This is a genomic window from Chryseobacterium gwangjuense, from assembly GCF_021311115.1.
Classification (GTDB): Bacteria; Bacteroidota; Bacteroidia; order Flavobacteriales; family Weeksellaceae; genus Chryseobacterium; species Chryseobacterium gwangjuense.
Map to the genome: position 1 here is coordinate 519043 of NZ_JAJTNP010000002.1, position 115343 is coordinate 634385.

Consider the following 115343-nt stretch of genomic DNA (forward strand, 5'->3'; position numbering starts at 1 on the left):
AGTAATCTTCGATAGAAATGGTAAAATCATGGTAGGAAACCAGCCTGCTTATGAGATTTCATTCACACAAGCATTGATGAAGCCCGATTTTGATACTTTGGGTTTTTGTAATTTAATGAAAATCACTCCTCAGGATTTTACTAAAAGAATAGAGGTAATAAAAAAGGAAAAATATTATTCCAAACTTACTCCGATGACTTTCATTAAGGATTTGAGTAGAGAGGATATTGCAAGAGTTCAAGAGATCATTTTTAAATACCCTGCATTCAGTATCGTATCACGACCTCAACGGCAATATGAAGTTTCGACTTCCGGGAATTTATTAGGCTATACAAGTGAGGTAAACGAACGTGAAATTAAAAAAGACTCTGTTTATTATTTACCGGGTGACTTCATAGGAAAAACAGGAGTTGAAAAGGCCTATGAAAAAGAATTACGAGGAGTAAAAGGAATGAAGTATATCCAAAAAGATATTAAACTTCGAAACGTCGGTCCATATAAGCAGGGGTCTTTGGATAAAGAGGTTGTAACAGGGAAAGATATTACGCTAACGATAGACTATGACCTTCAGAGAATAGCAGAAGAAATGTTAGTCAATAAGCATGGTGCTGTAGTTGCCTTGGATCCTAATAATGGAGAAGTTTTAGTAGCTGCTACAGGTCCGGATATTGATCCGAATCTTTTTACAGGGCCTAACAAATCTAAAAATCTTTACGCACTGTCGAAAGATACAATTTACGAAAATAAACCAACTTTCGATCGTTCACTACAGGCGGCTTATCCTCCCGGATCTACATTTAAATTACTTACTGCTTTGGCAGCTATGCAGATGGGAGTGATGGATGAAAAGACTATTTTCCCTTGTGGAGGTGGTTTTTTTTACAGAGGAAAACGAATTAAAGGTCATGGAGGAGCAGATCCGCTTATTCCGTCTATTCAGGTTTCAAGTAACTGCTTTTTCACGTATGCATTCATAGCAATCATTAAAAAATATCCGGGAAACCCTTCAAAAGGTGTTGATGAATGGAAAAAGATTATGAGTAGTTTTGGCGTGGGAGAATTCTTAAATAACGATTTTGCTGTAGGAGCAAAAGGAAGAATTCCTTCAGGAGATTTCTACGAAAAACGTTTCAAAGCCATTATGAAAGCAAGTGGGTCGCAGAGGACTGATTTTAAAAATTGGGATGAAATGCCTACTGGTGCTATCTATAATGGAATGGGGCAGGGAGATGTTCTCGTAACACCTATCCAATTGGCGAATTATGTTGCTGCCATTGCCAATCGTGGTTGGTATTATACTCCTCATATTGTTAAATCTATTGATGGTAGACCTAATCCGGACCCAAGATTTAAAGTGAAGCATCAAACATTGGTAGATAAAAGACATTTTGAACCTGTTTTAAAAGGAATGGAAGCTGTTGTACTTCGTGGAACAGCAGCAGGCTTGAAATCTCAGGATTTTACACAGCTAGCCAAAACGGGAACGGCACAAGTACCTCAAGGGAAAGATAATTCAATCTTTGTTTTGATTGCTCCTGCTGATAAACCAAAAATTGTTGTGGTAGCCGTAATGGAGCATGCCGGTTTCGGTGCTACGTGGGCAGGACCAGCCTGTACCTTAATTGCTGAAAAGTATTTAACGGGAGATATAAAAAGAGAGTATCTGTATAAAAAAATGACAACGTCCAGCTTCATGCCTGAATATAAAAGACAATGGATTGCTGATTTGAAGCGTAAAGGTTTGTATGTAGAACCTAAACCGGATTCAATAAAGCTTAAAAGAATACAGGACAGTCTGAAATTTATTAAAGAACAGAAAGCCAAATTGCAAAAGAAGATAGACGAAAAAGCAAAAAATAATAAAAACACTAAAACGGTAAAACAATGAAGTGGACGGAAGGAATAGATAAATTAGGTCTAGGCTTGTATTTCCTACTTTGTATTTTCGCAATAGCGAATATTTACAGTGTTGACCAAAAGCTGGGTGAAAAACAGCTTATTTTCTTCTGCATCTCTTTGTTTGTAGGGCTGATTATTTTTGTGGGAAGAAGTAAGTTCTTCGAAAACATGTCAGGGATTATTTACATCGGAGGGGTTTTACTTCTTATAGGTTTATTCCCGTTTGGAAAAGAAATTCTTGGACAAAAAAACTGGTACAAATTCGGAAGCTTTACGATGCAGCCGGTTGAATTTGCTAAAATTGGGACTGCATTAATGCTTGCTAATTATGTTTCCGGACCTGAATTTAACTTAAGTAATAAAAAATCATTATACACGACCTTAGCTATAATAGGAATTCCTGCCGCTGTGGTGCTGGCAATTCCGGATGTGGGATCTATGTTGGTTTTCATAGCGTTTTTCATAGCGCTGTATCGTGAAGGCTTAAGCGGAACGTTATTTGCGGTCGGATTTCTTTTTGCGGGAGTTTTCTTAGTTTCGTTGGCGATTCCTCCCATTATTGTAGTGATTGTAATTCTGGTAATTATAGGAGGTTGGATAGCTATGAACTATTACAAAATGTCTTGGAATGTTATTTCGATTTCCGGGATTGTAGGTTCTGTTCTTGTTTTATGCGGATTGGCTTTTGGTTCACCTTACATTTTAGAAAAACTGCCGAAGCACCAAAGAGAAAGAATTGAGGTTCTTTATAAGGGTGAAAAAGCATTCAGAGATACTTCAGGATACAACTTGTTATATTCAAAAACAGCTATTGGTTCGGGAGGACTTTTAGGAAAAGGATATCGTGAAGGATCGGTTACTCAGGGAAAATTTGTTCCGGAGCAGGAAACAGATTATATTTTCTGTACCGTAGGTGAAGAATGGGGGTTTGTTGGTAGTGCTGTTTTGATTCTTTGCTATATGATTTACATCGGAAGGATTTATTATCTTGCCGAGCAACAGAAATCCTCATTTAATCGTGTTTTCGGGTATTGCTTTGCTTCGATCCTGTTGATGCACTTTACCATCAATTTAGGGATGGTTATGGGGCTTTTCCCGACTGTTGGGATTCCGTTGCCTTATTTTAGTTATGGGGGAAGTTCTTTGCTTGCCTTTTCCATGATGACTTTTATTTTCTTTAAACTGAACTATTCGGATAAAAACAGTTTGGTTTAAAATCAATTAGATCTATTATTTTTCACAATAAAAAATTAAACCATAAAATTTTATGGAAGAAACTTATATCCTTGATCAAACTTTTGAAAATATAGATTTTACGCGGCAACGTTTAGAAAAGGGCGAATATGAAAACTGTACTTTCAGAGATTGTAATTTTGAATATCAGAATCTTTCCGGATTCAATTTTAATGATTGCGAATTCATCGGTTGCAATGTAAGTATGGTGAAATTAGTTGGAACTGCTTTTCGTGATGTCAATTTCAAGGAATGTAAAATGTTTGGACTTCAATTCAATGACTGTAATGAATTCGGATTGTCCTTTAGGTTTGATGGATGTTCTTTAAACAATTCCGTCTTTTATCAAACCTCTATTAAGAAGACCTTATTCAAAGATTCAAGGTTTATTGAAGTTGATTTTACAGAATGTGATCTATCGGGTACAGTCTTTAATAATTGTGATTTCTCAGGCGCTGTTTTTGATAACACTAATCTTGAAAAAGCAGATTTCAGGACTTCGGTTAATTATCTGATTGATCCTTCTCAGAATAGGCTTAAAAAGGCTAAATTTTCACTTTCTGAAATCCATGGTCTCCTTTATAAACTGAATATTGAAATAGATAAGAATAGTTAGTAATGTGAAAAGCTTTATGTTTAAAGTAAGCTGTAATCGTATCTAAGCTTTCATAAAAACCTCATCAAGTATAAAAAACAAAAAAGCCATCAAAATTTTGATGGCTTTTCATTATTTAAATCAATTATTTAAAATTAAAAACTTGTTCCGTTTGATACTGGAGTTGTTGTCGCTAGGTTGTTGTAAGCTTCTCCATTTTCATTGATAATTCTTTTGGCAAATCTGTACTTAGGTCCCCAATAAGAATCATTAAGAGAAGAAACCATTACTCCTTTTGAGGTAGCAGCGTGGATGAACATGATTTCTCCGTTTTCAGAAACGCTTTCAACAATTCCTACGTGAGAAATTCTTCTGCCGTGAGAGAAGAAAATCAAATCTCCTTTCTGAAGGTTTTCTTTTTCTATTTTTTCTCCTTCCTGTGCCTGAGAAGATGCTACTCTTGGTAAGCTAAGACCTGCAGCAGCTCCGAAAACTGAAAGAACAAATGCTGAACAGTCGATTCCGTTTCTTGTTGTTCCTCCATATCTGTAAGGAGTTCCTAAATAAGTAGCTGCTTCAGATAAAATGTTGTCGATTGTTTTATTGTATTTGATTGCTTTTGCAATCTCAGAATTTTTAACAGAATTTTTTGCGCTAGCGATAGATGCCGCTTTTTCAGCAAGGAAAGAATCAATTAATCTCTGCTTATCAAGCTCAGCTTTCTTAGAATCAAAAGAAGCTAGTTTGGCATCTGTTTTGTATTCTTTAGTGTAAGTAGCTGGTTGTGAAACTACATAATTTGTAACGCAAGATTGTAGTGACATTGTAGAAACTATAGCAACTAAATAAAACAAAACTCTTTTCTTCATATATATTTGATTATCCGTGTTAAAAGGAATATTTATTTTCAAAAGCATTACAAAAGTAAAGATTCCGAGAAAAAGACTCCCGATATGATAATTGTCAGGTTCTTTATTTAACATATTTTAACATATTATTTAAGTATGTTAAAGAAAAACAAACCGCAACCGCCTATTTTAGGCAAGTGTGCGGTTTTTTTTATTAAGATTCTTTAACAAAATAAATAGCGTTTCCTTTATTAGTCGATACTCAGGATTTTAAACTCTACTTTTCCAGGCTGTTAAAAAAATAAAAAAAGCTTCCCGAAAAAATCCGGAAAGCTTGACTAATATGGAACTTTACAAATGTTACTTCGTAAATAACATTTCTCTGTATTTTGTCATTGGCCAAAGTTCATCATCAACCATCATTTCAAGATCATCAGAAGCTTCTCTGATAACATCGAATAGAGGTTTTACTTTGTTACAATATACTTCTGCTTGCTTTTGGCTGTTAGACGTTGCTTTTGCAGCTTCTCTAGCTTTAATCAGATCTTCAACACCTACTTTTATGGTAGAAACGTTTTCAGAAATGCTTGCAATTAAACTCATTTGTTCTTTTGCCAATGTCTTGAATTCTTTCTCTCCGAAGATTTCTTTAAGACCTTTTACGTTTTCAATTAACCTGTTCTGATATTTTAAAGCAGAAGGGATGATGTGGTTTCTTGCGATATCACTTAAAACTCTTGCTTCAATATCAATTACAGTAGAGTATTTTTCTAATTTGATTTCGTTTCTTGCTTCAACCTCTCTGTGAGTGAAAACTCCGATTTCTTCGTAAAGATCCAGGAATTTTTTATCCATTTCCTGCTTAAGAGCTTCCGGAGTGGTTTTCAAGTTGTTCAATCCTCTCTTTTTAGCTTCTTTTGCCCAGTCATCAGAATATCCGTCACCTTCAAACATGATGTTTTTACACTGCTTGATGTATTCTCTCAATACGTTGAAGATCGCTTCGTCTTTCTTAAGGCCAGTTTCAATTAAAGCATCAACCTCTTTTTTGAAATCAATTAATTGTTTTGCAGCGATGGTATTCATTACCGTCATAGATTCTGCACAGTTTGCAGCAGATCCTACTGCTCTGATCTCGAATTTATTTCCTGTAAATGCAAATGGAGACGTTCTGTTTCTGTCAGTGTTATCCAACAAGATTTCAGGGATTTTTCCAACTACATTTAATTTTAAATCTGTTTTTTCGTCCGGTGAAAGTTTTCCTTCCGTTACTTTTTCAAGCTCTTCCAAAACTCTGAACAACTGGCTTCCGATGAATACGGAAATAATTGCTGGTGGAGCTTCGTTAGCACCTAATCTGTGGTCGTTACTTGCAGATGCGATACTTGCTCTTAAAAGATCAGCGTATTCGTGAACCGCTTTAATAGTGTTAACGAAGAAAGTTAAGAACTGTAAGTTTTTCTTAGGGTTTTTTCCCGGGCTCAACAAGTTTTCACCTGTATCAGTTGCTAAAGACCAGTTGTTGTGCTTTCCGCTTCCGTTTACTCCTGCGAATGGTTTTTCGTGGAACAAAATGTGGAAATGGTGTCTGTGAGCAATTCTTGCCATTACGTCCATCAACAAAGAGTTGTGGTCTACAGCAACGTTTACTTCTTCAAACATTGGAGCCAGCTCAAATTGGTTTGGAGCTACCTCGTTGTGTCTTGTTGTTACAGGAATACCCAATTTCATACATTCGATTTCCAGCTCTTTCATGAAGTTCATTACTCTTGTAGGAATTGAACCGAAATAGTGGTCATCTAACTGTTGTCCTTTTGCAGGAGAGTGTCCTAGCAAAGTTTTACCTGTTAATACAAGGTCCGGACGAGATTGGTATAATGCTGAATCTACCAAGAAATATTCTTGCTCCCAACCTAAAGTAGGAGTTACTTTTGTTACGTTTTTGTCAAAATACTGCATTACGTTGGTTGCAGCTTCGTCTACAGCGTTCAAAGCTCTTAAAAGAGGTGCTTTATAATCTAAAGTTTCTCCGGTATAAGAGATGAAGATGGAAGGAATACATAAGGTAGTTCCCATAATGAAAGCCGGAGAAGTAGGGTCCCAAGCTGTATAACCTCTAGCTTCGAAAGTATTTCTGATTCCTCCGTTCGGGAAAGAAGACGCATCCGGCTCCTGTTGAATCAATAAATTTCCGCTGAATCTTTCAATAGCTCTACCTCCTTCGATAGGAGTGAAGAAAGAATCGTGCTTTTCTGCAGTTGTCCCCGTCAAAGGCTGAAACCAGTGAGTGTAGTGAGTTACTCCTTTGCTCATTGCCCAGTCTTTCATTGCTACAGCAACCTGATCTGCAATGTGTCTCTGAATTTTAGTCCCTTTTTTTACCGCATCCATAATAGACTGGAATGCTTCTTTTGTTAAATATTCTCTCATTGTTTCTTCTGAGAAAACATTTTGGCAGAATAATTCTGACAATTTCACAGGAACTTCAACTGAGTTATCTCTTCTAAAGTCCTTAAATGGTAAAGTTTCTAACGCTTTGAATCTTAAAGTTGACATATAGGTTAATTTTTACAGGGCAAATTTACAAAAAAAATGAATTGAAAAAATTTATACCCTAAAAATTTTAGGGGTATTTTAATTTTTAACTAAATTTTAAACAATGATTTGGTTTTTGAGAGGGGTTGGTTGGGTTTGAAATTTAAAATTTCAGGTTTTGAGTTTTTTGAATGGAGTGAAATTGCCAACAAGTATTATATGTGTTCAATTTACGAATTACTATAATGTATATTCTATATTAATACGATTATTTTCTTCTGTCATTCTGAACGGAATGAAGAATCTCCTCTGATCGTGTTGTTTCCATCAATTTGTTATGAAGTAAGAATCTAAATAATGTTATTATATGATGATTTAAGCCTAGATTCCTACGGAATGACAAACGTTATTACTGGTTTTTCTTTTGATGAGTTTCTCTAATGTAAGAATTCCCCTCCTTTGGAGGGGTGGCGAAAATTCAAAGAATTTTTGACGGGGTGGTTTTTATACATAATTCTTTCCTAGCCCCGATTGTCGCGACATCCTTTTTTGCAGTGAAGAAAGCGTCGGCAAAAAAGATATAGCAGAAAGCGGGAAGTAGCTCCTTATAAAGATAAAGAAGTTGGAAAATGGATGCTGAAAGTTTTCCATATGAATATTATGTTAAATCGTTTATTAAAAGATACTTAAACTAAGTTGGGCAGAGATTTTGTATATTTGTGTGAAATTTATTTTATGACAAATTCTAGAGCAAGAGAAACAACGGAAGCAATTGAAAGATTGTATATTTCTATGAGACACCTCTTTTACAGAGGTTTTTTTAAACCTGCCGGTGTTTCGGGGGAGAGCATCAGAAGTTTGTTGAAGACGATCAATCCGGAAATTTATGGAACCATGAGTATTCCGAGCAAATTGGAACTGGATGGATTGATGTATGTTTTAGACAGGCTTCCGGAGGGAATTGAAGAATGCGCTTTTATTCATCTTACATCAGATGAGGGGTTTGATAAAGGAAGTTTCGAACCAATTGTACCTAAAAAGAGAAGAAGAAACTGTTATAGAATCGATGAACACCAGATGAATATTGAAGTTCTTTTGGGACGTTCTGAGATCTATGATATTTTGACTCACCTTACCTTCTTATTTATAGAAGCCGATAAAATCAGGAATTTAGCTTTCATTCAGGATGAAAACTGGAAACCAACACGTGCTTTTAAAATAATCGAAGAAGTAGTAAAAGGCGAAAAGAAATTCAGCAGAAAAGAAAAAGAAGTGGCGCTGATTCATTTATCTTCTTTAATAGGAAGAACTTTTGAAGAGACATTAAATGCTTACAATACTTTCGGGGACGATCAAAATCCTGACCGTTTATTTAAGATCATCTATAACTTAGGAAAAGTAAGTTTGGAAGATGCTAAACAAACGAGAGAAAGAGAAATTCATTTCAGCTCGATCTTAAAGGAAAGAGTAGGACATCATTATTTCGGTGAAAAATGGGCGAATAAAGTGAAAGAGGTTTTGTTTGAAAACAATCTTCACATGCGTCCGTTGCATATTATTTCGGCCAATATGCATTCCGTGAAAAATATGCTGTATGCTAATGATGCTTTGAAGAAAAAAGACAACAAAGAAGTAGATTATAAACTGTACGGAGAGATTTCTGATAAAAAAGAGCTTCGTGATAAAGTTTCAAAATACGCTTTGGAGGAAGGGATGATCTATATTAATGATAAGAGCGGAAGTAATATTGATGTTCAGATCATTGATTTAAGCAAAATGAACCTTAAAAATACACCTTTCAGCGACATAAAATATGGAGGTGACGATGTAATTATGGTGTTCGATTATGCTTTTGGTGAGCAGGCTTTTGAGGTTATGGATGAATTACTGAGACCTTTTGAGCATAATGGAGAAGTTTACATGATGAAAGTGAAATCTGTTTCGATTATGGGTAAAGCCGGGATTCTGGAAGGAGGAAAAGGTGATATCATGATTCCTACATCTCATATTTTTGAAGGAACTGCAGATAACTATCCTTTCGAAAATGCTTTGAAATTGGCAGATTTCCATGATGATGAATTAAAAGCTTTTGAAGGACCAATGATTACCGTATTAGGAACTTCACTTCAAAACAGAGATATTCTTTCTTATTTTATGAACACTTCTTGGAAGGCAATCGGTCTTGAAATGGAAGGAGCGCATTATCAAAAAGCTATTCAGGTAGCATCTAAAATCAGACATCATATTTCACCGGATTTATTTGTAATGTATGCATATTACGCTTCGGATAATCCTTTGGAAACAGGAAGTACACTTTCTTCAGGTGGTTTGGGATTAACAGGTGTTAAACCAACGTATCTGATTACATTAAGAATCTTGGAGAAGATTTTACAAAGCGGAAAGAAAGAAGCTTCTGCTAAAAAATAATTTGATTACTTCAAATAAATATAAACCTCGAATGTTTTCATTCGAGGTTTTTTGTTTTTAAAAATATTCTTTTATAAGTAGATTAATCTTTCTTAGCTATTTGAAAAAAGTTAATAGATGAATACGAAGTTTATTTAATTATTAACGCAATTTCCATTAATACAAGTCTGTCCTTCATTACATCCAATAGCGTTATCGCTATAATAGGAAATACAAGAAATAAATCCTGGTTGTTGTCTTAGGCACTCCATTGTTCTTGTTTGGTCTTCCCATTTTGAGCAATCAAGTATTTGATAACCCCCATTAACATTTTTTAAAGTTTCTCTTGAAAGTTTTCTTAAATTTTTCATAATAAAATTTGATTTGTTTTTTCCTACTCTATAAGCTTTTCGGTTACGCTTGTGTTTGTTTATAACGAATGTAATGTAATCCTATATATTTTCCAAATATTTTATTTTAGTTAATTTTCGACTAATCTAATTCTAATCTAAATTAAAATTATGTTTTGAAAGCCGTTGTATAACCCATCATTTAAGTATTGGTTAAAAAAGAATCTTAACTTTAAAAAAAATTAAAAACAAATGAGTTCAACTTCACAATTAGCCAAAAAATTCAGAGAAGTATTGCTGGATGGTTTGTGGATTGCCAATACCAATTTTAAAGATCAGTTAAAAGAGGTCACTTGGGAACAGGCGATGACGAAAGTTGGTTCTTTGAATACGATTGCTATGCTTACTTTTCATATCGATTATTATATCGCAGGATTGGTGAATGTTTTTGAAGGCGGCGGTTTGGAAATCAGAGATCAATACAGTTTCGACCTTTCTCCAATTGAATCTCAGAAACAATGGGAAGAACTTTTACACAAGCTTTGGACTGATTCTGAAAAATTTGCCAGTTTATTGGAACAAATGCCCGATTCTAAAATGAATGAAGTTTTTGTCGATGAAAAATATGGAACGTATTTAAGAAATATTGACGGGATGATTGAGCATGCATATTATCATTTGGGGCAGATTACTTTGATTAAAAAATTGTTGACGAATTAATATTTTCTCTTCATACAGATTACACAAATTCCACAGATTTTTTCAAAATAATTTTCTGTGAAATCCGTAAAATCTGCGGGAAATATTTTAACAATCAAAATAATTTGAATCTAAGCTATATAAAACAGAACGAAAACCTCATCATAGCTCCATATTTGAGGCTTTTGTTTAAATTACTTATCTTTAAAAAAAATAAAAAATTTTAAATGAAAAAATCGGTTGCAATCCTGTTTGCGTTTATAATTTCACAATTTCAGGCTCAGCAAGGAGCTTATTATCAGCAGGCTGCGAAGTATAAGATGGATATTGATGTGAATGCTGAAAAATTTACTTATCAGGGAAATCAAACTTTAGAGTACACGAATAATTCTCCGGATGAGCTTAATGTGGTTTATTTCCATTTGTATTGGAATGCTTTTAAACCAAATTCCATGATGGATCAGAGAGTTGCCGGACAAGGGAAAAACGGAGATTCAAGATTGCAGAAAGACGGAATTTCAAGATTGGCTTCTATTCCGAAAGATCAGGAAGGAGCACAAAATATTCACTGGATTAAGCAAAACGGAAAAACATTGAAGTTTGAAGTTCAGGAAACGATCATGAAAGTGTATCTGGCAGAACCGATTAAACCAAATTCTACCACAACGTTAACGATGGATTGGGATGCAGTGATTCCTCAGCAAATCAGAAGAAGCGGGAGAAACAACAGGGAAGGTGTTGATATGACCATGACTCAATGGTATCCTAAAATTGCAGAATACGATTATGATGGTTGGGCAACATTCGACTATATCGGAAGAGAGTTTCATGCACCGTTTTCAGATTTTGATGTGACGATTAAAATCAACAAAGATTACGTAATTGGAGCAGGAGGAATTCTTGAAAACCCGGCTGAAGTAAAAGGCTATGACGCTAATGCAAAAATCAAAGCTGAAAAAAATAAAACAACTTGGAGATGGACGGCAAAAAATATGCTGGATTTCGCTTGGGCGGCAGACAGAGATTATGTTGTAAAAAGCTTCGATGTTCCTCAAGGTCCGAAAGTATTCTTAGTGTATCAAAATAATGATAAAACCAAGGTTTGGGAGCAGGCTCAGCCGTATGTGACGAAATATTTCCAGTTAATGAACGCTCACTTCGGAAAATATGTTTACCCAACTTATGCTTTCATCCAAGGGGGAGATGGCGGAATGGAATACGGAATGTGTACGATGATTTTAGGTGAAGCTAAAGATATTGAAGGATTAATAGGATTAATGGCTCACGAAGGAGCTCATTCTTGGTATCAGCAGATGTTGGCGACGAATGAATCGATGCGTCCGTGGATGGATGAAGGGTTCACGAGTTATGCGGAAGGATATGTAATGAATCAGTTATTTCCTCCGGCAGAAGAACTTCCGAATCCGTTTGCAAATTCTGTGAATGCCTACAGAAGTTTCATTAAAAAAGGGATTGAAGAGCCTGCAGTTTGGTTGGGCGATCATCATGATAACGGAACAGCTTACACGTATGCTTCTTATGTGAAAGGGGAGTTGTATTTGGTACAGCTGGGTTATATTATGGGAGAGCAGAATTTAGCGGAAACATTAAAACAATACTACGATCAATGGTCGATGAAACATCCGTCTGACAGAGACTTTTTACATATTGCACAGAAAGTTTCAGGAATGGATTTGAAGTGGTTCCAGAATTATTGGATTAATACGACCAAAACTATCGATTACGGAATTAAAGATGTAAAATATGATGCAAAATCTACGACAATTACTCTGGTAAATAATGGACAGGTTCCGATGCCGATTGATTTTAGTATTATGACTAAAGACAAAAAAATTGTAACGTATCAGGTTCCTTTAAATATGACTCATACCTGGAAAGAAAAAGATGCTTTTGGTGAGTTCAAAACAATGCCATATTGGCCTTGGACACAGAAAGAATATTCTATTACAGTTCCTTATTCAAAAGACCAATTGGCGGTTTTAGGAATTGATTTCAGTGAGAGAATGGCAGATGTGAATTTGGAAAATAATTTTGTTGAGGTGAAGTAATTATTCTAACAATATAAAATAAAATCCTGCAGATATTCTGTGGGATTTTTGTTTTTAAACAGATATAAAATGGTAAAGAAAGAGAATCTATAAAATAAAATCACCCGTCAATTTTGACGGGTGACATTTATGTAAATTCTAGACTAGGCAATATCTTTTAACAGAAATTGGGCAACCTGGAATAGACGTATAAGTTAAACCGGGGGCAGGATTTATTTGACATCCCATCGCATACATATTATCTACGCATTCCTGTGTGTATCCTCCTTTTACTGTTTTTAAATTTTCTCTTGAAATTTTTTTAAGATTTTTCATACTGATTAATAAGGTGTTGGTAATTCCTACTCTTTGTTAAGCTTTTCGGATTCCGCTTTAAATTTATCCTAAGTTAGTGAATTTTAATATATGGAATAAGAATTATTTAAAAAACTTTATCATCTCATAATTAGCCTATTAATACGGGATTTTGAAAGTAATCTTGCTTGAAAAATAATTGATTTATTGTATTTCAAATTGCTGTACCATCCAATGTTTTGAGTGATTTTTAATCAAATCGCTTTTTAGAGTACTGTCTTTAGTATTCAGGTAGCTGTAGACTTTAAGCGGAATCGAATCAGGATATTCTTTTAAACCTTGTGTAATTATATTTTGAGATTCTTCCCTTCTATTGCCACTTTCTAACGCCTCTGCTTTGTAGATGTAAATGATAGCCGGAACCTTCCCGAATATTTCTTTGGTTTCATTTTCTAAGATATTCATGGTTTCAATTTGAAAATCCGAATCAGTTTTTTTTCCTACTGCTGCCGTTTTGCTAATGTGTTGTTGATACATTAAAAAAAGCATAAGAACATGAAGGTTTTTGGTGTTCGGATCAGAGACCAGTTTTTCAATTTGCTGAATATCTTCAGGAGTCATTTCTTCCTGGTCTGCCTGAAGATTTTTTTCATAAAAAGTCGTTAGGAGATTGTAAATCGTTTTGTCGGATTTATCAATTTGGGACTGCTTTTTAATTTCCGGATAAATATCTTTTATAGAAGGGTTGCTTTGGGCAAAAAGACTAAGGTTAATAAAAACAAAAAATATCAGAACAAAGTTTTTCATATCTGTTGAAAAGAATTAGTGGGATTACGACTCTAAATATAATTAATTGTTTTGAAAACCAAAAAAATCGGGTGAATTTAGAGAACTGTAAAGGTAGATTTTTATTAAAAATTATTAATTTTGAGCCTTAAAATTAATGCGGTCTTTTTGAAGTTAAACTTCTATTACTCAGAATAGCCCGGTTGAAACATAAATCAATGAATTCAATTGTCATAAACGTTGGAAACAGTAATATCAGATTTGGCCTTTTTAATGAGGATAACTGTGATATTTCATGGGTAATCAATACAAAACCTTACAGAACAGCTGATGAATTATATGTTCAAATGATGATGCTGTACCAAACGTATAAAATTGAACCTAAAGAGATCAGCAAAGTAATTATTGGCTCAGTTGTACCTCAGCTTACCAAAGTAATGAGTTCTGCGATCAAGAAAATACACGATATTACTCCTGTAATTGTTGATAGAACTACTCCTTCAGCGGTTCAGGCAAAATCGAAGCAGATGGGAACGGATATTTATGCTAATCTTGTGGCGGCTCACAATCTGTATCCTGACAGAAAAAAAATAATTTTAGACTTCGGAACGGCTCTTACGGCAAGTTGTGTTGCAGAAGATGGAGAAACATTAGGCGTGATTATCGCTCCGGGGATTATAACTTCTCTTAATTCTTTAATCAGTCAGACCGCACAACTTCCGGAAATTGAATTGAAAAAACCAAAAACAGTTTTAGGCTTAGATACCGTTACTTGTATGCAAAGCGGAATGGTGTATGGTTTTTTAGGAATGGTGGAAGGATTTATTGATCGAATTAATGATGAGGTCAATGACGATTGCTTCGTTGTAGCGACAGGCGGAGTTTCCCATGTTTACAAACCTCTGACCGATAAAATTCATATCGCAGACAGATTACATACTCTTAAAGGACTTTATTTTTTAGGAAAAGATAAATAAGATCTAACGTTTTGATTTAAAGAATTCCTTTACAATCGAAGAACATTCGTTATCCATGATTCCGGTTACGATTTCCGTTTTCGGATGGAGAGAAAGATGCTTATTAATAAATCCTCTTTGTTCATCTCTGGCTCCGATCACTACTTTTGAAATCTGTGACCATGAAAGCGCTCCGGAACACATCACGCAAGGCTCTAATGTCACATAAAGCGTACAATCTTTTAAATATTTGCCTCCTAGAAAATTAGCAGCGGAAGTTATTGCCTGCATTTCGGCATGAGCAGTAACATCGTTTAGTGTTTCGGTAAGATTGTGTGCTCTTGCAATGACTCTATTGTTAGAAACGATAACGCATCCAATGGGAACCTCATCTTTTTCTAAAGCCATTTCGGCTTCCTGTAAAGCCATTTTCATATAATATTCGTCCGTAAACATTTATTCGATATTCATGGTTAAAGGAAGCTTGAAACTAAATCTCACCGATTCTCCGTTAATGGTTGCCGGAGAGAATTTTTCAGGAATAGAGTATAAGGCAATTTCAGCCTGTCTGTTGAAGGTGAAATTATCTCCCTGAGCATTTACATTGCTGATGCTGCCATCTTTTTCGACAATGAAATCTACATTGGCTTTAATGGTTTTGGTCTCAGAATATACTCCTGCTGTATAGAAAATCTGGGCAACTTCCTGTCTTAAAGCATTGATTCCGCCCGGATAATCCGCATTTTTGTTTACAGTTGAACTTCCTTTTGATTGAGTATTGGATAATTCTATTTTATCGCTTTTCTGTTTGATCCTTTGTAAATCTTCCAGATTCTTAACTCTTAACAAAGCGCCGATCATGGCAACATTTTCGATGCTGTCCATCTTTTTCATAAACAAAAGATAATCCTGTTTTATAGCTGCTTTGGCGAAAGTATTGTTCTCCTCTGCTTCAAATTTCTTTTTAAACTCAGTATTGAGCATATTTCTATGCTGGTTGTAGAAGTTTTTTACATTTTTGAATTCTTCTGTCTGTTGGGAAAAACAAAAAGAAGAAATAAGGCAAAACAGACAAAAGAATATAGGTTTCAAATTGAAATATTTATGTAAATGTAATCAAAAATAACCAAAATTCTCTATTCTTTTTTATTCGCTAAGATAGCTGTTCAAAGACTGTTGCAGATGATTTCGGATGTCGTCAACTAAAGTTTTAGGTTCTAAAACACGGACTTCTTTTCCATAAGAAAGAATTTCCTGCATAAAATCGTAAGTAGGGTGAAGGAAAAACTCAAAATAAATCTCTTCAGGCGTTTCTTTAAGCTCTTTCTGAGACTGATGCAACGGAAAGCTTTTGATGTATTCTCCCTGATGTCTGCTGCATTTCAGGACGATTTTTTCAGGATTTTGTTCCGAAAGATTCATCACACCGAACGCATTTTTAAAATGTTCCCTGAAGTTGTATTTGTATTTTTCGCGGTATTGTTTGTCACTCACATCCAAATAATTGATTCGGTCCAATCCAAAAGATTTTAGCATTTTATCTTTAGTGTCGATAGCGATCAGATACCATCTGTCTTTGGATTCTTTTAAAGCCAAGGGATGAACTTTTCGGGAAGTCATCAGTTTGTTTTTGTAATTGTAATGCTCAAAAGAAACGATTCTTTTGTTTCGGATGGCAAAAAACAAATCATAGAAGTTTTCAACACCGGTCGGTTTTCTGCTTTCAAAAAAGATAAAATCAGCAAAATCCGGATGCGTATTCATGGCGTTGCTTACTTGAAAAGACTCGAGTAATTTTTGGTTGTATTCATCCACTTCCATGATCGGGCGACTTTCGATATAATAACGATTATCCCCTTTCTTTTTATTATGAATAGAAAGATTAAAAAGATCCGAAATCTCCCGGATATCCCTTTGCAACGTACGGATAGAGTAGCTCTTGATGTCCGCATCCTGAAATTCGAAAGAGTTGAGAAGATAGTCCTCCAGCTGCGAGTAAGTAGCCGGAGAACTTTCTAATCTTTTTATAATTAAGGCATATCTTGTCAGGTAAAAATCTTTTTTCATTCGGATATATGTATGTTGCAGCTTTGCAGCGTTTTATTTTGTCGAATGGAACGCAAGCGTTTCATGGATGAATTTTATAAGACAAATATATGGGCTTAATGCGACAAAAGGTGTCGTGTTTTATTTTTTAATTAATTTTATTTTACCCATTTTCTTGCTCCGGAATCCCATTCTAAGCATGTATCCCAATTATCTTCAATAAGGTTTTCAATGCCATTTAAAAAATTATCATTCATTTTATAAAAACCATCACCGATTAGATAAATTGCACCTTTTAAATCTGTATAAACCATATAATGATCCGGATAAAAGTAACCTATTTTATAATAAGTGCCCGGAAAAGGGAGATCACTATTTTCAATATTTTTTAGGAAATCTATATTTGTATTTAATGTATTGGTTACCTCTGATTTGTAAGATTTACAATCTTCAATAATTAAATCACCATAGGATTGTAAGAATTCTTTTAGATGAAGCGGTAAACTATTTACATTATTAATTTTTTGATTTAATGCTATATTTCTATTCTCAAACCATCCTGCTTTTTCAAATTGGGTTTGAACAATTGATTTAAATTTCATATACTATTTTTGAATTTCTTATTCTGTGAACATCGTTGCAGTATTCAAATTCTTTCCTTTTTCCATTTGCTTCATAAATACATTATTATTTCAAAAGGTGTCGTGTTTTATTTTTGTGAGGAAATTATGAGGGTAATGTTTTAACCATGATAAAAGAACTAATATTGTTCTGCTTTTCAAAATTTGAATAAAATTCAAGCAATTTTTCTAATTCCTCTGATTTATAGGCATCAGTAGTGTCTTTATTTTGAATGATGGATAAAGCCCAATGATAGGGTATTTGATGATTTATATAATCTACTCCGTCATAATCTTCAAGATTATTTAAGAATGATATAAAATAAGAGTAAAATTCATTTTCAATAATCTTTTTTTCGAAAAAACCTGTAATTAAAAGACAGACAAATTCAAAATATTTTCCTCTTAAAAATATTTTCTCTTGGCCATCATCGTCTATAAATGAAAATTTATCATTTTTAATAGGTTTCATAATATTATTAGGAAAAATATTTTATATGAATAAATCAATATTATTTTTCTTAATAACACCATTTTCTCTTAGTTCATATACTATATCGCCTTGAAAATCAAAAAAATAGTCTTCGTTAGGGTATATTTCCGTAGTTATTTTATAAACAATTTCTTGCAGTAACTCTTTCCATAATAATGGATCTGCTTCTTTTCTTAAAACATCAAAAGAGATTTTAGACGAATCTGCTAAATCAATATTTAAATATTGATCTTGAAATTTACCTTCTTCGTAGCTTTGATTTGTAGAGTATAAGTTTGAAACTGCGAAAAAATTATTTTTATACTTATCTATTAATTCAGTAAGTTGTTTTTTGTTTTCTAATTTTTTTCGAAATTTTAAATGATAAGTTAGTGACATGATTTATTTTTTTAGCATTAAATAATTAATTTCTCCCTGTTTTGTTATATAAATAACTTCTTTTAATCCTCTTATTTCCCAATCTAAAAATTGTTTTTGAAGTTTAGAAATTTCTCCATTCCAATTTTTTAAATTTAAGATAATTCTATTAGTTTGATCTTTTTCTATTTTGTCGGCAATTTCAGACCAAATACCTCTAACAGATTTATTACTATTAAAGGGAGAATAACAATCAAAGACTTCTCCTTCAATAATATAATCAGGATTTTTAAGTGTTGTCGATATAGAAGGGTTTTGTTCTATATCAAATCCTTTTTTAGCTAAGATTTCGGCTGCATCGTTTTCTAGAATTAAAGATGTTTTGGTAGCATCATCTAAATTTTCTGGTATTTTTGTTTGGCGACCTCGTGGTTTTGCGGACAGATTTTCATTTTTACTAGGAGTCGTTTTCTCTTTTACCTCTATAAGTTCATCTAATTCTTTTTCAGCATTATCAAAAATTTCTTTAGTCTTATTCTCTGCTGTTTTTTCTTCAAGTTTCTTAGAAAAATTATCTGACTCCTTTCTAAAAGTCTCATAATAACTGTCAAGATATTTTTGAGTTTGTTTTTCTAAAGCTAATTCCTTTTCCGCCTTGGAAAGATTTTTTAATAAAGAGACTTCCTCTGCTGCTTTACTTGCTTTTCCTGCTTTCAGCGCAGGTACAAGTAAAGTTATAATATCAGGAGTTAGTTCACCAAGCTCTTTATAATGATAATATGGATTACTGCCATACTTTAAAAACCAATCAGGAAACTCTTTTATTGCAACGTGAAACTTTTTCCAAAGGGATTTTATAAAACCTTCAAAATTATAAACAATTTCATTTAAAAGACCTTCAAAAGCTTCACCTAATGCATCTGTAAGTGCAAAGCCGATTCCATCTCTTGCAATAATCATGATCAAAGAGATTAAATCTATAATTCCTGCAACAAATTCTATACATCCATTCCAAAGACCAACTAAAAAAGCATTGAGATTATAAATCTCGTTAAGTATTTCACCTTCAGGTAAAAACTTATCTAATATTTTTAAGCCTTCATCTAGTAAAGAAGAAAACTTATCAAACAAATATAATAAAATATTGTTCAAAATTTCTTTGAAAATCTTTTCTATAACAACATCATTTTTATTTGTTTTTGGGATATTGTCAATTTGTTGCTTGAATTTATTCTTTATAGATTCTTTTATATTATTTCTATTTTGAGGAACAATAACATCCGGTAGAAATGCTGGAGTGAAATCTTCTTCTAATAAAGCATTCCAAAATTTTTCTTCTTCGTATTTTTTTGTTCTCATCCATTGTGAAAGTTCCAGAATCTTTTTGGGAGTATTTAATCCTAAAAATTCGTCCCCTTGCAAAAGGATTAAGAACAATGACATGTCATCAAACTTTTTTTGGCTATAGTCATATTTTATAGCTTTTTTTAGTAGCTTTTTTAATTTTCCTGCATCAAGCTTTCTTTCTTTATCGGCTTGAGAAAACTCGAGACTGGAATCTGTTTTTATTTCAAAAGACCTGTTTAAAAATTCTACAGCTAAATCGTCTTCATCTGTTTGTCCTAAAAAAGGGTATTGAAACTTTAATTTTTCTATTGCTTTTTTACCCAATTTTACTCTTACGATTTTCCCAAAATCAAATTTTCCATCATCAGTTTCTATGAGGAACATTACTTGATTGTCTTCGGGTTTAAATTCAGGATTGGCATATTGTTTTAAAATTTCATTTCCATCAGGATTGGCATAGACAACAAACTTTAAATCATCCCAATTCTCATTTATAGAATTATTGTACAATGAAGCAATTGCAGAACTAAATCTTTTGGAAAGATCTATAATACTAAAGTTGGTTTCATTTAAAACTCTAGAAGGTCCATAGTCGGATATTGCAAATGCAGGCAATCTTTTTTCCCAATATTGTCCAAAGGGACTGTTTTTAAAAGCGCTTATCTCATCAAAAGTGTTTTTTCTTAAAAAGCTTTGTTTCTTAAACAAGCCATTTTGGAGATCATTCTCTGAAAGCAGTTTAGAACTGATAGAATCGGTGTTTCCTTTATTATTTAATATTTCTAAACTCATTTTGTGATTTTTGGTGTTAATAAAGGCAGAGTTTTTAGGCTCTGCCAGTTTTGATTAATTGAGTGTGAGATTTTAGTTATATACCCTTATTTCGATCATTCCTAAAGGAACTTCTAGATCGGCACTTGCATTTAAAGAAAAGCTGATCTCTGTATCAACCGGAAAGCTATATCCGGGAACTGCTCCTGTAGTATAAATAGGGGCAAAAGAAACATTAGTCAGAACAATTGTTTTGCCTTGTGTGAATTTTCCTCCTGTTAAAACCCCTTTATAAGCTCCGGTTCCTGTTTTGCTCCATATGATAGTACCTAAATTGTTATCCAGAACAGTTGCAATTAAATTAAAAGAAGAATCTATTTGTAATTTTGCAACATACACTTTATAGTTCTTTGTTTCTGAAGTAGTATGAGTTTTTAAATCGCCATTGGAGTCAATAGCATAGTCTGTGTAAGTAGTAGAACCTGGTGCTGCTACTTGGTAAATAACATCTACTTCTCTTTCTTCTTCAGGAGGTAATGCATTTACTCGTATAATTTTTCCAATATTGGACATTGTTTTTTGTTTTTTTAGTTAATAATTTGATTAAAAAGGGTCTCTGTAATAATAGTTCTTGAAAGAACTGAGTTGAGAGACGTTTTAAGAGATGGATATTCTTGGGTTGTTTTTGTCTGTGACAGTTTTATATGATCGAAACATTATCATTTTCAGATATTTTCAATAGTTTTCCACCACCCCATGACATGTAGACTGCAGTTTTCCCCGGTGAGACTGCGTCTACCGCACCGTATCCTTCTACGTTTATTCTTAAATCAGCGCCGCCTGATACATTGGAGAATTGATAGTATTGGTTATCCTTTAAATGTGTGATATTAACAGATCCGTTTGAAGCGCCCTCAAAAACGATATTGTACTTTTTAATACGGGTGTCATCAAGATCGAAAGGGTTACTATCTATTAATCTATATATTTCCAGAATTTCAAAGTCATCATTATCGCGGACAACATTTGATAAACTTGATGTCAATTGTTCTAGGTTTACCGCATGATCTCCGTTTATAGCAGCCGGTATAGATGGACTGGAAGTAAATGTTTTATTACCGTTGATTGCCTCATCTCCATTTGCATTCACAAATCTTTCATCAGAAGCCGTTTGATTGAAGTAGTTCTGTTGTAAAAATGTTGCTAAATAAGATTCTGTAACATAATTAATAGTATTACCTGAGAGAACCCGGCCTTTAGCATCAACGTTTACACTGTTATAAGTTCCTGCCGAAACTCCTGAATTAGCTAATGTCATGGCAAAACCAACATTTCCGGAACCGTCAACGGAAGCCGATCCGGTTACATCACCTGTATAAGATAATGTTCTTGGAGTCGTCCATTTTGTTGCAGATAAAACATTTTTCGTAGCATCTGAAGTATTGTCTGCATTGGCTAATCCTATATCTGTTTTGGATAGATTAACAATTCCTGTTTGTCCGTTTACCGATTGAACCGCTCCGGATGAGATCAGTATATAGCTTGAACCTCCCCATCTATACGTTAAATTTGTATCTAAGGCTACATAAATTTTACCACTTTCTCCTGTTGCTGGAAAAGCAGTAAGATTGGCAAATTCTAAAACATCATCTACATAACTAGGTAAATAAGCGGAAGATATTTTACTGTCGGTTCCTAAAGGAGCAACACCATTAGCAGCTCCTCTTTGAGCTTCTGTTATGACATTATAGCCGTTTAATTGTAAATTTCCTGTAACCCCAAGTCCATTAGCATTAATAAAAGCTATTTGACTTCCGTTAACATTGAAAATGTGACTATTTCCCGTACTATAATAGGTATTAGTTACTGAATTATTACCAAAAAATATCTGAGTTGTATCAGAATTGATAATAGTATTCCCAGCTAATGCTCCTGAACTAAATGTAGCACCTATAAAACCTGTTGTTGCTGAAACATTCCCTAATATACCTAATCCTGAGGCTGTCATGTATCCTACTTGATTTCCATTAACATACCAATTGTGATTAGATAATGCTCCATAATAAAGACTAGGCACAATATCATTTCCAAAAATTAAAGCATTCGCATTATTGGCGTTAAATACTTGATTACCTGCCATTACAGTAGATGCGAATATATTTCCCTGATATTCAAAACCGCTTATTAAGCCTGTAGTAGTAAAGTTTTTAGAATTAATATCAATATTTGCTGTTGCTCCTGTGTATGGAATATAATTAGAAGGATTAAAATTCCCTGCATGCCAAATATCATTATTTTTATATTTCAAAAAACTATCACTTACAGATAAAGAAGTATAAACATCCCAAGGAGCATTACTCCATCCCATGTAAAGATATTGTACTTCTCCATCCTGGGTAAATGTTCCTATTCCTGAACTTCTTTCAGAGTCATCCATTTTAAACCAAAATAGTCCTGTTGCATTACCTCCAATACCAGTTTGCTGTAAGGTGATATTACCATTGTCTTGTATAATTCCACCTCCCGTTAAAGTATCTCCACTTTTAAGAATATAATTTCCCAATGAAGATGATAATGCATAAGTATTATTATCTAATGTTCCATCAGCTTTTAAAAATTGAGAAGATGTCCCGCCATCAGCTATAAATCCAGTACCTTTAAAATAAGCCCATCCATTTGATTCTGATAGACCTCCTATAATATCAGGTGTTTGTTTTGTAATTCTTAGAGCTCCTGCTTTTTGTCCTATTGCAATCTCTGATGAAGCAACCCAAGTATCTGCTTGTACATTGTGTGCAAAACTCGTTTGATTATCTTCAATCAATACTTTAATTGATGAATTTCTATAGAAGGCAACATTTTTATTATTTAATGTACCTATATTAAATGAAGCAGGGTCTGATTGAATAAATCCATTTGCATTAGTTGTTCCATCATCATTTAAAGCCCATTGAGTGTAAGCTCCTGTAAATCTTTTAAGTCCTTGTATAGCAGTATTTCCTGCAATAGGTACATAATTATTTAAATCCGATTGAGTTGCAGGATTAGGTAAATTTCCAGTATGCCAATAATCTACATAACTTGAATATGGTGACATTCCTTGAGAAGTTCCATGATATTGTCTTAATCCAAAACTGTTTTTATTAAACATGATGAGGTTTTGATTACCTCCTGAACCATCTGAATAACCTCCAAAATGGAGATAATCTGCATAAGGTGCATTATTGTTATTATCCCACGAACCAAAACCATGTTGAACTGAATGCGGGCCTAAATGATTTGGAGCAATTCCTCTATTATCTTCGTATGGTTTATAACCATACCAGCCATCTAAATAATACTGTGAGACATTGTAAACAGGATGTGTTTTAGGGATATAATTATCAGGATTAAAATTACCTGTATGATACAATTCTCTTGTAGAATTCCATACGCCTCCCAAGTCACCATTTTTAGTTCTTACACCAATATAATCACCTCCTGCGTCATATTCAGCAAATAATTCTGTTGAATATAAACCTGCCAATCCTGAAAAATTAATTACAGAACCTCTTTTTCCTGTTCCTGCCCAATCATAATCAAACCATGTTTTATTTGTTCTTATATTTGAGCCATTATTTATACCATCCGTTAAATCTACGTTGATAACTGAGCTAGAATTGATAGCGGTTGTTAATCCTAAATCTGATAAAGCATATCCTGTTAAATCAGTAACTATATAAGTTGACCAATCTAATAAAGCTGTATCATAATCCCCAGTTATAACTTCATCAACCATCAATTGAGGATAAGACCAAGCAGTATTAGTTGCATTAATAACAATACATCCTTTACCAGATGGTGTAGTACCTATTCTTATTCTGTTTGCTATATTAGGTGCTCCTGAGGTGTCATTTGTAATAATAGCAGAATTATAGATAGGATCTGTACCTGCTGATAAGTAAGTACTGACTTCAATATGTTGGAAATGTTGGTAAAACTGATTATCAACAATTCTAAGTTTAATTTTAGTTTGATGTAGAGGAAAGGCATTAGGAAGCAATATTACTATTGAACCTGTTATAGCACCCCAATAAGAATAATGAGTAGGATTTTGTCTGATGTTTTGTAATCCAAAACCGGTACCTTGAGGTTTTACTATACCCTTTGAACCAGATATTACACCTTTAAAGTATCCTCCATGTTCAGGAATATATATCCCATCACTATAATTATCAGATGTTAATACCCCTCCTGAATATAATTTTTCAGCAGAATTCCCACTAAGAATAGAAAAAGGTTGTCCTGCATTGACACCTTTATAATCACTTGTTGGATGGTTAAATATTTGCCAATAGTTATTTAAATCTGCATCTAAAACAAAATCAGAAATAGCTTTATGTCCACCATCACCTGTAAGTAAATGATTGGAATCTGATCCATTCTTAATATACCCCTCTGTTTTAATTTGTTTAAAACCTCCTGAGTTATTATCATTGGTAAAATTGAATCGATAACCATCAAAAATAATCTGCCCAACATCAATACCAGATCTAAAAAAAGTTAATCCTGCATCATAACCATTTACACCTTGAATTCTGGCTGTATTATTGTCCCATGTATTTCCTCCATCTGTTTTAAACCATTTTTTACCAAAAATATTATAATTTCCATTAGCATCAATATAATTAGTAAGTGTAGCATCAATTTGATTTTGTGTGTAATAAGCGGTAAGATCAATGGTTTCAGACAGTTTATCCCATCCTGGAGCTCCCGTATTGTTGAGGTTTAATACCCAGACATAATTAGATCCAGAATCTATAATATTCCAAACATCTCCCTCTGTATTTCCTGAGCTTGGTAGTGAAGCAAAATTAGCTACCGATCCTTTCGGTCTATATACAGCGGAAAGTTTGGCGTCTACTTCTGTTTTATCATAAAATAAATCGTCCGTTTGCGCTGAGGTATAATAATCAGCCAATGTACTGTTTAAATTGGCTTGTGAAGTAAAGTTATCGGTGATGTATTTTTTTTGTACATAATGCTCATCACTTGAAGGAGGAATATAATTATCACCCTGCAAGCCAGAAGTATCTATAATCGCAGAAAATTGATTATTTGATGTTGTTGCTGTTATTTCTATTCCTGTATCATGGTGTAAATGGATAGAGGAGGAGATATTATCTGTATCTTTACGGGATTCAGCAAGTACACTACCATCTTCTTGAATTGTTAAAGCAACTTTGGATAAATCAGGTGTATTGGATATAAATCCTACAGCTCCTTCTTGATTGGGATCTACTTCTATGTTTTTAGTTAAGGGTTTTCCTTCTACTGTTCCTGTCAATGGGATATAAGATGGTGTTTTTAAATCCCCATTAGCATCAATCGCATAATCTTTATAAGTAGCTGCACCTGGTGCAGCTACTTGGTAAATGACATTGTTTTCTCTTTTGTCAGGAGGAGGCAATGCATTTACTCTTATAATTTTTCCTATATCGGACATTTTGATATTTTTTTAATTAAACCCAGTCTCCTGTAATAATTTTATTTTCGTCTCCGGGTTGAAGACCAAGGAGGTTTTCATTTTTTTCAAAATTGAATTTTTCTTCAGTAATTACTTCAGAAGGAACTTCAAAATCATCAGGATTTTCAGTTGTAAATGGTAATGCATGAGCTACTTTCAACCCAATACTTTCTGCCTGAAGGATATTCAATATTGTAGGGAGTCTTGTCAACCATGCCTTTCCTTGTTTTTCTCCTTTTGGCTGTTTCATTTCATCAACAATGGATAAATAAAGATCATCACCAATTACAGGAACTTCGCCGCCATTCCAAATTTTTCCGGTGGCTAGATAGAATTGTACAACATCTTCAAATCCCGGACGAACAGTTACGATCACTCTTGCCATTCCACTTTGTAAGAAAGCTCTGAATAAAGGATCCGTATTTTCCGACTGATAAAGGTCTACCCAGTTTTGTTTATTCCCCCAATAATAAGGATACAGGTAATAAGAAAGATTTTCCCATTCAAAAGCCTGTTCCATAAACTTTACAAAGGCAGTGTGTTTATCTAGTTTTGAAGAAAGTTTAGTTTCGTAATCTGTAAAGGTAGTTCCTTGTGTTAATCCTGATAAGCCATAGCCATGAGTAGAATCGGTTGCTCGATCTGCCATATATGAAATACAGTTTTTACGTAAAACAGTATTTTCAATCTGTCTGTAGAAATTAGGATTTGAATCTTTAATAACTACGGCTTTATTGTTTTCTTCTCCTATTGCATTGTTGTATTCAATTAAAGCTTCTTCATAAGCATTAATAATAGCATTGAACGTTTTTTGCAGCCATTGTTTTCTTGCCTCTGGAGTTAATTGACAATCAATAGATAGAGAGGTCTCAAAAGAGTAAAACCTATCTGTTGAAATACTGATCGAAAGATCACCGCTATAAGGTTCTAAAGCTCCATATTTAACAAAAGTAGAAGCTGTATGGTTTTGAAAGATATGTTTATCACCAATGTTAAGATTTAACAAAGAATTACCATGATCCAAATATTGTTTTCCACCACCACTAATATTGTAGTATGTACTAACATATCCTTCAGGAATTTTTACAACTTCCTGGAGTCCCATAGCACTTGTTGTCGCAGATGCAGATCCAATATCAGCTACTTTGTCACGACCATAGGCAATTCCTTTTGATACTTTAATGGTCTCGCTTGGAAAGCTGTCAATTTCAACATTATATTTACTAACCCAATATTTTAGTTTAATTTCACTAAGTAGATCGTTATAACTGCTTATTTGCATATCTCCTTTGGCCCTTGGATCTTCTGGCTTTACCAGTTCTGTTGCATTTGAATCTAGAGTCATTCCCAATAAATGAAGTTTTGCTGGCTCTGGAATCATGAATTCAAACATCATGCGTTTGCCATAATTATAAATTTGATTTTTCATCAATTTATCAACCCACCTGTAAACGCCCACTACATGTTTGTCTCCTTTTCTATTGTCTAGGCCGTGAGAGTTTGTTTCTTCGAATTCATCAATGATTTTTTCAATTCTTTCTTCATGAACTTTAGTGACAATTCTGTCCATTGCTCTGGAAGTAACATCTTGGGCTTGTGTAACTGCTTGTCTGGTGCTTTCTTCTTTTGAGCTGTGGTTAGCATAATTTGCAGCAATTCCTGTATTAAAGTTTGCATTTCCTCCGGGAGTTTTCCAAGAAGCGTCAAAATGTGCGGCTACACTAAAGTCTCTTGACTCTTGTGCCATTTTTGAAATCTCACTTTGCATTTCAAAACGATTGGCAGTAGTCGTGTCAGTAAGCTGCTCTCTTTCTGTATCAGTAGATGAAGTTGTTGTATTTTCACTTCTTCTTAATCTTCTGGTTGACTTCTCGCGATATTCTCTGGCCATTACGTTTTCGATATGGGCTACTTCACCTTCTACATAAGCATGAGTACTTTGCTCAACTTTTAGATAATCCGCAATCCCAATATTTTTAAATCCGAATCCGGAAGGAATGAAAGTATTTTCTTCATCCACAATTACCGGTGGTTCGCCTTCTTCAACTTCAAGCTCAAATGCTCCTGAACTACATGTTCTTGCTTGAATTCCCGGAACCAAAATTTCCGTAGTTCTTCCGTTTGAAAAAACAATTTTCACTCTCAAAGTAGCATTCTGAATACTGTAAAAATCTACTCCAGGATAATGCATATCACTTAAGAAAATTGTATTTCCTGTTCTTGATTTCACAAAATAATCACTGTCAATACTTGTTGGTGAATTATTAGGAATCAAATTGTAAGAAATGTAGCTTACATCCCATGATGAATCAGGTACGGTTAAAGCTAAGTCCTGAGTATATGCCTTATAAATAAACTTCGGACAAACCTGATAGGTAAAAGGAACTGAAATGGTTCTGGAAACAGGAACAATTACACCACCGATGCTCGTATAAGCCTCTTCATTCCCCTGAGTATTTTCGAGAATTGTATTATTAAGCCTCTCTACAGCTTCATTAATTGCCAAAGTGACTTCTGCAAATGTATTTCTACCTTCCAATGATGCTTCAAGATCAGCAATGTCTTGTTCCGAAGAACGTTCGACAGGTGTTTCTGTTTGTTCAAATGTATAACCTAAAACATCCAGTAATGATTCAAGGTTTTCAGGTTTTAATGAATCGACCAAGGGTTGTGCGCTTATCTCATCTCTGAAATTAAATTCAAAAGCAGGAAGTTTGGGATATGGAATTACTCTAGGCTGTTGACAAGGATCTTCCGGATTGTATTCTGTTCCTGGGGGTCTTACTCCACAATATTCTGTTCTTGCAGCTTCAACAGCTTCACTGTATTCCTGGATAAGTGGTTCGATGATTACCTGATGAGCTTCATTTTGAGTTTTATATTCAGCCTGATATTCTCTCTGGTATTGCTTTTCAATTCCAGAAAGATTTTTCTTTAAGCTTTCAATTCGGGTAAGTTTTGTTTTAGCAGTAGAAATTTCTTGCTGTTGCTTCATTTCCTCAGTTGGAAAGCTTTCTCTTGCAGCGTTGTCATCAATTCTTGATGCGATTTGAGATAACGAAGGATTTTCATCCATCATCAATTCTTTTGGAAGTACAACTCTTGCTGTTACCGCTAATTTAAAATCTTCTTCATGAATTACAGATAAAATGTGAAGTGCTAAAAGCATTTGCATAACAACTTCTTTAATATAGAAGTCTTTCTGAGTGACAACCTGATAAATTAAGTTATTCCATAGTTGGATGAGTTCGGGAAGCGCATAAACAGGAGGGAATATTTCTTCTTTCTTGGCAACAAATTCTGCATAAGTACAGGTGCTTTTATTTCTAGCTAACCATGTTGCAAAATTATAAAGATCACCAAAGTCATTTTTTAAATAATTTACATCAGTGATGCATTGAGAACTGACTGTATAACTTTCAGCAGCCTCCTTTAAAAGACTTTTTTTTGTTCCGGTTCCTGTGGTGACAGGAATATAAAAATGATTGTCGGTTTTTAAAACATCAGGAATTAAAATAAACCTCTTGTCCTGATCTTTATCATCAGATAGTTGAGGACTTCTCAAACTTACAAATCTGAAAAGCGTTTGTGTTGGTGTGTTTTCTGCAATTGGCGTTGCAGGTGTTTCATTTTCTGCCATTTTGTAATTTTTTGGTTTTAAAAGTTAAATATTGAAGCTTCTTTTCATTAGAGTTGCTTCTGTTTTGCCTGTTTTTTATGTGGTTTCAAGCAAAGTATTCCACCTTTGGGTTAAATTTTTTGTTTCATTGTACTGTGTATTTGGTACTGGTTTTTAGACATAGTTCTGGCTGTCCAGCATTTTGTGAATGGTGAATTCAAAGGTTTTTGAGATAGTATTGAATGGATTTGTGTTTTACTGATGCTTAAAAAGCAATAGTGGAAAGTCTCAGAACTATGCGTAAAAACTATGTTAATAAATGTCTTCCTCTAGAATATCTTTCTCAAAATCTTCCCGGAAGAAATTTTCAATGTCGTTGAGATAATTGTCGTAGTCTATCTCGGTATTTTCGATGTCACTCCATTCAATAGTATAGAGATCTTCATCGAAGGTTATATTTGGATTGTGTTTTGGTGTTTCCATGCTTTGTGATTTGATGTGTTGGTTACGATTTGAACAGAATTTGGGCTGTTCAGCATTTTGGAATGTTGAATTCAAAAAGTTATTGTTTAGTTTTTAAGGATTGTTTTTTTGTGTTTTATTTATACTCCAAAGGTAGGAGCGGGGAGCGACAAAACTTGACGTGATTAAAATATTTTAGAACCAAATAGCCATTTTGTTTTTAAGTGTTTCCTAATCAGAATGAAAAATAAAATAGAAACAAATAACGAAAACAGACTGAATTTTAATATAATCAAAATAGCTTATATTTTGCAATTATAAGGTTAAAGACTTATATTTTGTTTTTAATTAATTTCTGAACAATTTGATTTAGATTTTCTCTGTTGTCGTCAATATAGCTTAGTCCGGCCTGTATCAGGTTTTCAATATTAGAACGTCTTACATTATCCATTGCAGGAGAGGCGTTTTTCAACGAAGGATTTAGTCGGTAATAATTTTTCTGATTCCTCAATCCTAAGGTCTGAAACATCTGACAAAGCTGATAATCTACGGTTTCTGCATTGGCCGACATTAAAATGTCAATAATTGGATTTACCCAGCCTATTTTTCCTGCTTTTTCCAGTTTTTTAAAAGAATAAGGTCTTGCTTCAATTCCGGTTCCGATTGAAACAATAATCATATCATTTACACTTGGATGATTCGCTTTCTGATGATTCTTCAACACTTCTGCAAAAGGAATTTTTCTCGCTTCTGCATAAGCACAAAGTGCAGGATTATTGGCAAACATTCCGCCATCAATTAGGCTGAAGATCTGTCCGTACATCGATTTAATCTGAACCGGCGTGAAGTAAGTTGGCGCCGCAGAAGTAGCTCTGCAAACATCTTTTACGTAAAAGTTATCGGTATTTAAATGTGCATTCCAGGAGTTGAATAATTTTGCTCTTCTGTTTTCAATATCATAGCTGGTTATTAAACATGGTTTTATTAATTCTTTTAATTCTAAATTTCCAAAAAAGTCATTCAAATTTTTTTCAAGAGCTTCCTGAGAGATCTTTTCATTCAGTAATCCGAAAGGATTCACCAAACGTTCCCAAAAAGAGACCTGAAATATATCTCCTCCTTTTTCAGCATACAATTCTAATCCTTTTTGGATCGAATATTTTGCTTTTCGGTGTTCATCGGGACAGAGAATAATAGACGCAATCAGCCCTCCTGTACTGCTTCCCGCAACAAGATCGAAATAATCGCCAAGTCTTGCGTTCGGCTGATCATAAAACTGAAGCTGCTCTTCTATGTAGCGCAGAATGATACAGGTAATAATTCCTCTGATTCCGCCTCCATCCAAAGAAAGTAGGGTTGTCTTTTTCATATGATTTTTTTACTTTTTTAAGAAATACTTTGCAATTTTAGATAAGTAAAACCAATAGTTTTCCGAAAAATGACTATTGGTTTCAGCTTATTATAATACTTGCTTTTAGTGCTTTTCTATACAGTAAAAGTAGCTTAGCAAGGCGACAGAACATGTCGTATTAAAAATAATTTTCAAATAAAAGAGAATTAAAAAATCACATAATTTTCTTTATCACGAGCCATTTTCAAAAGTCTTCTCCAACTCGTTTTCACCAAACCTTTCTTTGTCGGGATATTCTTCTTTTCAAAATGAGGGAGGTCTTTAAAAGTCTTCCAGTTTCCGCCCCAATCCCAGCCATGTCTGGCAAAAATTTTAACACACTCATACCAATCGGCTACCTGATCATTATCCCAGTCTTTTACAGTGTCCCAACTTGCGGTTTTTCCGTCAATCATCATACAAATATCAACGGCAAGTCCGTAATTGTGGATGCTTTGTCCGGCTTTGGCATTGGTTACTTTTTTTCCGGAAGTAATTCTTCCGATAGCATATAGTTTTTCCTGTTCTTCGAAACTTCTTAAACCTTGTGTTATTCTTACTTTGGCTCTTCCGGTTAATGCTTCATCACATTCCTTAATAATCTGTTTCACTTCATCCCTTACCAAAGGGTGAAGTTTTTTTATTCTCTGTATCGTTACTTTGTCCATAGTATCAATTTTTTAGCGTTTTTGGAAAACAAAATTAAGACTGAGGTACGACAAAACTTGACGCATTTAAAATAAATTAATGTTTTGTAAATCAGTTATTTAATTTATTTTTAAAATTGTAAATAATGATCATATTCTGTTTAAAAAAGCATAATTTTGTGTATTGAAATCTTTGATTTTTGAATCATGTATGCTTTAGTAGATTGCAACAATTTTTTCGTTTCATGTGAGAGAACCCTTGATCCGGAGCTCGAGAATAAACCCGTTGTGGTACTTTCCAACAACGACGGATGTGTTGTATCCAGAAGCAAAGAAGCAAAAGAGTTGGGAATTCCGATGGCGGCTCCTGCTTTCAAATATAAAGAGCTCTTCAAAAAGCATGATGTACAATGTTTCTCTGCAAAATTTGAGTTGTATAATTTCAAAAGTCAGCGTGTAATTGAAATCTCCACGGCATATGTTGACAAAGCTGATTTTGAAGTATATTCTATCGATGAGCTGTTTTTAGATTTTAAAAGTTTTAAATACATTAATATTCATGATTATTGTATTAAGATTAAAGATGAAATTAAAGAATTGGAGAATATTCCCGTAAGTATAGGAATTGCTCCTACAAAAACACTTTGTAAAGTAGCCAATAGAATTGTAAAAGAATTTCCGGATAAGTTTGACGGGGTATATATTTTAGATACGCCTGAAAAAATAGAAAAAGCTTTAAAATGGCTTAATATTGGTGATGTTTGGGGAATAGGAAGACGATTGGCTGTAAAAATGCAGGATAACAGAGTTTTCAAAGCCTGGGATTTATTACAGAAACCGGAAATGTGGGTTCGCAAAATTATGGGAATTCAAGGTGTAAGAATGGTTAATGAATTAAAAGGAATCCGTCAATTGGAACTCGATGCTCCTTCTCCTAAAAAATCAATTGCAGTGACCAGAAGTTTTATGGAAATGCTGACGAAGAAAGAAGAGGTTCGCGAGCGTGTAGAAACTTTTGGAATGTATTGCTCAGAACGTTTGAGAAAGCAAAATACCTGTTGTAAAATGGTGACGGTTTTTGTACAGACCAATCGTTTCAGAAAAGACTTGCCCGAATACAGAAAAGCAATGACTCAGATCCTTCCTAATCCGACCAACTCTTCAATTTTGATAGGAAGAGTGGTGAATGAATTGTTTGAAGCCATTTACAAAGAAGGCTTCCATTACAAACGAGCAGGTGTTTTTGTGAATGATTTTGTTCCCGAAGATCAAAGACAAATCAGCCTTTTTGAAGAGGATACTCAAAACCAACATTTGCCTGCCATGAAAGCAATGGATGCCATGAACAGAAAATTCGGGAAAGATAAAGTTCGTCTCGGGAGTATGAGCGGACAAAACACATTCGGAAGGGCAAAATTATCTCCCGAATATGAAGCGTTTTTAAAAAATAATACTCTTCCTGAAGCGAATTTTAGATTCCACTAAATGTTTAGTTAGAGAGATGCGGGATTCGTGTTTCGAGATATGATTTTCTCAACTTTTTCACCAATTATTTTTTACTCATATATTTCCAGTTTCTAGCTTTACCTTCAGAAATCCATTCTATAGCTTGTTCCATTCGTTTGTTTCGAGTGGCTTCTGTTTTGGCTTCTGTAAGCCAGTTGATATATTCTTTCCGGAATGATGGTGAACCTTTGGTAAACACTTCCAAAGCTTCTTTATTTTGTTTGAGAGCATTCTGAAAATAATCAGGAACTTCGGTTTCCGTTTTTGAAGGAGCAGCCTTTTTCATAGTGACTCCCATATCGGTAAGTTCCATCGCTTCAAGAATCATTTTTTTGAGCAATGGTTTTGAAGGAAGATCTTCAACTTTTGTAATTTTTCCTAAGCTGAACATATTGGTTTTTTCAACATCGGTTTCGATGTTTTTGAGCGTTTTCATTTCATCATGAAGCCAAAATCCCAAACTGCAATAATGTTTAAACGAAACCATAGAACAAAGGATTTTCCCTTTATACATAAAAGTGGGAAACTTCCATTTGATGGCTTCTTCCGTGTCCGGACATATTTCATGAACGATTTCCCGAATGTGTTGTAAAATTGGTTTTGCAAAATCCTGAGATTTTTCAATATACTCATCCACTTTTATATTGTAATTTTCCATAGTGTTTATTGAAATAATTGTACAGTTTCATTCACAAGAAACTTCACTTGGTCAGGTCTTCCTCTGTCTGTTTTTGGGAGATTGTTGTAGCTTCCTGTTCTTACGATAACCATATTATGTTCAGGAATCATGATAATATATTGTCCTTGAAGTCCTAAGAAATAATAATGTTTTATAGGGTTATCATTATTGATCCAGAATCCCATTCCGTAGATATCTTCAGAGTTTTTTGTCGGAGTTTTCATTTGATTAATAAAATCAAGATTTAAGATCTGTTGATCGTTTACTTTTCCGTTATCTAAAAATAATTGTCCCAGCTTTGCAAAATCTCTTGCATTAGAATGAATACAGCAATAGGTTTTCTCCATTCCACTTTCATCCGTGCTCCAATCTGCATTTTGTTCCATTCCCAAAGGAATCCAGAATTTTTCGGATAAATAGCTTGCTAATGATTGATTGACGGCTTTTCTCACCGCAAAACCTAAAAGTTGTGTGGAACCGCTTTGGTATTCAAATTTTTCACCCGGATTTTCTTTAAATTTTCTTGAAAAAGTAGCATCAATAAGGCTTTTTCCGTAGTATGCTTTTGCGTTGGGTAAAAAAGGGTTTTTATAATCTTCATTCCAATCCAAGCCTGCTTCCATCTGAGCTAAATTTTTTAGCGTCAGTTGAGCTCCGAATTCTTTATTCTTAAATTCTTCAAAATAATCTGAAAACAGATCATCAAGACTTTTTATTTTGCCTTCTTGCAAAGCTTTTCCCAGAAGCATTACCGTAACTGCTTTAGCCATGGAAAAAGAATTCGTTTTGGAGGATTGATTATAGCCATTCCAATATTGTTCATGAACTAATTTGCCGTTTTTTACTACAATAAAAGAAGCGGTATTGGAATGCATTAAATCATCAACTATATTTTTAGGTAGTTTTGTTTTGTTGTATTCAGGAGCTTCTTCCCAACGTTTTGGGTTTTTTGTAGTGATGAGGTTACTGGAAAATAATTTGCCGTCGTCAATATTGGCACTGGATTTTCCACGCAGATAGGTTTTAGAAATACCATTGAAAATATAGGCATATCCTAAAAGGTATATTGCGACTACAACAGCAACAATAGCGGTAATGAAATAAATAAAAAGTATCATATCGATTGATCTGTAACAAATTTAAAATAATTTTAAAAACATGAAACGAAATGATTTATTTTTGTGATTATTTGATGAAAATATGATGAAAAAAATTGTTTCTTTTTTATTTCTTTATGGCTTTATATTTTGTTTCGGACAGGCTTATAAGCCTATTGATACAGCAGATTATCTCAAGAGAAAAGAATTTCTTAAAAGCTTTGCTGCCAATAATGAAAATCTGATCACGAAAAGTAAAAATACCTATTCAGGGAAAAGAGGAAATGAACTGTCAAAAATTTATAAAGAGCTTGAAAAAGATTTTGAAAAACAGGTGAAAAATAAAGACTTTGCCTTTAATTCCGTGTTTGAAGGAAAAGCAAAAAGTCTGATTGCCCGTTTAAGGAAAAACAATCCTCAGATTCCACAGGATTTGACGATTCTTATTGCGAAAGATAATACACCGAATGCTTATTGCTTTGCAGACGGAGTTTTTGTAATCAATATGGGGCTTTTTAACTGGCTCGATAATGATGATCAGCTTGGAGCGGTGATTTCTCATGAGTTGGGTCACAAAATATCTGAACATTCACTGAAAACTTTTTTGCAGATGATTGATCAGAATCAGCTTGATAAAATTACGCTTCAGGATATTAAATCAACAAAAGAAAACCGTAACGAACGGGCTTTTAATGTAATGAAAAGCAGGATTTATAGAAAAGGAGCGGAGAGAAGAAAGGATGAGATGCAGGCGGATTCTTTGGGATATGCAATTTTCAAAAACAGTGATTTTAAGAAAACAGAATTTATCAATACGTTGAAAAGGCTTCAGGATTTTGATACAATTTCCCCAAGAGAATTAAAGGTAGAAACATATAAAAAGTATTTTAATCTTCCGAAGCAGGAGTTCAAAGACAAATGGCTTAAAAAAGAAGATTTCTCTCTGTATAACTACAATAATTTTAAAGAAAAACTGAATAAAGATTCATTGGCTTCACATCCTGAGATTGTATTGAGAATTGAAAAACTTAGAAAAATTTTCCCTGAATTGAAAAATGATATAGAGGCGGAAAAATCTTCAGAATCTTATGCTGCTTTGGAAAAGACGGCAAGAATGGAAACGCTGCCTAATTTATTTCATTCCGAAGATTATGGAGTAGGAATTTATACAAGCTTGCAGTTTTTACAAGATGGTGAAGAAGAAAAATATTATAAAGATTGGTTGGGGAAATGTTTTGTAAAAATCTATGAAGCAAGAAAAAATTATAATCTTAACCGCTATCTGGATAGGGTAGATCCTAAAAACCAAAGTGAAAGTTACCAGCAGTTTCTCAACTTTATGTGGAATCTGAGTCTGGATGAGATTAAAAATATTGCAGATTACTATCAAATGAAAGAATCCTGACCGAAGGTCAGGATTCTTTTTTATCATTAATAATTTAGCCTCTCAAGACGGACTTTATTGAACTTTTCTTTTTCATTGTATTCTCTAAGTAGAATATAGCCTTCTTTTGCTACGTAAGGCGTTACAACAAAATTATCTTTTTCAGAAATAGGAATAATCTCCTGTTTGAATTTCCCATCAATAACAGTGTTAATGAAAAGGTTCCATTTTTTCTCTTTAGTTACCTGATCTTTTTTGTAATCTCGGAAGAAGAACACAACATCTTTTCCGTCATTTAAATATTGTGAAAACAGATAATCGCTGTTTACCCATTTAGACTTTTCTTTTTCAAAAATCTGAACATCTTTTACTTTAAAGTTTTTGTCGGCATTTATGTAAACTAAATCAGTTGTTTTCGGTGCATTGTATTGTCCGGCCGGTTTAAATTTTTCAGAAAGAATTCCTACACTGCCGTCACTCATAAAATAGACATCTTTGGTTTGAAGGAAATAACCGTTTTCTACACCGCCATCTGCACTCAATTTGGGAATATGGTTGGAAAGATCCGGCTTATAATTTAAAGTTTTAAGATCAACATTATAATTGTTTTTATCCAAAATGAATCTTGCAAAACCTTTATCGCCTTTATCGAAATTTCTACCCATTAAGACCACTTTGTCGTCGAACGTTTTATCATTATCCAGTTTTGTTCCACTGGAATATAAAGCATCAATATTATAAATCGTTTCCGGAGTAAGTCCTGTAATAGGTTGGTTGGAAAGCTCTTTTCCTGTTTTCATGTCGATCACCAAAAGAGAAAAAGTTTTGTCATCGTCATTTACCTTTCTTAAAATTCCGTAAATACGATTTTCGTCTTTTTCAAGTAAAGTAAGATCTGAGAATACTTTTTTGCTGCCATCAGTATTATAGCGATATCTCCAGACTTCTTTTTTGTTTTCGTCGAATTTGATAAGGCTGTTTTTGTTGACATATTTGCCATAATCATTGTATTCTATTGCAAAATAACCACCTTCTTTAATTTCTCCTACCGAAGAAACATAGTTATAGCCTTTGTCTTTTTTCTCTGCACGGTTTTCTTTTCTTTCCTCTTTAAAGCTTTTAGGCTGATTAATTTCTACGAAAGTTCCGTTTTCTAGATAATCATAATACACTTTTGGTTTTACCGTATTGGCTTTAGGATCTATGACCATAGATACCGGCATTGCAGCATCTTTTGCAAACGCTTGAAGATAATTGAAATCCGAAGGACGAAGAATAACCTGCCCTTTAAAATCTACATAGCCATAATAATTAGAAACTAAAAGGTTGGCTTCAAATTCATTATTAGCAACCGGGTTGAGGTTTTTATCTAAAAGGACGTATTCGAATTTCTGAGTCTTTTTATCTGTTTTTCCGTAAGAATATAAAGAAACATAGCCGTACAAATTGTCTTTGGTATCAAAAAGAGCATTCATTCCTACATTTTGTCCTGATGCTAAAGCGGCTAAATCCTGTGTTTGAGAATATGAGAATGTTTGAAACAATACAAACATTAGTCCTGTTATTTTTTTCATGGTTTAAATTTGTCAACCAAAAATAACAAATTAGGATATATGTTGATAAAAAAATAAAGCCCTGATTTCTCAAGGCTTTACACTTATATTTTTGAAAGTAAATTTCTGAAATTTGTTTTCTCATCGATGATTCTTCTCAGCTCAGAAACCGGAACTCTTTCCTGTTGCATGGTGTCTCTGTCTCTGATGGTCACCGTGTGATCTGTTAAAGAATCGTGATCTACAGTGATACAGTATGGAGTACCGATCGCATCCTGTCTTCTGTAACGTTTTCCGATCGCGTCTTTTTCTTCGTAGAATAAATTGAAATCGTATTTCAAGTCATTGAAGATTTTCTCAGCGTATTCTGCTAAACCATCTTTCTTCATCAATGGAAGAATAGCCGCTTTAATTGGTGCTAAAGCAGGAGGTAAAGATAAAACTGTTCTCTCTGAACCGTCTTCCAATACTTCATCCTTCAGACAGTGAGAGAAGATAGAAAGGAACAATCTGTCTAAACCTACCGAAGTTTCTACTACATAAGGTACATAGTTTTCATTTCTTTCAGGATCGAAGAACTGAAGCTTTCTGCCTGAGAACTTTTCGTGTGCTTTTAAGTCGAAATCCGTTCTTGAGTGAATACCTTCTAATTCTTTGAAACCGAATGGGAAATTAAACTCAATATCAGCTGCTGCATTTGCATAGTGAGCCAATTTCTCATGATCATGGAATCTGTAATTGTCATTACCTAAACCTAAAGCTAAATGCCAGTTCAGACGTTTTTGTTTCCACTGTTCGTAGAATTCTAGTTCTGTTCCCGGAGCAACGAAAAACTGCATCTCCATTTGTTCGAATTCACGCATTCTGAAAATAAACTGTCTCGCAACAATCTCATTTCTGAATGCCTTTCCAATCTGAGCAATACCAAAAGGAAGTCTGTGACGTGAAGTTTTCTGAACATTCAGGTAATTTACGAAAATACCTTGAGCGGTTTCCGGTCTTAAATAAAGATCCATCGCAGAATCTGCAGAAGCACCTAATTTTGTTCCGAACATCAGGTTGAATTGTCTTACTTCCGTCCAGTTTTTAGAACCGGTGTCAGGGTCAGCAATTTCCAATTCTTCAATTAGAGCTTTTACATCAGCAAGATCTTCATTTTCTAAAGATTTAGCCAGTCTTGAAAGAATAGCTTCTCTTTTTGCTCTGTATTCCAAAATTTTTGGATTCGTAGCTTCAAATTGAGCTTTATCGAAAGACTCACCGAATCTCTTCGCAGCCTTTTCGATTTCTTTATTTTCTTTATCTTCTATTTTTAAGCAGTAATCTTCCACCAAAACGTCTGCTCTGAAACGTTTTTTAGAATCTTTATTATCAATCAATGGATCGTTGAAAGCGTCTACGTGGCCCGATGCTTTCCATGTTGTTGGGTGCATCAAAATCGCTGAATCAATGCCGACAATATTTTCGTTAAGCTGTACCATCGCTTTCCACCAATATTGTTTGATATTATTTTTTAGTTCGGCACCGTTTTGTCCATAATCATAAACAGCGGATAAACCATCATAGATCTCACTCGAAGGGAAAATAAAACCATATTCTTTAGCGTGAGAAATCACTTTCTTGAAAACATCTTCTTGCTTTGCCATAATTTTTTTCGTCTGAAGTGCAAAAATAGCAATTTGAATCCCAATTCCATGAGATTCAATAAAAAAAGCAGTTAAAAAACTGCTTTTGAATATTTTTTTAGAAATTATAAGCTAAACCGATGCTGCTTCCGCTGATTTCCAGTCTGTAAGAAGTCGCTTTTGTTTCGTTTGTTCCAGGATTTTGGTTTTGTGTTTCCATTGCTTTTTTTAAGTTTTTACCAGAACTTATTGCAAAAGGAATCCCAATTCCTACAGCTCCTAAGCCAATCCCAATTAATCCCCAACCTCCGGATTCTTTTTTCTTGATGGCAACTCCGTTACTATAAACTGTTTTATTTCGTGTAATCTCTTTTACTAGCCCGTATCCTACAAAAGCACCACCAATTCCTGCAAAAACCTGTGCAACAGTTCCGGTTGTATTCGATTTCTTCATGTAGCTTAAAGCTTCAGGATTTGTGAAAACTTTTTTATATTCAGAAAATTTGAATTTTTGGTCCCCTTTAATAAAGAATTCTCGATTAGACTTCCCTAATTTCAATGAATCGGAATTTTGGGCAAAAGAAATTAATGGAAAAATGCTTAAAAGCATGATAAAGAATAGTTTTTTCATAATTAAAATTTGAGCGAAAATAAAAAAATAAAGATTTTTATACCAATTTTAAGTATAAATTTTTAGGAGCCGGGTACCTGCTTTCCACTATATCTTTTGCTCACTTCGTTCCGCAAAAGGATGCCGCTGCAATCAGGGCTAGATCGGTTGAAAATTTCTACTTTTGCATCATGTTAGAAATTCTTTATCGCGACGAACATATTATTGCCATCAACAAACCCAGCGGATTATTGGTTCACAAGTCTTTTTATGCCGGAGAAGCCGATACGTATGCTATTCAGGAGTTGAGAAAACAAATTGGGCAAAAAGTGTATCCGGTGCATCGTCTTGATAGAAAAACTTCAGGCGTTTTGTTGTTTACTTTAGATAAAGAAACCTTGAAAATTATGAGTGAGCAGTTTGCATCACGAGAAGTCGAAAAGAAATATATCGCCATTCTTCGTGGTTGGGCAAAGGAAGAAGAAACCATTGATTATGATTTGGTGAATGAAAATGAAGTCAAACAAAATGCGGTCACTTATTATCACCGTCTGCAGACTTCGGAAATAGATTTACCCTTTTTAAAACATCAGACTTCAAGATATTGTCTGGTAGAAGCGATTCCTGAAACCGGAAGATTTCATCAGCTGAGAAAGCATTTTAAACATATTTTGCATCCTATTTTAGGCTGCCGAAAACATGGCTGCAATAAACAAAACAAATTGTGGCTTCAAACATTTGGGATCAACAAAATGACGCTTCATGCCCATCAATTGATTTTTAATCATCCTATTTCTAATGAAAGAATTACTGTAAATGCCACAATAGATGATGAGTTTAAAAGAGTAGGAGATCTTTTGAACTTTGATTTGAGTCTGTATTCTTAATTGTTTATACTTTTTATTATCATAGAATTTGTCATCCTGAAAGGATCTAAGCATAGGAGTAGAAAATCATCTGAAATATTTAAGTTTGGATTCCTACGAAATGACAAACTTTGATCGTATTTTTTAATATAAACGCAAAGTTTTATTCTATATCACATTATTTTTAGAAAGGCAAAGACAAATAAATTTGTTTCGCGAAGCGTTGAAAATATAGCTTCATCAAATCAACTTGTTGATTAATACTTTGCACCTCAAATAAGGCATCGGAGAAATAAAATCTTTGCGTTAAAAGACATAGATACTGTTTATCATACATTTTTCTATAAAATATCATATGTCAATCGATCATTAATTTTAAAATGAGTATTTTTGTAAAACTTTTTTTCAATGTACAAATCGCTCATTCGCCCGATTCTTTTCAAATTTGATCCTGAAGAAGTGCATCATTTTACTTTTTCAATGCTAAAGAATTTTGGATTTCTTACTAAACTATTTTTCCCAAAACCAATTGAAGACAAACGTCTGGAAAGAGAGGTTTTCGGATTAAAATTTAAAAATCCTGTAGGATTGGCTGCCGGCTTCGATAAAAATGCAGTTTTGTTTAACGAGTTGGGTGATTTAGGTTTCGGATTTGTAGAAATCGGAACGGTTACACCAAGAGCGCAGGCTGGAAATCCTAAGAAAAGATTATTCAGATTAATTGAAGACGGTGGAATCATCAACAGAATGGGGTTCAATAATGATGGACTGCAAGCTGCGATAGAAAAGCTGAAAGATAACAAAGGAAAAATCATCATCGGTGGAAACATCGGAAAAAATACAGATACAGCACCGGAAAATTATACTCAGGATTACTTGGACTGTTTTGAAGGTCTTCATCCTTATGTAGATTATTTTGTACTGAATGTAAGCTGCCCGAATGTAGGTAGTCATGCAAAATTGGAGGATGTAGAATATCTTCGAGAGCTGATTACAGAAGTGAAGAAAATCAATCAGTCAAAATCTGTACAGAAGCCAATTTTATTGAAAATTGCTCCGGATTTGAATAATAACCAGTTAGATGAGATTATTGAACTGATTGCTGAAACCAAAATTGACGGAATTGTAGTTTCAAATACATCAGTGAATAGAGAAGGGCTGAAAACATCTCCTGACGTTTTAGCACAAATCGGAAATGGAGGATTAAGTGGAAAACCGATTCGTGAGAGAAGTACTAAAATGATTAAATACCTTGCAGATAAAAGTAACCGAGCTTTCCCAATCATCGGAGTGGGCGGAATTCACTCTGCAAAAGACGCAATGGAGAAACTGGATGCAGGAGCAACTTTGGTTCAGTTGTATACAGGGTTTATTTATGAAGGTCCGGAATTGATTAACAATATCAACCAGGAAATTTTGAAAAGAGCCGGTAGAATTTCAAGATAAAAAATAGAAAATAAGAATAAAAAGCAAAATCGATGAGGTTTTGCTTTTTTGTTTAAATAAAAAAATGTAAAATCGTATAAATAATCAGTCCGACCAATCCGCCCACCAAAGTTCCGTTGACCCGGATGAATTGAAGATCTTTCCCGACTTCCAGCTCCAGTTTTTCGCTTAATTCTTTTCCCTGCCAGTTTCCGACGGTTGAGCTGATGAGGTTTCCGAATTGATGCGTGTTTTTCAGGATATATTTATATGCTGTTACACGAATCCAATGATCAATTTTATGCTGAATATTTTCGTCGGTTTTTAAATTTTGTGAAAATTCATTCAGGTTTTTCGACAGGTAATTTTTTAATGATGACTGATCTTCCTGTAATTCTTTTTTCAATGTATTTTTAATGGAAATCCAGATATCGGTTGAGTATTCATCGAGTTTTTCACCCTTTAAAAGATCATTGGTAATGGTTGCAAATTCATCCTCCCATTTAGGATCTTCTTTTAAATGAATAGAAAATTCGTGAATTTTTTCCGTAATTAAAGTTCTGATTTCATGGTTAGGGTCTTCTTCAATTTCTTTAAAAAAATCTGATAGTCCACTTGCGATTTTATCAGCAATTTTATTATCCACAAAAGCCGGAATAAATGAATAACTTCCTTTTTTTACCCGTTCCTGAATCATTTCATCATTCTCAATAATATAATTTTTAATCTGTGAAGAGAGATTGGTAATGATTCTCTGATGATCATTTTTCTCCAGAATATAGCCAATTCCGTTACCTACAATTTTGTTGAGCTTGATGCCATCAGTCATTTCAGAAATTTTTTTGCTGATGAACTGGCTTACAAAAGCATCATCCAATTTATTTAAGATATCTAAAATAATATCCGAAAGATTTTTAATGAGTGCCTCCTTATTTTTTTCTTTTCCCAGCCATTCTCCCACAAAACCTGAAATCTTTAATTTTTGAATATAAGGACGAATATTCTGAGGAGAGAGAAAATTATTTACCACAAAACTTCCCAGATTATCACCTAATCTTTGTTTACTGGTTTCAATCAGATTGGTATGCGGAATGGGCAATCCAAGCGGATGACGGAATAACGCGGTAACGGCGAACCAATCTGCTAAAGCACCTACCATTGCGGCTTCGGAAAAAGCACGAACGTAGCCAATCCAATGAGAATCGCTGGATTTTTGTAAGATTGTCGTGATGATAAAAACAGCTGCCATCAGAAGGAATAATCCGGTGGCGAATGCTTTGTATTTTCTTAACTGTTTTCTTTTCGCTTCATCATTCATATTCTCAAATTTAGTAAATTTGGTTGTGAACTTATGATTTATTCTAACCAGAAAAGATTTAACCCTATAAGTTTTAATAAAAGCTTTTGTGACTTTTATGGTTTCATTTAAATAATCAAAAAATATTTAAAATACTTCTATGGAAAACCCAGCAAAAAACAATCCATACTATTCCAGAACAGACCTAACAAAACTTGATATTTCGAATGAGGAATGGAAAAAAATCTTAGCTCCGGATTTATATGCGATTTCAAGAGAAGCAGCGACTGAAAGAGCTTTCACCGGAAAATACAATGATTTTGATGAATTGGGAGAGTATTATTGTGCCGTTTGTGGAAATCATTTGTTCCGCTCGACTACAAAATTTTCGAGCAGTTGCGGTTGGCCAAGTTTCTTTGAAGCAGACAAAGAAGGAGTGTATTATAAAAGAGATACGGCTTACGGAATGGAAAGGGTAGAAGTGCTTTGTAAAAGATGCGATTCTCATTTGGGACACGTGTTTGATGATGGTCCGAAACCTACAGGATTACGCTATTGCATGAATTCGATCAGCCTTGAATTTGTTCCTGATTCTGAAAAATAAATCTGCTTTAAGTCACAAAATCAGGAAGTTAAAGTTTCTTAAATTGAGTTAAATTTTGTGGAGTTATTGTGTTTCAACTCATTATGTTTTATACATTTGCCCCACTCAATTGGATTTAACATAATATTGAATGAAAGGATTTTATAGCGTATTAAGTATTGTTTACATGGTTACGACTTCATTCTATTTGTCTCCAAAAAAGGCAATGGTAACGAATGAAATCAGTACAAAAAAAATTGAAAAAGTAGCAGAAACGAAATCTGAGAAGATAACGAATACAGGATCTTCATCAGAAGAATTATACAGATCTATTGCATTTGAGCAAGGGCATGAACTTAACGAAGAAGTTTTCTTCAAAGCTTTAACTGGTTTTGAGAATTTGAAGAAAGCTGGTTTGCTTAATCAGGACTCGCATCTTCTTACGATATGCGATTTTTCTATGTCTTCAAATACAAAAAGACTTTGGGTAATTGATACTGAGGAAAGGAAAGTTTTGTTCAATTCTCTGGTAGCTCACGGGAAAAATACAGGGGAAGAATTTGCGACCAATTTTTCAAATACCGAGAGTTCTCTTCAAAGCAGCATGGGTTTTTACATTACAGATGCAACGTATAGAGGAGACAACGGATATTCTTTGAGATTACTTGGAATGGACAAAGGTTTCAACGATGCAGCTTATAAAAGAGCCATCGTAATGCACGGAGCAGATTATGTAAGTGAAGAATTTGCAGCAATGCACAAAAGAATCGGAAGAAGTTGGGGGTGTCCTGCAATTCCGAGAGATCTGACACAGCCGATCATTAATACAATAAAAGGGAGAAATCTTCTCTTTATTTATTATCCCGATCAGAACTACCTTTCCAAATCGGAATGGTTAAAAGCATAAAACAAAAGCAGTCATATTTTGACTGCTTTTTTATTTTGAGAAATTTATTGTACGTATTTTTCAATGATATTTCTGGCTTCTTCTATATCATTGCTGATTCGGGCAATTATTTTTCCGTTTTCGTCAATGATAAAATGAAGAGGGTAGGAGGTTGCATTTACTTTCTTTTGGAAGTCTTTGTTTACATCAAAGAAATTGGTCCAGGTTGCATTATTTTTAGTTAAAATATTTTTAGCAATCTCCATTCTGGACGGTTTTTGCTCATCTGTAATGGTGATGAAGTTTACATTTTTATCTTTAAACTCATGGTATAAATTTACGATTTTGGGCATTCCTTTTATGCATGGAGCGCAGGTTGTAGACCAATAATCGATAAATGTTAATTTGTGTTTCTTAAAATCTTCAGAAGTTAGTTTATTTTGTTTATCAAAATAAATATCGGGGATCTTTTGTCCGATAGAAGTAGATTGCTCAGCCTTTAAATGAGATTCAACGTTTTTATACAATTTGTTTTGTTTGAATTTTGCTGAAAATAAGTTCAGATTTTTCAAATAACCAGGATGGTAATTGTACATTGTATAATCACTTACAATTTCCCATAGCGCAACATACGAATTTGGATTTTGCTTGATATATTGTGTAAGAAATTCCTCCTTTTTATCCAGACTTACCAGACTGTCTTGTTGATAGGGATTGTTTGATTTTACATAAAATTTTTCCAATGCTTTCTGCAAAATTTTATATTCTCTATTGGTTGGTGTATCTATATTAAAATCTAAAAAATTAATATTTTGCGGCAGATCAATTTTATACTTTCCTTTTTCCAGAAAAAATATTTTTGTACCGGAAGCAGATTTATTTTTTTTATCCAAATAAACAAAAGCTACGGGTTGAGGATATTCTATAAATCCGTTGATAAGATTTTCCTTTTGAACTTTTATAAAATACAGTGAATGATCCGAACCAAATTTTGAAATGTTTTTATTGGGTTGGAGATTGAATGTGTACAGATCTCCAAACCCTTTTCTCGTCATGGGAGCTCCCAAAATAAGACTGTCATTAATATAGGAATCCGAAGTAAGATTAATCTCAAAATTGTTTTGAGAATAAATGAAATTTGAAATAAAAATTAATAGAACATAGTGAAGTTTCTTCATAAAAATATATTGTGGTGTGTATGCGAACTTACGAAAAACTTAATACAAAAAAATCTCTGTGCTTTAAAAAACACAGAGATTATACTTATTTTCAGTAAAAGTCTTCCGACATTTTATAACTTGGATACAGCCTTTTAATAATTAAATTTTCTCTCCTATTAGATTTGAAAGATGCGTATTTACTTTTAAAATTAAGAAAGCTTCTTAAAAATCAAAGTCGCATTATGTCCTCCAAATCCAAAAGCATTACTCAAGGCATAGTTGATCTCCTTTTCCTTAGCTTCTCCAAAAACAATATTAATGTCTTTCGGAATATTCTCATCAATGGTATGAAGATTTATGGTTGGTGGAATAATGCCATTTTCAATCGCTTTAATCGAAAGAATAGCTTCTGCTGCTCCTGCTGCTCCTAACAAGTGACCTGTCATCGATTTTGTAGCACTGATGTCAAGGTTTTTACTTCCTTTAAATAACTTATTAATACCATTCAATTCCACCAAATCTCCCATCGGAGTAGAGGTTGCATGAGGATTGATATAGTCAATATCTTCTGTGTTGATTCCGGCTTCTTTCAGAGCCAGTTGCATTGCTTTTATAGCGCCGACTCCATCCGGATGAGGTGCCGTCATGTGATAGGCATCTGCTGTCATTGCTGCTCCTACTAATTCAGCATAGATTTTTGCGCCTCTTGCTTTAGCGTGTTCATACTCTTCCAAAATTAAAGCTCCTGCTCCTTCTCCCATTACAAAACCGTCTCTGTCTGCATCGTAAGGACGGCTTGCTGTTGCAAAATCATCATTTCTGGTAGACATGGCTTTCATAATCGAGAAACCACCAACCGAAGCCGGTGAAATAGCCGCTTCAGAACCACCACTTACGATCACTTTAGCCTTTCCGAGACGAATATAGTTGAAAGCATCCATCAGTGCTGTATTTCCTGTAGCACAAGCCGAAATTGTAGTATAATTGATTCCCTGAAGCCCAAATTTCATAGAAATCATTCCTGAAGCCATGTTTGCGATAAACTTAGGCACAAAAAACGGATTGAATCTCGGCGTTCCGTCACCTGCTGCAAAATTCATCACTTCACTTTCGAAAGTCCACATTCCTCCTTGTCCTGTTCCCCAGATGACTCCTGTATCGAACGGATCCATATTTTCCAGTTCCAATCCTGAATCTTTCAAAGCCTCTGCTGTTGAATACATGGCATATTGTGAAAAAAGATCAGTTCTTTTGATTTCGTTATGGGTTAAATGAACCTTAGGGTCAAAATTTTTAACTTCACACGCAAAATGTACTTTAAATTTTTCTGTATCGAAGTGGGTGATCTTATTTGCCCCGCTTACTCCATTGATGCTGTTTTGCCAAAATTCTTCGACATTATTTCCCAATGGCGTCACTGCGCCAAGACCTGTAATGACAACTCTTTTCATATTAGTTATTAATTTTGAATAAATTAGAGGTTCCTCTTGCAATCAATCTTGATTTGTCTGCGTTCCATATTTCACATTCTGCATTTACAAATTGCTTACCTCTTTTTATAATTTTTGTTTCAGCTACAATATTATCATTTTCTTTTGCAGTTGAAAAATAATCGATACTGTTATTTATCGTTACGATAAAGGATTTTTCATTTAAAGAAAACATTGTGGCACCAATCACGTCATCAAAAATTGCTGCGGTAACTCCTCCATGAAGATTTCCCATCGGATTCAGCCATTCAGGTCTTACAGTGTATTGAAACTCTAATTGTCCTTCTTCTACAGAAAGAACAATCGGATTCAGCCATTTCATAAACGGTGATGGTGACGCTGTGAATTCTTTTCCAATGAATTGTTTTAATTGTGCTACTCTATCCATACTTTCCAATTTTTATTTTTCTAAAATCATCGTTACCCCTTGTCCGCGAGCGGCACAAATAGAAATAAAACCTTTTCCGCTTCCTTTTTCATCTAAAAGTTTCGCCAACGTTCCGATGATTCTTCCTCCTGTTGCTGCAAATGGATGGGCTACTGCTAGACTTCCTCCTTTTACGTTTAATTTATTTCTGTCGATTTTTCCTAATGCTTTTTCCAGTCCGAATTTCTTAGCCAAATCATCATTTTCCCAGATTTTTAAAGTTGCTAAAACTTGTGCTGCGAAGGCTTCATGAATTTCATAATAATCAAAATCTTCCAGGCTCATTCCCGCTTTTTTCAGCATTCTGTCAGCTGCAAAAACAGGAGCGAGAAGGAGGTTTTGTTGGTTTTCAACATACTCAATTCCGGCAACTTCCGAGAAGGTGATATAGGCTAAAATCGGTAAATTATTTGCTTTTGCCCATTCCTCACTTGCCAGTAAAACCGCAGAAGCGCCATCAGTAAAAGGGGTTGAGTTTCCGGCTGTCAATGTTCCGTTTTGTTTGTCAAAAGCTGGTTTTAATGAAGCTAATTTTTCTAAACTGGTATCTCTACGAAGATTGTTATCTGTATTTAAACCAAAAGCAGGCGTAATCATATCCTTAAAAAACCCTTCATCATAAGCTTTTGCCATATTTTGATGACTTTTAAAAGCCAGTTCATCCTGTTCTTCACGGGAAATTTGGTAATATTTTGCTGTAATTTCCGTATGACCGCCCATTACCAAGCCGGTTTTCGGTTCCTGACCTTTGTAAGGAATCGGCATCCAGTCTTTCAGTTTTGGACTTAATAATTGTTTGATTTTTCCAAAGGCAGATTTTTCTTTATTGGCTTTTAATAAAGCTTTTCTCAATCTCGGAGAAGACTCAAAAGGAATGTTGCTCATCGCTTCAACACCACATGCAATTCCGCTTTCAATTTGTCCTAAAGCAATTTTATTTCCGATGTAAATAGCTGCTTCAATACCTGTGTCGCAAGCTTGTTGAAGATCGCAGGCAGGAGTAGCTGGATCAAGAGAAGTTTCCATTACGGATTCTCTGATGAGATTGCTCTCAGAAATATGCTTAATCACTGCACCTCCTGCAACTTCGCCAAGAAGTTTTCCTTTCAGATTGTAACGGTCAATCAAACCATTCAAAGCAGGAACCAGCAAGTCCTGATTTCCTTTGTCTGTATACGCTGTATTGATTCTGGCAAACGGAATTCTGTTGTATCCGACAATTGCCACTTTTTTTGTTTCCATATGGTAAAATTTATGATGGAAGTTTGTTTAATTCTTTGTCAATAATATTGAGAATCTTATCTAAAGCCTGGTTTAGAAACTTCTCATTTCCGGTAGTTTTTGATAATAAAATCCCTCCTTCAATCAACATAATAAACAATGAAGCGTATTCTTCTGCATCCACTTTTTCATTCAATTCTCCATTTTTCTGACCTTGAGCAATAACTTGTGAAATTTTAGAAATCCATTCTCCAAAAGATTGGGTAACCTGTTTTTTTAAATTCGGAAAAGTATCATCAGCTTCTGTGGCTGCATTCATCAAAGGACAACCTCCGTTTAAAAATACAGCCTGCCAGTTTTTTCTGTAGAAAGCGACAAAAGCATGCAGTTTTTCCATCGTAGTCGGAAATTCTTCTCCGAAGGAACGGGACATGTTTTTCTTTAATAAACTTGCATTGTATTTGTAAACTTCAAGGGCAACTTCATCTTTATTTTCGAAATTTCCATAGATGCTTCCTTTGGTTAAACCCGTTGCTTCTGCAATGTCGGAAAGGGATGTGGAAGTATAGCCTTTGGTGTTAAACAAAGATGCTGTTTTCTCAATAATGAATTGTTTTGTCTTTTCCGCTTTTGACATTTCATTGAATTATGATACAAATATACAAAAATATACCGATTGGTATATTTTGTTTTTTAACTTGTTATTATCTGTTACATCTATTGAATTAAACCATTAAGATTTTATTTAAGAAGTTTAGATTAGTTAAGATGAATCTTTGATTTTTTTAAGTTTGGCTAAGGCCTGTTTGATTTGGTTAATTAAAAAACGGGCTTTAGCCCGTTCTTATTGATGATAGTTCTATCATTATCTTATTCATTGAGTTTGTCATTCCGGAGGAATCTAAGCAAAGATTTTTATAATCATATCTCTAGTTATTTAGTCTAGATTCCTACGGAATGACAGAAAGTATGTTTTAATTAAGCCAAAGTTGCTTCCAAAGTAATTTCAAAGTTGAAAGCAGCACTTACAGGGCATCCTTCTTCAGCGATTTTTGCATATTTCTGGAATTCTTCTTCTGAAATTCCTGGAACTTTTGCAGTTAACGTCAATTCAGACTTTGTAATTTTTCCGATGTTCGGGTCTAAAGTGATCACAGATTTCGTAGTCAATTCTTCAGGAGTATAACCTGCCTGAGAAAGTTCTGCGCTCAGCTTCATGGTGAAGCATCCTGCGTGAGCTGCTGCTAATAATTCTTCCGGGTTGGTTCCGACTCCATCCGCAAAACGGCTGTTGAAAGAATACTGAGTTTGATTTAATGTGGTGCTTTGAGTAGTGATGTGTCCGTTTCCTTCTTTGATGGTACCGTTCCAAACGGCAGTTGCGTTACGTCTCATAATAATTGTTTTTGTTGTTTAAATATTTATTGATTTTTGATGTTACAAAGGTATAGCGGAAATAGATCAAGATAAATACACAAATCGACTTAAATATTGTACTTTTTTCCCGAAATGTAATTTTTTTTGAAATTGGTTGGTGTACTTCCAATTTTATTAGTGAAAAGACGGTTGAAATATGCCGGATCTTCATACCCCAAATCATAGGCAATCTCTTTTACGGGTTTATCCGTATAAAATAAGAGTCTTTTGGCTTCCAGTAAAATTCTGTTGATGATAAACTGATTCGGTGATTCAAGGTTTAAATTTTTGAATTTATGTGTTAATGTTTTCGGAGCGATGTGGAGTAAATTGGCGTAATCAGCTACATTATGTTTTTCTCTGAAATGAATTTCCAAATGCCTGCTGAAATCACGGAAAACATCCAATTCATTGCTGGGAATTTTTATTTCGTCATTATCAAGGTTTTGCTTTTTCCATTTTCTGGTTGCACGAATGATGATTTGTTTAACGTAAGTTCGGATCATTTCTTCGGTAGAAGAATCTTTCCATTCCAATTCGTCTTTGATGCTTTGAAATAAATTTTTAATGATCAAATCTTCAGTCTCATCAAGTTCTACAAAAGGAATTTCAAAAACATTATGGAAAAGAAGCCCGTCACAAGCTACTTCCTTATCATGAATCTGAATACAGTAAAAATCCCGGTTGTAATATAAAAGATGTGACTCGTCCTTACCATTTTCAACTTTCAAATGCTGATTGGTCAAAAAAAATAAAGAAGGATTCTGTGTTGTGTATTGTTTAAAATCTACGGTCAATTCATAACCGGAAGGAACGTAGAATACTTTAATTTCAGATGTATAGTTGGAATCTTTGAGTGTTTGCAGAGTATTCTCAGAAAAAGTTTCGAAACCCAGTTTCGTGTAATTATCTTCAAAGATAAGTGTCTGTGACATAGATTTACTTTCACATAAAGGTACAAAAAAGCATGGCTTCTTAATTGTTAAATTATTGAAACCATGCTTTGCTATTTATATTTTCCCACGGATCTCACGGATTACACAGATTTTCTGTGCGATTTGTGTAATCTGTGGGAAGTTAATTAGAATGTCACATCTAATCCAACATAAAAGTTCGCTTTCATAATAGGTGCATAGACCATTCCGCCGTCAAAATAATTTCCGAAAGGATTTTTAAAATCAACGATCGCATTTTTTTGATAATAAGAAGTCAGGTTTTCTCCACCCAAATAGGCTCTGATCTTTTTATTGAAATTCCTTGAAATCTGAGCATTTAAAATAGCATAAGACTCGGAATAGGTTGGCAATTGAAACTCTTCAGGGTTTGATGAAGTGTTCGGAAGTCTTTGTTTCCCCACCAAATTCAGTGTGGTATCAAAACTCCAGAACCCGCCGTTGTTATTTTTATTGGTTGAATAAGCCAGATTCACGAAACCTCTGTGTTTTGCCATAAACGGAACTTCACGTCTTCCGTCTAAATAATCTGCCTGAACATCATAATATTTATAAGCTAATCTTACTTCAAAATTCTTGAAAGGCGTAAAATCCCATTGCGTTTGAAAAGAATTGGCGAAAGATTTTCCGTCTAAATTATAAAACGTCAATTGCTGAGGTGAGCGGTCTAAATCTACCATTACCTGATCCTGGAAATCAGTTCTGAAAAAGTCTGCCACAATTGTAGATTTTTTTCCAAAAAGCTTAAATTCCTGTTGTAAACTTGCTCCGTAATTCCAGGCAATTTCAGGTTTTAAGCCATAAATATTTCCACCGTTTTGTAAAATCTGAATATTTCTGTTTGAAGCAAAATATTGCTGACTTTCCGCAAATACATTCGCTGTTCTGAAACCTCTTCCCGCAGATAATCTCAAAATAGTTTGTGGAGTAATGTCATATTTGAAATTCATTCTCGGTGTGAACTGAGTTCCTGCCAGATTGTGGAAATCCACTCTTGCTCCGGCTACCAAAGTATACTTTAAACCTGTCAATGTATATTCGGCAAAAGCTCCGGGAACGATTTCGTTTCTTTTGAAATTGTTAGTTAAATATGTTTCTTCATAACCATCGTACATAAAGCTCGCTCCGGCTTTGTATTTGTGGTTCGTATTTCCCAATATGCTTTCAAAAATCAAGTTGGAATAATACGTCTGCTGTTTCCCTGAATAATTTCTCAATCCAAAGAAACTGTCCTGTTGATGGTATGTATACTGGTTCATCCAGCCCAAACTTTGGTAAGGTTTTCCTTTAAAAACATATCCTGTTTTATTCCAAACCTGAAATCTTGAAATATCAATTCCAACACCGTAAAGTGATTGCTTATCCTGTGGAATTTTTTTATCAAACCCGATTTGTCCGGAAGTTCTTTCGTCTTTAATGAAATTAATTCCAAAATGCGAACCTAAGCCTGATTTCTCCAAATCGTTATAATTCAATAAATAAGCTGCATTTAACTGAGTTCCTTTCGGTCTGTCCAGAAAGCCATCGTCATTCATGTCTGTATCTCCGAAAGTTCCGTTTCCGTGAAGTAAAAACGTTTGTGACCATTTCTCATTAATAGGCGAAACACTTGTGATATTCGCTTCGGCTCTTCCGTTAAAATCTGAAAATAAATTCAATGAAGTTTCAGGTTTTTCTGCATTTTTCAACAATTCTGTATTGATTTGTCCTGTAATGCTTTCATAGCCGTTTGTTACTGTGCTTCCTCCTTTCGTCAACTGAATGCTTTCAATCCATCTTCCGGGAATGAAATTTAATCCGTAAGCTGAAGCCAGTCCTCTGATTTCGGGTAATAATTCTTTCGTTAAGCTCGTGTATTTTTGATCTAAGCCTAGCATTTTCAATTGTTTGGTTCCCGTTACTGCATTGCTGAAAGACACATCAACAGTGGCATTGGTTTCAAAACTTTCGGATAAATTACAACAAGCCGCTTTTAATAATTCTTTTTTATCAATATTAAAAACTAGTCCTGCTTCTTTTTTGCTTAAAGAGGTTGCTGCTTTTGAACCTGTTACGGTAACGCCTTCAATACTTTTTTCTTGGTCATTATGATGTTCATTGGTTGTATTTTGGTCGTTGTGATTGGCGTGTTCAGGAGTTGTACCTTCTTCTGCATGAACCTTTGGGTTGGCTTCTCCAAAAGGAATTTCTCTGTCGTACAGACAACATGCAGGTAAATTTTTGTAGGTATTATCGTTGGATTGATATTTTTCGTTATCATGCCCAACATCTGCGATTTTCTTTAAAATTGTATCTGAAGAAGTCTTTTTCGGATCAAAATTTAGAGTAACCATCTGTTGTTCTGCATTCCATTCCGCAGAATCTGCTCCTGCGTCTCTGGCTGCTTTTTCAATTCTGGTTTTGCAGGATTCACAATTTCCTTTCACGTAAAATTGATTCTCTTTTTTTGAATGATGTTCGTGATTCTCAACCGATTTTGATTGTAAATCTCTGTCGTAATGACAACATCCGGGAAGCGCTTCGTATGTGGTATCGTTCGCTTTAAATTTTTCATTGTCGTGCCCTGCTTCGGCGACTTTTTTTAAGATGTCATCCGTTGAAGTAGCAGAATCCGTTTCTAAAGTTAATGTCTGCAGATCAATAGAGTAGGTGGCTGTTTTTGCCCCTGCTTTTTTAGCGGTGTTCTCGATTCTTTCTTTACACATATCGCAGTTCCCTTTTACTTTGAACTGGTTTTTAGAAAGATGCTGAGCGAAGATAAATTGTGTAGATAGTAAAAATACGCCAAGAATAATCCTGGAAATATATAATTTCATTTTGTTTAAAATTTAGATTAATTAAAAAACGGTTCACTAAAGATTTTAATGAACTTCTGTCGATTGAATTAACCTATCTTAGGCGGTTGCCAAATCTCTTTCAAACGATCTGAAATATACGGATCTGAATATTGAAATTGTAAATTTTTGTTTGATTTGTAATACGAAATCTCCAGTTGAAGGCTTCTTGAAAAAGGAGTTTCTATAAAGGTATAGCAAGCTACACAGGTCGAGCAGCAATCGTCATTACAGGAAGATTTTTGCTCTTTTTTGTTGTGGTTGTCCTTAGAATGTTGTTGGTGATCGGTTTTGCAGCAATCCATTCCTTGCTCAGATTTGCAGCATGTTTCCTGCATATTTTGAGCGTAGAAATTATCTTTAGGAATTAGAAAAATCCCTAAACAGAAAATAATTACTATGATCTGACCCCATTTCACAGCGCAAATTTACGAAAAAAATTAAAGAGGATCTCCTACTTTTTTACCGCAATCATGCCAGGGCTCTCCATGAGCAGGGTTGAGTTCCGGTTTTGGACCAGTCGGTGCAGGTGTATTCTGAGCAACATTTTGTTGTACAGGTTGCAGAGCAGGGGCAGGAGCAGGTTTGCTATTCAGCGGCTGTCCGACAGGAATATCACATCTGTGGCCGGGTTCTCCGTGAGGAGGATTCATACCAGGAGCAGTTTTTATTGTTTTGCTAGTACTATTGGACTGTTTTAAAGAACTAGGGTCAATTTGAATAGTTTGTCCTTGATTTGCATTTACAGCAATATTTTGGGTTCCAGGTTGTGGATTTTGTGTTGGAGCAGAGTTTAAAGGTTGTCCGACAGGAATATCACAACGATGTCCCGGCTGTCCGTGAGGAGGATTCATTCCCGGAACAGTGGCCATTTGGGTAGGCTGAGCACTCTGAATTCCTGATTGAGCCATTAGAGAAGCTTTGGGAGTGTTATTTACAGTAGAAACCGGCTGGCTGCCATTTTCATCTTTGATGTAAGTGGGTCTTTCATCTTTTTTACAAGAGATGGTTAAAAGTCCGGCTGCTGCAAATCCTAAAAATAAAGTTCTCATATTCAATTCAATCGTTTAAAACAAAATTAGCAAAACATTTTGAAATGCTTTGCTAATTTAAATAATATCGCTTTGTTAAATCGTCTTAGTTTTTAACCAAAAGTCTGAAACCTTCTCCGTGTACGTTGATGATTTCCAATCCTTCGTCGTCTTTTAAAAGTTTACGAAGTTTTGCAATATAGACGTCCATGCTTCTTGCTGTGAAGTAATTTTCTTTCTTCCAGATTTTTCTTAGAGCAAGATCTCTTGGCATGAAATCGTTTCTATGTAGGCAAAGAAGTTTCAGCAGTTCATTTTCTTTTGGTGAAAGTTTGTATTCGTTATCTCCAACCCTTAGTTGTCTCAGCATAGAATCGAAGAAAATATTGCTAATTTTAAACTGCTCCTGTTCTTCATTTTCCAAGGTAGAACTTCTCTGAAGAATTGCTTTGATTTTGTATAACAGTAACTCCGTATCAAATGGTTTTGTGATGTAATCATCAGCTCCCAATTGATATCCTTTTAAAATGTCTTCTCTCATATTTCTTGCTGTCAAGAAAATAATCGGAGTATTTTTATCGATTTTCTTTACATCTTCAGCCAATGAAAAACCGTCTTTCTTAGGCATCATCACATCGAAGATACAGATGTCGAATTCGTTTTCTGTAAATTCTTTTAAGCCTTGTTCCCCATCTGTAGCCAAAGTTACTTCAAAGTTGTTGATCGTTAAATAATCTTTCAATACAGCTCCAAAGCTTTGGTCATCTTCTACTAATAATATTCTGTTGCTCATTGTTTCTAATAATTAAAGTTAAAATTAAGAATGAACGGTGTCATTCTGCTTTTCTATATTTTGTTTTTGATTTACTTGTTTCTAATTAGCTCATCGGAAGTTTTATGGTGAAAAGACTTCCTTTTCCTTTGTGAGAATCCACAATAATTTGCCCTTTATGAAGTTCCACTATTTTTTTTACATAAGACAATCCTAATCCCTGTCCTTTTACGTTGTGAATATTTCCGGTTTCTTCTCTGAAGAATTTTTCGAAAATTTTGGTTTTATTTTGAGTTTCCATTCCCATTCCTTTATCGGAGACTTCGATTACATAAAAATGACCTTCATTTCTGGTTTTTATATGTATTTCCGGAGCTTCGGGAGAGTATTTATTGGCGTTATCCAGTAAATTGACAAGCATATTGGAAATATGGAATTCATCTATTTTGAAGTTGTATTTCGTTGCATTAAATTCTTGTGTAAGCGTCCCATTTCTTTGTTGAACAATAAGATTAAAAGATTCTGTTGTCTTTTTAATGAGCTCTCTTACATTGGTTTCATTTAAAAATAATTTTACCTCATTACGTTCAAGTTTCGACATGTTTAATACATTTTCAACCTGCTTTTTCATCCTCAAATTTTCCTGTTTGATAAGAGTTGAATAATATTTTACCTTATCCGGATTGGTGGCAATTTTATCATTTGCTAAAGAATCTGTCGCTACAGAAATTGTTGCTAACGGAGTCTTAAACTCGTGAGACATATTATTGATGAAGTCTGTTTTTACTTCAGCCAGCTTTTTCTGCCTCATCATGTAGTTGATGGAAATAATATAAATTCCCAAGATCGTCAATAACGAAAGGAAAGTCCCCAACAACATCGGCCAGTTGTTCATCGCCAAAGAATACTCTTTTTTAGGAAAAACTAAAGTTAAGCCATATATCGTACGATCTTTTTTATCCGTAAAAAGAGGGTAATTATAGGCATTGTTGTCTTTTTTCTCCTTATATGTTTTGTTGGCAACACTGGTCAGCTTATTGTTTTTATCTGTAATTCCATATCCGAAATCAGCGGTGATGCCTCTTATTTTAAGCTCTTTGGTAAGAACAGAATCAAGAATTTTCTGATCTACTCTTTTGGTAATCGGAAGATTGTTTCCGTATACTTTTGCATATTCCTTCATGGAATAATCACCCGTCTCAATATCCTGATTGATGTCTGCCGTAAGCGGTTCTCGATTGGTGGTGTCTCTTTTTATCTTGTATGCTGCTTCATCCGTATATAAAGTGGTAAGCTTAAGCGAATCGCCTTTTGGGGAAATAGGAAGCTGGGTTTTCTCGATAATATTTTTAGAGTAGATGATCTGTCTTTGTGTTCCGGAATCTTCTACTTGCTGTATTGTCGTTAAAGAAGGTTGTTCGCTGTTGGCTAAAATATTTTTTCTAAAGTTTTTAAAATCATCATTCAAATATTTCTCAACTTCAATTTCTCCAATAGTTTTTGAGGTGTTTTCCAAGGCAGAATACACTTTGTTGGTGAATTCTTGTTCCAGGGCACCATAATAACCTTTCAGCCAATAAAATTGGAGTGTGACAAAAACGATTAAGGAAATCGTCATAAACACTGAAATTATTGGGATGAATTTGTTATTCATTATTTAATTTTAATAGTTTTTTATACTTATGAATGTTAAAATTACTCATTTTAAGATTTGATAAACAAAATACGAGCCAAAAAATTGTATTATTTTTCTTAAAAGAATGTTTTTTAACATTTATTTATAAGTATTTAATCATTTTTTATAAAAACCGTCTTCATGAAAGAAGAAAAAACTAGCTTTGTTTAAACCAAAATATTATTATGAAATCTACGATCACTTTTAACGAAGATTTTGATTCAAACTCTGTTTATGTAATGAAAATTTACAATGCAGAAGCATCAAAAGTGTGGGATTATTTTACCAAATCCGAATTGCTGGATCAATGGTGGGCTCCAAAACCCTGGAAGTGCGAAACAAAAAAGCAAGATTTTAAAGAAGGCGGAACATGGTTGTATTCAATGGTGGGTCCGCAAGGTGAAAGGCATTATTCTTTATTACAATATGGCGAAATTACTGAGCATAGAAGTTTTGATGGGATAGATGCTTTCTGTGATGAAAACGGAAAAATTAATGAGGATTTTCCGCAGGCAAAATGGCTGCTTGGTTTTACCGGAGTAGAGGAGGGAACGAAAGTTACGATCAATATTCATCTTCCATCACAAGACGCTTTAAAACAACTGTTGGAGATGGGTTTTGAAGAAGGTTTTAAAACAGGTCTTAATCAATTAGAAGAGATTCTCGGCTGATCTTAAATAAGTTTAAAATAAAAAAGCTTGGAAATAGTTCCAAGCTTTTGCTTTATATCAATTCTTCATCCTGAAAATACTGAATGATTGCTTTTTTCATCAGAATTTGCTGTTCATTCGGTTTTAATTCCGGAAGTTGTTCAAGTTCTTCAAAATGCGGATATCCGTCATCGTCATAATGTGAAAATTTATAATAACCAAAAGGTTCCAATAATCTGCAAACCGCAATATGAATTAGATTTACCTTGTCATCTTTCGTATATTTTTGCTGGCCGCTTCCCAATTCCTGAAGCCCGATTAAAAACAAGTAGGTTTCAATCGGAGCGTTTTTTTCAGTATCAAAATTTTCAATGAAAAATTGTTCTATTTTTTGCCAGTATTCTGCTTCGTTAATCATCTTTTTTGTCTTCTAATTTTAATAAAAACGCATATTCCAATGCATCTTCTTTTAATGATTCAAATCTTCCGCTTGCACCACCATGTCCTGCACTCATATCGGTTTTAAAAACTAAAAGATTATTATCCGTTTTCAATTCCCTCAATTTAGCAGTCCATTTAGCAGGTTCCCAATATTGAACCTGAGAATCGTGCAATCCGGTTGTTATTAACATGTTTGGATAATCTTTCACCTCTACATTGTCATATGGAGAGTAAGATTTCATGTAATGATAATATTCTTCATCATTCGGATTTCCCCATTCGTCATATTCTCCGGTGGTCAAAGGAATTGTTTCATCCAACATTGTCGAAACTACATCTACAAAAGGAACTTGTGCTACAATTCCGTGGAATAAATTGGGCTCATAGTTCACAACAGCTCCCACTAACAATCCTCCTGCGCTTCCACCCATTGCATAGAGATGTTTTGATGAGGTGTAATTTTCTTTAATTAAAAATTTTCCTGCATCAATAAAATCGAAGAACGTATTTTTTTTGAAAAGCATTTTTCCGTCTTCATACCATTCTCTTCCTAAATATTCTCCACCTCTGATGTGTGCAATTGCATAAATGAATCCTCGGTCTAAAATCGATAATCTGACATTAGAAAAACTGGCATCAACAGTGTGTCCGTAACTTCCGTAACCGTACAAAAGTAGAGGTGTGTCCGCAGATTTTTTCGTGTCTTTATGATACACCAAAGAAATCGGAACTTTTGCTTCTCCATCTCTTGAGTCTGCCCAGATTCTTTCAGAAATATAATTTTCAGGAAGGAATTTTCCGCCCAAAACTTCCTGTTGTTTCAGGAGTTTGGTGGTTTTTTCTTTCATGTTATATTCGTAAGTCGAGCTTGGTTGAGTCAGAGAAGTGTAACCGTAGCGCAAAACTTCTGTATCAAATTCAAGATTGACTCCAATATAAGCGGTGTAAGTAGGATCCGAGAAAGGTAAATAGTGAGATTCCTGAGTTTTTTCGTCGATAATTTTTATTTGTAATAAGCCTTCCTCTCTTTCTTCAAGAACCAAATAATGTTTAAAAATTTCAAAACCTTCCATTAGAACTTCCGGTCGATGCGGGATTACATCTATCCAGTTTTCCATTCCGCAGTTATCAATTTTTGTTTTTACAATTTTAAAATTGAAAGCATCGTCTGCATTGGTAATAATGTAGAATTCATCCTCATAATGTTCAACAGAATATTCCAGATCATCAATTCTTGGCTGAATGATTGTCCAGTCTGCAAAAACATTGTCTGAAGGAATAAATCTGTGCTCGTCCGAAATGGTGCTGGAACTTGCGATGAAAATATATTCCAAAGATTTTGTTTTAAAAACATTCACATCAAAAGTATCATCCTTTTCATGGAAAATTAAAACATCTTCTGAAGTGTCAGTTCCTAATTTGTGTCTGTATACCTGAAACGCACGTAAACTGTCATCTTTTCTGGTATAAAAAACGTGTTCGTTATCATTTGCCCAAACGGCTTTTCCAGTTGTATTCAGGATTTTATCAGGAAGAATTTCTCCAGTTTTTAAATCTTTGAAATTAATCGAATAAATTCTGCGGCTTACATTATCGGTAGAAAAAGAGGCAAGTTTATTATTAGGAGAAACGGCAACGCTTCCTACTTCGAAATAATTTTCTCCTTCTGCTAAAATATTAACATCAAGAATGATTTCTTCTTCGTTGTCTAAACGATTATATTTTCTGCAAAAAATGGGATATTCTTTTCCTTCTTCATAACGAACAATATACCAGTATTCATTAAAAAAATAGGGAAGAGATTCGTCATCTTTTTTGTAACGGGCTTTCATCTCTTCAAAAAGATTTTCCTGAAGCTGCTCTGTATCTTTCATCATGAAGTCGGCGTAAGCATTTTCTTCTTCCAGATATTTTGTGACTTCGGGGTTTTCTCTTTCATTAAGCCAGAAATAATTGTCAACCCTTTTATCTCCGTGTATTTCGAGTGTTTTTTCTATTTTTTTTGCCTGTGGAGCTTCCATTCAATGTTAATTCTTGTTCAAATGTAATTAAAAAAAAGCCATCTTTCCTTTATTGAAAAGACGGCTGTTTTATTTTTGATAGTAAAAACTATTTGTGAAGTGTTTTAATGTATTTTTCCAATGCCATCGTCATGGATGGAGTTTCTTTTGTGGGAGCCATTAAATCTACTCTTAATCCAGCCTCTTCTGCTGCAGCTAATGTTGTGTTTCCGAATACCCCAATTTTTGTTTCATCCTGGTTGAAATCAGGGAAATTTTGCTGTAGAGATTTGATTCCTTGTGGACTAAAGAAAATCAACATTTCGTAATCTTTAATATTGATATCTGCAAGATCACTGCAAACCGTTCTGTACATGATCGCTCTTGTCCAGTCTATATTGGCTGTATCTAATGTTTTTATAATATCCGGACTCAAAACATCTGAAGATGGCAACAAATATTTTTCTGTCGGGAATTTTTTGAAAAGAGGAGCCAGATCTGAGAAATTTTTCTCCCCAAAACTGATTTTTCTTTTTCTATATACAATATGTTTTTGAAGATAGTTGGCAATCGCTTCAGACTGACAGATGTATCGCATCGTATCAGGTACCGAAAAACGAAGTTCCTCAGCAAGTCTGAAATAGTGGTCTATTGCATTTTTACTGGTGAATATAATACCGGTGTATTGCGTTAGATCTATTTTTTGTGTTCTAAGTTCTTTGTTGTCAACTCCCTCAACGTGGATGAAAGGACGGAAATCTATCTTTATTTTTTCCTTCTTTGCTATATCCAAGTATGGTGAAGATTCACTAGGCGCAGGTTGTGAAACCAATATAGACTTTATTCTCATCATTGATTGTTTTATAAAAATAATAACTTCCAAAGCAATAATATTGGTGCGATTTGGAGGGTGCAAATATACAAAAATTTATAATACCATTTTTCCGGCAAGATGTTGTTTCTGTGAAATAAATAGAAAAAAATCTTGAAAATAAAGACAAAACAAAAGAAGTATAAATAGTATAAAAATATTTTATTTCTGTCTATTGGGAAATAATAGTGGGTAATGCAGAGAATTATCAGTAAAAATGAAACCACAAAGTAAAATTTTGTGGTGGTAAAATAAAAAATTGACCACTTTTTTCCATCTCCGATACTTTGATAAAATAAAAAGCCTAAAATAGATTTTACAGCATAAAAAAATATGATGGCAGTCAGTGTAAATCCAAATTTATTGAGTTGATACCCCAAGATCCGCAAATCTGCTACAAATTTTGGAACAGTAGGAATGTATTGAGATGCTAAAACGGATAATGTAAGTGCGGTTACACATGAAGTAATGATCCAGCTGGGCAAATTATTACTTGCATCAAAATATTTTTGAAGCAGAAAGTCTTTCAAATTGGCATCTCTTTCTATGATATTCATCATAAAAATGAACAAAAAGATGCAGCCCAGCAATATAAAGATTACCCAATCGTTGTTCTCAGGTATTCTCACATGGTTTATGAAATTTTGTGATAATGGCAATGGAATATTTTTTGCAAAATTATAGATTATTTTGTATAAAATAAAAAGGTTAAATAAACTATCTTTGCAAACTGAAATGAAAAAACTGGTCATAATTCCAACTTATAACGAAAAGGAAAATATTGAAAATATTATTTCCGCAGTTTTTGCATTGGAAGATGACTTTCATATTTTAGTTGTGGATGATTCATCTCCCGATGGAACGGCTGAAATTGTAAAAGAGTTGCAGAAGAAATTTCCGCACTATCTGCACTTATCAATCAGAAAAGTGAAAGATGGGTTAGGAAAAGCATACATTCACGGGTTTAAATGGGCAATCGAGAATAAATATGATTATATTTTCGAAATGGATGCCGATTTTTCTCACAATCCGAATGATTTACCAAAACTTTATGAAGCTTGTTTAAATGCAGACATGGCAATCGGTTCCCGATATTCAAAAGGAGTAAATGTGGTGAACTGGCCGATGGGAAGGGTGCTGCTTTCGTATTTTGCATCAAAATACGTAAGATTCGTATTGGGGCTTCCTATTCATGATACAACCGCTGGTTTTGTTTGTTTTTCAAGAAAAGTGCTGGAAGAAATAGGACTGGATAATGTAAAATTAAAAGGTTACGGATTTCAGATAGAAATGAAATTCAGAACATTTAAGAAAGGCTTTAAAATTGTAGAAGTTCCTATTATTTTCACCAACAGAATTTTAGGAGAGAGCAAAATGAATGGTGGAATTATTCACGAAGCTGTTTTTGGCGTTTTAAACTTAAAATGGAAATCAATCATCAACAGATTATGAGAAAACTGATCTTCATTTTTACTTTGTTAAGTATGTTTTCTTGTGGAGACTACATCGACAAGCCTAAAAATCTTATCCCAAAAGATCAGATGGCAGAGATTCTTGCGGATCTGGCGATTAATGATCAGGCAACTTATGTGTATCCGAACACAAATCTGGAAGCAGGGACAAGATATGTTCTTAAATCTCATAACGTGAAATCAGAAGATTTTGTCGAAAGTTTCAAGTATTATGTGGTGAAACAAAAGATGCAGGGAATTGCTGAAGATGCTCAGGGAATTTTATTAGAAAAAGATCCGAAAGCAGACAAATACATACAAGATAAATTGAAGAAAAACGGAATTCCTCAAAATATTCCGACTTTATCAAGATAATTAAAGATGCAAAAGTTTTTTAATATAGAAAAAACCTCTGAAGGGAAGGCGAGAGCGGGTGAAATTACCACAGATCACGGTAAGATTCAGACGCCTATTTTTATGCCTGTAGGAACTGTAGCAAGTGTAAAGACCGTTCATCAAAGAGAATTAAAAGAAGACATAAAAGCTCAGATTATTCTGGGTAACACCTATCACCTTTACCTTCGCCCGGGAATGGAGACGATGGAAGCAGCAGGAGGTTTACATAAATTTATGAATTGGGATCTTCCTATTTTGACAGATTCTGGAGGTTTTCAGGTGTTTTCATTGGCGAGCAGCAGAAAAATGTCAGAGGAGGGTGCAAGATTCAAATCTCATATCGACGGAAGTTATCATATGTTTTCTCCGGAAAAATCAATGGAAATCCAACGACAGATCGGAGCTGATATTTTCATGGCTTTTGACGAATGTGTAGCATATCCTTGTGAATATAACCAAGCAAAGACATCAATGGAACTTACTCACCGTTGGTTAAAAAGATGTATTGAATGGACTGAAAATAATCCTGAATTATATGGTCACAAGCAAAGACTTTTCCCAATTGTACAAGGTTCTACTTTTTCAGATTTAAGAAAGATTTCGGCAGAAGTAATTGCAGAAGCCGGAGCAGAAGGGAATGCAATCGGAGGACTTTCTGTAGGAGAACCTGAAGAAGAAATGTATAGAATTACCGATGAGGTTACTGATATTCTGCCAAAAGAAAAACCAAGATATCTGATGGGAGTAGGAACTCCATGGAATATTTTGGAGTCTATTGGGTTGGGAATTGATATGATGGATTGTGTAATGCCTACCAGAAATGCCAGAAATGCAATGCTTTTCACCTGGAAAGGAGTGATGAATATGAAAAACGAAAAGTGGAAAAAAGATTTTTCTCCTTTAGACGAGTTTGGAACAAGTTTCGTAGACAGAGAATATTCAAAGGCATATGTGAGACATTTATTTGTTTCTAAAGAATATTTAGCGAAACAAATCGCTTCAATTCATAACTTGGCATTTTATTTAGATTTGGTAAAAGTAGCAAGAGAACATATTATGGCAGGAGATTTTTATCAATGGAAAAATTCTGTAGTTCCTGTTCTTAGACAAAGATTATAAAGGAGGCATGGTTACAATTATAGATAAATATATCATCAAAAAATATCTTGGGACATTCAGTTTCATGCTGATATTGTTGTCTGTAGTTGTATTAGTGATCGATGTTCAGCAGAAGATTCCGAGAATACAGAGTGCAACAGAACTTGATCCTAAATTAAATCTTACCTACTTTTTGGTCCATTTCTATCCGTTTTGGATTGTCAATCTGGTAATGACCTTTTTGTCTATTCTGGTGTTTATCTCTGTGATTTATTTTACCTCAAGAATGGCGAACAATACGGAAATTGTTGCGGTGATTAGTAGTGGAGCAAGCTTTCATCGTTTTGCGAAACCTTATTTGCTGACTTCTGTTTTTATTGCCGGGATTTCCCTTGTGGTGAATCATTTCGTATTGCCTTGGGCAAATATTAAGAAAAACGAGCTCGAAGCATACACTTACAATGCCAGAAATAAAGAAAAATTACTGGGAACAGCTCCTGCTTCGGCTCAAATAAGCCGAACAGAATACATTTTTGTTAATTCCTGGAATAAAAGAGAGCAGAGAGGTTCAGGATTCATTTTTCAGAAGTTCGATAAGGACAGAAAAATGATTTATGAGCTAAAAGCCTCAGATGTGTATTGGGACAAAGATAAAAAGCAGTTTGTCCTGAATAATTATCTTGAAAAAAATGTAAATAGCGATAACACAGAAAAGCTTGGTAATGGAGTGGAACTCAGAAAAAGCTATGGACATAATCCGGAAGAGCTTTTTCCGAATGAACTTTTGGGGCAGAATAAAACCACTCCTGAACTGATGAAGTTTATCGATAGAGAAAAAGCAAAAGGAAACAGTAATTTAAATACCCATTTAAATGAGCTGTATCAAAGAACTTCAATGCCCGTCTCTATTATCATTCTTACGTTTTTGGCGCTTTCATTATCTTCCCAGAAAAAGAGGGGAGGATTAGGGATTAACCTTGCTGTAGGGATTTCTTTAGCCTTTGTTTTTGTTTTCTCCTTTGAAGCTTTAAAAGTCGTTTCTGAAAATAAAAGTATGTCACCGGCTTTGGCAATGTGGTTCCCCAATATGGTCTTCTTTCCTCTTGCAGCCTATTTGTATTTGAAAAGAGCCAATCAGTAAAGAAGTTTTATTTCTTTATGATAAAAAGATCGTAAACCCTCTTCCAGCTCAATCCACAGTTCTCCTTTTTCGTCGGCACGTCTTATGATGCCATTTTGTCTCTTTTTGTCGAGTTCAAAAACAGAAATTTCGTCTTTTCTGAATAAATGAGCATTAAAAGAATCCATAATTTCCTGTTCGGAAGGGATGTTTTGAAGCTTTTCAACCAGAAAGTCATGCAGATTTAAAACAAGCTCATTAAGATCAAAATGCTTTCCTGTTTGTGTTAAAAGAGATCCTGCATTAGATATTTCATCAAATTTTTCCTGTAAAATGTTGAAGCCGGCTCCAATGATGAAATAATTATTTTGATTAATTTTTTTCTTTTCGATTAAAATTCCAACGATTTTTTTATTTTTAAGGATAATATCGTTTGGCCATTTTATTTTTACTCCGTTTTCAGTCAAATTGGCAAGGAAGTCCCGTATGATAATTGCGGTATAATAATTGAACATAAAATCTGAAACCAAAATGTTTTGAGTTTTTACCGCTAATGTATACGCTAAATTTTTTCCTACAGTTGCTGCCCATGTATTTCCGTACTGTCCGCGACCCTGGGTTTGGTGGAAAGTATGCAACGAAATAAAATCTGAATCATCATAAAGTAAAAACTTTGATATTTCGTCATTAGTAGAAGAGCATTCCTTTAGGTAGAATAGTTGGCTCATTTAAGAAAACTTTAAGACATTAAGGGGTTAAAAGTAAGGCTAAAGTAAAAGAAAAACAATAAATTTGCAGATTATAGTATTTTTTAATGAATAAAACAGCAGAAAAACAGGCGCTAATAGATAAAATTGTAGAGGCTATTCAAGATGTAAAAGGTGAAGACATTATGATTTTCGATCTTTCAAACATTGAAAACTCTGTAGCAGAAACTTTTATAATTTGTAGCGGAAATTCAAACACACAAGTATCTGCGTTAGCAGGAAGTGTTGAGAAAAAAGTAAGAAACGATCTTAAAGACAGACCTTGGCATGTAGAAGGGACAGAAAATTCTATGTGGGTTTTGGTAGACTATGTAACGGTAGTCGTTCATATTTTCCAAAAAGAAGTTCGTGAATATTACGATATCGAGGAACTTTGGGGAGATGCCAAAATCACAAAAGTTGAGAATGAATTTTAAATTTTAAAAAGTATAAATGAACAATAAGGGATTTAACTGGTTTTTTCCAATAATAATCATTGCTCTTTTGTTATTTGTTGGCTCCAATTTCCTAGGAGGCGACGGTGCAAAATCTATTGATGAAGATGGCTTCTTCAGAGAAATGCAGGCGGGAAAAGTTCAGAACATTATAATTTATAAAGATACTGAGAAAGCGGATGTATTCCTTACTAAAGCTGCAAAATCGGCATCAGTGGATAAGGCAAAACAAAACGATCCTCTTGCTGCATTTTCAGTGTCTCCAAAAGCAGATTTTACTGTTAAATATGGAGATCTTCAGCTTTTTCTTCAAAAGTTTGATAAAGTAAAAGCGACGAGTCCGGCTATAGCAACTACAAAAGATTATGGCACCGGAAAAAATCCTATGATGGAGATTCTTATTCAGGCATTAATCTGGATTACTATTTTAGGAATATTTTATTTCTTTCTTTTCAGAAAAATGGGAAGCGGAGGCGGACCTGGCGGACAAATTTTCTCTATCGGGAAATCTAAAGCTAAGCTTTTTGACGAAAAAGAAAGAATTCAGGTAACATTCAAAGATGTTGCTGGTTTGGAAGGAGCTAAAGAAGAGGTTCAGGAAGTGGTAGATTTCTTGAAAAACTCAGAAAAGTATACAAAACTTGGAGGTAAGATTCCTAAAGGTGTTCTTTTGGTAGGACCTCCGGGAACAGGTAAAACGTTATTGGCGAAAGCGGTGGCGGGTGAAGCTAAAGTTCCTTTCTTCTCACTTTCAGGTTCAGATTTCGTAGAAATGTTCGTTGGAGTAGGAGCTTCAAGAGTAAGAGACCTTTTTGCTCAGGCTAAAGCTAAATCTCCTGCCATTATCTTTATTGATGAGATTGATGCAATCGGACGTGCAAGAGGAAAAAACAATTTCTCTGGCGGAAACGACGAAAGAGAAAATACATTGAACCAGTTGTTAACTGAAATGGATGGTTTCGGAACAGATACGAACGTAATTGTAATGGCAGCAACCAACAGAGCGGATATCCTGGATAAAGCTTTGATGAGAGCCGGACGTTTTGACCGTTCAATCTATGTGGACCTTCCGGAATTGCATGAAAGAAGACAAATTTTTGATGTTCACTTAAAGAAAATCAAACTTGATGATAATGTCGACAGAGAGTTTTTGGCAAAACAAACTCCCGGATTCAGTGGTGCTGATATTGCAAATGTTTGTAATGAAGCAGCGTTAATCGCAGCAAGAAACAATCATACTTCGGTAACGAAACAGGATTTCCTTGATGCAGTAGACAGAATCATTGGTGGTCTTGAAAAGAAAAATAAAGCCATCAAACCTTCTGAAAAGAGAAGAGTGGCTTATCATGAAGCGGGGCACGCTACAATTTCTTGGTTGGTAGAGCATGCTTCTCCACTATTGAAAGTAACAATTGTTCCGAGAGGACGTTCTTTAGGAGCAGCTTGGTATTTGCCGGAAGAAAGACAGTTGACAACGACTGAACAAATGTTGGACGAAATGTGTGCAACATTAGGAGGTAGAGCTGCAGAACAGGTGATTTTTGACAATATTTCTACCGGTGCGCTCTCTGATTTGGAAAGTGTAACGAAAAGAGCTCAGGCAATGGTTACGATCTACGGTTTGAGCCCAAATATTGGTAATATTTCTTACTATGACAGTTCAGGTCAGTCGGAATATTCTTTCGGGAAGCCTTATTCTGAAGAAACCGCTAAAAAAATCGATATTGAAATCAAAGCAATCATTGAAGATCAATACGACAGAGCGATTAGAATTTTGACTGAGAACAAGGATAAATTGGATGCTTTGGCAAACAAACTATTAGAAAAAGAAGTCATCTTCCGTGAAGATTTGGAAGAAGTATTCGGAAAAAGAGCTTGGGATCCGGAATTAACGGAAAAACCTGTAACGAATACCATTCCTGACGGGAAGGACAATGCGGAAGAAATAACAATTAAAGACAAAGAAGAGGAAAGCGAAATTCAGGCTCCTGAAAGTTCTTCTCAACTATAAAATCTTTAGAAATAAATAATTCTACAACCTGACAATTCTAAAATTGTCAGGTTTTTTCATATTTATACCTATATTTTTGGAATCTATTCTGATTTATTTTCTATTTTTGTATAAAGTTGACTAAAAATAGATTAAGTTGAATTTATTCAAGAAGATTGTAAGCAAACTTACCAACCAGCCTGAAGAAGAGGATACACAGAGCCTGGAGAAGCTTGGGGATTCGTTGAAAAATGCGGATCTTGATTATAAGTTTGCCCAATTGTTTACGCATTCGGGAGGGTTCTTTAATTACTGTGCAGATGAAGGAGAAGCGTTACAGACTTTAAATCAAATTGTTAAAATAGAAGGAGTTAATAACGTGTTCTGTTGGGACAAAGAACTCCAGAACTTTTTAAATGTTGTGAGAGTTCCTTATACCTCAGAGTTGGAACATAGCAACGATTCTGCTTTTATTACCTGCGAATATCTTATTGCTTATGATGGCAGAATAATGCTGTCTCATAATAATATTCTTCACTACCATTCTTCGAGGCTGCCAAGCAAAATTATTATCATCGCCAACGTTTCACAGATTGTGAATAATCTTAATGATGCGATGGGAAAAATAAAGAGGAATGGAAATATCAAAAATCTTACTTCAATCAGTGGAAACCAGTCAAAATTAGATACTGTTTCTAATTCAAATACGAAGTTGTTTTTATTGCTGCTTGAAGATTAAGCATCAACTTTCTAAATTTTAAATTTTGGACAAAAACCTTATTCAACGAACCCTTTCCGGAATTGTATATGTTGCAATTATTGTTTTATGTGTTACTCCGTTAGGTGCACAACTAATTAATTCTATTTCTCCGGATTTGGTTAAACAACAATATCTTTATTACGGACTGATTACATTTTTAATGCTTGTAGGCACTTGGGAATGTGTGAAAATTGTACAGTTTGGTGATGGATATGAAAAATGGGTGGTGCTGCCGCTTATTGCTTTTATATTTTATCTGTTTTCTAAACGATACTTTAATTACGGTTTCTTTTTTGATTTCAGACTGAGCGAAATATTGGCAATTGTCTTAATTCTAATAGCAGTGGTTACGTTGTTTAAATATTCCAGCGAATTATACTATGACAGCGGAAAACTGATTTTTACGGTGATTTATGTTGCTCTTCCGTTCTCCTTTGCGTTGGGACTTCCGAAATTTACCTCTTACGACGATACGTTTTCCTTAGAAGTATTATTCCTGTTTATTTTAATATGGAGCAGTGATACTTTTGCCTACTTAACGGGTAAATTTTTCGGAAAACATAAAATGGCTCCTAAAATCTCTCCTAAAAAAACCTGGGAAGGATATTTTGGTGGGGTCGTGTTAACGTTGGTGCTGTCTTATTTTATAGAACATCATCATTCAGACCTTAGAGGAAACTGGATGGTTGTTGGTTTTTTGGTGGCTGCATTTGCTCCTTTGGGAGATTTGGTGGAAAGTCAGCTGAAAAGAAATTTCGGAGTAAAAGACAGTGGAAACATCATTCCGGGACATGGTGGAGTATTAGATCGACTGGATAGTTTTTTAATCTGCGTTCCTGTCGTATATTTGTACTTTATTTTAGCAAAATTTATTTAAAATCTCATGAAATTACACAAAGAGTCGAAAGGAACAATTACAGTAGCTACCATATTGTTCGTCATCTTAGGCGTATTAGCTATTTACTTCCTTAAAATTTGGTCGTTACTCATTATTCTACCTTTGTTGGTAATATATAGTTTGGTATTTTGGTTTTTCCGAGTTCCGGATCGTAACATTTTAGATCACAGAGAAAATGTGATAGCACCGGTTGACGGAAAGGTTGTGATGATCAAAGAAGTGGATGAGGATGAATTTATTAAAGGTAAAGCCATTCAGGTTTCTATCTTTATGTCGCCTTTAAACGTTCATATTTGTAGATATCCGGTATCAGGAAATGTGATTTACAAAAAATACCATCCTGGAAAATATTTGGTGGCTTGGCACGAGAAATCTTCTACTGAGAATGAAAGAACAACAGTTGCTGTAGAAACTTTAACCAACCATAAAGTGGTTTTCAGACAGATTGCCGGATATGTTGCTAGACGAATTGTTTTCTATTGTAATGAAGGCGATGCTGCAAAAGCGGGACACGAGTTCGGATTTATCAAGTTCGGTTCAAGAATGGATGTTTTCTTGCCTTTGGATACTGAAATCATCTGTAAGATTGGTGATATTACCAAAGGAGGTTTGGATGTCATCGCAAAATTGAAAGATTAAGATTAATCTCAAAATATTTTTAAAAGACTGTTTCGAAAGGAGCGGTCTTTTATTTTATATAGCATTTAACCTCGTTAATCAGCTTTAAAATAAAATCGACAGGTAAATCCTCTTCCATGTCAATTAAAAGGATTTTAAACTTCTTTCTGCCTTCCTGTAAAAGCAATGGATGATCTAGTCTGTCTCCGTGGTAGAAACTTATATAATGTTTTTGATGCTTTTTGCTAAAGTAAAAATAGCACAGCATTTTCTTTTTGAATTTGAAAAAAGGCAATCCGAAACTTAATGTTTCAGTGATATGTTCAGGATCAGACTCCAGAATTTTTTTGCGCAAAAAAAGAAGAGTACTTCTTTCAGGCTCATCGATTCTGTAGAAGTACTCTTGTATAGGATTCATTTTAAATCTTGTTTTACTTGGTTGGAAGATGGATGCTTGAAGCAGGAAGATTAATATGATATTAACAAACTCCCAGCTTCCCTCTTCGGGCTTCAAGTCTTTGCATTTTAATCAAAGTTTTGAAGCTCAACCAGTTTGTGATAAACTCCTCTTTTGGCAATAAGGTCGTGGTGAGTTCCCTGTTCCATAATGTCGCCTTTTTCCATAACAACAATCCAGTCTGCTTTCTGAATCGTTGAAAGACGGTGAGCAATTACCAAAGAGGTTCTGTTTTCCATCATTTTTTCTAAGGCATCCTGAACAAATCTTTCAGACTCTGTATCCAATGCAGAAGTTGCCTCATCCAAAATCATAATCGGCGGGTTTTTCAATACCGCTCTTGCAATAGAAACCCTTTGTTTTTGACCTCCAGAAAGTTTCCCTCCATCATCTCCGATATTGGAATCATATCCATCAGGAAGATTAGTGATGAACGAGTCTGCATTAGCGATTTTTGCGGCTGCAATCACTTCTTCTCTTGTTGCATCGGGTTTCCCCATCAAGATATTGTTATAAACAGAATCATTGAACAAAACGGATTCCTGTGTTACCATTCCTAATAACTTACGGTATTCTTTTAATTTTAAATGTTTGATATTGGTTCCGTCGATTAAGATTTCTCCTTCAGAAACATCATAAAATCTGGCTAAAAGGTTCGCAATGGTTGTTTTTCCACTACCACTTTGTCCGACAAGTGCAACTGTCTTTCCTTTTGGAATGCTTAGTGAGAAATTTTTAAGAATTGTATGGTCTTTATCGTAGTAAAAACCAATATTATTAAACTCAATGGCACTGTTTAATGTAGAAATTGAAACAGGATCTGCTACCTCGTCAATTTTTACATCCGCATCAAGGATTTCTAATACTCTTTCAAGAGAAGCTTCTCCTTTCTGAACATTGGAAATAGACTGAGATAAACTTTTAACTGGCGGCAGGATCTGGAAGAAAATTCCTAGGAAAACAAGGAAATCTGCAGGAGAAATACTTTGTTCTACAATGATTTGTTTTCCACCATACCAAGCGATAATTAAGAACGTAACCGAACCTAGAAATTCGCTCATTGGCGATGCTAGTTCTTTTTTTCTTCCTAATCTTATTGAACTGTTGATCCATCTTTGCATAGACTGCATGAATCGGTTATCCATTATTTTTTCTGCGCTGAAAATCTTAATCACTTTTGTAGACTTCAATGTTTCATCTACAATAGAAAAAATGGTTCCCATTTCGTTTTGAGCCTCATGAGAATCTTTCTTTAGGCTTTTTCCTATCAATGCAATCATAGTTCCCATTACAGGCAATACCAACAGTGAAAAAAGAGTCATTTCTGTGCTCAGGAAGAACAGCGTTACCAATGTACTGATCAACATAAAAGGAGCATTGATCAATTCAACCAAACTTCCCAAAATATTTCCTTCTACTTCACCTACGTCATTTGACATACGGGACATCAAATCTCCCTTTCTGCTTTCTGTAAAAAAAGAAACCGGTAAAGAAAGGATCTTTCTGTACATTGCTCCACGAAGGTCTTTGGTAACTCCTACACGATAATTAATCAATAAAAATGATCCCAAATATCTGAAAAGGTTTCTCAGTAAAAACATAAAAGCAGTGATGATACACAGCCAAGCCAATACTTTAAGCGCTCCATAGTCTGTAACCAAACTCTGAACATAATAGTTGGCATACTCTTTTGCATAAGAGAAAAAGTCTAAAATTTCTCCTGAGTAAATAGGAGGGTGGCTGTATTTTTTAGCCTCAATAGTTCCGAAAAGCATTCCCAAAACCGGCAAAATTGTTCCCAAAGAAGCAATTTGAAACACAGAATACATAAGATTGAAAAACAAACTTCCATAAATGTATTTCTGATGCGGTCTTGCGAATTTTAAAATTTTTTTATACTTGTTCATTCACTGAAAAAATTGGATAGCAAAATTACGTAAAATTAAAAGATAAGACGTTTCTAATTCAATTTTACTTTGTCGTTATATTTTGGATTAAAATTTTTCGGATTGATTTTCTTTAAAGTCTTGCCGAAGTTGTTGATAATTTGTGTCATATTATCAAAATCCACTATATGTAGATCGTCACTTTCATCATGATAATGAGTAGCTTTCGTCATATCGGCTGTTGAAAAAGAATGGGCAATAATTTTCTTCTTTACAAAATTTACATTGTCTGATCTGTAGAATAATTGCTCTGAAGCATAAGGATCTGGATTGATCTTTAAGCCATTCACCGCATTTTTATTGAAAAGTTCATCAAGGTCAGAAAAATCGTCACCTGTCATGAACAAAGCGTTTTTTCCAAACTGAGATTCTGTTGCCACCATTTCAAAGTTGAAAAGTGCAGTCATGTTGTTGTAAATCTTATCTAATGCTTTGTCTTCAGAGATGGCTCTGGAACCAAGCATTCCTTTTTCTTCTCCGTTAAACGCCATAAAAACCATAGAGAATTCAGGTTTTTCATTTTTGAAGTAATCTGAAATTCCTACCAATGTGGTAATTCCGCTTGCGTCGTCATCGGCTCCGTTATAAATGTTATCACTGCTTTTTTTGCTGGTTCCGATATGGTCAAAGTGCCCGGAAAACCCAAGGTATTTATCCGTTTTTCCTTTTTTTACACCACAAACATTATATACAGTTTTTCCTTTGTAATTAAATGGAACCAAATAAGAATTTCCGGTACAGTATTCCAGATTGTTTTCTTTGAAAAGTTGGGCAATATAATTGGCTGCATTCTCATTTTCCTGAGTTCCGATTTCACGGCCTTTCATTTCATCTGATGCCAATGTTGCTAAAACAGTATTGATTCTTTCTTTAGAAACTTCCTGAGCAAAAGAAAATATAGAGAAAAGTGAAAAAGTAAGATAAGTTAGTTTTTTCATTATATAGATTTATAGATAATCTGTCGCAGGTTTTGTGAAAATGTTGCATTTAAATTTTATTTTCCTCAGATCACGCAGGTTTTACAAATGTTTCTATTATAATTTTTGAAGTAAAAAAGGCGTAATTATTTGTGAAATCGTTTTATTAAAGAATTAATTTAAACGCAAAGGTTTTTTTAAACTATTGATTTTAGATAGCAAAAGCAAATAAATTTGCTACGCGAAGCTGAAATATTAGCTTCTTCAAATCAATTTGTTGATTCATCTTTGCTCCTTGAAAAAATATTTTATAATTAATCTTTGCGTTAGAAAATCATAGATTATCAACTTCTGAAGTTTTGTTGAGATTAAGAATAAAAAAAACAGCTCCTAAATAGAAGCTGTTCCACTCAAAAAATCGTTGTAAGGTTATCGAAGTCTGTCTACAGATTTTACGAGCCTCTCATCTTTTTTGATATACATGTTTGCAATAAACAAACAGATAATCGCAATCAATGAAAAAATTGGCTCAATACCCTTCTCAGGAAACTGAATTCCTCCGGATAATTTTAGTAACCAGTACATCAATATACCAATCAACAAAGCGTTTATAATAATGCTGATCGTATTCAGCAAAATTTGTCTTTTTCTGTTTTTAAAGCTGAATACACTCAGCAATCCAATCAAAACAAGCACAACACAGGCAATATTCAGTACAGGAAAACTACCAAAAATGATAACATCTTGTCCTGTAACGAACAGAAACACAGCAGCTAAAACTGCTAAAAAACTCCATATAGTCTGTATTCTTTGTAGCATTGAATATTAAATTCTAGGCAAAAATAACATAAATTTTGCACAATTCAAAAATAAGTGTAGATTTGCATTATACGAATGTACTTGAAAACAACAGTCACCGGACTTACTTTTCTTACTCACAATTAATTACATTTTTACATTAAATATGTTTAACATAGAAACGTTAAGGTCAAAATCCGTAACGGACTTGACTAAAATCCTAAAAGATTTGGGCGTTAAAGTTGCAAGAAACAGCAATGAGAATGATAAAATCTTTGCGATTCTTGACTTTCAAGCTTCTAACCCTAAAGTTGCTAAAGATTATTTCAACGCCACAGAAAGCAGTATGAATACTGAAGAAACCCCCGCAGAGAAAGTTGTTAAAGCACCTGCGAAGAAAGCAGCTCCTAAAAAGGCCGCACCAAAACCTAAAGCGGAATCAACACCACAGACTGAAGAAAAGGTAGAAGAAACTAAAACTGCTTCAGAACAGCCGGTACAGCCAGAGGAGATAAAAGCAGAAACCAATATTGAAGATACTTCTAACACTTCTGCAGCCAAGAAAAAAAGAAAAAGACTTCCTTCTGCAAATACAAATACCCCTGAAAATACTCAGGAAAAACCAGAAGCTCCTAAAAATACAGAACCTCAAGAATCTGTTTCAACAGAAGAAAAGCCTAATATTCCTCAACATCAGGCTAGACCTCAAAAAGGTCAGAATCATCCGCAAAACAGCGGAAACCAACATAAAAACCAACAACATAACCAACATCAGCATCAAAATCAGAACAAGCAGCAACAGCAACATTCTGAAAGAAATGAAGAGCATCATGAGTCGAAGAAAGAATTCAGCTTTGACGGAATGGTAAGCATTGAAGGTGTTTTGGAAATATTGCCGGATAACTACGGATTTTTACGTTCTTCAGATTTTAGTTATATCTCTTCTCCGGATGATGTGTATGTTTCTACTGCACAAATCAGAAACTTTGGATTAAAAACCGGAGATACTGTAAAAGGTATTGTAAGATTACCAAAAGAAGGAGAGAAATATTTTTCTTTATTAAGACCTACTGAAGTTAATGGACGCGATTTAGCTTTTATTAAAGATCGTGTTGCTTTTGAATATTTAACGCCGCTTTTCCCTGAAGAAAAATTCAATTTGGCAGGAAATCATTCAACGATTTCTACAAGAATTGTTGATTTATTTGCGCCTATCGGAAAAGGACAAAGAGCAATGATTGTTGCCCAGCCAAAAACGGGTAAAACGATGTTGCTGAAAGATATTGCAAATTCTATCGCGGCCAATCACCCGGAAGTGTATATGATGGTCTTATTGATCGATGAACGTCCGGAAGAGGTTACCGATATGGAAAGAAGTGTAAATGCAGAAGTTATTGCCTCTACATTTGACGAAGCTGCAGATAAACACGTGAAAGTTGCTAATCTTGTTCTTGCAAAAGCACAAAGAATGGTAGAATGTGGTCACGATGTTGTTATTTTATTAGACTCAATCACCAGATTGGCAAGAGCTTATAATACTGTGACTCCTGCTTCGGGTAAAGTTCTTTCCGGTGGTGTTGATGCAAATGCTCTTCACAAGCCGAAAAGATTCTTTGGTGCAGCAAGAAAGATCGAAGGAGGTGGTTCTTTAACGATTATTGCAACGGCACTTATTGATACAGGTTCTAAAATGGATGAAGTAATCTTTGAAGAGTTCAAAGGAACCGGTAACATGGAACTTCAATTGGATAGAAAAATTGCCAACAGAAGAATTTATCCTGCAATCGATTTAGTAGCATCCAGTACTCGTAGAGATGATCTTCTTTTGGATGAAGTAACATCCCAGAGAATGTGGATTTTCAGAAAATATCTTTCGGAAATGAATCCTGTGGAAGCTATGGAATTTGTTAATAAAAACATCCGAGGAACTTTGAATAATGAAGAGTTCCTGATGTCTATGAATAAATAAATTTAATATTGTTAATAGAAAAAAGCACGAATAGAAATGTTCGTGCTTTTTATTTTTTATTAGAATTCAGAATTCCGGTTTCTAAAATAAGCTCGTTACTTCTTGTGTTAAAATTATCCCTTGAAAGTATTGGGAATGTTTTCTTTACATCTTCCTGTTCAGAATGCACCGTATTGTTATGAAGTGTTTTTACTTTTTCAAAATAGACGGGTTTTCCGTTGATTAAAATGTTTTTCTGAATAATTTTAATGTAAGGAATATCTTTGTAATAAATGTAATCCGAATCCCCTCCAAATCTTGGTTTTTTAGCAAAATCAATTAAATATCTGTACTGTTCTAAAAATGATACGATATTTTTATTCAGACTAATTTTCTTTCCCGGAAATGCAAGAGAGCCTATCGTTGTTATTTTATGAGACTTTAAATCTTCGACGGTCATTGTTAGCCATGTATGCTCATGTTTTCCCCAACCGAAATACGTTTTATCGGGATCAATATTGGAAACAGATTGACCAGGAATGTAACCATCCTTCTTAATGGTTATTCTGTAATTTCCTTTATTCCAGGCGACAGGATTTCTTACGCTAATGAAATCTCCTTCAGTGTCGGAACTTATATAATATCCATTTGTTTTTAAAGCATTTTTATTTCTTTCATTCCATCTCGAAAAGATTCCATTAAATGGAATGTAGTTTTCCTGCTGAGAGGTTTTAGAATCAATCCCGTCTCCTTTTGACTGTAATCCGGAGTAAATGGGGATGCCGTTAAATTCAAGATTCAAAGGTGCAATGTAGAAATAATAATTTTTAGGAATCTGGTTTTTTATTTCTATCTCTATTGAAATTGATCGGAAATCTTCTATGTCATCTTTCAATTGATAAAAAGTGTTGGTATAATGCAGGGGAGGTAAGATTATACTATCTGAAGGTTTAGACTGCGCTTGAAAAATTCCGCAACCACCTATCAAAAGTATTGTGAAAATATAAAGTATTTTGGTGTCCATAATTGCAAATTTAAAGATGTTTTTCTCGCCATACTATTTTGTCAAAAATTAATTCATTCTAAATCAATATATCAATGTTAAAGATTTATTAAAGTAATCTTCATTTTTTGAATATGGGCTAATTTATAGCTAACTTTGGGTTATAACATTAAAAATAAAATTATGTCATTTGAATTACCACAACTAGGATATGCTTACGATGCGTTAGAGCCAACTATTGATGCAAGAACGATGGAGATCCACCACACTAAACATCACCAAGCATATATTGACAACTTAAATAATGCAATCAAAGGAACTGATTTAGAAGGAAAAACTATAGAAGAAATCTGCCAGACAGGTACTGATAAGCCAGCAGTAAGAAACAATGGAGGAGGTCACTTTAACCACTCTTTATTTTGGGAAATCTTAACTCCTGGAGGAAGCAACGAGCCTGTAGGAAATGTAAAAGCTGCTATCGAAGCTTACGGAGGTCTTGAAAAATTCAAAACTGATTTTTCTGATGCTGCTAAAACAAGATTTGGTTCAGGGTGGGCTTGGTTGGTGAAAAATGCAGACGGTTCTGTTTCTGTATCTTCTACTCCAAACCAAGATAATCCATTAATGCCTGTTGCAGATGTAAAAGGAACTCCTGTTTTAGGTCTTGACGTTTGGGAACATGCTTATTACCTAAACTACCAAAACAGAAGACCTGACTATGTAGCAGCGTTTTTCTCTGTGGTAAATTGGGATAAAGTAGAGGAATTATTTAATAAATAATTTTCAATTTACAATAAAAAAAGAGGCTGTCTCACTTTTGAGACAGCCTCTTTTTATTTCTTAATATATTCTTTCTGAACGATTGATACAGCTGGGAAGTGATCACTGTATCCACCGGTAAACCTATCGCCGTCCCAAGAACGCAACGGGTAGCCTTTCCATTGTCCTTCTTTATTGACTAAATAAGAAGGAGCGTAAATTTCCGCTTTATATATAGAATAAGTTGGTGTTATTTTTTCTGTGGAATATAAATTCTTAGAAACAATAATCTGGTCAAATAAGTTAGGAGCATCTCTGTAAGCGAGAGAAGCTACTCCGGCTTTATATAATTTATACATTAAATTATAATATGGATATTTGTCTGAAAGTTCGCTTGGATCTCCTACTGCATTGAGGTATTTTTTTAAACTCGGGCTTACAGGATCATCGTTATAATCTCCCATTGAGAATAATTTTATTCCCGGGTTTTCAGAAGTTACTTTATCCATTTCACTTTTTAAAACACTAGCGGCAGCATTTCTTTTAGCTTGGGAAATTGCTTCACCGCCCCTTCTTGATGGCCAGTGATTCATGAAAATACCTACTTTTTCACCGTCTAATAATCCTATAGCAACCACAATGTCTCTGGTGTATTCTCTTTTCCCGTCTTCATCAAAAATTTTAATTTCTTTTTTGTAAGAATTAAGTACTGAAAATCTTCCTTTTTGATAAATAATAGCGACATCAATCCCTCTGGAATCATAAGAATTGTAATGTACAATCCCATAATTACTTTTCGCTAAAGCAGGTTGTTTTATTAAATCTTCAATTACCTGTCTGTTCTCTACTTCAATAAGTCCACAGATAGCAGGATTGTCGTTTGTATATTGTCTTCCTAATTCAGAAATTACTTTTGCTTCGTTAGCCAATTTTTGATTGTAAAACTTTGTTCCCCATCTTTTAGGACTGTTGGCTGTAAAATCATCTGCTAAAATTTGCTTGCGAATTACCTTTTTGCCAATCAAAAGATCATCACTCCATTCTCCTTTATAGTCTTCGGTAGTTTCTAATGATTTTAAAGAATCTAATGGAACACTTCTATGGAATGCAGGGTTTGAAATAGCCAGCGTTCCGTTGATATAATCAGCAGAAGGAATCGTGTCCCAAAGGTTTTCAACATTTAAAAATCCAACAGCGGCTCTTTTTACCTGTTTTTGCTGAGAAAACGTAAATCCGAAACAAAAAACGGCAGTAACGATTAAATATTTTTTCATATTCTTAGTATTTTCAAAAAAATGAGAGGGTAAAATTACTAATTTTATGTAAGAATAAAGATTAAAAAAAATTAATACCTGTTTTTTTGTATTTAATTATGAAAAGGTGATATTTTTAGGATAATAATCGTAGGTTAAGAAAAATTAATAGAATAAATTATTAAAAATGTTTGAGTTGATGAAAATAGTTCTAAATTTGTTGCCCCTTAATTAAAGAAGGAGTTAAAAAAGTTTATATATGATTAAAAAACTATCCCTAATCTCTTTGTTTACGTTAATGCCTGCATCTTATTACTTTGCGCAAACCACTGTTTTTGCATATGTTAAGGATCAGGAAGGTAAACCTGTGGAGAGAGCAGAAGTAGATCTTGCACAATCTGTAAATGATGTCACTGCAGATAAAATTGGCTACTTCCAGTTTGTAGATCTAAAACCGGGTCATTATCTTATTACAGTTACAAAACCCAACTTTGAATCTAAAATTTTAGAGTTCGATGTAACTGCTGATGAGAAAAGAAAAAACCTGGGTGTAATTACGCTTGGTAACAGTGTAGGATCGGATGCAGGTGTTGTTGTGATTGATGATTCTGCAAATGATACTGAAGATGGAGGTTCTGCAATGCAGCCTACAGTAGGACTTTTAAGTTCAGGAAGAGATGCATTCCAAAATGTTTCGGCTTTTGAATTAGGAGCATACTGGTTCAGACCAAGAGGGGTAGATAATAGATTTGAGGATGTGGTTTTCAACGGGGTTTCAATGTCTAAAAATGACGACGGAAGAATTGACTTCAGCAATTGGGGCGGTTTGAATGATGTTACAAGATATCCTTTTGAAAATGTAGATAATATTACACCTTCAGAATATACTTTTGGTAATTTGGGAGGTGTTGTTTATTATAACACAAGAGCTTCCAGCTATAGAAAGCAGACTTCATTAGCGTATTCATTTACAAACAGAAGTTATCTGCACAGAGCAATGGCAACGTATTCTACAGGTTTGTCTAAAAAAGGATGGGCGTTTACGTTTTCAGGAAGCAGAAGATGGGGAGACAGAGCCATTATAGATGGTGTTTACCAGGATGCTTATGCTTATTTCGGATCTATTGAGAAGCAATTCAGCGATAGACACTCGATTAACTTTACAGGTTTTGGTTCTCCTACTTATAGAGCTTCCAATTCTCCAAACACTCAGGAGGTTTACGATATTATGGGTAAAAATTACAACTCATATTGGGGATGGCAAGATGGAGAAAAAAGAAATTCAAGAATCAGAAAGGTTTTTGAACCTATGTTTATGTTGACTGATTATTTAAAAATCGGAAAAAACTCCAATTTAACGAATACTGTTTCCTATCAGATCGGAAGTGATGCAAGAAGCAGATTAGACTGGTTCCATGCAGAAGATCCTAATCCTACTTACTACAGAAACTTGCCAAGCTATGGTGGTTATACTGCAGATGAGTTTAGAGCACAGTCTCAAATAGATTGGAATAGCTTATACAATGCAAACCGTCTTAATCTTCAGAATATGGATGCTACTAAACGAGGAGCTGTTTATACTGTAGTAGAAGATGTAAATAAAGATAAAACTTTCAACTTTGCTTCTCACTTTGATACAAGATTGAAAGACAACTGGAAATTGAACATTAATTTCAATTATCAGAATTTAAAATCTGATAATTTTAGAAGAATCAAAGATTTATTAGGTGCTAATTATGCATACAATTTGAATGCTTTCAATAATGATGCAAAATACAATGCGGATGATGCAAATTATGAAGTAAGAGTAGGAGACAGAACTCAATATTCATATGAGCTGACTAGAAATCAATATGCTTTAAATGTTTCCTCTGAAGTTGATTTCAACAAATGGAACTTTGTAGCCTCTATTTTCTCTTCATATTCTGAAGCATATAGAGATGGACACTACAGAAGTGGTTTGGTAAGATTTAAAGATAATTCTAAAGGAAAAAGTGCTGTTTATGATGCTTTAGATGCAGGTATTAAAGGTAAGATTACTTATAAAATCAATGGTAAAAACTTTATTGTATATAATGGAGCATTTTTCAGTTTAGCACCAACTCTAAACGAAATTTTCATCAACCCAAGAATGGCTGATAATGTAACGCCGGGAGTTAAAAATCAAATGATTAATTCAAACGATTTGAGCTATATCATGAGAGGACAGATTCTAAAATTAAGATTATCAGGATATTATACGACTATTAATAATGCTACAGAAATTTCAAGATATTATGCCGATGTAGATGTTCCAGGTTCTACAGCTTCACTGAGTACTTTGGTAAACGAAGCAATGAGCGGTGTTAATAAAAGATATGTTGGTGCAGAGCTTGGTTTCGATGTGAAAATTACGCCTACCATCAATGCAACCGGAGTTGCGAGTGTAGGAGAATATAAATATACCAATAATCCTGAGGTATCTACTTTTGATGATATTAACGGATTTAGAACTTCACAAGATACTTGGGGTAAAGCCAACATTAAAAACTATAAAGTAGCAGGGACACCACAAAAAGCATTCTCTTTTGGACTAAAATACAATTCTCCTAAATATTGGTGGATTGGTGCTTCTGCTAATTATTTGATGGATCAGTATTTAGATTTATCAGCATTAAATAAAACTCCTTATATGTACACGGATCCAGGAACAAACGATCCTTACCCGGGAGTTACTCCAGAATTGATTGAACTGATTACAAAACAAAAGAAATTCGACGACCAGTTTATGTTGAATGCTAATGCAGGAAAATCTTTCGTTTTCGGAAAATACAGAATGGGTATCAGTGTTTCGGTAAACAATATTCTGAACAACAGAAACTATGTAACAGGAGGGTTTGAACAAGGAAGAAATGTAAACTTTACTGATGCTTTAGAAGATGCTCAAAGAGCAACTCCTTATTTCGGACCAAAACTTTGGTATGACAAAGGAATTACTTTCTTTACTAACGTATATCTAAGATTCTAAAAAAACTATTATGAAACAATATAATTCAATTTTAAAATATATTTTCATTGTTGTTGCTTCACTATTTGTGATAGGTTGTGTACATGATGATAAATATGATGAGCCAACTCTGGATGATTTTCAGTGTAGAACAGCTGATTATTATACTACAGGAGCAGGAAAGGGGTTGACGAAGTGGACTTTAACGACTTTGAAAACTAAAGCTCAAAACGCAGCGATTGTAGATAAAGCCTATATCGAAGGATATGTGTCTTCATCTGATGAAACAGGAAATATCTATAAAACAATCTACATCCAGGATTCACCTACAAACCCTACAGAAGGTTTAACGGTAAGTGTTGATGCGGTAAGTACATATACCAAATTTCCACAAGGTTCTAAAGTGTATATTGACTTGGAAGGTCTTGCACTTACGACGTATGGAGGAGTGATACAATTAGGAATGATTACTCCTGCCGGAACCAGAATCCCGGAAAAAGAAGTGAGTAAACATGTTTTCAGAGATTGTAACGTTAGAGAAAACATTACACCTAAAGTGTTAACGCTCTCTCAATTTGCTGCAAGCACTAACCTTATTGGATGTTTAGTACAAATTAACGATGTGGAATTTGATTCAAGAGCATTGTGTTCAACATATGCGCCAACCGGAACTACTGTAGATAAAACAATTGGTGAAGGATGGGATGCTACGAACAAAAAATATCTGAGAACAGCAGTGGTAAGAAACAGTGGTTATGCATCGTTTGCAAATCAACTTGTTCCTGCAGGAAAAGGAAAATTTGTAGGGATTTTCAGCAAGTATAACTCTACTTACCAAATGTATATCAACAGAACTACAGATTTGGATATGGAAGGAGATAAAAATGGAGACGGTGTAGATGAGCATTTCCCTCGTTTAGATGGTATTGCAGCTAATCCATGTGGATTTAACCCTGCTACTCTTACTGCTAAAACTGTTGCAGATGTAAAACAATTCGCAGCAGGTACAACAAACTGGGTTCAGATTACAGGAGACTTTTATCTTAAAGCTCAGGTAGTGGCAAACGATGAAACAGGAAATCTTTACAAGTATATTTATGTAGAAGATGCTACAGGAGGAATCAGAGTTAATATTAACAAAACAGACTTATACCTTGAAAGCCGTTTCAAATTAGGAAAAGATGTAAACATTAAGCTTAAAAACCTGTATGTAAGAAGCGTAAACGGAGAAATCCAACTTGGAGATTTATTTAATAATAATACTCAGTTCGGACAGATTGAAGAAGCTAATATGTACAAATATTTCTTCGACAGCAATCTGCCGTCAAGAGCTGTAGTACCGACTGAAAGAACGATTTCTCAGCTTACAACCGCAGATGTTGGAAGATGGATCAAAATCAAAGATGTTCAGTTCATTAATTCAGACTTAGGTAAAACACTAACGGATGGAACTGCTACAACCAACAGAACATTAGAAGATTGTTCAGGAAAGACAATTCTTTTAAGAACAAGTGGCTTGGCTGTATTTGGAGATAAAAAACCTGCAACTGTTGAGTTGGAAGGAGGAAAAGGAGATGCTTATGCTATTTTAAGTGTATTTAACGGAACTTATCAGTTATGGATCACAAAACTTGCTAATATTGACTTTGATAATACTCCAAGATGTGACGGAAGCGTTTATACTCCGATACCTGTAATTTTCAGCGATGACTTTTCAAGCGGATTTGTAAACTGGACAGCAGTAAATGTTGCGGGAGCTCAAGTTTGGGGAACTTCTAATCAAGGAAATGGATCAAATTATTACGCTGTGGTAAATGGTGTTTTAAATAATGTAAATGAAGATTGGTTGGTTTCAAAAGAAGTAAGTTTGGTAGGAAAAACACAAGCTATTTTAAACTTTACGACTGACGTAAGATACTCAGGAAGTGCTTTACAGGTATATGCAACAGACAATTATACAGGAACACCTTCTACAACGACTTGGACTCAGCTATCACCGACTTTAGATACGAATTCAGCAGCGTTTGGAGATTGGGTAGGTTCCGGAAATGTAAGTTTAAATGCTTTCTTAGGTAAAAATGTAAGAATTGCTTTTAAATACACTTCTACGGCTTCTGCAGCAGCAACTTGGGAAGTAGATGATTTCAAGATTAAAGCTCAATAAAAATTGACTTTTATATACTTAAGCGGCGAACCAAAGGTTCGCCGCTTTTATTATGTGCAAAAATATAAAGATTAATATGGATTCTATAAACAAGATAATGGTAAGCCTATACTAGATAAAAACAAAAAACCACTGCAATTACAGTGGTTTTTTTATTCAATTAAATTTTTTTAAAAAGATACTTCATTCACTTCTTTTCCTCTTTGGAAATTCATGTTTTTTTGTTTTCCTTTATAAGCAATAGTCACTAGGTTTATTTGCTTTGGAAAAGCGCTTAAAAGTATCGTATTCTTTATTTTTAAGGCACTGATATCCGAAACCCCGCCGGTTTCAAAATATACCCATACAGTTTCTCCGCTTACCTGACTTCCTGTAAAAGTTATTGTTTTAGGAGAACCATTGACGTACACATCAAAATTATTGTTCACATATTTTTTTACTTCTGCCTCAAATCCTGCTGTGTTAGGATTTATTTTAATGGCATCTGAAATATGATTCGTATTCATTTTTGTGGTAAACTTCAAGGTCTTACTTCCATCAATATAATCCACTTTCGTCATTGAAGAGAAAAAGTCTACATACATAAAACTCATTAACATAAAAAATGTTAAAATTCCTGATATATATAAAAGTTTTTTCATCTTAATTAATAGATTTACAATCATCCTTTTTTTGTATAAGTCACAAATAATATGCCAATTAAAAATTCACGCTTACAGAATATTTATCGTAGAAGGCTTTTATATGTGCTACTGCATCATCAGCAGTATCTACGACTCTGTAAAGATCGAGATCACCATCAGAAATCATTCCGTCTTTTAAAAGAGTTGCCCGGAACCAATCTAATAATCCACCCCAAAATTCAGATCCTACCAATACAATTGGGAACCTGCCTATCTTTTTTGTTTGAATTAAAGTTAAAGCTTCCGTAAGCTCGTCTAAAGTTCCAAAACCTCCCGGCATAACTATAAATCCTTGAGAATACTTTACAAACATTACTTTTCGTACAAAAAAGTAATCAAAATTCATCGAGTAAGACTTATTGATATAAGGATTGAAATGCTGTTCAAAAGGAAGATCAATATTGAGTCCGATAGATATTCCCTTAGAATTAAAAGCACCTTTATTACCTGCTTCCATAATTCCCGGTCCGCCTCCTGTGATAATTCCAAAACCTATTTTTGTGATTTTTTCGGCAATATCTACTGCCATCTGATAATATTTGCTTTCAGGTTGTAACCTTGCAGAGCCAAATATAGATACACAAGGACCTATTTTAGCAAGCTTTTCATAGCCGTCTACAAATTCTGCCATCACTTTAAAAACCATCCAGCTATCTTTAGTAATGGTTTCGTCCCAGTTTTTTTGTTTTAAACTATTGTGTAGCTTCGTTTCGTTAATATCAAATTCCGGATTTACCAGACTTTCGTCTCTTTCATTCATTTCCATGGCAATTATTTAAAATGTTTCTCGGCTTCTATTACGGATTCGGGTCTTCCTACATCTATCAAAATACTGTCATGCACAAAGCCATGTATATGCTCAGTATGCATAAGATCCAAATATTCTTCCATTACAGAAAATTTGCCGGTTCGTTTTATTTTATTAAAAATGCTTGGGTTTATACAATGAACACCACTAAAAGCAAGTGCTTTAAACCCTTTATTAAATTCAGCGAGTCTTTGTTCTCCTGTTTGCACATTCAGCCATCCTCTTAATACCATTTCATCGTTAAAAAGCAATTTTCGGGAGCTTTCTCGATCTGAAACTGCTAAAGTAGCAAAATCTTTTATCTTTTTATGATAACTCACCAATGCATTGATGTCTATATTGGTTAAAATATCCGCATTCATGATTAAGAAATCTTCTCCATGATCTAAAAACTTTCGTGCAAAAATTAAACCACCTCCGGTTTCCAGTAGCTCTTGGGATTCGTCTGAGATTTCAATTTTGCAGCCGAAATTATTGTTGTTTTTCAGAAAGTCAACAATTTGGCTTCCGAAATGATGAACGTTGATGACAAAATCTTGTATTCCGAAACTTTTAAGATATCTGATATTTCTTTCCAAAAGAGGAATATCATTCACTTTTGCCAATGCTTTTGGATGATGGTCTGTAAATGGCTTTAATCGGGTTCCTTTTCCTGCTGCGAAAATGAGAGCTTTCATATTTTATGGGTAATGAGTAATTGATAATGAGTAATTATTAGTGCTTTATAAATTATATAATTAACGAAGTTAAAAAGATTACTTATTGCACATTACTCATTACTTATAATTAAGTTGGTGCTGTTCATCGTGGTGAAGGCTGATTTCAACTTTTTCACCATATTTTTTTTCAATAAAATGAGCAATTTTTATTGCGGAATAAACGGATCTGTGCTGTCCTCCCGTACATCCGAAATTGATCTGTAGGTTTTCAAAACCGCGCTCTATATAATTATCAATATTAATGGAAACCAAAGCTTTGATTAATTCTAAAAACTTAGGCATTTCAGTTTGTGTTTCCAGATATTCCTGAACACCAATATCGTTTCCGGTCTGGATTTTATACTCTTCAATTCTTCCTGGGTTTAAAATTCCACGGCAATCGAAGGTAAAACCACCTCCGTTTCCGGAATCATCTTTAGGAATTCCTCCTTTTTTGTATGAAAAACTGTGAATGTCTATGTGTAACATTTTCTTTATTTATTTAAATTTTGAACAATAAAGTTCCAGATATTTATTATTAATTTATTTCGTTTTTTGTCATTCCGTAGGAATCTCAGCTTGGCTTTTTAGAGACCCTTCTTGAACTTTTGTTCGTAAACTTTCAGTTTATGCACAGGATGACAAATCTAATACTAACTACTTATTACAAAAAGTTAGCCTGAGTTTACCGAAGATTTTATTTATTCAATATTTCCTCAATTTTCAACTTAGTTTTTTCCAAATTTAGTTGTTCTATCACTTTTTCAAGTTCCGGATACTCTTTCATGTTTTCCCAAGTCTGTGCAAATTCAGTGATGTTTTCAATGCCTTTTTCAATGCTTGCAATGAAATGTTGTTTCTTCTGAATCAGTCCTCTGAAACCATAAGCTCCCAAAACCTGCAAGAATCTCATTAGTTGAATAGGTTTAACCGATTTTTTTAGTTGAATCTGAATGTCTTTATTTTCAAATTGTTGAATATAAAAAGCAAGCATCTCATTTTTGAAATTTTCAGGGAAATTTGCTTTTGCCTGAAATAGAAAAGAAATCACATCATACATCAAAGAACCTTTCATCGCTGATTGGTAATCGATAAAGGAAACTTCATTGTTTTCATTCACCATGATGTTTCTTGCCTGAAAATCCCGTATCATTATTCCTTTGGGTTCAAGTCCTTCGATAAGCTCCACGATTTTCTTAAATTCTTTTAGAAGGGTAGATTTATGATATTCCAGCTCAAGAACATCGGCAACAAAATTTTTGAAATAATACAAATCATGAGTTACCGGTAATTCGTTGTATTCTTCGTATTCAAACGTTTTGCTGTAATCTATTTTGTTCTGAGTCAGCGTCTGAAGCTGAAAAAGTTTTTCTAAAGTCTGTTGTACCAAAGCTTTTACATGTTCAGATAAGCTTTCTTGGGTAATGACGTCAGAAAGTGTTTTTTCTCCTAAAAATTCCTGAACATACATCTTTCTGTCATCAGAAATTATAAAAATACGGGGAGTATTCAGATCTAGTGTTGAAAATACCTGAGAGTAATAAAAAAAACTTTCATTCTCCTGAATGTTTTCATTGTAAGTAATGATGTATTTTCGGTTGTCGGATTGAGCCAAAAAATTCACCCTCGCAGAACCGCTTTGAGCCAAGGTGACGAACTCAGAAGATTTTTTACCTAGATAATTTTCAAAAAATCGTTTTGCGTTTTCAGAAATCATAATATGAAACAAATATACTAATTTACAGTCTAATTTTTATCTTTGCAATATGCTAAAGGATTTCAAACCGGTTTTAAGCATTTTACTGCGTTTCATCATCATTTATCTGGTGTTGCTGTTTGCTTATCAGTTCTATCTGAACAGTTTTAAAGAAACAGGACTTGATCCTTTTTCGCGAATGGTTGCAGAGCAGGTAAGGCTTGTTCAGAACAGATGGAATTTTCCGACAATGCTGTATGATGATATAAAAGGAGAGCAGGTTTGGTTTCATGTAAAAGGAAACTACGTGACAAGAATGGTGGAAGGCTGCAATGCCATTTCGGTGATGATCTTGTTTGTTTCTTTTATTTTTGCCTTCTATAAAGGAATTAAAACTTTCATCTTCGCCATTGCAGGACTGCTAATATTGTATATCATGAATGTTTTGAGAATTGTGGGATTGAATATTGTTGTGTCAGATTATCCAACTTATGGGAAAATGGTTCATGATTATGCATTTCCTGCAGTTATTTATGGGTCAGTGGTTCTCCTTTGGTTGGTTTGGATTAAATGTTTTGCATTAAAAAATGAAAATTCTTAGTTGGTTTTTGGTAATAGTCGGGATTTTCGGTCTTATAAGTGTGAGAATGCTTGAAGATAAATTATTCTATGATCCTTTTCTTACTTATTTTCATGAGGCTAATAAAAATATAAGTTTTCCTTCTTTCGAATGGTTAAAATTAATTTTCGGACACCTTTTTAGATTTGTTTTAAATCTTTTATTTTCCTGTTTAATTATTCAGTGTTTATTTAAAAATAAAGAATGGACAGTTCAGGGAGCGATTTTGATTGCCATGATTTTTGCCATCACTTTTCCTATTTATCTGTATTGTATTTATTCTCAGTTTGAAATAGGATACCTTTTTTCTTTTTATATGAGAAGGTTTGTCATCCAACCTTTGGCTTTACTGTTAATTGTCCCGTTGTTTTATTACAGAAAGCAGATGTTGTTGAAAAACTGATTATTCAGCGGTGTGTTTTTCGATACTGGTCACATTTTCAGGAGTCCATTGTACTCTTTTTATAAAATCTTTTTCACGGGCAGGGCAGTCTTTGATTTGACAAACAGGGCAGGAGATTGGCTTGCAATCATCCATATGAAAATTGAATTCAACGCTTCGTTTGGTATTTTGGGCTAAAAGAATAATAACCTTTTCCATTTCGCTATGCGCTTCACGAAGGCTGTAATACCAAGGGAGTGTAATGTGAGCATCTATATGAAGTGAAGACCCAAATTGCTGGATTTTCATATTGTGAACATCAATCCATTCTGTTCTTCTGTTTTCTTCCAGTACTTTTATGATCTGATTCAGTAAGTCGGGATCTTGTTCATCCATAATTCCGCTTAAAGATTTACGGACAATTTTGTAGCCGACAAAAATGATATAAGCTCCAAAAATCAAAGCTACGACCGAATCTAACCAGTAAAGTTTAGTAAAATAAACAACGATTAAGCTGACTACAACTCCAAGAGTCGTAATGGTATCAGATTGTAAATGTTTTCCTGAAGAGATGAGAACTAAAGAATTTTCATGCTCTCCTTTTTTTATAGAGATATACCCTAATAAATAATTGATAACTGCTGTTGCGGCAATGATGAAAATTCCCCAATCAAGTTTATTTAAAACCTTTCCTACAATTAAACTGTTGACTCCTTCATAGATAATCATAACTCCTGCAATGGCAATCAAAGCACCCTCAATTCCGGAGGTTACAAATTCTACTTTTCCGTGTCCGTAAGGATGGTCTTCATCTTTAGGTTTTGCGGCTAAATATAAAGAATAGAGTCCCATAAAAGCGCTGATGACATTTACAATACTTTCCATGGCATCAGAAAATACGGCATCGGAACTCGTAAGTTTCCACGCAATGATTTTTCCAATGAAAAGAATAATCCCAAAAACGGCGATGAGTTTTTGAAAGCCTATTTTATCTTTATTTGTAGTTTTCTGAACGTTCATAGGTTTGATAAAAAAAAGAATCTCAATTTTGAGACTCTTTTTATGTTTGTTAGTTTATACTAAGTTGTTTGCTACAAGGTATTCTGCGATTTGTACTGCGTTGGTAGCAGCTCCTTTTCGCAGGTTGTCTGCCACAATCCAGAGATTCAGTGTCTTAGGCTGTGATAGATCCCGTCTTATCCTCCCGACGAAAACGTCGTCTTTTCCTTCTGAATACAGAGGCATCGGATATTCGTTGTTCTTTACGTTATCCATTACCACAACTCCTGGAGTTTCGGATAAGATTTTTCTTACTTCATCAAGATCGAATTCGTTTTCAAACTCGATGTTTACACTTTCAGAGTGTCCTCCTTGTACGGGAACTCTTACGGCTGTTGCTGTTAAATTAAAGGTGTCGTCCCCTAAAATTTTCTTAGGTTCTTTCATTAATTTAATCTCTTCTTTAGTGTAATCGTCATCCGAAAATACATCACAATGCGGAAGTGCATTTTTGAAAATCTGGTAAGGATATACTTTTGCAATAGAATCGTCTCCGTTGATTTCTCCGTTTAATTGATCAACGGCAGCTTTACCTGTTCCTGTTACAGATTGGTAAGTCGAAACAATTACTCTTTTTAAATCATATTTTTTGTTCAAAGGTCCTAGAACCATTACTAATTGAATAGTAGAACAATTTGGGTTTGCAATAATTTTATCTTCTTTAGTCAATACATTGGCATTGATTTCAGGAACGACTAATTTTTTATCAGGATCCATTCTCCAAGCAGAAGAATTGTCGATAACGGTTGTTCCTGCTTCTGCGAAAAGCGGTGCGAATTCAAGAGAAGTATCACCACCAGCAGAGAAAATTGCAATCTCCGGTTTGGCAGCTATAGCGTCTTTCATGCTTACAATCGTAAATTCTTCCTGTTTATACTTCACCTTCTTACCTACAGATTTTTCGGATGCTACCGGAATTAGTTCGGTGATAGGGAAGTTTCTCTCCTCGAGAACTTTAAGCATAACTTGTCCAACCATTCCTGTTGAACCTACTACAGCTACTTTCATTGATTTAATTAATAATTATTTAAGTTAATATATTTATGCCCCGAAGACTCTTGTCCAAGGGAACGCGAATGCAAATAAGCCCACCGCGATCAATCCCATGATGACAACTCCTAAAGAAATTGTATCGTTAGATTTTACTTTTTTATTGACGATCGTCATTAAAACAGCAGCGATTAACATTGAAAATGGATGTTCTACATACTGGAATCTTAAAGCCGCATTTTTCATTACTTCCCCCATATTAAGTCCTTTTGTAAAATTAGTAACCAACATAATGATTCCCAATAAAAACTGAACGTGGAAGAAAATCATGGTGAAAAGTGTTGTTTTCTTTAAAAACTTGTTCACTTTTCCACTGAACCCGAACATAGTCGCTAAAAGTGCAATAACAAATAATGCTACCAAAAGCAATTCTAAGTACCCAAATCCTTTGTGGGCATTAAGCAAAATGTTGTAAAAATCCATATTTTGTTTTTTCTGTTTTTTCCGAATACAAATATAACAAAAATCCCAGCGATAAGCTGGGATTTAGTATTTTAAAATCTAAGATTGTCTTAGAAGTTGAATGATAATGTTGTAGACCATGTTCTTCCGAATCCGAAGTATACTCTGTTTGCATCAGCAATACCTTTGTACATATAACCAAGCTCTTCATATGTTTTCTTGGCAGTATTGTTTGAGCCGTCAGCTAATTTAGCCGGTGCATCTGTTGATTTAATGTTTGTTGCACCATCCTGGATATAAGTTGTATCGAACAAGTTATAAACATTCGCACCAATTGTAAAGTACTGATTTTGATTTCTCAATCTGATTTTGTAAGAAGCACCTACATTGAATAAGCTAAAATTAGGTAATTCTAGAGCAGTGTTACCTGGCTTAAGGAAATCTGCAACATTCAATGTTGAGTAGATATTTCCGGTATATTGCCAAGTTCCGTAAATCTTAAGATCGCTTACAGGGCTGATTGTTGTTCCCAATGAAGCTGTAGTTTGAGGAATACTGTTGTTACTGCTACCTCCCACTTTTACTTTGTCTAAGTATAAGACTGAAGTGTTGTTTCCATTAATGGCAACCGGAGTGTTGTCGTCTAGGAAGTTAGATCCTGTTGCATTTCCTTTGTATTGGTAATCTCCCCAAGAGAACATTCCATTGAATTCTACATATTTATTTAATCTGTAGTTCGCTTCAACTTCTACACCTTGGTGAAGCTGAGTGATTCCGCTAATTTCAGAGTAACCTGTATTTCCGTTGCCATCAATATTAGCGATGCTACCTCTTCTGTAGAATCTGTCTTTCCATTCAGTTCTGTAAAGGTTAACTTTTGCATTGAAGTTAGCAGTTTTAAATCCGTATCCTAATTCTACTGAGAAAATTTTCTCATTTGTTAAATTTGGATTTACCACCTGCTGATTACTAGGGTATACAGCACTCATCATTGGTTGCTTGCTATAATAACCAACATTTGCAAAAACGTTGTTGTTATCATTTATATTATAGTTTGCTCCCCCTTTAACGTTATAACCGAAAAGGTTTTTAAAGCCTGTTTTTCTGTCAATAACTTGTCCTTGTTGTTTTGTTCCCGGCTTGATAAAGTCATCGATTCTCTGATATCCTTGGTTAGAAATTGAACCTTGTAAGAAAGCAGATAATTTATCATTAGAATATTCTACTTGTCCGAAACCACTGTACCATAATACTTCACCATCATTACTGAAAGAAGCTCTGTCTTCCATTGGAGCATTTGACCCTCCAAAAGGATTCCATGTTAGTTTTTTATAGTCGTATACATTACGAAGAATGTTTCCGGTAGGTAGATTTTTGTTGGCAGCATCTGTATATCCTTTTGCTCCATATAAATCAGAAAGAACTTGGTAGTGGTATCCATAGTAATATCTATCGTCGGTACCAACAGAGAAGTTCCAGTTGTCATTGATTTTGTGCTGGAAGTTCATCAAAATACCATACCAGTTATGAGAGTTCACACTTGAAGTACGAACCAAAGTGTTTCCTGCAACGTTTGCTGTAGGATTTACTGCTGCGTTTGCTGCAAAAATGGCATCATAATTATAGTGCCCTTCGTTGTCGTAGAAAGAAGACATTCCTTTTCCTCCAACAGCACCAAGGTTTCTAGCTCCACCACCACGTCCGTTAGACATATAGGCTACCGTACTTAATGTAGATTTATCACTGATAGTCCAATCCCAGTTCATCATTATTACTGGTTTAGCATAATAGTTCATTGCATTAGCAATCGCAACTCTTCTTCCATTTTCGTCAGTACGGTATCCAAAGTCAGAATTGTATTGTCTGTATGGTGTTCCGTCATGATCAGGATTATACTTTATGAAATTGCTGATTGTTGGTGCAAAAGATCTCTGATCATGCCATTGTGGAGAAGACGTGATCATGAACTGTAGATTATGTTTTTTGCTTGGCTGGTAACCTAATGCAAAGAAATAAGTATATGATTCGTAATCAGTATTTTCAATATATGTACCTCCTGCTTGTCTTGCTAATAAGAATGAAGAAGACCATCCGTTTTGAGATTTACCAGTATTGTAAGCAAATGATGTTTTTAAATAATCATTATTTCCAATACCCAATCTTACAACACCTCCTTGTTTCATGTCTGCAGACTTGGTAATAAAGTTCATTGTTCCTCCAACTGAAGCGATTGCCAATTTAGAAGAACCTAGTCCTCTTTGTACCTGCATGAAGCTTGTCACATCTGATAAACCAGTCCAGTTAGACATGTATACAGTACCTCCTTCCATGTCATTAACAGGCATACCGTTTACCATTACGGCAACGTTCTTACTCTCGAAACCACGAATTGAAATTTGAGAGTCTCCAAAACCACCACCACCTTTTGTAGCATATACAGATGGAGTTGTGTTAAGTAATTCAACAAGCTCCTGATTTCCTTGTCTTTCAAGAATCTGTGCAGCTTTAATTGTAGACACTGCTACAGGCGTTTTTCTATCTTTAGCGATATCAGTAACACCTCTTAGAATTACCTCTTCAATGTCTTTAGACCTTGTGTTTTTAACAGTGTCTTGAGTCTGTTGAGCGTAATAAATACTAGCTGTTGATAATGTAATTACCGCAGTTAGCATTGATTTGTTGATTAATTTCATAATCGTTAGTATAGTTAGATTTAAATTTTATGCAAAATTCGGGAATTATTTTTTAACTATTATTAACTAACTATTAATTTTTATTCAATCTTAATAACGTTTATTCTATTGATAATCAATTATTTATGTTTTATGCTATGCATGGTATGAAAAAAATCATATTGTTTAATTGATAATAAACGGGTTTTCTTTTTGATAAAAATGCAATGATTTTATAGCGTTGCTTTTAAACTTAAATCAATGTTTTCGGCGGAATGCGTTAAGGCTCCGGCTGAAATAAATGTAACTCCTGTAGCTGCAATTTCTTTTAATTGTTCGCGTGTAATTCCTCCTGACGCTTCAGATTCGCAAGATCCATTGATCAGCTTTACGGCTTGCTTCATGGTAGGTACATCCATATTATCAAGCATGATTCTATCGACTTTTGCATTGATCGCCTCCTGAACTTCTGCAAGGTTTCTGGTTTCTACCTCTATTTTTAACTTCTTTTTATTCTTTTTAATATAATCCTTAGCCATTTTTACAGCATTCGTAATACTGCCATTATAATCAATGTGATTATCTTTTAGCATAATCATATCATAAAGACCATATCTGTGGTTGGTTCCTCCTCCGATAGCAACTGCCCATTTTTCACAAACCCTGAAGTTGGGAGTGGTTTTTCTTGTGTCTAAGAGTTTAGTTTTAGTTCCCACCAATCTGGAATCCCAATCGTGAGTAAGGGTTGCAATGCCACTCATTCTTTGCATACAGTTTAAAACCAATCTTTCTGTGGAAAGGATAGATCTTGCACTTCCGGTTACGATAAAAGCAACATCTCCAACTTTTACAGCGTCACCATCTTTTACAAAGGTTTCCACTTTTAAGTTTTTGTCGAAAGTTTTAAAAATAATTTCCGCCAATTCAACTCCGGCAAGAATACAGTCTTGTTTTACCAAAAGTTTAGCTTTTTGTTCCAGGTCTTTCGGAATGGTGGAAAGAGTAGAGTGGTCTCCATCTTGAATGTCTTCTTCTAAAGCATTTTTGATGAATTGTTTTAAAACTTTATCTGTAACGTATGCAGGTCTTTTCATTGGGTATGCTTTTAAGCTAAATCTTTATTATAAAATGCTCCTTTATTTTCCGTCATTTCCATAGATTGAGTAATGATGAGGTGAGCAACGGTTGTTAAATTTCTTAATTCCGATAATTGCGGTGAAAGAATAGAGTAGTGGTAGATTTCATCGACTGCTGCGGCGATTTCCTGATGCTTTTGCAAAGCCATGTTTAAACGGCGATTGCTTCTTACAATTCCTACAAGATCACTCATCATTTCCTGAAGTTGTTTTCTCAAATAGGAAATAATGACCATTTCATCCATAATTTTCATCCCTTCTTCATCCCATTCCGGTACGGCTTTTAGATCATCAAAGTTAAAATTATTTTCATGTAATAATTCAACGGTCTTCATTGCTGCGCTGTGTCCGAAAACCAAACCTTCTAATAAAGAGTTCGATGCCAGTCTGTTCGCACCGTGAAGTCCTGAATTGGTGCATTCTCCAACGGCAAAAAGATTTCGGATTGAAGATTGTCCGTCTCTGTCGATCTCAATTCCTCCCATGAGATAATGACAAGCCGGAACAACGGGGATCAATTGAGTAAAAGGATCAATTCCTTCGTCTTTACATTTTTTATAAATATTAGGGAAATGTTCTAAGAATTTTTCATGATTCATTTCTTTGCAATCCAATCCTACATATTCGTCTCCCGTAATTTTCATTTCGGCATCAATAGCTCTTGCAACAATGTCTCTTGAAGCTAATTCTTCACGCTCATCATATTTGTGCATAAATTTTTCACCTCTTTTTGTTCTTAATTTTGCTCCGTCTCCACGTACAGCTTCAGAAATTAAAAATAACATTCCGTCCATTTTGCTGTATAGGGCAGTTGGATGAAACTGATAGTATTGCATATTGGAAACTTTTCCTTTTGCTCTTGCCACAAAAGCAATGCCGTCTCCGGTTGCGATGGTCGGATTAGTAGTGTTTTTATAAACGTGTCCCGCTCCTCCCGTTGCAACTAATGTTATTTTTGAAGTGATTTTTTTAATCTGTTTAGAGTTCTCATCCAGAATATAAGCTCCATAACAATGAATGTCTCCTTCGTTCAATTCTTTTCCGGGAACGTGGTGCTGAGTAATAATATCGATGACATAATGATGATCAAGGATTTCTATATTTTCACTTTTATTGGCGGTTTCCAAAAGAGCTCTTTCGATCTCAAAGCCGGTGATATCTTTATGATGTACAATTCGGTTTTCAGTATGACCTCCTTCTCTTCCCAGTGCAAACTTTCCGTTTTTCATATCGAAGTTGGCACCCCATTCTACAATTTCATTGAACCTTTTTGGGGCTTCGGTAACTACCATTTCTACGACATCGCGTTTGTTTTCGCCATCTCCTGCCCGCATCGTATCTTCAATATGTTTTTCAAAATTATCTTTTTGAAAATCTGTGACTACAGCAAGACCTCCCTGAGCATATTTGGTATTGCTTTCATCTTCGTCAGATTTTGTTACGATAATTATTTTGGTGTCAGGAAATTGCTCAGAAACCTTGATGGCATACGAAAGTCCCGAAATACCGGAACCAATTACTAATACATCCGCTTTTATCATTATGCTTACTTTAGGTACACTGTCTAAATAATTAAATAAATTTAAACAATTTTTCGTTTGGTTTTCTTACTTTTTTCATGTGTTGGAAGTAGTCTTCTTCCGAGCGGTAGCCTAAAGCGAGGGTAACGGTTACTTTTTCGGATTCAGGATTTACTTCAAGAATTTCTTCTATGAGATCCTGGCGAAAACCTTCCATGGGGCAGGTGTCTATATTTTCAATCGCCGCGGCATACATTAAGTTTGCCAGAACAATATAAGACTGTTTTTCTGCCCAATTGAAAATTTCATCTTGCGTTTTTTGATTAATATGTTGGTTGATGCTGGTTCTGAAAAGGTCCAATTTTTCCAAAGGTGTTTCTCGTACTTCGGAAATATGCCTGAAATATCCATTGATATAACTATCATCAACTGTTTTTTTTGAAATAATTACAATTAAATGAGAGCAGGTGGAGATTTGAGAAGGGTTGTAAAATGCGGGAATCAGCTTTTGCTTCATTTCTTCACTTTCCACCACCAGAATTTTATAAGGCTGAAGACCAAGAGAGCTTGCCGATAATTTTCCCGATTCAAGAATATTGTGTAATGTTTCTTGGGGTATAATTTCGGAGTTAAATTTTTTTACAGAATACCTTCTGCTTAAAGCCTCTAAATAATTCATCTTACAAATTTAATAATTGGAGGTGAGAAAATGGATTTAAAAGACAAAAAATAAGGATTACTTCAAATTGAAATAATCCTTACTTTAAGATATAGATAATGGTTATTATTCTCTATTTTTTACGAGTACCCATCCAGAATATTTGAAAGGTCTACTTTTCTTGTCGTTTTCATTCCATGTTACAGAATACCAGTAGCTTCCCGTAGGAACTCTTCTTCCAAGGGTTGTTCCGTCCCATTTGTAGTTGTTTGATTTGTCTCCTTGGTGGATTTTTACTCCGTATCTGTCGAATACACTGAACACAAGGTTCTGCTTATGTGCTAACGCAGAATAATCAATTACATCATTTACTCCGTCTCCGTTAGGTGTAATTACATTAATCAGATTAGGGACAACAACGTCTATTACAATAGGTTCGCAATCATAAGCATCTTTTACATAGACGGTATTGTCACCTCTTGGTATGTTATTGAAAACATTAGAATCCTGCCAGTTGATGTTGTCTATGGAATATTTGTAAGGAGCTGTTCCTCCTGTCGCATAGATCGTAATGGTATTATAGGTAATATCAATACTTGAAACAACAGGTTGTTCTGAAGGGAATACTTTTACTGTTTGTTTTGTCCAGCATTCACCAGTTTTTAATTTTACCCAATATGTGCCTACCGTTACACCCGAAATCGACTGTGTTGTTGCACCTGTGCTCCACTGATATCCATCAAAATCAGGACCTGCATCTAATGTTGTTTTGTCTTCGAAGCAGATAATTTTGTTTTTTAACACTTTTGAGAAGTTAGGAGGAAATACTTCAAGGGTAATTTTTGCAATTTCAGAACATTCGTAAATGTTGCTTACCGTTACATATACTACACCGTTTGGTGCAACATAGTGATCAGGATTTAAAATTTCATTCGTTCCGTTTTGTGCATCAGTTAATGAAGGGTAATATTTTTTAGTAACACCTGAGGTAGTGGTTACTGGTGCTGTTGTCAAATTGAAAAGCCCTGTTGCAGTATTGTCTTCAAGGAAACAAGATCTTAAGGTAGCATTGGTTACACTTACTGTAGGTGCAACGTTTAAGGTGATTTTCGCGTCATTATTATCACACAATACTGAGGTAGGATCTTTTATCACTACTGAAATACTTGTCGTTGCGTTATATTGAAAATGAGTAGGATTGGCAATTGGAGTTCCGCTTCCTGTAACATAGTATGTGAAAGTATAATTTGCAGGAGTTGCTGTAAACTGAGAGTTCAATGATGTTAAATCAATAGTTGAGGTCCCTGTAGAATCCGGGCAAATAGTTTTGGTAATTGTAGTTGCTATTAATGGAATCTTATCTACATATACTTTTACATTTTTAATAGAATGTCTTGATCTAGCACCTCCGGTTGAAGCTGAGAATCCAAAATATCCGACAGTCATTGCAGCTGCAGCACCTGAAGGAGCAAAAGACTGGTTACAGATTAATGTACCGTCAAGAGTTATTTTTACAATCCAGTTGGCAGGAGCGGCAGGATCTACTTCTCCTGTTACTTCAACATGTTTATAGGTTGCTCCTCTGAAATTTTGAGTAGGGTTAAGATCGGCCGAGTGAAAAGAACTTCCGGGAGTATTAAAATATTCAACATTATTACTATCCGTTGTATTGGCAACCTGTCCGTAAGCTACATGTATCTTACTCATTTGAGCCGTGGTTGTATTGTTGTAAGTATCAAACCCGACAATAAACCCGACTGCATTTTGTGAAACTCCGATTCCGGAACCTAATACACTAGCTACAGGAGGATTCGCCAGATACCAGAATGCAATACCGTCTCCGTTATAACTTTGGGGTGAATCTATCCTGAAATCGAACTCTACTCTCCATTTGTCACAGTATTTTAAGTTAATGGGTTCGTTTAATCGTATAGACCCGGATTGATTGTTAAGATCCGGTGTAAGCTGAATAAAATCTGTATTGACTACGGTAGGGGAGACCATCGTCCATCCTGTCGTATTTACAGGGTTTCCTGCTAGCTGATACGTTTGAGCAGATACTTTCTGAGGAATTATTGAAAGAAAGGCTAAACAGCCTAAAAGTAGAAATTTTTTCATATGCTGAATGCTATTTTTGAGGGGGATTTTAAAACTATTTTCAGAATAAAAGGGCACCCCAAAAGATGCCCAAAAAAATTATTCTCTATTTTTTACCAATACCCATCCGTTATACTTTGTTTGAGTATTGTTTTTATCATTTTCATTCCAAGAAATGCTAAACCAGTAAGTTCCTGTGGTTAGTTTTTTGCCACCTGAAGTTCCGTCCCATTTGTAATTTCTTGTTTTGTCGGCTTCAAATTTTTTGTTGCCGTATCTGTCATATACTATAAAGTTTAAATTCTTTTTATAAGCCAAAGCGCTATAGTCTATGAAGTCATTGATGTTATCTCCGTTTGGAGTAATTGCATTAATTAAATTGGGAACAGTTACCTGTATTTGTACGGGTTCACAATTATAAAAATCTTTTACAAAAATTTTATTTTCTCCTCTTGGAAGACCTGTAAATACATTAGAATCCTGCCATTTAATACCGTCTAAAGAATATTGGTAAGGAGCACGTCCTCCAGAAACATTTACAGTGATGGTATTGTTTACAATATCTAAACTTGTAATTACAGGGTCTGTTGCAGCATTTACCCTTACAATTTGTTTAGTAATACAGTTTCCGGTTTTTAGTTTTACCCAATATAGTCCTACTACAACATTTTGAATTGTTTGTGAAGTTTCACCTGTGCTCCATTCATAACTTGCAAATCCTGGACCTGCATCCAATGTTGTTTTGTCATCAATACAGATGGTTTTGTCTTTAAGAACAGAAGAAGTTACAGGCGCTATTACCGTTAATCTTATTTTCTTGATAATATAACAAGAATTTTGTCCTTTTATCCTTACATATACTTCTCCATTTCCTGATACATAAGCTGTTGGATTTGCAATCGGGTTGGTTTCGTTCAGAGCATCAGTTAATGTAATATAATATTTTTTTGCAATACCTGCTTCAGTTGAAACATTTGCTGTTCCTAAATTGAAAGTAGCTGTAGCTGGATTTTCCTCAATGAAACAAGATTGTAATGAAGCATCATTAGAGACTGGCAAAGGAAGGAAGCTTAATGTGATTTCCGCATTTCCTGTACAGCCTTGAGGAGTTGTAACCTTTACATATACTTTTCCCGGTGCTGAAACATAAGCATTAGGAGTAGTGATTTCGTTTACACCTGCCGTTAAATCTGCTAATGTTCTGTAATATTTTTTTACGACACCAGGTACACCTGTTACAGGTGCGTTGTTTAGATTGAAGGTTGCTGTAGTTGCATTGTTGTTATTACACTCGCTCAACGTGACATTGTTTGCCGTAAATGGAGATAATGTAAGCTGTATTTTTCCATCTGGGTTATCACATAGAATGGCTGAATTATCTCTTACAATTACATTTACAGTAGTATTGGCGTTGAATTGATAATTCGTCGGGTTAGCAACAGGTACTCCGCCTACTACATAACTAAAAGTATAATTAGCAGGATTAGTTACAAACTGGCTATTGTAAGATGTTAAATTTACTGAAGCATAACCTGTGCTTGGATTTGGACAAAAAGTATCTGTAACAGAAGTTTTGTTCAGAGCAACTTTGTCCATGTAAATTTTTGCATTTTTAATAGAATGTCTTGATCTTGCACCTCCGGTTGAAGCCGAAAATCCGAAATATCCCTGCGTCATTGATGCTGCTGCGCCCGAAGGAGCAAAAGACTGATTGCAGATTACAGTACCATCAAGTGTTATTTTTATAATCCAGTTCGCAGGAGCGGCAGGATCTATCTGACCGCTTACCTCTACATGTTTAAACGTTGTTCCTTGAAAAGGCTGAGTCGCATTAAGATCTGCTGAGTGAAACGAGCTTCCAGGAGTGTTGAAAAACTCAACATTATTGGTGTCTGTTGTGTTGGGTACCAATCCGTACGCAACATGTACTTTGCTCATTCCTGAACTTCCAGTAGAATTATTAAAAGTATCGAAAGCTACAATAAGACCTACTGCATTTTGAGAAACTCCAATTCCTGAACCTAATACACTTGTTACAGGTGGATTAGCTAAATACCAAAACGCAATACCATCTCCATTGTACGTCTGGTTTGAGTCCATTCTGAAATCAAATTCTACCCTCCATTTGTCACAATATTTTAAGTTGATGGGGTCATTGAGTCGTATAGAACCTGATTGGTTATTAGTATCGGCTGTAAGCTGGATAAAATCAGTATTTACTACTGCAGGAGAAACTAAGGACCAGCCTGCCGTATTTACCGGATTTCCCGTAAGCTGATATGTCTGGGAGAAGAGGTTTCCAGAGATACATAATAGGATTATCGATAAATAAGATAATAAAATTTTATTCATTGAAGAGGAAATTAAGTTAAACGTGTAAATATATTAAATCTTGTTGATATAATGTTTATTTGCTGTTAATTTTATCTAAAATGATATTTATTTATCAATATATAATAAAACAGAAAGAAAGGTTAAAATCTGTTTTAGTTTTAAATAAAAACGGGTTTAAAAGAGAGAGTCATTTTCAAGACTTTCAAAGTAAGCGTCTATTTCTAAAGAGTTGGAATTGGCTGCCGCAACAGCAAGTTTATCACAGAGCTCATTTTCAAAATGACCTGCATGACCTTTTATCCAATGCATTTTGGGTTTATGCAGGTTGTAAAGTTCAATGAATTTTTTCCACAGGTCGGGGTTTTTTACATTCTTCCAGCCTCTTTTTACCCATCCTGATATCCAGTTTTGATTCACTGCATCAGCTACATATTTGCTGTCAGTATATACATGGATGTCATTTTCAGTGGATTTTAATTTTTCCAGGGCAGTGATAACGGCCAGAAGTTCCATCCTGTTGTTGGTGGTTTTTCTAAAGCCTTTAGAAAATGTTTTTTGATAATTTTTTTCAGGAACGCGCATAAGGATTCCATACCCTCCTTTTCCGGGATTTCCACTACAAGCTCCGTCGGTATAAATTTCGATTTTCAAATTTCTCTGTTCTAAATCTTAAAAAGGAAAGTCATCATCTTCATCAAAATCATTCATCGAAGATCCTGAAACTTGAGAACTGCTTGGTAGATCAAACGCTGCTCCAGGCTGAATAGTTGTTTTAATTTTATCAAAACCACTAGGCTCGTTTGATCCGAAACCAGAAGGATATCCTCCGGCTCCTCCATCAAAGGCAGCTTCAATATCACCGAATTTTGCAAAGTGCTTCAAGAAAGATAATCTAACATCGGCAGTTGCACCGTTTCTGTGCTTTGCAATGATAAGCTCTGCCTGGTTTTCTGTTGAGGTTTCCTGTCCTTCCTCATCATTATCCCAAACCGTAATTTTATAATATTCAGGTCTGAAGATGAAAGATACAATATCCGCATCCTGCTCAATCGCTCCGGATTCCCTCAAATCAGAAAGCTGAGGTCGTTTTCCAGGGCGGGTTTCCACACTTCTGGATAACTGGGAAAGTGCAATTACAGGTACATTCAATTCTTTAGCAATCGCTTTTAGGGAACGTGAAATCATGGAAATTTCCTGTTCTCGGTTTCCTCCTCCTTTTCCGCCACCACCTGCAGTCATTAACTGGAGGTAATCGACCATGATCAGTCTTACACCATGCTGCATTACCAATCTTCGGCATTTTGCACGGAAATCGAATATGGAAAGTGAAGGAGTTTCATCAATATATAAAGGAGCATTTTCCAGTTCTGATACGTTGGAAAATAATCTCTGCCATTCTTCATCATCCAGCGTCCCTTTTCTTAATTTTTCTGATGAGATTCTTGTTTCTGATGCAATCATCCTTGTGATAAGCTGTACAGAAGCCATCTCGAGAGAGAAAAGCGCCATAGGAATTTTGTGTCCTACTGCAATATTTCTTGCCATGGAAAGAAGAAATGCTGTTTTTCCCATTGCGGGACGTGCTGCAATGATAATAAGGTCAGAATTTTGCCAACCTCCGGTTTCTTTATCAATATCTCTGAATCCGGAAGGCACCCCTGAGATTCCTTCTTTATCTTTTAATGCTTTGATTGTGTCAATGGCTTGTTTTACCAATGAGTTTGCTGTGTCAAACCCCTTTTTGATGGTTCCGTTTGTGATTTCAAAAAAGGATTGCTCTGCTTTGTCTAAAAGTTCGAAAACATCTGTAGACTCTCTATATGAAGAATCAATAACATTTGCAGAAACGTTGATTAAGCTTCTTAAAATGTATTTTTCAAGAATAACACGAACATGATATTCAATATGGGCAGAAGAACTTACGCCCATCGTTAGATCGATAATATAATGATCACCACCTGCTGAAATCAGCTTGTCTTCTTTTTTAAGATTCTGAATAATCGTCATCAAATCGACAGGGTGGTTTCCTTCGTAAAGTTTTAAAATGGTAGAAAAAATAACCTGATGTCTCGGATCATAAAAAACTTCAGGAGTCAGCAAATCAATAGAGTGATCCAGTCCTTTTTTATCAATTAAAAAAGTACCAATAACCAATCTTTCAAAATCTACTGCATTAGGAGGCATTTTTCCATCAGCAATTGACAGCTCTTTCGCAAAGTTTCCGTGGGTAAGAGATGATAATGTTTCTTTCTGCGCCATAATATGCAAAGATAGTTTTTTTGAAAAGTAATTAAAAAATAGTAATCAAGATTTTAATGTTGATAAGTTTAAAATGCTAGTACTGAAAGGCTTTTTCTTCGTGCATAAAAAAATCACTCCTTATAGAAGTGATTTTTTTTAACTATTAAAAATTAGTTTATTCTCTGTTTTTTACCAATATCCAACCGCTGTATTTGGTTTGGGTATTGTTTTTGTCATTTTCATTCCAAGAGATAGAGAACCAGTAAGTCCCAGTTAGGATTTTCTTACCTGAAGCAGTTCCGTCCCATCTGTAATCTCTTATTTTGCCGGCTTCATACAATTTATTACCATATCTGTCGTAAACGATGAAAACTAAGTTTTTCTTGTATGCCAATTCAGAGTAATCAATAAAATCATTTACATTATCTCCGTTTGGAGTAATTGCATTTAAAAGATTTGGAACAGTTACCTGAACTTCAATTGGAGTACAGTCATAAGCATCTATTACATAGATTTTATTTTCACCTCTAGGAACTCCGGTAAATACATTAGAGTCTTGCCAATGAGTACCATCTAATGAATATTTGTATGGTGCAGTCCCTCCGTTTGCCGTTACCGTTATTGTATTGTTTGTAATTTCAATATTAGAAATAACAGGTTGGTTAGAAGGGTATACATTTACTTGCTGAAGAGTGAAACATTTTCCTGTCTGTAATTTTACCCAATATGCTCCAACAGGAACACCTTGTATAGATTGCGTTGTAGCTCCTGTGCTCCATTCGTAGCTTACAAATCCAGGACCTGCATCTAAAGTAGTTCTATCTTCTACACAGATTGTTTTGTTTTTCAGAACTGCAGATTTTACAGGAGGTAAAACGACAAGAGTGATTTTAGTAATAGAATAACACTGATCTCCACTATATACTCTTGCATACACCGAGCCACTCATCGAAATGTAGTTGGTTGCATTTAAAATCTCATTTGTTCCACTGGTAGCATTGGCTAATGTAGTATAGAATTTTTTCTGAGGATTACTAAGTACAGAGATGTTTGCTGATGTTAAATCAAACGCTGCAGTTGTAATATTTCCTTCAATAAAACAAGACTCAAGGGTTGCTTCTTTTACTACAACCAATGGGTAAAATGTTAACGTGATTTCTGAATCATCAAAACATCCGTCACTAGTAGTCACTTTTACATATACTTTTTTCTGTGTAGAAATATAGTTAGTAGGGTTTGTGATTTCGTTAGTTCCAGCATTTAAATCATTCAGCGTAGGATAGTATTTTTTTGTAGCAGTACCAGAATAAACCGCTGCAGTAGTTAGGTCGAAAGATCCAGTTCCTACATTGTTGTTGTTACATGCGTAGATGGTAGCATCACTCGCAGTAATATTTCCTTTTTTAAATTTAAACTTACCGGTTAGGAAACAACCATTGATTGGGTTTGTCGGGTTTGTCGGGTCAGTGTACTTTAATCTGTAGTAATAGATTGTGGTACCATCAACCATAATCGGAGCGGTAATTGGGTTTTGCCCTGTTATCGCATCATTGTTGGTGTTGTGGTAAGTAACTGAGAAGTTTGGATTACCATTTATAATACCTGTAGTTAATGTGCTGAAATTAAATAGAGTAGGTAATGAACATTTTAAGATTTCATTTGGTGCAGCAGGGTCTGTAGCATTAGGTACACCCGGCGTGATGAAAGGGTGTGGAGTTAATGCCGGATTATTAAATGCAGAAGTCAGTGTTGCTGTACCGCCCCAAGTTAAAGAAAAACCATAAGGGTTACTTGGAATAAAGTTATCGATCAGAAGATAATATTTTTCTCCTGCAATAACATTTAGAGGAAGCTCCCATTGTCCTCCTGTAATTGTTGAGCTTAGACCTGTTGGTCCGCTTGTCCCGGAATAATTACATCTGATAGCATTACCAAAGTCCCAGGTTGCACAATCAATATTTGGTCCATATACTGCAAAGTCATAATCATAATGCGTTACACCAGGAACTGTATTTGGATTAATGGTAAATTCAATGGTTCCTGAAGTTGCGGCAGTGAATACATACCAAACAGAATAATGTTCCAGTCCTAAACAACTGCCAGAAGTCGCTTCTTGGATAGTCCCGGAACTACTTGGGTTATAGGAAATATCAGAATTTCCACAAACGGGGATCGCAGAAATACAATCCGACTGCGCCTGGAAAATTTGATATAAAAATAAAATGGAAAAGAGTAGTAGTTTTTTCATTTTAAAAGGTTTTTGAGAATAAAATTAAAAAAAGTAACGACAAATGTAAAAATATTTTGTCAAAAAAGTGGGATTTTTGTTAAAAATACTTAAAATGTTAAATTTTATAATGGATTGAATAAATATGTCCATTTAAATCTATTTCATTGAAAAAATTAGTACTGCATCTTTCTCAGTTTAGCATTTGTACTTCCTACAAGTAATGCGATCAGTATCGTCATGCTTCCTCCAAATACTACTGAACGTACAACACCCAGAATTTTTGCCATTAGTCCGCTTTCAAACTGCCCCATTTCATTGCTTGACATGATGAAAATAGAATTCACGCTCAATACTCGCCCGCGAATATGATCCGGAGTTTTAAGTTGTACAATCGTTCCTCTGATAACCACTGAAATTCCGTCGAGCATTCCGCTTATGACCAGGAACATGAAAGAAAGCCAATACAGTTTGGATAAGCCGAATCCGATGATGCATAAGCCAAATCCAGCAACAACTGCGAGTAAAATTTTTCCTTGGTTTTTTCTTAAAGGAACAATAGATAAGATGGTAATAATGCACATTGATCCAATATCGGAAGCTGCATTGAGAAGTCCGAAACCTTCAGCGCCTACTTTAAGAATATCGGTAGCAAATACCGGAATCATAGCAACAGCACCTCCAAAAAGTACTGCAAACATATCAAGACATAATGCTCCTAGAATTTCTTTAGTCTTCACAATATAAGAAATTCCTTCTCGCATACTCTCTACCACATTTACAGATTCTTTCTTATATTCAGAATGTTGTTTTTTGAGTTGCCAGAAAAATAAAGAAGCTAAAATAATCAGACCAATAATAACAAGTAATGTCCATTTTACCCCAAAAAAGCCAATTAAAAAACCTCCGAATGCATGTCCGCATACAGAAGAAATAAGAAAAGTAGCTTGGTTCAGGGTGATTGCATTCGGAAGATTTTCCTTTTGTACGATCTTAGGAATCATAGATGGAACAATCGGGCCAATAAATGCTCTCACGATTCCGGTGAAAAAAATAACAGTATAAATGAAATAGGTTATTTGATGTCCTGTGAAATGCATCTTTACATTTAGAAAAGCAGGAATTAACAAAAACCCGATTAAAAAGACATAAGCATAATTGCAAATCAGGAGAAGTCTTTTCTTCTCATTCATATCGATGACATGCCCCGCATAAAGAGCGCAGCTTACCGCCGGAATTACTTCTGAAAGACCAATCAATCCTATAGAAAAAGGATCTTTTGTAAGCTGGTATACCCACCATCCTAATAAAGTGGCAAGCATTCTGAATGCTAAAATAATAAAAAATCTTCCGGTAAGAAGATTCCTGAATTCGATGTTTTGTAAAGTTTTTAAGGGGGAGAAAGAAATCATGCACAAAAATAGGCCTAAAAATTTATTTAGGCCTATCACTATATTATAAATTCAAATGATAAATCAAATACCATCTGAAAGATAAAATCTATTTTAGTTGTCTGCTCTCGATGCACTAATTACCAAAGCTGCAACTCCTGCTGCTCCAATAACTGCAGCTCCTGCTACTGTTCTTGCTTTTCTGATATCTCTTACAGCTGCTACATTAGACTTTGGAATGATCACTTCTGTACTGTCTTTTTTTCCTGCTGTACCGATAAGGTTAGTGCCATCTACATTACGGAATAATATTTTTTGATTTTTTGATCCATCCTTCATCATTACAGTGTACATTCTTCCTGCTTCAAGATTAGAATAATTGTTTTTGGCAGTATCATCTGTGTACTTTGTAGTTGCACAAGATGAAATTACAAATAATGACGTCAATAAAGATGATTTTAAAAGTACAGATGCTTTCATTATATTTTTTAGTTTTTCAAATTTATAATTTTTTTTGAATATACGTTTTCGGAATTGAAAAAATGTGTTTAAAGTTTATAAATTTCCAATAAATCTGCAATTTTTCTGTCATTAGCAAGTCTTGGAGTTTTATTTTGCCCGCCAAGCTTACCTTGAGATTTTGCATATTCATTAAACGCATTTTTGTTGAGTTTTGATATATGAAGCTTTTGTAAAATGTTTCCGGATATCAAATCATTATAATAAGTATTTCGTTTTCTGAGCTGATCATCAAGGTCATTTTTAAACGCGTCTAAACTCTCAGGCTCTTTTTCAAATTCAATAAACCATTCATGATATGGAAGTCCTTCAGTCGGGTTCACTTGTGGAGCAAGATGAAATTCGGTAATCTGTGCAGGAAATTTTTCCAGGGTTGCCTTCATGGCTTCTTCCACCTCAAAAGCGATCACGTGTTCACCAAAAGCAGAGGTGAAGTGTTTTGTTCTTCCGCTTACCAGAATTCTGTGCGGATTTTTATCAATAAATCTTACGACATCACCAATCGAATAGGCCCATAAACCGGAATTTGTCGTTAAAATCAGTGCGTAATCTTTATGAAGCTCAATCTCTTTTAATGTCAGTCTTCTGGCATCAGGTTTTCCGTATTCTTCCAGTGGGATGAATTCATAAAAAATTCCATGATTGGTTAAAAGCAGTAACCCTTCTTTAGTATAATCATCCTGGAAGGCAAAGAAACCTTCCGAAGCCGGAAATGTCTGAACAATATCTACTTTTCCACCCAATAATTCCTCCATTTTGTCACGGTAAGGCTCATAATTAACACCTCCGGTTACAATGAGCTGAAGATTAGGGAAAAGTTGTTTAATTTTTTTACCGTTTTTCTCGATTAGTTTTTCAAAGTACATAATCAGCCAAGGTGGAATTCCGGAAATCAAAGTCATGTTTTCTTTTTCGGTTTCCTCAACGATTTTATCAACCTTTGCTTCCCAGTCTTCCATCATGTTGGTTTCTAAACTTGGAAGTCTGTTTTTTTGTAAATAATTTGGAATATGATGAGCCACAATGCCTGAAAGACGACCAGTTTTGATCCCGAAATTCTCTTCCAGTTCAGGGCTTCCCTGTAAAAAAATCATTTTCCCTTTTACAAAATCAGCATTATTCTTTTTAGCAATATAATGAAAGAGAGCACTTTGAGCGCCTTTGATTTGAAAAGGCATTCCTTCCTTAGAAATAGGAATATATTTTGAGCCGGAAGTCGTTCCTGAGGTTTTGGCAAAATATTCCGGAGTTTCCGTCCATAAAATATTGGATTGTCCTCTTTTTACTCTTTCAATATAAGGTTTAAGGTTTTCGTAATCTGCAACCTGCACTCTTTCTTGAAAGTCTTTTACAGATTTAATGCTTTCAAAATCATGTTCCCTTCCAAAAAGTGTTTTTTTGGCAGTATCTACGAGAGATAAAAGCAGGTCTTCTTGGTTTTTTTCTGCATTTTTCTTGAATTCTTCAGCTTTTTGGACGTGCTTTTTAGCCCAGATCAATGCCGCATTTTTCTTTAGGAAGTTTAACATGGCTCAAATTTATAAATAACTAAAGAATCTGAGACCATTTTTGAGAAATAAGCAACAAAAAAACCGATGAATGAGTGTACATCGGTTCTTCGAAATTTGATTATGAAAATAACAACTATGTGTTGAGTTTACTTGTTTTCTTTATACCTTTTGTCAGGAGTTCCATCCGCTTTAAGGTGCTTGTTTTCTTTGTATCTTTTATCCGGAGTTCCGTCTTTTTTCATTTTTACTGCTGTTGGTGCCGTTGCAGGCTTTGTAGCGGCTGCCATAGTTGGCTTTGTTGCTGGTTTTACAGTTTTAACATCTTTAACTGCAGTTTTTGTTGTTTTAGCAACTTGGTGTGTGGTTGTAGATGCTGCAGGAGCAGTGTGTTGAGCAGAGGCAAGTCCTAGTCCTAATGCTAGTGACATTGCAGTAAAAAGTTTTTTCATAATGATGATTTTGTTTGTTTTTCTTATTCAAAGTTATACAAAAAGCGGGCTGAAAAAATGGTTTTCAGAAACTTAACTAAAGTTTATTACAGCTTAAAAAAATCTTAAACACGAAGTTTTAAGGGGTACAAGTTATATTTATTTCCAAAGAATGTTTTTTGCCAGATCGTCAAAAAAAAGACCTGCGCTTTCTAAATAGAAAACACAGGTCAGATATATAATATGAATAGTTGATTTATCGTGTGCAGTTAGCAGTCCAGGTTTTGCCTTCTTTTGCAAACAGAATCTTTAATTCATTATTGTCAATTCTGATGTACGATGTAGCATTAGAACCTACCATTACAAGAGTATGATCTCCTTTTTGTTCAAATTCAATCCCATTTAAATCAGGAATGCCGTCTGAAAAGGCAAAATTATATTTTGTTCCGCTTGCGATTTTTGTGACAAAAACACTTCCGTTATTGGTACTTATACTGGTTGATCCACCGTCGTTGTAAGAAATACTACCTCGATAGGTACCCGCAAAAAAATCATTATTGGTAGGATCATCGTCATTGCTGCAAGATGAAATTGTCGTGACAGCAAAAAATAAAAGCATAAAAGCTCCTAAAGTTTTAAATAAATTTTTCATAATACTATTTCTTTAAGGATTGGTAGGGTTAAGATGCCAAACGGTATGCCGAAAGTGGATTTATTGAGGTTTTTAACAAATATTTGGTAAGTATTATGAGAAATTATAATTTTTATCTAACAGTCATTTTAAAATTTTGAATCAACGTTCCATAGGTATCAGTAATATTCAACATGTAATTACCTTTTTGAATCTGGCTTTCAAGATTAAGCCTATGTTCGTTTTGGTGATTTTGTTTTCAACACTCTTTATTTCTAGTGGCTTAGTCTAATTTATTGTTTTTCATTATCTTTGTCATAAAGAACGATTTCAGAGAATACTGAAATCGCTTTTGTCGTTTATACCATTATTTATGCAGTTAAAAGCCATCAACGAAAAGTTTCTTCCGGACTTGCTTAAGAATGAATTCGGAAAGGAGATTTTTATTCAATTGGAAAACAATCAACATATTTCTGTGAAAGGAAATGCGGGATCTTCGGTCTCCATTTTTGTGGCTGAGCTTTTCCTTACGCAGAAAAAACATATTCTTTATCTGGTTGATGATAAGGAAGACGCATTGTATGCCAATACGGAAATGGAAGACCTGTTAGGAAAAGATAAGGTTTTGTATTTTCCTGCAACCCATCTTGAACCATATCAGATCGAAAAAACGCAGAATGCTAATTTGGTATTAAGGACGGAAGTGATCAACAAAATTACTTCCAGCAAATCTCCCAGAGTGATTGTGGCTTATTCGGGAGCTTTATCAGAGAAGGTTTTGAAGAAAGAAGATTTTAAAGCAATTTCTCATCATATAAAAGTAGGCGATCAGCTTGACTTCGATTTTGTTGATGAATTATTGAATCATTATAATTTCCAGCAAGCCGATTTCGTTTCCGAGCCCGGAGAATTTTCCGTGAGAGGAGGAATTGTCGATGTTTTTTCGTTCTCGAATGAAAAACCATATCGTATCACTTTCTTTGGAAACGAAGTGGAAAACATCAAAACATTTGATATTGAAACACAGCTTTCCGTAGAAAAAGTAAATGATTTTCAATTGGTCTCCAATATGAATTTTACGGTGACAGGAAGCAGAGTGTCTTTACTTCAGTTATTACCTAAAGAAAGTTTTGTGATTTCTAAAAATGGTATTATCGGAATGCAGAAGCTGAAAACATTCTACGAAAAATCGTTGGTGAAATATGACACATTAAATAAAGATATTGCTCACAGAGCGCCACAGGAATTATTTATTTCTGATCAGGAGTTTTTATTTGATTATAAGAAATTTAAAACTGTTGATTTCGGAACTGCTCCCATCGAAGGGTTGATTGAATTAACGGAAATGAAGATCAATCAGATTGTACAGCCTACTTTCCATAAGAATTTTGAATTATTAATTGAAGACCTAGAAGGAAAGCAAAATGAAGGTTTTGACACCTGGATTTCTTTTTCAACTGAAAAACAGAAAGAAAGATTAGAATCTATTTTTGAGGAACTGGAACATCAGCTTCCTTTTAAAAGTTTTAAATCTGAGCTTCATGAAGGTTTTGTAGATAATGACCATAAAATTTTAGTCTATACAGATCATCAAATTTTCGATCGATACCAAAGATATAAAGCGAAAAATACATTCGCCAAGTCGGAGCAGCTGACCTTGAAAGACCTGATGTCTTTAAAAATCGGAGACTATATTGCGCACATCGATCACGGAATCGGAAAATTCATGGGATTGGTGAAAGTAAATAATGACGGAAAAATTCAGGAATGTTTTAAACTGACTTATAAAAACGGAGATTTATTATATGTAAGTATTCATTCACTTCATAAAATTTCAAAGTACAATGGTCCGGACGGAAAAGAAATTGTTTTAAGTAAATTAGGTTCTCCAACCTGGAAATCGTTAAAGCAAAAAACAAAAGCACGAGTAAAACAGCTTGCTTTTGACCTGATAAAATTATATGCCCAAAGAAAATCAGCGAAAGGTTTTGCATACACACCGGATTCTTATCTGCAAAATGAACTGGAAGCAAGTTTCATTTATGAAGACACTCCGGATCAGGAAAAAGCAACGATCGATGTGAAAAAAGATATGGAAGCCGATACAGTGATGGATCGTTTGGTTTGTGGAGATGTAGGTTTCGGTAAAACGGAAGTTGCGATTCGTGCAGCGTTCAAAGCGGCAACAGACGGAAAACAGGTTGCAGTTTTAGTTCCCACAACAATTTTAGCTTTCCAGCATTATAGAAGTTTCAAAGAAAGATTGAAAGATTTCCCGGTAAATGTAGCGTATGTCAATCGTTTCAGAACAGCAAAACAAAAATCTGAAACGTTGGAAGCTTTAAAAGACGGAAAAGTTGATATTATTATAGGAACGCATCAATTAGCAAGCAGTTCTGTGAAATTTAAAGATTTAGGACTGTTAATTATTGATGAGG

99 protein-coding genes (2 of these 99 only partly in view) are annotated in these 115343 nt (G+C 34.7%); 30 read left to right on the forward strand and 69 right to left on the reverse strand.

Translation table 11 applies throughout. The features are described from left to right. The 3 genes in view from LV842_RS05870 to LV842_RS05880 are tightly spaced (at most 52 nt apart) and all read left to right on the forward strand, a layout consistent with a single transcriptional unit that may run on beyond the window. On the forward strand, window positions 1-1888 hold the 3' portion of the coding sequence (locus tag LV842_RS05870) for a peptidoglycan D,D-transpeptidase FtsI family protein (protein ID WP_233110523.1). The gene continues 155 nt to the left of window position 1, outside the view; 1888 of the gene's 2043 nt are visible here — the last part of the coding sequence; its start codon lies off the left edge, out of view; the stop codon is at window positions 1886-1888. Beyond that, window positions 1885-3114, forward strand: a complete 1230-nt coding sequence (gene rodA, locus LV842_RS05875; protein ID WP_233110524.1) for a rod shape-determining protein RodA — start codon at window positions 1885-1887, stop codon at window positions 3112-3114. The genes LV842_RS05870 and rodA overlap by 4 nt, the downstream gene beginning before the upstream one ends. Before the next feature lie 52 nt (window positions 3115-3166). Next, window positions 3167-3748: a pentapeptide repeat-containing protein gene (locus LV842_RS05880; RefSeq protein ID WP_233110525.1), complete on the forward strand. Its 582-nt coding sequence runs from the start codon at window positions 3167-3169 to the stop codon at window positions 3746-3748. A gap of 134 nt (window positions 3749-3882) precedes the next feature. On the opposite strand, the gene LV842_RS05885 is transcribed toward LV842_RS05880, so the two are convergent. After that, the gene (locus LV842_RS05885) at window positions 3883-4596 is read right to left on the reverse strand and encodes a C40 family peptidase (RefSeq protein WP_233110651.1); all 714 of its coding nucleotides are present in this window, start codon (window positions 4594-4596) and stop codon (window positions 3883-3885) included. Between the two features lie 339 nt (window positions 4597-4935). Beyond that, on the reverse strand, window positions 4936-7131 hold the full coding sequence (locus LV842_RS05890; protein WP_233110526.1) for a glutamine synthetase III family protein: 2196 nt from the start codon (window positions 7129-7131) through the stop codon (window positions 4936-4938). A 714-nt stretch (window positions 7132-7845) separates the two neighbouring features. Here LV842_RS05890 and LV842_RS05895 point away from each other — a divergent pair. After that, window positions 7846-9537: a DUF6909 family protein gene (locus LV842_RS05895; RefSeq protein ID WP_233110527.1), complete on the forward strand. Its 1692-nt coding sequence runs from the start codon at window positions 7846-7848 to the stop codon at window positions 9535-9537. A 134-nt stretch (window positions 9538-9671) separates the two neighbouring features. Here the strand turns inward: LV842_RS05895 and LV842_RS05900 are convergent, their stop codons facing one another. After that, the gene (locus tag LV842_RS05900; RefSeq protein ID WP_233110528.1) at window positions 9672-9887 is read right to left on the reverse strand and encodes a bacteriocin-like protein; all 216 of its coding nucleotides are present in this window, start codon (window positions 9885-9887) and stop codon (window positions 9672-9674) included. A gap of 231 nt (window positions 9888-10118) precedes the next feature. Between LV842_RS05900 and LV842_RS05905 the strand changes: the two genes are divergently transcribed. Both LV842_RS05905 and LV842_RS05910 read left to right on the forward strand, forming a co-directional pair. Continuing rightward, a complete protein-coding gene (locus LV842_RS05905; protein WP_233110529.1) occupies window positions 10119-10586 on the forward strand; it encodes a DinB family protein in 468 nt (155 codons plus the stop codon). Window positions 10587-10792: 206 nt separating this feature from the next. Then, a complete protein-coding gene (locus LV842_RS05910; protein ID WP_233110530.1) occupies window positions 10793-12634 on the forward strand; it encodes a M1 family metallopeptidase in 1842 nt (613 codons plus the stop codon). 138 nt (window positions 12635-12772) lie between these two features. Here LV842_RS05910 and LV842_RS16135 read toward each other — a convergent pair whose 3' ends face one another. Both LV842_RS16135 and LV842_RS05915 read right to left on the reverse strand, forming a co-directional pair. Next, window positions 12773-12949 (reverse strand): bacteriocin-like protein, encoded by a 177-nt coding sequence (locus tag LV842_RS16135; protein ID WP_449508548.1) that lies wholly within the window; start codon window positions 12947-12949, stop codon window positions 12773-12775. Window positions 12950-13132: 183 nt separating this feature from the next. Then, window positions 13133-13735, reverse strand: a complete 603-nt coding sequence (locus tag LV842_RS05915; protein WP_233110531.1) for a hypothetical protein — start codon at window positions 13733-13735, stop codon at window positions 13133-13135. Between the two features lie 197 nt (window positions 13736-13932). Here LV842_RS05915 and LV842_RS05920 point away from each other — a divergent pair, with 197 nt between their 5' ends. After that, window positions 13933-14691, forward strand: coding sequence for a type III pantothenate kinase (locus LV842_RS05920; RefSeq protein WP_233110532.1), 759 nt, complete (start codon window positions 13933-13935; stop codon window positions 14689-14691). A gap of 3 nt (window positions 14692-14694) precedes the next feature. Here LV842_RS05920 and LV842_RS05925 read toward each other — a convergent pair whose 3' ends face one another. The 13 genes from LV842_RS05925 to LV842_RS05985 all read right to left on the reverse strand — a co-directional run bounded on the left by LV842_RS05925 (window position 14695) and on the right by LV842_RS05985 (window position 31949). After that, complete coding sequence (locus LV842_RS05925) at window positions 14695-15126, reverse strand: nucleoside deaminase (protein ID WP_233110533.1); 432 nt, start codon at window positions 15124-15126, stop codon at window positions 14695-14697. Beyond that, window positions 15127-15762, reverse strand: a complete 636-nt coding sequence (locus LV842_RS05930; RefSeq protein ID WP_233110534.1) for a hypothetical protein — start codon at window positions 15760-15762, stop codon at window positions 15127-15129. A gap of 54 nt (window positions 15763-15816) precedes the next feature. Then, the gene (locus LV842_RS05935) at window positions 15817-16737 is read right to left on the reverse strand and encodes a helix-turn-helix transcriptional regulator (RefSeq protein ID WP_233110535.1); all 921 of its coding nucleotides are present in this window, start codon (window positions 16735-16737) and stop codon (window positions 15817-15819) included. A 137-nt stretch (window positions 16738-16874) separates the two neighbouring features. Continuing rightward, window positions 16875-17318, reverse strand: a complete 444-nt coding sequence (locus LV842_RS05940) for a hypothetical protein (protein ID WP_233110536.1) — start codon at window positions 17316-17318, stop codon at window positions 16875-16877. A 124-nt stretch (window positions 17319-17442) separates the two neighbouring features. Further along, window positions 17443-17808 carry a hypothetical protein gene (locus LV842_RS05945; RefSeq protein ID WP_233110537.1) on the reverse strand — a complete coding sequence of 122 codons (366 nt, stop codon included), beginning with the start codon at window positions 17806-17808 and terminating at the stop codon, window positions 17443-17445. Between the two features lie 21 nt (window positions 17809-17829). After that, window positions 17830-18207, reverse strand: a complete 378-nt coding sequence (locus tag LV842_RS05950) for a hypothetical protein (protein WP_233110538.1) — start codon at window positions 18205-18207, stop codon at window positions 17830-17832. 3 nt (window positions 18208-18210) lie between these two features. Then, window positions 18211-20325 carry a CdiA C-terminal domain-containing protein gene (locus LV842_RS05955; protein WP_233110539.1) on the reverse strand — a complete coding sequence of 705 codons (2115 nt, stop codon included), beginning with the start codon at window positions 20323-20325 and terminating at the stop codon, window positions 18211-18213. Window positions 20326-20397: 72 nt separating this feature from the next. After that, window positions 20398-20877 (reverse strand): hypothetical protein, encoded by a 480-nt coding sequence (locus LV842_RS05960; protein WP_233110540.1) that lies wholly within the window; start codon window positions 20875-20877, stop codon window positions 20398-20400. A 127-nt stretch (window positions 20878-21004) separates the two neighbouring features. After that, the gene (locus LV842_RS05965) at window positions 21005-25789 is read right to left on the reverse strand and encodes a hypothetical protein (RefSeq protein ID WP_233110541.1); all 4785 of its coding nucleotides are present in this window, start codon (window positions 25787-25789) and stop codon (window positions 21005-21007) included. A 16-nt stretch (window positions 25790-25805) separates the two neighbouring features. After that, the gene (locus LV842_RS05970) at window positions 25806-29450 is read right to left on the reverse strand and encodes a hypothetical protein (RefSeq protein WP_233110542.1); all 3645 of its coding nucleotides are present in this window, start codon (window positions 29448-29450) and stop codon (window positions 25806-25808) included. Window positions 29451-29741: 291 nt separating this feature from the next. Next, window positions 29742-29912, reverse strand: a complete 171-nt coding sequence (locus tag LV842_RS05975; RefSeq protein ID WP_233110543.1) for a hypothetical protein — start codon at window positions 29910-29912, stop codon at window positions 29742-29744. Between the two features lie 310 nt (window positions 29913-30222). Continuing rightward, a complete protein-coding gene (locus tag LV842_RS05980; protein WP_233110544.1) occupies window positions 30223-31260 on the reverse strand; it encodes a patatin-like phospholipase family protein in 1038 nt (345 codons plus the stop codon). Window positions 31261-31448: 188 nt separating this feature from the next. After that, entirely contained in the window at window positions 31449-31949 is a 501-nt protein-coding gene (locus tag LV842_RS05985) for a M15 family metallopeptidase (RefSeq protein WP_233110545.1), read from the reverse strand. A 186-nt stretch (window positions 31950-32135) separates the two neighbouring features. Between LV842_RS05985 and LV842_RS05990 the strand changes: the two genes are divergently transcribed. After that, a complete protein-coding gene (locus LV842_RS05990; RefSeq protein WP_233110546.1) occupies window positions 32136-33413 on the forward strand; it encodes a Y-family DNA polymerase in 1278 nt (425 codons plus the stop codon). Between the two features lie 64 nt (window positions 33414-33477). On the opposite strand, the gene LV842_RS05995 is transcribed toward LV842_RS05990, so the two are convergent. Both LV842_RS05995 and LV842_RS06000 read right to left on the reverse strand, forming a co-directional pair. After that, window positions 33478-34092: a YdeI/OmpD-associated family protein gene (locus LV842_RS05995; protein WP_233110547.1), complete on the reverse strand. Its 615-nt coding sequence runs from the start codon at window positions 34090-34092 to the stop codon at window positions 33478-33480. 5 nt (window positions 34093-34097) lie between these two features. Continuing rightward, window positions 34098-35231: a serine hydrolase domain-containing protein gene (locus tag LV842_RS06000; protein WP_233110548.1), complete on the reverse strand. Its 1134-nt coding sequence runs from the start codon at window positions 35229-35231 to the stop codon at window positions 34098-34100. Between the two features lie 82 nt (window positions 35232-35313). Between LV842_RS06000 and LV842_RS06005 the strand changes: the two genes are divergently transcribed. Then, a complete protein-coding gene (locus LV842_RS06005; RefSeq protein WP_233110549.1) occupies window positions 35314-36615 on the forward strand; it encodes a M48 family metalloprotease in 1302 nt (433 codons plus the stop codon). A 26-nt stretch (window positions 36616-36641) separates the two neighbouring features. Here LV842_RS06005 and LV842_RS06010 read toward each other — a convergent pair whose 3' ends face one another. The 3 genes from LV842_RS06010 to LV842_RS06020 all read right to left on the reverse strand — a co-directional run bounded on the left by LV842_RS06010 (window position 36642) and on the right by LV842_RS06020 (window position 40403). Beyond that, on the reverse strand, window positions 36642-38168 hold the full coding sequence (locus LV842_RS06010) for a hypothetical protein (protein WP_233110550.1): 1527 nt from the start codon (window positions 38166-38168) through the stop codon (window positions 36642-36644). A gap of 83 nt (window positions 38169-38251) precedes the next feature. Then, on the reverse strand, window positions 38252-39793 hold the full coding sequence (locus tag LV842_RS06015) for a glycine--tRNA ligase (protein WP_233110551.1): 1542 nt from the start codon (window positions 39791-39793) through the stop codon (window positions 38252-38254). Window positions 39794-39890: 97 nt separating this feature from the next. Then, complete coding sequence (locus LV842_RS06020; protein ID WP_233110552.1) at window positions 39891-40403, reverse strand: hypothetical protein; 513 nt, start codon at window positions 40401-40403, stop codon at window positions 39891-39893. Between the two features lie 170 nt (window positions 40404-40573). Here LV842_RS06020 and LV842_RS06025 point away from each other — a divergent pair, with 170 nt between their 5' ends. Continuing rightward, complete coding sequence (locus LV842_RS06025; protein WP_233110553.1) at window positions 40574-41269, forward strand: pseudouridine synthase; 696 nt, start codon at window positions 40574-40576, stop codon at window positions 41267-41269. Between the two features lie 387 nt (window positions 41270-41656). Then, window positions 41657-42694, forward strand: a complete 1038-nt coding sequence (locus LV842_RS06030; protein ID WP_233110554.1) for a quinone-dependent dihydroorotate dehydrogenase — start codon at window positions 41657-41659, stop codon at window positions 42692-42694. A gap of 52 nt (window positions 42695-42746) precedes the next feature. On the opposite strand, the gene LV842_RS06035 is transcribed toward LV842_RS06030, so the two are convergent. Further along, window positions 42747-43991, reverse strand: coding sequence for a DUF445 domain-containing protein (locus tag LV842_RS06035; protein WP_233110555.1), 1245 nt, complete (start codon window positions 43989-43991; stop codon window positions 42747-42749). 139 nt (window positions 43992-44130) lie between these two features. On the opposite strand from LV842_RS06035, the gene msrB reads away from it, so the two are divergent. Both msrB and LV842_RS06045 read left to right on the forward strand, forming a co-directional pair. After that, a complete protein-coding gene (msrB, locus tag LV842_RS06040; RefSeq protein WP_233110556.1) occupies window positions 44131-44574 on the forward strand; it encodes a peptide-methionine (R)-S-oxide reductase MsrB in 444 nt (147 codons plus the stop codon). Window positions 44575-44704: 130 nt separating this feature from the next. Continuing rightward, complete coding sequence (locus LV842_RS06045; protein WP_233110557.1) at window positions 44705-45460, forward strand: murein L,D-transpeptidase catalytic domain family protein; 756 nt, start codon at window positions 44705-44707, stop codon at window positions 45458-45460. 44 nt (window positions 45461-45504) lie between these two features. Here the strand turns inward: LV842_RS06045 and LV842_RS06050 are convergent, their stop codons facing one another. The 12 genes from LV842_RS06050 to LV842_RS06105 all read right to left on the reverse strand — a co-directional run bounded on the left by LV842_RS06050 (window position 45505) and on the right by LV842_RS06105 (window position 58397). After that, on the reverse strand, window positions 45505-46617 hold the full coding sequence (locus LV842_RS06050; protein WP_233110558.1) for a TlpA family protein disulfide reductase: 1113 nt from the start codon (window positions 46615-46617) through the stop codon (window positions 45505-45507). Window positions 46618-46808: 191 nt separating this feature from the next. Continuing rightward, a complete protein-coding gene (gene fabF / locus LV842_RS06055; RefSeq protein ID WP_233110559.1) occupies window positions 46809-48050 on the reverse strand; it encodes a beta-ketoacyl-ACP synthase II in 1242 nt (413 codons plus the stop codon). A gap of 1 nt (window position 48051) precedes the next feature. Beyond that, complete coding sequence (locus LV842_RS06060; protein WP_233110560.1) at window positions 48052-48477, reverse strand: PaaI family thioesterase; 426 nt, start codon at window positions 48475-48477, stop codon at window positions 48052-48054. 12 nt (window positions 48478-48489) lie between these two features. Further along, window positions 48490-49758: an acetyl-CoA C-acetyltransferase gene (locus LV842_RS06065; protein ID WP_233110561.1), complete on the reverse strand. Its 1269-nt coding sequence runs from the start codon at window positions 49756-49758 to the stop codon at window positions 48490-48492. Between the two features lie 10 nt (window positions 49759-49768). Then, entirely contained in the window at window positions 49769-50374 is a 606-nt protein-coding gene (locus LV842_RS06070) for a TetR/AcrR family transcriptional regulator (protein WP_233110562.1), read from the reverse strand. A 341-nt stretch (window positions 50375-50715) separates the two neighbouring features. Then, entirely contained in the window at window positions 50716-51132 is a 417-nt protein-coding gene (locus tag LV842_RS06075; RefSeq protein ID WP_233110563.1) for an OsmC family protein, read from the reverse strand. 89 nt (window positions 51133-51221) lie between these two features. Beyond that, window positions 51222-52088 (reverse strand): helix-turn-helix domain-containing protein, encoded by an 867-nt coding sequence (locus LV842_RS06080; RefSeq protein ID WP_233110564.1) that lies wholly within the window; start codon window positions 52086-52088, stop codon window positions 51222-51224. Window positions 52089-52234: 146 nt separating this feature from the next. Continuing rightward, a complete protein-coding gene (locus LV842_RS06085; RefSeq protein ID WP_233110565.1) occupies window positions 52235-54922 on the reverse strand; it encodes a TonB-dependent receptor domain-containing protein in 2688 nt (895 codons plus the stop codon). A gap of 68 nt (window positions 54923-54990) precedes the next feature. After that, window positions 54991-55359: a hypothetical protein gene (locus tag LV842_RS06090; RefSeq protein WP_233110566.1), complete on the reverse strand. Its 369-nt coding sequence runs from the start codon at window positions 55357-55359 to the stop codon at window positions 54991-54993. A gap of 21 nt (window positions 55360-55380) precedes the next feature. Then, window positions 55381-55992: a hypothetical protein gene (locus LV842_RS06095; protein WP_233110567.1), complete on the reverse strand. Its 612-nt coding sequence runs from the start codon at window positions 55990-55992 to the stop codon at window positions 55381-55383. Window positions 55993-56077: 85 nt separating this feature from the next. Continuing rightward, window positions 56078-56764, reverse strand: coding sequence for a response regulator transcription factor (locus LV842_RS06100; protein ID WP_039363658.1), 687 nt, complete (start codon window positions 56762-56764; stop codon window positions 56078-56080). An 85-nt stretch (window positions 56765-56849) separates the two neighbouring features. Then, a complete protein-coding gene (locus LV842_RS06105; RefSeq protein WP_233110568.1) occupies window positions 56850-58397 on the reverse strand; it encodes a sensor histidine kinase in 1548 nt (515 codons plus the stop codon). Between the two features lie 206 nt (window positions 58398-58603). Between LV842_RS06105 and LV842_RS06110 the strand changes: the two genes are divergently transcribed. Then, complete coding sequence (locus LV842_RS06110) at window positions 58604-59089, forward strand: SRPBCC family protein (protein WP_233110569.1); 486 nt, start codon at window positions 58604-58606, stop codon at window positions 59087-59089. A gap of 52 nt (window positions 59090-59141) precedes the next feature. Here the strand turns inward: LV842_RS06110 and LV842_RS06115 are convergent, their stop codons facing one another. The 4 genes from LV842_RS06115 to LV842_RS06130 form a co-directional block, all read right to left on the reverse strand. After that, window positions 59142-59486, reverse strand: coding sequence for a hypothetical protein (locus LV842_RS06115; protein WP_233110570.1), 345 nt, complete (start codon window positions 59484-59486; stop codon window positions 59142-59144). Next, on the reverse strand, window positions 59479-61530 hold the full coding sequence (locus tag LV842_RS06120) for a S9 family peptidase (protein WP_233110571.1): 2052 nt from the start codon (window positions 61528-61530) through the stop codon (window positions 59479-59481). The genes LV842_RS06115 and LV842_RS06120 overlap by 8 nt, the downstream gene beginning before the upstream one ends. An 88-nt stretch (window positions 61531-61618) precedes the next feature. Then, window positions 61619-62359 carry a uroporphyrinogen-III synthase gene (locus tag LV842_RS06125; RefSeq protein ID WP_233110652.1) on the reverse strand — a complete coding sequence of 247 codons (741 nt, stop codon included), beginning with the start codon at window positions 62357-62359 and terminating at the stop codon, window positions 61619-61621. An 11-nt stretch (window positions 62360-62370) separates the two neighbouring features. Continuing rightward, window positions 62371-63132 (reverse strand): DUF4271 domain-containing protein, encoded by a 762-nt coding sequence (locus LV842_RS06130; protein WP_262909388.1) that lies wholly within the window; start codon window positions 63130-63132, stop codon window positions 62371-62373. Here LV842_RS06130 and LV842_RS06135 point away from each other — a divergent pair. The 4 genes from LV842_RS06135 to LV842_RS06150 are packed head-to-tail and all read left to right on the forward strand — an operon-like array spanning window position 63116 to window position 66466. Next, complete coding sequence (locus tag LV842_RS06135) at window positions 63116-63832, forward strand: polyprenol monophosphomannose synthase (RefSeq protein ID WP_233110572.1); 717 nt, start codon at window positions 63116-63118, stop codon at window positions 63830-63832. The two genes, LV842_RS06130 and LV842_RS06135, sit on opposite strands and share 17 nt — an antisense overlap. Further along, entirely contained in the window at window positions 63805-64206 is a 402-nt protein-coding gene (locus LV842_RS06140; RefSeq protein ID WP_233110573.1) for a DUF4296 domain-containing protein, read from the forward strand. The genes LV842_RS06135 and LV842_RS06140 overlap by 28 nt, the downstream gene beginning before the upstream one ends. 6 nt (window positions 64207-64212) lie before the next feature. Continuing rightward, window positions 64213-65346, forward strand: a complete 1134-nt coding sequence (gene tgt / locus LV842_RS06145) for a tRNA guanosine(34) transglycosylase Tgt (protein ID WP_233110574.1) — start codon at window positions 64213-64215, stop codon at window positions 65344-65346. A 7-nt stretch (window positions 65347-65353) separates the two neighbouring features. Beyond that, window positions 65354-66466: an LptF/LptG family permease gene (locus tag LV842_RS06150; RefSeq protein ID WP_233110575.1), complete on the forward strand. Its 1113-nt coding sequence runs from the start codon at window positions 65354-65356 to the stop codon at window positions 66464-66466. Here LV842_RS06150 and LV842_RS06155 read toward each other — a convergent pair. Further along, on the reverse strand, window positions 66460-67173 hold the full coding sequence (locus LV842_RS06155; RefSeq protein WP_233110576.1) for a biotin--[acetyl-CoA-carboxylase] ligase: 714 nt from the start codon (window positions 67171-67173) through the stop codon (window positions 66460-66462). The two genes, LV842_RS06150 and LV842_RS06155, sit on opposite strands and share 7 nt — an antisense overlap. An 86-nt stretch (window positions 67174-67259) precedes the next feature. Between LV842_RS06155 and rsfS the strand changes: the two genes are divergently transcribed. The 5 genes from rsfS to LV842_RS06180 all read left to right on the forward strand — a co-directional run bounded on the left by rsfS (window position 67260) and on the right by LV842_RS06180 (window position 71933). Next, window positions 67260-67628, forward strand: a complete 369-nt coding sequence (rsfS, locus tag LV842_RS06160) for a ribosome silencing factor (protein ID WP_233110577.1) — start codon at window positions 67260-67262, stop codon at window positions 67626-67628. A 16-nt stretch (window positions 67629-67644) separates the two neighbouring features. Continuing rightward, complete coding sequence (gene ftsH / locus LV842_RS06165; protein ID WP_233110578.1) at window positions 67645-69657, forward strand: ATP-dependent zinc metalloprotease FtsH; 2013 nt, start codon at window positions 67645-67647, stop codon at window positions 69655-69657. A 136-nt stretch (window positions 69658-69793) separates the two neighbouring features. Continuing rightward, window positions 69794-70375 (forward strand): LUD domain-containing protein, encoded by a 582-nt coding sequence (locus LV842_RS06170; protein WP_233110579.1) that lies wholly within the window; start codon window positions 69794-69796, stop codon window positions 70373-70375. A gap of 25 nt (window positions 70376-70400) precedes the next feature. Further along, complete coding sequence (locus tag LV842_RS06175; protein ID WP_233110580.1) at window positions 70401-71273, forward strand: phosphatidate cytidylyltransferase; 873 nt, start codon at window positions 70401-70403, stop codon at window positions 71271-71273. Window positions 71274-71279: 6 nt separating this feature from the next. Next, on the forward strand, window positions 71280-71933 hold the full coding sequence (locus LV842_RS06180; protein WP_100377336.1) for a phosphatidylserine decarboxylase family protein: 654 nt from the start codon (window positions 71280-71282) through the stop codon (window positions 71931-71933). Between the two features lie 49 nt (window positions 71934-71982). On the opposite strand, the gene LV842_RS06185 is transcribed toward LV842_RS06180, so the two are convergent. The 4 genes from LV842_RS06185 to LV842_RS06200 form a co-directional block, all read right to left on the reverse strand. Beyond that, window positions 71983-72426, reverse strand: coding sequence for a DUF1801 domain-containing protein (locus LV842_RS06185; RefSeq protein WP_233110581.1), 444 nt, complete (start codon window positions 72424-72426; stop codon window positions 71983-71985). Between the two features lie 11 nt (window positions 72427-72437). Further along, window positions 72438-74276 (reverse strand): ABC transporter ATP-binding protein, encoded by a 1839-nt coding sequence (locus LV842_RS06190; protein WP_233110582.1) that lies wholly within the window; start codon window positions 74274-74276, stop codon window positions 72438-72440. A 53-nt stretch (window positions 74277-74329) separates the two neighbouring features. Then, window positions 74330-75253, reverse strand: a complete 924-nt coding sequence (locus LV842_RS06195; RefSeq protein WP_233110583.1) for a M28 family peptidase — start codon at window positions 75251-75253, stop codon at window positions 74330-74332. 408 nt (window positions 75254-75661) lie between these two features. Then, complete coding sequence (locus tag LV842_RS06200) at window positions 75662-76051, reverse strand: DUF4293 family protein (protein WP_233110584.1); 390 nt, start codon at window positions 76049-76051, stop codon at window positions 75662-75664. Between the two features lie 145 nt (window positions 76052-76196). On the opposite strand from LV842_RS06200, the gene rho reads away from it, so the two are divergent. Then, a complete protein-coding gene (rho, locus tag LV842_RS06205) occupies window positions 76197-77999 on the forward strand; it encodes a transcription termination factor Rho (protein ID WP_233110585.1) in 1803 nt (600 codons plus the stop codon). A gap of 49 nt (window positions 78000-78048) precedes the next feature. Here rho and LV842_RS06210 read toward each other — a convergent pair whose 3' ends face one another. Beyond that, a complete protein-coding gene (locus tag LV842_RS06210) occupies window positions 78049-79002 on the reverse strand; it encodes a hypothetical protein (RefSeq protein ID WP_233110586.1) in 954 nt (317 codons plus the stop codon). 162 nt (window positions 79003-79164) lie between these two features. On the opposite strand from LV842_RS06210, the gene LV842_RS06215 reads away from it, so the two are divergent. After that, on the forward strand, window positions 79165-79761 hold the full coding sequence (locus tag LV842_RS06215) for a superoxide dismutase (protein ID WP_233110587.1): 597 nt from the start codon (window positions 79165-79167) through the stop codon (window positions 79759-79761). Between the two features lie 53 nt (window positions 79762-79814). Here LV842_RS06215 and LV842_RS06220 read toward each other — a convergent pair whose 3' ends face one another. Continuing rightward, entirely contained in the window at window positions 79815-81014 is a 1200-nt protein-coding gene (locus tag LV842_RS06220) for an endonuclease/exonuclease/phosphatase family protein (RefSeq protein ID WP_233110588.1), read from the reverse strand. Between the two features lie 238 nt (window positions 81015-81252). On the opposite strand from LV842_RS06220, the gene LV842_RS06225 reads away from it, so the two are divergent. Further along, window positions 81253-84000, forward strand: coding sequence for a TonB-dependent receptor (locus LV842_RS06225; RefSeq protein ID WP_233110589.1), 2748 nt, complete (start codon window positions 81253-81255; stop codon window positions 83998-84000). Window positions 84001-84010: 10 nt separating this feature from the next. Further along, window positions 84011-86143: a DUF5689 domain-containing protein gene (locus LV842_RS06230; RefSeq protein ID WP_233110590.1), complete on the forward strand. Its 2133-nt coding sequence runs from the start codon at window positions 84011-84013 to the stop codon at window positions 86141-86143. Between the two features lie 170 nt (window positions 86144-86313). Here the strand turns inward: LV842_RS06230 and LV842_RS06235 are convergent, their stop codons facing one another. The 5 genes from LV842_RS06235 to LV842_RS06255 form a co-directional block, all read right to left on the reverse strand. Then, window positions 86314-86784: a DUF6702 family protein gene (locus LV842_RS06235; RefSeq protein WP_233110591.1), complete on the reverse strand. Its 471-nt coding sequence runs from the start codon at window positions 86782-86784 to the stop codon at window positions 86314-86316. Between the two features lie 58 nt (window positions 86785-86842). Further along, complete coding sequence (locus LV842_RS06240) at window positions 86843-87592, reverse strand: LOG family protein (protein WP_394801199.1); 750 nt, start codon at window positions 87590-87592, stop codon at window positions 86843-86845. 5 nt (window positions 87593-87597) lie between these two features. Next, window positions 87598-88311 carry a nucleotidyltransferase family protein gene (locus LV842_RS06245; protein ID WP_233110592.1) on the reverse strand — a complete coding sequence of 238 codons (714 nt, stop codon included), beginning with the start codon at window positions 88309-88311 and terminating at the stop codon, window positions 87598-87600. Window positions 88312-88410: 99 nt separating this feature from the next. Then, entirely contained in the window at window positions 88411-88821 is a 411-nt protein-coding gene (locus tag LV842_RS06250; protein ID WP_233110593.1) for a RapZ C-terminal domain-containing protein, read from the reverse strand. 208 nt (window positions 88822-89029) lie between these two features. Beyond that, entirely contained in the window at window positions 89030-90049 is a 1020-nt protein-coding gene (locus tag LV842_RS06255) for an aminoglycoside phosphotransferase family protein (RefSeq protein ID WP_233110594.1), read from the reverse strand. Window positions 90050-90098: 49 nt separating this feature from the next. On the opposite strand from LV842_RS06255, the gene xrtF reads away from it, so the two are divergent. Both xrtF and LV842_RS06265 read left to right on the forward strand, forming a co-directional pair. Continuing rightward, a complete protein-coding gene (xrtF, locus tag LV842_RS06260) occupies window positions 90099-90629 on the forward strand; it encodes an exosortase family protein XrtF (protein WP_233110595.1) in 531 nt (176 codons plus the stop codon). Then, window positions 90616-91050: an exosortase F system-associated membrane protein gene (locus tag LV842_RS06265; protein ID WP_233110596.1), complete on the forward strand. Its 435-nt coding sequence runs from the start codon at window positions 90616-90618 to the stop codon at window positions 91048-91050. Before xrtF ends, LV842_RS06265 begins: the two co-directional genes overlap by 14 nt. On the opposite strand, the gene LV842_RS06270 is transcribed toward LV842_RS06265, so the two are convergent. The 17 genes from LV842_RS06270 to LV842_RS06350 form a co-directional block, all read right to left on the reverse strand. Beyond that, a complete protein-coding gene (locus tag LV842_RS06270) occupies window positions 91051-92049 on the reverse strand; it encodes a cation diffusion facilitator family transporter (protein WP_233110597.1) in 999 nt (332 codons plus the stop codon). 54 nt (window positions 92050-92103) lie between these two features. Further along, the gene (locus LV842_RS06275) at window positions 92104-93096 is read right to left on the reverse strand and encodes an aspartate-semialdehyde dehydrogenase (RefSeq protein WP_233110598.1); all 993 of its coding nucleotides are present in this window, start codon (window positions 93094-93096) and stop codon (window positions 92104-92106) included. 33 nt (window positions 93097-93129) lie between these two features. Next, the gene (locus LV842_RS06280; RefSeq protein WP_233110599.1) at window positions 93130-93561 is read right to left on the reverse strand and encodes a hypothetical protein; all 432 of its coding nucleotides are present in this window, start codon (window positions 93559-93561) and stop codon (window positions 93130-93132) included. Window positions 93562-93650: 89 nt separating this feature from the next. Continuing rightward, entirely contained in the window at window positions 93651-96233 is a 2583-nt protein-coding gene (locus tag LV842_RS06285) for a TonB-dependent receptor (RefSeq protein WP_233110600.1), read from the reverse strand. A gap of 212 nt (window positions 96234-96445) precedes the next feature. Beyond that, a complete protein-coding gene (gene nadC, locus LV842_RS06290) occupies window positions 96446-97306 on the reverse strand; it encodes a carboxylating nicotinate-nucleotide diphosphorylase (RefSeq protein ID WP_233110601.1) in 861 nt (286 codons plus the stop codon). Window positions 97307-97317: 11 nt separating this feature from the next. Next, window positions 97318-98889, reverse strand: a complete 1572-nt coding sequence (gene nadB, locus LV842_RS06295; RefSeq protein WP_233110602.1) for an L-aspartate oxidase — start codon at window positions 98887-98889, stop codon at window positions 97318-97320. Window positions 98890-98920: 31 nt separating this feature from the next. Continuing rightward, window positions 98921-99547, reverse strand: a complete 627-nt coding sequence (locus LV842_RS06300) for an NAD(P)H-dependent oxidoreductase (RefSeq protein ID WP_233110603.1) — start codon at window positions 99545-99547, stop codon at window positions 98921-98923. 105 nt (window positions 99548-99652) lie between these two features. Then, complete coding sequence (locus tag LV842_RS06305) at window positions 99653-101644, reverse strand: T9SS type B sorting domain-containing protein (protein WP_233110604.1); 1992 nt, start codon at window positions 101642-101644, stop codon at window positions 99653-99655. Between the two features lie 78 nt (window positions 101645-101722). Next, window positions 101723-103975, reverse strand: a complete 2253-nt coding sequence (locus LV842_RS06310) for a T9SS type B sorting domain-containing protein (protein ID WP_233110605.1) — start codon at window positions 103973-103975, stop codon at window positions 101723-101725. 156 nt (window positions 103976-104131) lie between these two features. Then, entirely contained in the window at window positions 104132-104608 is a 477-nt protein-coding gene (rnhA, locus tag LV842_RS06315; RefSeq protein WP_233110606.1) for a ribonuclease HI, read from the reverse strand. Between the two features lie 18 nt (window positions 104609-104626). Then, window positions 104627-106216, reverse strand: a complete 1590-nt coding sequence (gene dnaB / locus LV842_RS06320; protein WP_233110607.1) for a replicative DNA helicase — start codon at window positions 106214-106216, stop codon at window positions 104627-104629. 157 nt (window positions 106217-106373) lie between these two features. Further along, window positions 106374-108446: a T9SS type B sorting domain-containing protein gene (locus LV842_RS06325; protein WP_233110608.1), complete on the reverse strand. Its 2073-nt coding sequence runs from the start codon at window positions 108444-108446 to the stop codon at window positions 106374-106376. Window positions 108447-108601: 155 nt separating this feature from the next. Beyond that, the gene (locus LV842_RS06330; RefSeq protein ID WP_233110609.1) at window positions 108602-109837 is read right to left on the reverse strand and encodes an MFS transporter; all 1236 of its coding nucleotides are present in this window, start codon (window positions 109835-109837) and stop codon (window positions 108602-108604) included. Window positions 109838-109930: 93 nt separating this feature from the next. Beyond that, window positions 109931-110296, reverse strand: coding sequence for a hypothetical protein (locus tag LV842_RS06335; RefSeq protein WP_233110610.1), 366 nt, complete (start codon window positions 110294-110296; stop codon window positions 109931-109933). A 68-nt stretch (window positions 110297-110364) separates the two neighbouring features. Beyond that, complete coding sequence (locus LV842_RS06340) at window positions 110365-111864, reverse strand: GH3 auxin-responsive promoter family protein (RefSeq protein ID WP_233110611.1); 1500 nt, start codon at window positions 111862-111864, stop codon at window positions 110365-110367. Between the two features lie 128 nt (window positions 111865-111992). Next, complete coding sequence (locus LV842_RS06345) at window positions 111993-112295, reverse strand: hypothetical protein (RefSeq protein ID WP_233110612.1); 303 nt, start codon at window positions 112293-112295, stop codon at window positions 111993-111995. A 235-nt stretch (window positions 112296-112530) separates the two neighbouring features. Then, window positions 112531-112926 (reverse strand): hypothetical protein, encoded by a 396-nt coding sequence (locus LV842_RS06350; RefSeq protein ID WP_233110613.1) that lies wholly within the window; start codon window positions 112924-112926, stop codon window positions 112531-112533. A 352-nt stretch (window positions 112927-113278) separates the two neighbouring features. On the opposite strand from LV842_RS06350, the gene mfd reads away from it, so the two are divergent. Further along, a protein-coding gene (gene mfd, locus LV842_RS06355) for a transcription-repair coupling factor (RefSeq protein WP_233110614.1) crosses the window boundary here: on the forward strand, window positions 113279-115343 show its 5' portion. It continues 1301 nt past the right edge of the window; 2065 of the gene's 3366 nt are visible here — the first part of the coding sequence; the start codon lies at window positions 113279-113281; the stop codon falls past the right edge of the window.

Coding starts and splice junctions, on each gene's coding strand:
- rodA (WP_233110524.1), top strand. CDS start 1,885: ATGAAGTGGACGGAAGGAATAGATAAATTAGGTCTAGGCTTGTATTTC.
- LV842_RS05880 (WP_233110525.1), top strand. CDS start 3,167: ATGGAAGAAACTTATATCCTTGATCAAACTTTTGAAAATATAGATTTT.
- LV842_RS05885 (WP_233110651.1), bottom strand. CDS start 4,596: ATGAAGAAAAGAGTTTTGTTTTATTTAGTTGCTATAGTTTCTACAATG.
- LV842_RS05890 (WP_233110526.1), bottom strand. CDS start 7,131: ATGTCAACTTTAAGATTCAAAGCGTTAGAAACTTTACCATTTAAGGAC.
- LV842_RS05895 (WP_233110527.1), top strand. CDS start 7,846: ATGACAAATTCTAGAGCAAGAGAAACAACGGAAGCAATTGAAAGATTG.
- LV842_RS05900 (WP_233110528.1), bottom strand. CDS start 9,887: ATGAAAAATTTAAGAAAACTTTCAAGAGAAACTTTAAAAAATGTTAAT.
- LV842_RS05905 (WP_233110529.1), top strand. CDS start 10,119: ATGAGTTCAACTTCACAATTAGCCAAAAAATTCAGAGAAGTATTGCTG.
- LV842_RS05910 (WP_233110530.1), top strand. CDS start 10,793: ATGAAAAAATCGGTTGCAATCCTGTTTGCGTTTATAATTTCACAATTT.
- LV842_RS16135 (WP_449508548.1), bottom strand. CDS start 12,949: ATGAAAAATCTTAAAAAAATTTCAAGAGAAAATTTAAAAACAGTAAAA.
- LV842_RS05915 (WP_233110531.1), bottom strand. CDS start 13,735: ATGAAAAACTTTGTTCTGATATTTTTTGTTTTTATTAACCTTAGTCTT.
- LV842_RS05920 (WP_233110532.1), top strand. CDS start 13,933: ATGAATTCAATTGTCATAAACGTTGGAAACAGTAATATCAGATTTGGC.
- LV842_RS05925 (WP_233110533.1), bottom strand. CDS start 15,126: ATGTTTACGGACGAATATTATATGAAAATGGCTTTACAGGAAGCCGAA.
- LV842_RS05935 (WP_233110535.1), bottom strand. CDS start 16,737: ATGAAAAAAGATTTTTACCTGACAAGATATGCCTTAATTATAAAAAGA.
- LV842_RS05940 (WP_233110536.1), bottom strand. CDS start 17,318: ATGAAATTTAAATCAATTGTTCAAACCCAATTTGAAAAAGCAGGATGG.
- LV842_RS05945 (WP_233110537.1), bottom strand. CDS start 17,808: ATGAAACCTATTAAAAATGATAAATTTTCATTTATAGACGATGATGGC.
- LV842_RS05950 (WP_233110538.1), bottom strand. CDS start 18,207: ATGTCACTAACTTATCATTTAAAATTTCGAAAAAAATTAGAAAACAAA.
- LV842_RS05955 (WP_233110539.1), bottom strand. CDS start 20,325: ATGAGTTTAGAAATATTAAATAATAAAGGAAACACCGATTCTATCAGT.
- LV842_RS05960 (WP_233110540.1), bottom strand. CDS start 20,877: ATGTCCAATATTGGAAAAATTATACGAGTAAATGCATTACCTCCTGAA.
- LV842_RS05965 (WP_233110541.1), bottom strand. CDS start 25,789: ATGTCCGATATAGGAAAAATTATAAGAGTAAATGCATTGCCTCCTCCT.
- LV842_RS05970 (WP_233110542.1), bottom strand. CDS start 29,450: ATGGCAGAAAATGAAACACCTGCAACGCCAATTGCAGAAAACACACCA.
- LV842_RS05975 (WP_233110543.1), bottom strand. CDS start 29,912: ATGGAAACACCAAAACACAATCCAAATATAACCTTCGATGAAGATCTC.
- LV842_RS05980 (WP_233110544.1), bottom strand. CDS start 31,260: ATGAAAAAGACAACCCTACTTTCTTTGGATGGAGGCGGAATCAGAGGA.
- LV842_RS05985 (WP_233110545.1), bottom strand. CDS start 31,949: ATGGACAAAGTAACGATACAGAGAATAAAAAAACTTCACCCTTTGGTA.
- LV842_RS05990 (WP_233110546.1), top strand. CDS start 32,136: ATGTATGCTTTAGTAGATTGCAACAATTTTTTCGTTTCATGTGAGAGA.
- LV842_RS05995 (WP_233110547.1), bottom strand. CDS start 34,092: ATGGAAAATTACAATATAAAAGTGGATGAGTATATTGAAAAATCTCAG.
- LV842_RS06000 (WP_233110548.1), bottom strand. CDS start 35,231: ATGATACTTTTTATTTATTTCATTACCGCTATTGTTGCTGTTGTAGTC.
- LV842_RS06005 (WP_233110549.1), top strand. CDS start 35,314: ATGATGAAAAAAATTGTTTCTTTTTTATTTCTTTATGGCTTTATATTT.
- LV842_RS06010 (WP_233110550.1), bottom strand. CDS start 38,168: ATGAAAAAAATAACAGGACTAATGTTTGTATTGTTTCAAACATTCTCA.
- LV842_RS06015 (WP_233110551.1), bottom strand. CDS start 39,793: ATGGCAAAGCAAGAAGATGTTTTCAAGAAAGTGATTTCTCACGCTAAA.
- LV842_RS06020 (WP_233110552.1), bottom strand. CDS start 40,403: ATGAAAAAACTATTCTTTATCATGCTTTTAAGCATTTTTCCATTAATT.
- LV842_RS06025 (WP_233110553.1), top strand. CDS start 40,574: ATGTTAGAAATTCTTTATCGCGACGAACATATTATTGCCATCAACAAA.
- LV842_RS06030 (WP_233110554.1), top strand. CDS start 41,657: ATGTACAAATCGCTCATTCGCCCGATTCTTTTCAAATTTGATCCTGAA.
- LV842_RS06035 (WP_233110555.1), bottom strand. CDS start 43,991: ATGAATGATGAAGCGAAAAGAAAACAGTTAAGAAAATACAAAGCATTC.
- msrB (WP_233110556.1), top strand. CDS start 44,131: ATGGAAAACCCAGCAAAAAACAATCCATACTATTCCAGAACAGACCTA.
- LV842_RS06045 (WP_233110557.1), top strand. CDS start 44,705: ATGAAAGGATTTTATAGCGTATTAAGTATTGTTTACATGGTTACGACT.
- LV842_RS06050 (WP_233110558.1), bottom strand. CDS start 46,617: ATGAAGAAACTTCACTATGTTCTATTAATTTTTATTTCAAATTTCATT.
- fabF (WP_233110559.1), bottom strand. CDS start 48,050: ATGAAAAGAGTTGTCATTACAGGTCTTGGCGCAGTGACGCCATTGGGA.
- LV842_RS06060 (WP_233110560.1), bottom strand. CDS start 48,477: ATGGATAGAGTAGCACAATTAAAACAATTCATTGGAAAAGAATTCACA.
- LV842_RS06065 (WP_233110561.1), bottom strand. CDS start 49,758: ATGGAAACAAAAAAAGTGGCAATTGTCGGATACAACAGAATTCCGTTT.
- LV842_RS06070 (WP_233110562.1), bottom strand. CDS start 50,374: ATGTCAAAAGCGGAAAAGACAAAACAATTCATTATTGAGAAAACAGCA.
- LV842_RS06075 (WP_233110563.1), bottom strand. CDS start 51,132: ATGAGACGTAACGCAACTGCCGTTTGGAACGGTACCATCAAAGAAGGA.
- LV842_RS06080 (WP_233110564.1), bottom strand. CDS start 52,088: ATGTCACAGACACTTATCTTTGAAGATAATTACACGAAACTGGGTTTC.
- LV842_RS06085 (WP_233110565.1), bottom strand. CDS start 54,922: ATGAAATTATATATTTCCAGGATTATTCTTGGCGTATTTTTACTATCT.
- LV842_RS06095 (WP_233110567.1), bottom strand. CDS start 55,992: ATGAGAACTTTATTTTTAGGATTTGCAGCAGCCGGACTTTTAACCATC.
- LV842_RS06100 (WP_039363658.1), bottom strand. CDS start 56,764: ATGAGCAACAGAATATTATTAGTAGAAGATGACCAAAGCTTTGGAGCT.
- LV842_RS06105 (WP_233110568.1), bottom strand. CDS start 58,397: ATGAATAACAAATTCATCCCAATAATTTCAGTGTTTATGACGATTTCC.
- LV842_RS06110 (WP_233110569.1), top strand. CDS start 58,604: ATGAAATCTACGATCACTTTTAACGAAGATTTTGATTCAAACTCTGTT.
- LV842_RS06115 (WP_233110570.1), bottom strand. CDS start 59,486: ATGATTAACGAAGCAGAATACTGGCAAAAAATAGAACAATTTTTCATT.
- LV842_RS06120 (WP_233110571.1), bottom strand. CDS start 61,530: ATGGAAGCTCCACAGGCAAAAAAAATAGAAAAAACACTCGAAATACAC.
- LV842_RS06125 (WP_233110652.1), bottom strand. CDS start 62,359: ATGAGAATAAAGTCTATATTGGTTTCACAACCTGCGCCTAGTGAATCT.
- LV842_RS06135 (WP_233110572.1), top strand. CDS start 63,116: ATGAAAAAACTGGTCATAATTCCAACTTATAACGAAAAGGAAAATATT.
- LV842_RS06130 (WP_262909388.1), bottom strand. CDS start 63,132: ATGACCAGTTTTTTCATTTCAGTTTGCAAAGATAGTTTATTTAACCTT.
- LV842_RS06140 (WP_233110573.1), top strand. CDS start 63,805: ATGGAAATCAATCATCAACAGATTATGAGAAAACTGATCTTCATTTTT.
- tgt (WP_233110574.1), top strand. CDS start 64,213: ATGCAAAAGTTTTTTAATATAGAAAAAACCTCTGAAGGGAAGGCGAGA.
- LV842_RS06150 (WP_233110575.1), top strand. CDS start 65,354: ATGGTTACAATTATAGATAAATATATCATCAAAAAATATCTTGGGACA.
- LV842_RS06155 (WP_233110576.1), bottom strand. CDS start 67,173: ATGAGCCAACTATTCTACCTAAAGGAATGCTCTTCTACTAATGACGAA.
- rsfS (WP_233110577.1), top strand. CDS start 67,260: ATGAATAAAACAGCAGAAAAACAGGCGCTAATAGATAAAATTGTAGAG.
- ftsH (WP_233110578.1), top strand. CDS start 67,645: ATGAACAATAAGGGATTTAACTGGTTTTTTCCAATAATAATCATTGCT.
- LV842_RS06180 (WP_100377336.1), top strand. CDS start 71,280: ATGAAATTACACAAAGAGTCGAAAGGAACAATTACAGTAGCTACCATA.
- LV842_RS06190 (WP_233110582.1), bottom strand. CDS start 74,276: ATGAACAAGTATAAAAAAATTTTAAAATTCGCAAGACCGCATCAGAAA.
- LV842_RS06195 (WP_233110583.1), bottom strand. CDS start 75,253: ATGAAAAAACTAACTTATCTTACTTTTTCACTTTTCTCTATATTTTCT.
- LV842_RS06200 (WP_233110584.1), bottom strand. CDS start 76,051: ATGCTACAAAGAATACAGACTATATGGAGTTTTTTAGCAGTTTTAGCT.
- rho (WP_233110585.1), top strand. CDS start 76,197: ATGTTTAACATAGAAACGTTAAGGTCAAAATCCGTAACGGACTTGACT.
- LV842_RS06210 (WP_233110586.1), bottom strand. CDS start 79,002: ATGGACACCAAAATACTTTATATTTTCACAATACTTTTGATAGGTGGT.
- LV842_RS06215 (WP_233110587.1), top strand. CDS start 79,165: ATGTCATTTGAATTACCACAACTAGGATATGCTTACGATGCGTTAGAG.
- LV842_RS06220 (WP_233110588.1), bottom strand. CDS start 81,014: ATGAAAAAATATTTAATCGTTACTGCCGTTTTTTGTTTCGGATTTACG.
- LV842_RS06225 (WP_233110589.1), top strand. CDS start 81,253: ATGATTAAAAAACTATCCCTAATCTCTTTGTTTACGTTAATGCCTGCA.
- LV842_RS06230 (WP_233110590.1), top strand. CDS start 84,011: ATGAAACAATATAATTCAATTTTAAAATATATTTTCATTGTTGTTGCT.
- LV842_RS06235 (WP_233110591.1), bottom strand. CDS start 86,784: ATGAAAAAACTTTTATATATATCAGGAATTTTAACATTTTTTATGTTA.
- LV842_RS06240 (WP_394801199.1), bottom strand. CDS start 87,592: ATGGAAATGAATGAAAGAGACGAAAGTCTGGTAAATCCGGAATTTGAT.
- LV842_RS06245 (WP_233110592.1), bottom strand. CDS start 88,311: ATGAAAGCTCTCATTTTCGCAGCAGGAAAAGGAACCCGATTAAAGCCA.
- LV842_RS06250 (WP_233110593.1), bottom strand. CDS start 88,821: ATGTTACACATAGACATTCACAGTTTTTCATACAAAAAAGGAGGAATT.
- LV842_RS06255 (WP_233110594.1), bottom strand. CDS start 90,049: ATGATTTCTGAAAACGCAAAACGATTTTTTGAAAATTATCTAGGTAAA.
- xrtF (WP_233110595.1), top strand. CDS start 90,099: ATGCTAAAGGATTTCAAACCGGTTTTAAGCATTTTACTGCGTTTCATC.
- LV842_RS06265 (WP_233110596.1), top strand. CDS start 90,616: ATGAAAATTCTTAGTTGGTTTTTGGTAATAGTCGGGATTTTCGGTCTT.
- LV842_RS06270 (WP_233110597.1), bottom strand. CDS start 92,049: ATGAACGTTCAGAAAACTACAAATAAAGATAAAATAGGCTTTCAAAAA.
- LV842_RS06275 (WP_233110598.1), bottom strand. CDS start 93,096: ATGAAAGTAGCTGTAGTAGGTTCAACAGGAATGGTTGGACAAGTTATG.
- LV842_RS06280 (WP_233110599.1), bottom strand. CDS start 93,561: ATGGATTTTTACAACATTTTGCTTAATGCCCACAAAGGATTTGGGTAC.
- LV842_RS06285 (WP_233110600.1), bottom strand. CDS start 96,233: ATGAAATTAATCAACAAATCAATGCTAACTGCGGTAATTACATTATCA.
- nadC (WP_233110601.1), bottom strand. CDS start 97,306: ATGAAAAGACCTGCATACGTTACAGATAAAGTTTTAAAACAATTCATC.
- nadB (WP_233110602.1), bottom strand. CDS start 98,889: ATGATAAAAGCGGATGTATTAGTAATTGGTTCCGGTATTTCGGGACTT.
- LV842_RS06300 (WP_233110603.1), bottom strand. CDS start 99,547: ATGAATTATTTAGAGGCTTTAAGCAGAAGGTATTCTGTAAAAAAATTT.
- LV842_RS06305 (WP_233110604.1), bottom strand. CDS start 101,644: ATGAAAAAATTTCTACTTTTAGGCTGTTTAGCCTTTCTTTCAATAATT.
- LV842_RS06310 (WP_233110605.1), bottom strand. CDS start 103,975: ATGAATAAAATTTTATTATCTTATTTATCGATAATCCTATTATGTATC.
- dnaB (WP_233110607.1), bottom strand. CDS start 106,216: ATGGCGCAGAAAGAAACATTATCATCTCTTACCCACGGAAACTTTGCG.
- LV842_RS06325 (WP_233110608.1), bottom strand. CDS start 108,446: ATGAAAAAACTACTACTCTTTTCCATTTTATTTTTATATCAAATTTTC.
- LV842_RS06330 (WP_233110609.1), bottom strand. CDS start 109,837: ATGATTTCTTTCTCCCCCTTAAAAACTTTACAAAACATCGAATTCAGG.
- LV842_RS06335 (WP_233110610.1), bottom strand. CDS start 110,296: ATGAAAGCATCTGTACTTTTAAAATCATCTTTATTGACGTCATTATTT.
- LV842_RS06340 (WP_233110611.1), bottom strand. CDS start 111,864: ATGTTAAACTTCCTAAAGAAAAATGCGGCATTGATCTGGGCTAAAAAG.
- LV842_RS06345 (WP_233110612.1), bottom strand. CDS start 112,295: ATGAAAAAACTTTTTACTGCAATGTCACTAGCATTAGGACTAGGACTT.
- LV842_RS06350 (WP_233110613.1), bottom strand. CDS start 112,926: ATGAAAAATTTATTTAAAACTTTAGGAGCTTTTATGCTTTTATTTTTT.